General features: G+C 51.6%; 107 protein-coding genes, 1 tRNA gene, 4 pseudogenes and 2 riboswitches (1 of these 114 only partly in view). Of the genes and pseudogenes, 74 read left to right on the forward strand and 38 right to left on the reverse strand.

The genetic code is table 11. The features are described from left to right. A partial coding sequence (locus tag ACFQ88_RS09270) for an S-layer homology domain-containing protein (protein WP_379453905.1) occupies positions 1-1,927 on the forward strand: 1,927 nt, incomplete at its 5' end. 276 nt (positions 1,928-2,203) lie between these two features. Continuing rightward, entirely contained in the window at positions 2,204-3,997 is a 1,794-nt protein-coding gene (locus ACFQ88_RS09275; RefSeq protein ID WP_379453906.1) for a GGDEF domain-containing protein, read from the forward strand. On the opposite strand, the gene ACFQ88_RS09280 is transcribed toward ACFQ88_RS09275, so the two are convergent. After that, the gene (locus ACFQ88_RS09280) at positions 3,994-4,740 is read right to left on the reverse strand and encodes an HAD family hydrolase (RefSeq protein ID WP_379453907.1); all 747 of its coding nucleotides are present in this window, start codon (positions 4,738-4,740) and stop codon (positions 3,994-3,996) included. The genes ACFQ88_RS09275 and ACFQ88_RS09280 overlap by 4 nt on opposite strands. A 163-nt stretch (positions 4,741-4,903) precedes the next feature. Here ACFQ88_RS09280 and polA point away from each other — a divergent pair, with 163 nt between their 5' ends. From polA to ACFQ88_RS09305, 5 genes are all read left to right on the forward strand, one after another. Continuing rightward, positions 4,904-7,561, forward strand: a complete 2,658-nt coding sequence (gene polA / locus ACFQ88_RS09285; RefSeq protein WP_379453908.1) for a DNA polymerase I — start codon at positions 4,904-4,906, stop codon at positions 7,559-7,561. Between the two features lie 96 nt (positions 7,562-7,657). Beyond that, positions 7,658-8,515, forward strand: coding sequence for a DNA-formamidopyrimidine glycosylase (mutM, locus tag ACFQ88_RS09290; RefSeq protein WP_379453909.1), 858 nt, complete (start codon positions 7,658-7,660; stop codon positions 8,513-8,515). A gap of 84 nt (positions 8,516-8,599) precedes the next feature. After that, positions 8,600-9,289 (forward strand): sporulation membrane protein YtaF, encoded by a 690-nt coding sequence (gene ytaF / locus ACFQ88_RS09295; protein ID WP_239633174.1) that lies wholly within the window; start codon positions 8,600-8,602, stop codon positions 9,287-9,289. Positions 9,290-9,332: 43 nt separating this feature from the next. Beyond that, positions 9,333-9,929: a dephospho-CoA kinase gene (gene coaE / locus ACFQ88_RS09300; protein WP_239633177.1), complete on the forward strand. Its 597-nt coding sequence runs from the start codon at positions 9,333-9,335 to the stop codon at positions 9,927-9,929. 2 nt (positions 9,930-9,931) lie between these two features. Next, positions 9,932-10,540: a lytic transglycosylase domain-containing protein gene (locus ACFQ88_RS09305; protein ID WP_239635316.1), complete on the forward strand. Its 609-nt coding sequence runs from the start codon at positions 9,932-9,934 to the stop codon at positions 10,538-10,540. Between the two features lie 33 nt (positions 10,541-10,573). On the opposite strand, the gene ACFQ88_RS09310 is transcribed toward ACFQ88_RS09305, so the two are convergent. After that, positions 10,574-10,798, reverse strand: coding sequence for an alpha/beta-type small acid-soluble spore protein (locus ACFQ88_RS09310; RefSeq protein ID WP_239633179.1), 225 nt, complete (start codon positions 10,796-10,798; stop codon positions 10,574-10,576). A gap of 121 nt (positions 10,799-10,919) precedes the next feature. Between ACFQ88_RS09310 and nrdR the strand changes: the two genes are divergently transcribed. Beyond that, a complete protein-coding gene (nrdR, locus tag ACFQ88_RS09315) occupies positions 10,920-11,402 on the forward strand; it encodes a transcriptional regulator NrdR (RefSeq protein ID WP_239633182.1) in 483 nt (160 codons plus the stop codon). A 101-nt stretch (positions 11,403-11,503) separates the two neighbouring features. On the opposite strand, the gene htpG is transcribed toward nrdR, so the two are convergent. Further along, the gene (gene htpG / locus ACFQ88_RS09320) at positions 11,504-13,384 is read right to left on the reverse strand and encodes a molecular chaperone HtpG (RefSeq protein ID WP_239633184.1); all 1,881 of its coding nucleotides are present in this window, start codon (positions 13,382-13,384) and stop codon (positions 11,504-11,506) included. 226 nt (positions 13,385-13,610) lie between these two features. Here htpG and ACFQ88_RS09325 point away from each other — a divergent pair. The 4 genes from ACFQ88_RS09325 (at position 13,611) to ACFQ88_RS09340 (ending at position 18,237) form a co-directional block, all read left to right on the forward strand. Then, a tRNA-Ala gene (locus tag ACFQ88_RS09325) sits at positions 13,611-13,683 on the forward strand. An 889-nt stretch (positions 13,684-14,572) separates the two neighbouring features. Next, a complete protein-coding gene (locus ACFQ88_RS09330) occupies positions 14,573-15,361 on the forward strand; it encodes a hypothetical protein (protein WP_379453910.1) in 789 nt (262 codons plus the stop codon). Between the two features lie 130 nt (positions 15,362-15,491). After that, complete coding sequence (locus tag ACFQ88_RS09335; protein WP_379453911.1) at positions 15,492-17,606, forward strand: GAF domain-containing sensor histidine kinase; 2,115 nt, start codon at positions 15,492-15,494, stop codon at positions 17,604-17,606. A gap of 1 nt (position 17,607) precedes the next feature. Next, entirely contained in the window at positions 17,608-18,237 is a 630-nt protein-coding gene (locus ACFQ88_RS09340; RefSeq protein ID WP_239633193.1) for a response regulator transcription factor, read from the forward strand. Positions 18,238-18,537: 300 nt separating this feature from the next. On the opposite strand, the gene ACFQ88_RS09345 is transcribed toward ACFQ88_RS09340, so the two are convergent. Together ACFQ88_RS09345 and ACFQ88_RS09350 are read right to left on the reverse strand one after the other, a co-directional pair. Then, positions 18,538-19,152, reverse strand: a complete 615-nt coding sequence (locus ACFQ88_RS09345) for a DedA family protein (RefSeq protein ID WP_379453912.1) — start codon at positions 19,150-19,152, stop codon at positions 18,538-18,540. Between the two features lie 338 nt (positions 19,153-19,490). Then, positions 19,491-20,915 carry a catalase gene (locus tag ACFQ88_RS09350; protein WP_379453913.1) on the reverse strand — a complete coding sequence of 475 codons (1,425 nt, stop codon included), beginning with the start codon at positions 20,913-20,915 and terminating at the stop codon, positions 19,491-19,493. A 312-nt stretch (positions 20,916-21,227) separates the two neighbouring features. On the opposite strand from ACFQ88_RS09350, the gene ACFQ88_RS09355 reads away from it, so the two are divergent. Continuing rightward, positions 21,228-22,379, forward strand: coding sequence for a HupE/UreJ family protein (locus ACFQ88_RS09355; protein WP_379453914.1), 1,152 nt, complete (start codon positions 21,228-21,230; stop codon positions 22,377-22,379). 34 nt (positions 22,380-22,413) lie between these two features. Then, positions 22,414-28,182: an S-layer homology domain-containing protein gene (locus ACFQ88_RS09360; protein ID WP_379453915.1), complete on the forward strand. Its 5,769-nt coding sequence runs from the start codon at positions 22,414-22,416 to the stop codon at positions 28,180-28,182. Between the two features lie 129 nt (positions 28,183-28,311). Here ACFQ88_RS09360 and ACFQ88_RS09365 read toward each other — a convergent pair whose 3' ends face one another. After that, on the reverse strand, positions 28,312-28,893 hold the full coding sequence (locus ACFQ88_RS09365) for an NAD(P)H-dependent oxidoreductase (protein WP_379453916.1): 582 nt from the start codon (positions 28,891-28,893) through the stop codon (positions 28,312-28,314). A gap of 163 nt (positions 28,894-29,056) precedes the next feature. Here ACFQ88_RS09365 and ACFQ88_RS09370 point away from each other — a divergent pair, with 163 nt between their 5' ends. Next, a complete protein-coding gene (locus tag ACFQ88_RS09370; protein WP_379453917.1) occupies positions 29,057-30,085 on the forward strand; it encodes an AraC family transcriptional regulator in 1,029 nt (342 codons plus the stop codon). 199 nt (positions 30,086-30,284) lie between these two features. On the opposite strand, the gene ACFQ88_RS09375 is transcribed toward ACFQ88_RS09370, so the two are convergent. Beyond that, complete coding sequence (locus ACFQ88_RS09375; RefSeq protein WP_379453918.1) at positions 30,285-31,154, reverse strand: NAD-dependent epimerase/dehydratase family protein; 870 nt, start codon at positions 31,152-31,154, stop codon at positions 30,285-30,287. Positions 31,155-31,201: 47 nt separating this feature from the next. Beyond that, positions 31,202-32,182, reverse strand: coding sequence for an aldo/keto reductase (locus ACFQ88_RS09380; RefSeq protein ID WP_379453919.1), 981 nt, complete (start codon positions 32,180-32,182; stop codon positions 31,202-31,204). A gap of 224 nt (positions 32,183-32,406) precedes the next feature. Here ACFQ88_RS09380 and ACFQ88_RS09385 point away from each other — a divergent pair, with 224 nt between their 5' ends. The 7 genes and pseudogenes from ACFQ88_RS09385 (at position 32,407) to ACFQ88_RS09415 (ending at position 38,409) form a co-directional block, all read left to right on the forward strand. Continuing rightward, positions 32,407-32,856 (forward strand): DUF441 domain-containing protein, encoded by a 450-nt coding sequence (locus tag ACFQ88_RS09385; protein ID WP_379453920.1) that lies wholly within the window; start codon positions 32,407-32,409, stop codon positions 32,854-32,856. 76 nt (positions 32,857-32,932) lie between these two features. Continuing rightward, positions 32,933-33,085, forward strand: a riboswitch (cyclic di-AMP (ydaO/yuaA leader). A 3-nt stretch (positions 33,086-33,088) separates the two neighbouring features. After that, positions 33,089-33,925 (forward strand): C40 family peptidase, encoded by an 837-nt coding sequence (locus ACFQ88_RS09390; RefSeq protein WP_379453921.1) that lies wholly within the window; start codon positions 33,089-33,091, stop codon positions 33,923-33,925. A gap of 279 nt (positions 33,926-34,204) precedes the next feature. Then, positions 34,205-34,498 (forward strand): annotated as a pseudogene (locus tag ACFQ88_RS09395) (fibronectin type III-like domain-contianing protein); the annotation flags it as partial. A gap of 87 nt (positions 34,499-34,585) precedes the next feature. After that, on the forward strand, positions 34,586-34,822 hold the full coding sequence (locus ACFQ88_RS09400; protein WP_379454377.1) for a hypothetical protein: 237 nt from the start codon (positions 34,586-34,588) through the stop codon (positions 34,820-34,822). A 1,185-nt stretch (positions 34,823-36,007) separates the two neighbouring features. Further along, a complete protein-coding gene (locus ACFQ88_RS09405; protein ID WP_379453922.1) occupies positions 36,008-36,550 on the forward strand; it encodes a PadR family transcriptional regulator in 543 nt (180 codons plus the stop codon). A gap of 2 nt (positions 36,551-36,552) precedes the next feature. After that, positions 36,553-37,719 carry an MFS transporter gene (locus ACFQ88_RS09410; RefSeq protein WP_379453923.1) on the forward strand — a complete coding sequence of 389 codons (1,167 nt, stop codon included), beginning with the start codon at positions 36,553-36,555 and terminating at the stop codon, positions 37,717-37,719. 234 nt (positions 37,720-37,953) lie between these two features. After that, on the forward strand, positions 37,954-38,409 hold the full coding sequence (locus tag ACFQ88_RS09415) for an SRPBCC domain-containing protein (RefSeq protein WP_379453924.1): 456 nt from the start codon (positions 37,954-37,956) through the stop codon (positions 38,407-38,409). Between the two features lie 34 nt (positions 38,410-38,443). Here ACFQ88_RS09415 and ACFQ88_RS09420 read toward each other — a convergent pair whose 3' ends face one another. Continuing rightward, complete coding sequence (locus tag ACFQ88_RS09420) at positions 38,444-39,250, reverse strand: helix-turn-helix domain-containing protein (protein WP_379453925.1); 807 nt, start codon at positions 39,248-39,250, stop codon at positions 38,444-38,446. Positions 39,251-39,505: 255 nt separating this feature from the next. Between ACFQ88_RS09420 and ACFQ88_RS09425 the strand changes: the two genes are divergently transcribed. Further along, a complete protein-coding gene (locus ACFQ88_RS09425) occupies positions 39,506-40,519 on the forward strand; it encodes a zinc-binding alcohol dehydrogenase family protein (protein ID WP_379453926.1) in 1,014 nt (337 codons plus the stop codon). Between the two features lie 108 nt (positions 40,520-40,627). On the opposite strand, the gene ACFQ88_RS09430 is transcribed toward ACFQ88_RS09425, so the two are convergent. Next, positions 40,628-41,506, reverse strand: a complete 879-nt coding sequence (locus ACFQ88_RS09430; RefSeq protein ID WP_379453927.1) for a helix-turn-helix domain-containing protein — start codon at positions 41,504-41,506, stop codon at positions 40,628-40,630. Positions 41,507-41,626: 120 nt separating this feature from the next. On the opposite strand from ACFQ88_RS09430, the gene ACFQ88_RS09435 reads away from it, so the two are divergent. The 10 genes from ACFQ88_RS09435 (at position 41,627) to ACFQ88_RS09480 (ending at position 50,407) form a co-directional block, all read left to right on the forward strand. Next, positions 41,627-42,292, forward strand: a complete 666-nt coding sequence (locus ACFQ88_RS09435; protein ID WP_239633209.1) for an RraA family protein — start codon at positions 41,627-41,629, stop codon at positions 42,290-42,292. A 23-nt stretch (positions 42,293-42,315) separates the two neighbouring features. Continuing rightward, entirely contained in the window at positions 42,316-42,657 is a 342-nt protein-coding gene (locus ACFQ88_RS09440; protein WP_239633210.1) for a UxaA family hydrolase, read from the forward strand. Positions 42,658-42,721: 64 nt separating this feature from the next. Further along, complete coding sequence (locus ACFQ88_RS09445; RefSeq protein WP_379453928.1) at positions 42,722-43,939, forward strand: UxaA family hydrolase; 1,218 nt, start codon at positions 42,722-42,724, stop codon at positions 43,937-43,939. Positions 43,940-43,945: 6 nt separating this feature from the next. After that, a complete protein-coding gene (locus ACFQ88_RS09450) occupies positions 43,946-44,716 on the forward strand; it encodes an SDR family NAD(P)-dependent oxidoreductase (RefSeq protein ID WP_379453929.1) in 771 nt (256 codons plus the stop codon). 206 nt (positions 44,717-44,922) lie between these two features. Further along, positions 44,923-45,903, forward strand: coding sequence for a 2-keto-3-deoxygluconate permease (locus ACFQ88_RS09455; protein ID WP_379453930.1), 981 nt, complete (start codon positions 44,923-44,925; stop codon positions 45,901-45,903). Positions 45,904-46,188: 285 nt separating this feature from the next. Next, positions 46,189-46,746 carry a TetR/AcrR family transcriptional regulator gene (locus ACFQ88_RS09460; RefSeq protein ID WP_239633214.1) on the forward strand — a complete coding sequence of 186 codons (558 nt, stop codon included), beginning with the start codon at positions 46,189-46,191 and terminating at the stop codon, positions 46,744-46,746. Positions 46,747-47,019: 273 nt separating this feature from the next. Further along, positions 47,020-48,399: an MFS transporter gene (locus ACFQ88_RS09465; RefSeq protein WP_379453931.1), complete on the forward strand. Its 1,380-nt coding sequence runs from the start codon at positions 47,020-47,022 to the stop codon at positions 48,397-48,399. 29 nt (positions 48,400-48,428) lie between these two features. Next, positions 48,429-48,755, forward strand: a complete 327-nt coding sequence (locus ACFQ88_RS09470; RefSeq protein WP_239633216.1) for a luciferase domain-containing protein — start codon at positions 48,429-48,431, stop codon at positions 48,753-48,755. Between the two features lie 133 nt (positions 48,756-48,888). Then, the gene (locus tag ACFQ88_RS09475; RefSeq protein ID WP_379453932.1) at positions 48,889-49,812 is read left to right on the forward strand and encodes a DMT family transporter; all 924 of its coding nucleotides are present in this window, start codon (positions 48,889-48,891) and stop codon (positions 49,810-49,812) included. Positions 49,813-50,071: 259 nt separating this feature from the next. After that, entirely contained in the window at positions 50,072-50,407 is a 336-nt protein-coding gene (locus ACFQ88_RS09480) for a hypothetical protein (protein WP_379453933.1), read from the forward strand. 1,322 nt (positions 50,408-51,729) lie between these two features. On the opposite strand, the gene ACFQ88_RS09485 is transcribed toward ACFQ88_RS09480, so the two are convergent. The 4 genes from ACFQ88_RS09485 to ACFQ88_RS09500 form a co-directional block, all read right to left on the reverse strand. Further along, positions 51,730-53,403 (reverse strand): ribonuclease J, encoded by a 1,674-nt coding sequence (locus ACFQ88_RS09485; RefSeq protein ID WP_239633221.1) that lies wholly within the window; start codon positions 53,401-53,403, stop codon positions 51,730-51,732. Positions 53,404-53,690: 287 nt separating this feature from the next. After that, the gene (locus ACFQ88_RS09490; RefSeq protein ID WP_239633223.1) at positions 53,691-54,188 is read right to left on the reverse strand and encodes a YhjD family protein; all 498 of its coding nucleotides are present in this window, start codon (positions 54,186-54,188) and stop codon (positions 53,691-53,693) included. Next, on the reverse strand, positions 54,185-55,450 hold the full coding sequence (locus ACFQ88_RS09495) for a DNA polymerase IV (protein WP_239633225.1): 1,266 nt from the start codon (positions 55,448-55,450) through the stop codon (positions 54,185-54,187). Before ACFQ88_RS09495 ends, ACFQ88_RS09490 begins: the two co-directional genes overlap by 4 nt. Next, on the reverse strand, positions 55,447-55,812 hold the full coding sequence (locus tag ACFQ88_RS09500) for a YhjD family protein (protein WP_239633227.1): 366 nt from the start codon (positions 55,810-55,812) through the stop codon (positions 55,447-55,449). The genes ACFQ88_RS09495 and ACFQ88_RS09500 overlap by 4 nt, the downstream gene beginning before the upstream one ends. Before the next feature lie 388 nt (positions 55,813-56,200). Here ACFQ88_RS09500 and ACFQ88_RS09505 point away from each other — a divergent pair. The 7 genes and pseudogenes from ACFQ88_RS09505 to ACFQ88_RS09535 all read left to right on the forward strand — a co-directional run bounded on the left by ACFQ88_RS09505 (position 56,201) and on the right by ACFQ88_RS09535 (position 62,794). Continuing rightward, positions 56,201-56,748 (forward strand): annotated as a pseudogene (locus ACFQ88_RS09505) (DUF4269 domain-containing protein). A gap of 109 nt (positions 56,749-56,857) precedes the next feature. Continuing rightward, a complete protein-coding gene (locus tag ACFQ88_RS09510) occupies positions 56,858-58,453 on the forward strand; it encodes a DUF5050 domain-containing protein (protein WP_379453934.1) in 1,596 nt (531 codons plus the stop codon). Between the two features lie 149 nt (positions 58,454-58,602). Continuing rightward, positions 58,603-59,646, forward strand: coding sequence for a phosphotransferase family protein (locus ACFQ88_RS09515; protein ID WP_379453935.1), 1,044 nt, complete (start codon positions 58,603-58,605; stop codon positions 59,644-59,646). Between the two features lie 33 nt (positions 59,647-59,679). Further along, entirely contained in the window at positions 59,680-60,471 is a 792-nt protein-coding gene (locus ACFQ88_RS09520) for a TatD family hydrolase (RefSeq protein ID WP_379453936.1), read from the forward strand. 86 nt (positions 60,472-60,557) lie between these two features. After that, positions 60,558-60,848 (forward strand): DUF2277 domain-containing protein, encoded by a 291-nt coding sequence (locus ACFQ88_RS09525; RefSeq protein WP_239633237.1) that lies wholly within the window; start codon positions 60,558-60,560, stop codon positions 60,846-60,848. A gap of 690 nt (positions 60,849-61,538) precedes the next feature. After that, the gene (locus ACFQ88_RS09530) at positions 61,539-61,994 is read left to right on the forward strand and encodes a GNAT family N-acetyltransferase (protein WP_379453937.1); all 456 of its coding nucleotides are present in this window, start codon (positions 61,539-61,541) and stop codon (positions 61,992-61,994) included. A gap of 5 nt (positions 61,995-61,999) precedes the next feature. Beyond that, positions 62,000-62,794: a class I SAM-dependent methyltransferase gene (locus ACFQ88_RS09535; RefSeq protein WP_379453938.1), complete on the forward strand. Its 795-nt coding sequence runs from the start codon at positions 62,000-62,002 to the stop codon at positions 62,792-62,794. 10 nt (positions 62,795-62,804) lie between these two features. Here ACFQ88_RS09535 and ACFQ88_RS09540 read toward each other — a convergent pair whose 3' ends face one another. The 3 genes from ACFQ88_RS09540 to ACFQ88_RS09550 all read right to left on the reverse strand — a co-directional run bounded on the left by ACFQ88_RS09540 (position 62,805) and on the right by ACFQ88_RS09550 (position 64,292). Then, positions 62,805-63,056, reverse strand: coding sequence for a YolD-like family protein (locus tag ACFQ88_RS09540; protein ID WP_239633246.1), 252 nt, complete (start codon positions 63,054-63,056; stop codon positions 62,805-62,807). Between the two features lie 58 nt (positions 63,057-63,114). Continuing rightward, entirely contained in the window at positions 63,115-63,315 is a 201-nt protein-coding gene (locus ACFQ88_RS09545) for a cysteine-rich CWC family protein (protein ID WP_379453939.1), read from the reverse strand. 221 nt (positions 63,316-63,536) lie between these two features. Next, the gene (locus ACFQ88_RS09550) at positions 63,537-64,292 is read right to left on the reverse strand and encodes a YheC/YheD family protein (protein WP_379453940.1); all 756 of its coding nucleotides are present in this window, start codon (positions 64,290-64,292) and stop codon (positions 63,537-63,539) included. A gap of 198 nt (positions 64,293-64,490) precedes the next feature. On the opposite strand from ACFQ88_RS09550, the gene ACFQ88_RS09555 reads away from it, so the two are divergent. From ACFQ88_RS09555 to ACFQ88_RS09605, 11 genes and pseudogenes are all read left to right on the forward strand, one after another. Further along, positions 64,491-65,669 carry an ATP-grasp domain-containing protein gene (locus tag ACFQ88_RS09555; protein ID WP_239633248.1) on the forward strand — a complete coding sequence of 393 codons (1,179 nt, stop codon included), beginning with the start codon at positions 64,491-64,493 and terminating at the stop codon, positions 65,667-65,669. 259 nt (positions 65,670-65,928) lie between these two features. Continuing rightward, positions 65,929-67,110 carry an acyltransferase family protein gene (locus tag ACFQ88_RS09560; protein ID WP_379453941.1) on the forward strand — a complete coding sequence of 394 codons (1,182 nt, stop codon included), beginning with the start codon at positions 65,929-65,931 and terminating at the stop codon, positions 67,108-67,110. A 391-nt stretch (positions 67,111-67,501) separates the two neighbouring features. Further along, positions 67,502-68,212, forward strand: coding sequence for a PadR family transcriptional regulator (locus tag ACFQ88_RS09565; protein WP_379453942.1), 711 nt, complete (start codon positions 67,502-67,504; stop codon positions 68,210-68,212). 37 nt (positions 68,213-68,249) lie between these two features. Further along, the gene (locus ACFQ88_RS09570; RefSeq protein WP_239633252.1) at positions 68,250-68,678 is read left to right on the forward strand and encodes an NUDIX hydrolase; all 429 of its coding nucleotides are present in this window, start codon (positions 68,250-68,252) and stop codon (positions 68,676-68,678) included. A 286-nt stretch (positions 68,679-68,964) separates the two neighbouring features. Then, positions 68,965-69,267: pseudogene (locus ACFQ88_RS09575) on the forward strand (AAA family ATPase); the annotation flags it as partial. Between the two features lie 378 nt (positions 69,268-69,645). Next, positions 69,646-70,986 carry a hypothetical protein gene (locus tag ACFQ88_RS09580; protein ID WP_379454378.1) on the forward strand — a complete coding sequence of 447 codons (1,341 nt, stop codon included), beginning with the start codon at positions 69,646-69,648 and terminating at the stop codon, positions 70,984-70,986. A gap of 139 nt (positions 70,987-71,125) precedes the next feature. Further along, on the forward strand, positions 71,126-72,253 hold the full coding sequence (locus ACFQ88_RS09585; RefSeq protein ID WP_379453943.1) for a stalk domain-containing protein: 1,128 nt from the start codon (positions 71,126-71,128) through the stop codon (positions 72,251-72,253). Positions 72,254-72,491: 238 nt separating this feature from the next. Continuing rightward, on the forward strand, positions 72,492-72,989 hold the full coding sequence (locus ACFQ88_RS09590; RefSeq protein WP_379453944.1) for a VOC family protein: 498 nt from the start codon (positions 72,492-72,494) through the stop codon (positions 72,987-72,989). A gap of 36 nt (positions 72,990-73,025) precedes the next feature. Next, positions 73,026-74,069 carry a phosphoribosylformylglycinamidine cyclo-ligase gene (gene purM / locus ACFQ88_RS09595; protein WP_379453945.1) on the forward strand — a complete coding sequence of 348 codons (1,044 nt, stop codon included), beginning with the start codon at positions 73,026-73,028 and terminating at the stop codon, positions 74,067-74,069. Between the two features lie 62 nt (positions 74,070-74,131). Then, the gene (locus tag ACFQ88_RS09600; protein WP_379453946.1) at positions 74,132-74,308 is read left to right on the forward strand and encodes a hypothetical protein; all 177 of its coding nucleotides are present in this window, start codon (positions 74,132-74,134) and stop codon (positions 74,306-74,308) included. Between the two features lie 222 nt (positions 74,309-74,530). Further along, entirely contained in the window at positions 74,531-75,160 is a 630-nt protein-coding gene (locus tag ACFQ88_RS09605; RefSeq protein WP_379453947.1) for a LysE family translocator, read from the forward strand. Between the two features lie 94 nt (positions 75,161-75,254). Here ACFQ88_RS09605 and ACFQ88_RS09610 read toward each other — a convergent pair whose 3' ends face one another. The 3 genes and pseudogenes from ACFQ88_RS09610 to ACFQ88_RS09620 form a co-directional block, all read right to left on the reverse strand. Beyond that, on the reverse strand, positions 75,255-75,899 hold the full coding sequence (locus ACFQ88_RS09610) for a peptide-methionine (S)-S-oxide reductase (protein WP_379453948.1): 645 nt from the start codon (positions 75,897-75,899) through the stop codon (positions 75,255-75,257). Between the two features lie 172 nt (positions 75,900-76,071). Further along, a pseudogene (locus tag ACFQ88_RS09615) lies at positions 76,072-76,320 on the reverse strand (SDR family oxidoreductase); the annotation flags it as partial. Between the two features lie 83 nt (positions 76,321-76,403). Next, positions 76,404-77,270: an AraC family transcriptional regulator gene (locus tag ACFQ88_RS09620; RefSeq protein ID WP_379453949.1), complete on the reverse strand. Its 867-nt coding sequence runs from the start codon at positions 77,268-77,270 to the stop codon at positions 76,404-76,406. Positions 77,271-77,591: 321 nt separating this feature from the next. On the opposite strand from ACFQ88_RS09620, the gene ACFQ88_RS09625 reads away from it, so the two are divergent. Then, positions 77,592-79,427 carry a UbiD family decarboxylase gene (locus ACFQ88_RS09625; RefSeq protein ID WP_379453950.1) on the forward strand — a complete coding sequence of 612 codons (1,836 nt, stop codon included), beginning with the start codon at positions 77,592-77,594 and terminating at the stop codon, positions 79,425-79,427. Positions 79,428-79,511: 84 nt separating this feature from the next. Here the strand turns inward: ACFQ88_RS09625 and ACFQ88_RS09630 are convergent, their stop codons facing one another. The 6 genes from ACFQ88_RS09630 to ACFQ88_RS09655 form a co-directional block, all read right to left on the reverse strand. Further along, the gene (locus ACFQ88_RS09630; RefSeq protein ID WP_379453951.1) at positions 79,512-80,036 is read right to left on the reverse strand and encodes an SRPBCC family protein; all 525 of its coding nucleotides are present in this window, start codon (positions 80,034-80,036) and stop codon (positions 79,512-79,514) included. Positions 80,037-80,757: 721 nt separating this feature from the next. After that, positions 80,758-81,648, reverse strand: a complete 891-nt coding sequence (locus ACFQ88_RS09635) for a nucleoside hydrolase (RefSeq protein WP_379453952.1) — start codon at positions 81,646-81,648, stop codon at positions 80,758-80,760. A 15-nt stretch (positions 81,649-81,663) separates the two neighbouring features. Further along, positions 81,664-82,449: a hypothetical protein gene (locus ACFQ88_RS09640; protein ID WP_379453953.1), complete on the reverse strand. Its 786-nt coding sequence runs from the start codon at positions 82,447-82,449 to the stop codon at positions 81,664-81,666. A 207-nt stretch (positions 82,450-82,656) separates the two neighbouring features. Then, positions 82,657-83,175, reverse strand: a complete 519-nt coding sequence (gene paiA, locus ACFQ88_RS09645; protein ID WP_239633284.1) for a spermidine/spermine N(1)-acetyltransferase — start codon at positions 83,173-83,175, stop codon at positions 82,657-82,659. 17 nt (positions 83,176-83,192) lie between these two features. Then, a complete protein-coding gene (locus ACFQ88_RS09650; protein ID WP_239633287.1) occupies positions 83,193-83,645 on the reverse strand; it encodes a MarR family winged helix-turn-helix transcriptional regulator in 453 nt (150 codons plus the stop codon). Between the two features lie 162 nt (positions 83,646-83,807). Continuing rightward, entirely contained in the window at positions 83,808-84,047 is a 240-nt protein-coding gene (locus ACFQ88_RS09655; RefSeq protein ID WP_239633289.1) for an alpha/beta-type small acid-soluble spore protein, read from the reverse strand. A gap of 102 nt (positions 84,048-84,149) precedes the next feature. On the opposite strand from ACFQ88_RS09655, the gene ACFQ88_RS09660 reads away from it, so the two are divergent. Together ACFQ88_RS09660 and ACFQ88_RS09665 are read left to right on the forward strand one after the other, a co-directional pair. Next, entirely contained in the window at positions 84,150-85,007 is an 858-nt protein-coding gene (locus ACFQ88_RS09660; RefSeq protein ID WP_379453954.1) for an ATP-dependent DNA ligase, read from the forward strand. A 204-nt stretch (positions 85,008-85,211) separates the two neighbouring features. Further along, complete coding sequence (locus tag ACFQ88_RS09665) at positions 85,212-86,078, forward strand: YitT family protein (protein ID WP_379453955.1); 867 nt, start codon at positions 85,212-85,214, stop codon at positions 86,076-86,078. A gap of 90 nt (positions 86,079-86,168) precedes the next feature. On the opposite strand, the gene ACFQ88_RS09670 is transcribed toward ACFQ88_RS09665, so the two are convergent. From ACFQ88_RS09670 to ACFQ88_RS09680, 3 genes are all read right to left on the reverse strand, one after another. Beyond that, complete coding sequence (locus ACFQ88_RS09670; protein WP_379453956.1) at positions 86,169-86,696, reverse strand: DUF1572 family protein; 528 nt, start codon at positions 86,694-86,696, stop codon at positions 86,169-86,171. 105 nt (positions 86,697-86,801) lie between these two features. Next, positions 86,802-87,122 carry an SPW repeat domain-containing protein gene (locus ACFQ88_RS09675; RefSeq protein WP_379453957.1) on the reverse strand — a complete coding sequence of 107 codons (321 nt, stop codon included), beginning with the start codon at positions 87,120-87,122 and terminating at the stop codon, positions 86,802-86,804. 198 nt (positions 87,123-87,320) lie between these two features. Beyond that, entirely contained in the window at positions 87,321-88,202 is an 882-nt protein-coding gene (locus tag ACFQ88_RS09680) for a CAP domain-containing protein (protein ID WP_379453958.1), read from the reverse strand. A gap of 5 nt (positions 88,203-88,207) precedes the next feature. Beyond that, positions 88,208-88,341: riboswitch (cyclic di-AMP (ydaO/yuaA leader) on the reverse strand. A 329-nt stretch (positions 88,342-88,670) separates the two neighbouring features. Between ACFQ88_RS09680 and ACFQ88_RS09685 the strand changes: the two genes are divergently transcribed. From ACFQ88_RS09685 to fdhD, 3 genes are all read left to right on the forward strand, one after another. Continuing rightward, entirely contained in the window at positions 88,671-89,042 is a 372-nt protein-coding gene (locus ACFQ88_RS09685) for a Na-translocating system protein MpsC family protein (RefSeq protein WP_379453959.1), read from the forward strand. Between the two features lie 194 nt (positions 89,043-89,236). Continuing rightward, positions 89,237-91,588, forward strand: coding sequence for an FdhF/YdeP family oxidoreductase (locus ACFQ88_RS09690; protein ID WP_379453960.1), 2,352 nt, complete (start codon positions 89,237-89,239; stop codon positions 91,586-91,588). 5 nt (positions 91,589-91,593) lie between these two features. After that, positions 91,594-92,385 carry a formate dehydrogenase accessory sulfurtransferase FdhD gene (gene fdhD / locus ACFQ88_RS09695; protein ID WP_379453961.1) on the forward strand — a complete coding sequence of 264 codons (792 nt, stop codon included), beginning with the start codon at positions 91,594-91,596 and terminating at the stop codon, positions 92,383-92,385. Here fdhD and lepB read toward each other — a convergent pair. Together lepB and ACFQ88_RS09705 are read right to left on the reverse strand one after the other, a co-directional pair. After that, positions 92,375-92,848, reverse strand: a complete 474-nt coding sequence (lepB, locus tag ACFQ88_RS09700) for a signal peptidase I (protein WP_239633307.1) — start codon at positions 92,846-92,848, stop codon at positions 92,375-92,377. The genes fdhD and lepB overlap by 11 nt on opposite strands. A 63-nt stretch (positions 92,849-92,911) precedes the next feature. Then, positions 92,912-93,766 (reverse strand): LysR family transcriptional regulator, encoded by an 855-nt coding sequence (locus ACFQ88_RS09705; protein WP_379453962.1) that lies wholly within the window; start codon positions 93,764-93,766, stop codon positions 92,912-92,914. Positions 93,767-93,912: 146 nt separating this feature from the next. Between ACFQ88_RS09705 and ACFQ88_RS09710 the strand changes: the two genes are divergently transcribed. From ACFQ88_RS09710 to ACFQ88_RS09755, 10 genes are all read left to right on the forward strand, one after another. Continuing rightward, positions 93,913-94,260 carry a DMT family transporter gene (locus ACFQ88_RS09710; protein ID WP_379453963.1) on the forward strand — a complete coding sequence of 116 codons (348 nt, stop codon included), beginning with the start codon at positions 93,913-93,915 and terminating at the stop codon, positions 94,258-94,260. Next, positions 94,260-94,574, forward strand: a complete 315-nt coding sequence (locus ACFQ88_RS09715) for a DMT family transporter (RefSeq protein WP_239633313.1) — start codon at positions 94,260-94,262, stop codon at positions 94,572-94,574. Before ACFQ88_RS09710 ends, ACFQ88_RS09715 begins: the two co-directional genes overlap by 1 nt. A 154-nt stretch (positions 94,575-94,728) precedes the next feature. Then, positions 94,729-96,186, forward strand: a complete 1,458-nt coding sequence (gene katA, locus ACFQ88_RS09720) for a catalase KatA (protein ID WP_379453964.1) — start codon at positions 94,729-94,731, stop codon at positions 96,184-96,186. Between the two features lie 159 nt (positions 96,187-96,345). Next, positions 96,346-96,843, forward strand: coding sequence for a hypothetical protein (locus tag ACFQ88_RS09725; protein WP_239633317.1), 498 nt, complete (start codon positions 96,346-96,348; stop codon positions 96,841-96,843). A 204-nt stretch (positions 96,844-97,047) separates the two neighbouring features. After that, complete coding sequence (locus ACFQ88_RS09730) at positions 97,048-97,830, forward strand: sugar phosphate isomerase/epimerase family protein (RefSeq protein ID WP_379453965.1); 783 nt, start codon at positions 97,048-97,050, stop codon at positions 97,828-97,830. A 282-nt stretch (positions 97,831-98,112) separates the two neighbouring features. Beyond that, complete coding sequence (locus ACFQ88_RS09735) at positions 98,113-101,940, forward strand: response regulator (RefSeq protein WP_379453966.1); 3,828 nt, start codon at positions 98,113-98,115, stop codon at positions 101,938-101,940. Positions 101,941-102,013: 73 nt separating this feature from the next. After that, a complete protein-coding gene (locus ACFQ88_RS09740) occupies positions 102,014-102,706 on the forward strand; it encodes a response regulator transcription factor (RefSeq protein ID WP_379453967.1) in 693 nt (230 codons plus the stop codon). Between the two features lie 156 nt (positions 102,707-102,862). Then, entirely contained in the window at positions 102,863-103,171 is a 309-nt protein-coding gene (locus tag ACFQ88_RS09745; RefSeq protein WP_239633325.1) for a helix-turn-helix transcriptional regulator, read from the forward strand. Between the two features lie 38 nt (positions 103,172-103,209). Further along, the gene (locus ACFQ88_RS09750; protein WP_379453968.1) at positions 103,210-105,504 is read left to right on the forward strand and encodes a putative bifunctional diguanylate cyclase/phosphodiesterase; all 2,295 of its coding nucleotides are present in this window, start codon (positions 103,210-103,212) and stop codon (positions 105,502-105,504) included. 364 nt (positions 105,505-105,868) lie between these two features. Continuing rightward, complete coding sequence (locus ACFQ88_RS09755; RefSeq protein ID WP_239633329.1) at positions 105,869-106,657, forward strand: sugar phosphate isomerase/epimerase family protein; 789 nt, start codon at positions 105,869-105,871, stop codon at positions 106,655-106,657. Between the two features lie 119 nt (positions 106,658-106,776). Here the strand turns inward: ACFQ88_RS09755 and ACFQ88_RS09760 are convergent, their stop codons facing one another. Together ACFQ88_RS09760 and ACFQ88_RS09765 are read right to left on the reverse strand one after the other, a co-directional pair. Further along, positions 106,777-106,971 carry a hypothetical protein gene (locus tag ACFQ88_RS09760; protein WP_379453969.1) on the reverse strand — a complete coding sequence of 65 codons (195 nt, stop codon included), beginning with the start codon at positions 106,969-106,971 and terminating at the stop codon, positions 106,777-106,779. Between the two features lie 75 nt (positions 106,972-107,046). After that, on the reverse strand, positions 107,047-107,184 hold the full coding sequence (locus ACFQ88_RS09765; RefSeq protein ID WP_239633334.1) for a DUF6254 family protein: 138 nt from the start codon (positions 107,182-107,184) through the stop codon (positions 107,047-107,049). A gap of 183 nt (positions 107,185-107,367) precedes the next feature. Between ACFQ88_RS09765 and ACFQ88_RS09770 the strand changes: the two genes are divergently transcribed. Both ACFQ88_RS09770 and ACFQ88_RS09775 read left to right on the forward strand, forming a co-directional pair. Beyond that, on the forward strand, positions 107,368-107,841 hold the full coding sequence (locus ACFQ88_RS09770) for a hypothetical protein (protein WP_379453970.1): 474 nt from the start codon (positions 107,368-107,370) through the stop codon (positions 107,839-107,841). A gap of 1 nt (position 107,842) precedes the next feature. Continuing rightward, positions 107,843-108,487, forward strand: a complete 645-nt coding sequence (locus ACFQ88_RS09775; RefSeq protein ID WP_379453971.1) for a hypothetical protein — start codon at positions 107,843-107,845, stop codon at positions 108,485-108,487. A gap of 15 nt (positions 108,488-108,502) precedes the next feature. Here the strand turns inward: ACFQ88_RS09775 and ACFQ88_RS09780 are convergent, their stop codons facing one another. Continuing rightward, the gene (locus tag ACFQ88_RS09780) at positions 108,503-108,721 is read right to left on the reverse strand and encodes a hypothetical protein (protein ID WP_379453972.1); all 219 of its coding nucleotides are present in this window, start codon (positions 108,719-108,721) and stop codon (positions 108,503-108,505) included. Between the two features lie 173 nt (positions 108,722-108,894). On the opposite strand from ACFQ88_RS09780, the gene ACFQ88_RS09785 reads away from it, so the two are divergent. After that, the gene (locus tag ACFQ88_RS09785; RefSeq protein ID WP_379453973.1) at positions 108,895-109,197 is read left to right on the forward strand and encodes a hypothetical protein; all 303 of its coding nucleotides are present in this window, start codon (positions 108,895-108,897) and stop codon (positions 109,195-109,197) included. A gap of 127 nt (positions 109,198-109,324) precedes the next feature. Here ACFQ88_RS09785 and ACFQ88_RS09790 read toward each other — a convergent pair whose 3' ends face one another. After that, complete coding sequence (locus tag ACFQ88_RS09790) at positions 109,325-109,951, reverse strand: FMN-dependent NADH-azoreductase (RefSeq protein ID WP_239633344.1); 627 nt, start codon at positions 109,949-109,951, stop codon at positions 109,325-109,327. 311 nt (positions 109,952-110,262) lie between these two features. Continuing rightward, the gene (locus tag ACFQ88_RS09795) at positions 110,263-110,538 is read right to left on the reverse strand and encodes a hypothetical protein (protein ID WP_239633346.1); all 276 of its coding nucleotides are present in this window, start codon (positions 110,536-110,538) and stop codon (positions 110,263-110,265) included. A gap of 241 nt (positions 110,539-110,779) precedes the next feature. Here ACFQ88_RS09795 and ACFQ88_RS09800 point away from each other — a divergent pair, with 241 nt between their 5' ends. Further along, positions 110,780-111,442 (forward strand): tetratricopeptide repeat protein, encoded by a 663-nt coding sequence (locus ACFQ88_RS09800; RefSeq protein WP_239633347.1) that lies wholly within the window; start codon positions 110,780-110,782, stop codon positions 111,440-111,442. Positions 111,443-111,456: 14 nt separating this feature from the next. Here the strand turns inward: ACFQ88_RS09800 and thiO are convergent, their stop codons facing one another. Together thiO and ACFQ88_RS09810 are read right to left on the reverse strand one after the other, a co-directional pair. Beyond that, a complete protein-coding gene (gene thiO / locus ACFQ88_RS09805; protein WP_379453974.1) occupies positions 111,457-112,575 on the reverse strand; it encodes a glycine oxidase ThiO in 1,119 nt (372 codons plus the stop codon). Continuing rightward, positions 112,572-113,210, reverse strand: a complete 639-nt coding sequence (locus tag ACFQ88_RS09810; protein ID WP_379453975.1) for a thiamine phosphate synthase — start codon at positions 113,208-113,210, stop codon at positions 112,572-112,574. The genes thiO and ACFQ88_RS09810 overlap by 4 nt, the downstream gene beginning before the upstream one ends. 183 nt (positions 113,211-113,393) lie before the next feature. Here ACFQ88_RS09810 and thiD point away from each other — a divergent pair, with 183 nt between their 5' ends. The 3 genes from thiD to ACFQ88_RS09825 form a co-directional block, all read left to right on the forward strand. Further along, a complete protein-coding gene (gene thiD, locus ACFQ88_RS09815) occupies positions 113,394-114,227 on the forward strand; it encodes a bifunctional hydroxymethylpyrimidine kinase/phosphomethylpyrimidine kinase (protein WP_379453976.1) in 834 nt (277 codons plus the stop codon). Positions 114,228-114,344: 117 nt separating this feature from the next. Next, entirely contained in the window at positions 114,345-114,782 is a 438-nt protein-coding gene (locus ACFQ88_RS09820; RefSeq protein WP_239633351.1) for a DUF86 domain-containing protein, read from the forward strand. A gap of 171 nt (positions 114,783-114,953) precedes the next feature. Further along, a protein-coding gene (locus tag ACFQ88_RS09825; RefSeq protein WP_239633352.1) for a helix-turn-helix transcriptional regulator crosses the window boundary here: on the forward strand, positions 114,954-115,343 show its 5' portion. The gene runs 243 nt beyond the window's last position; only the first 390 of its 633 coding nucleotides appear in the window; the start codon lies at positions 114,954-114,956; the stop codon falls past the right edge of the window.

Here is a 115,343-nt window from a genome sequence, read left to right on the forward strand (position 1 = left end):
CGCATCAACTGAAGCTAGCGCTCAGCCAAAAGCGAGTATTGTAATCCAAGTGCCAGCGGCGCCGAGCAACCTGACTGCAACAGCAGGAGATGCCCAGGTCAGCTTGAAATGGAGCAGCGTAACGGGAGCCACTTATTACAATGTGAAGCGCAGTACGACTCCGGGAACGGGGTATGTTACGGTAGCGGCGAATGTGGCGAATACCCAGTACGCGGACATTGGTTTGGAAAACGGAACAACCTATTACTATGTAGTGACAGCAGGGAATACTGCTGGGGAAAGTGACGCATCAACCGAAACTAGCGCTCAGCCAAAAGCGAGTATTGTAATCCAAGTGCCAGCGGCGCCGAGCAACCTGACTGCAACAGCAGGAGATGCCCAGGTCAGCTTGAAATGGAACAGTGTAACAGGAGCCACTTATTACAATGTGAAACGTACTGCAACTCCGGGAACAGGGTATGTTACGGTAGCGGCGAATGTGGCCAATAACAGCTATACAGACAGCGGCTTGCAGTACGGTTCTACCTATTATTATGTAGTGACTGCTGCAAACTCGGCCTACGAGAGTGCGGACTCCAACGAAGCATCCGTCACCCTATCTAGATCCGGTCGTGGAAACGGCGGCGGTGGGGGTTCATCTGCAGGTGGCGGCGGCACGCCTGTCCAGCCTTCTGAAGCTGGCTCACAGGTACTGCGGGTAGAACCGGTAATCGGGAAGGCAGCGGATGGAAGGGAACTCGCAACCATAGAAGTAGATACTTCGGCTCTAAGCAAAGCGCTTGAGGCCATAGCAGCCGGCGGCAGCGGTGCAACGATGCCGAAACTAACAATAGAAGCAGGAAGTGCCGACGCGGCAACGGCAATATTCCGCCTTCCTGCACAGCAGTTGGCAGATATCGCAGCTGCAGGGTCCGGACTGGTTATTTCCTTCCAATACGGTCATATCACCTACGAATTGCCAGTGAAGGCGGTCAATTTTGCAGAGCTCGCGAAATCCTTGGGTGCACCATGGAACGATGTGAAGCTTGTTGTCACATTGGAAAACCTGAGTGATGCTGCATTGTCGGCCATGAAAGACAAAGCAAATCAAGCCGGTCTTACTCTTCATCCCGGAGCCGGAGCCATCGATTTTAAGGTTAGTTTGGAATCGAAAGGCAAGACGGTTGCCGTAGAAGACTTTGGTCTGAACTACGTCTCCAGAAAGATGAACATAGGCAAACCAAAGGATTTGTCCAAAACAACGGCAGTGACTTATGATCCGGCTGCTGGCCAATTCCGCTTCGTGCCGGCTCTGTTCACAGAGGGCAATGAGGGAACGCAAGTAACGATCAAACGTCCGGGCAACAGTATTTACACGGTAGTTGAATCGTCCAAAACGTTCGCTGATTTGACCAAGCATTGGTCACAATCCGATGTGGAGCTTTTGGCATCGAAGCTGGTAGTCAATGGTATGACCGAGTCGAGCTTTGCTCCGGATAACCGGATCACGCGCGCGGAGTTCGCCGCCATCCTAGTGCGAGGATTGGGTCTGTACGAAGCTTCTGCAGCAAATTTTACCGATGTGTTGCCGTCGGATTGGTACGCGGGAGTCGTCGGAGCCGCAGCGAGAGCAGGCTTGGTGGACGGCTTCGAGGACGGCACGTTCAAGCCGAACGCGAATATTACACGCGAGCAAATGGCGGTAATGGCAGCAAGAGCGATGACGATTGTTGGCAAAAAAGCCGCGGCGGACGCACAGGGTCTTGCGTCCTTCAGTGACAGCGCGTCCATCAGCAGCTGGGCGAAGGAAGCCGCAGCGCAAACCGTCACCGCAGGCATTATGAACGGAATGACGGCCAGCACGTTCGTACCGGGTGAGAATGCTACCCGTGCAGAGGCGGCTGTGATGGTAAAACGCCTTCTGCAATATGCACAGCTGATGAACTAATACAAAAATAAGCACCTCTGGCGGCTTTTGCTGCCGGAGGTGCATTTTTTCTACTATTAATTCCAACAAATCCATTTCACTAATGAACTGGATACTCTTGATGATAAACCCATGAAATGTTAAAAAAATGTAAGCGTCAAGGTTATGAAGTACCTACCGAGCTAAATATTTACATAGCTTTAACAAAAAAGAATTAGGACTTTTACACTGGGATGAAATTCCTATGGTACGTTAGTAGCATACAATCCAATAGCTTCTAGAGGTGGAGATGAGATCATGGCCACTAACCCGTCGGACTCGAGCATGAATGATCGGGATCATACCTTGCTGCGAAACGAAATGCTTGAAATATTGCGTAACCAATCGATACATAGTGTGTACCAGCCGATTATTTCATTGAAGAATGGAACCGTTCTAGGCTATGAAGCCTTGACAAGGGGACCTGAAAACAGCCCGCTGCATTCCCCGCTCACGCTGTTTTCTTACGCCGAACAGGAGGGTATGCTGTACCGGCTGGATCGGCTTGCGAGGGAGAAAGCGATCCATGGGGCGTTTTTGGCAAGAAAGAACGAGCTGCTGTTTATTAACATTTCGGCGGCGATCTTATACGATCCGCTGTTCGTACCGGGCAAGACGCTGGAAATGCTGGAGGCGCACGGCATTCAGCCTGGGCAGATCGTGTTTGAGATTACGGAGCGCAGCTCCATCGAGGATTTTTCCATGGCCAAAAAAATACTGGAGCATTACCGTCACCAAGGGTACCGGATCGCCATAGACGACGCGGGGGCGGGCTATTCTTCCCTGCAGGCCATTGCGGAGCTCCAGCCGGATTTTATCAAAGTCGACAAGTCGCTCATTCAGGACGTATACCGCAGCAAAACGAAAGAAGCCATTATGGAATCGTTCGTCTCTTTCGCCCAAAAGCTCAACATCCAAATCATCGCAGAAGGGATCGAGCGGCAGGAGGAACTGCTGTATTTGACCCGAATGGGAGTCCATTTCGGGCAAGGCTACTTGCTCGGGAGGCCGGGGACGGAGAAGGCCGTTGTGGCGCCGGAGCTTGCAGAGTCCATTATACAGCAGCGCAAAATCCGCGATAATATCGGCAGCGCCTGGACGATCGGCGATTTGATCACCGCTACCGCCACGTTCGACAGCAAAGCTTTAATATCCGAGGTGGCCAGCTATTTCAAGAACAATCTTCATGCGCCGGGGGTTGTCATTGTCTCGAATGATGTTCCTGTCGGTCTGATGATGCGGGAAAGCTTGTTTCAGCAGCTGGCCGGGCAGTATGGCTTTTCACTATTCTGGAACCGCTCGATCGATCAGATTATGGACAAGCAGCCACTCATTGTGGACGAGCATACTCCGGTGGAAAACGTATCGCAGCTCGCTACCTCGCGCGATATTAACAACTTGTACGATTTGGTCGTCATTACTAGCAAGGGCAAAATGGCGGGAGCCTGTTCCATTCGCTCCATACTGGAGTGCATAACGAATGCAAGGATGGAAAGTGCGAAGGTGGCCAGCCCGTTAACCGGATTGCCCGGCAACATTCAGATTCACCGCGAGCTGAGCAAGCGTTTGCTGGAGAAGAAAGGCTTCTCGGTCATTTACGCGGACCTCGATTATTTCAAATGGTTTAACGACCGGTACGGATTTCAAAAGGGAGACCAGCTGATTCAATATACGGCGGACGTGATCCAGCAGTCGCTGTTCGCGTGCGGATTGCCGCATGATTTTGTCGGACACATCGGAGGCGACGACTTTATTGCCATCACCTCATCGGATGAGCCCGAGAAGCTGTGCAAGGAGATCATAAGGCGGTTCGATCAAGGGGTTCGTTTGCTGTATGAGGGAGACGATTGGCTGTATGTCGAGGACCGCAACGGCAACAAGGTAGACAATGCCGGAGTTACGATCTCGCTGTCGCTCATTATTTGCGGAACAGCCGGGTCCGTTACACTCGAGCAAATATCGCAAGCTTCGGCCAAGCTGAAGAAAATGTCCAAGGAGCATCCGGGCAGCATTTATCACTGTGCTTGCATCGGTGACGGGGACTACGTTTAAAAGAGTTCAAGCAGCTGATCCAAATGCTGAATACAATACACGTTCCGTTTCCCGAGCTTTTGCTGAGAAATTTTTTTTGCCGCGGTACCGGATTGGATCCATACGGCATCGAGCCCGGCCTTGGTAGCTCCGCACACATCGTGCTTCCACGAGTTCCCGACCATCACCATTTGCCTTGGGGATACATTCAGCGTTTTGATAGCGGTTTTGAACAGCGGAATATGAGGCTTTTTCTCCGAAGCCTGATGTGCCGTGAAGATTCGCTCGTCCGGGAAATAGTCGTTTAGACCGAAGCGATGGAGCAGATGAATCACCTCGCTCCTCGGGCTGTTGCTGATGATTGCCAGCTTGAAGCGCGGGGCCAGCGACTTCAGAGTGTCCTCCACCCCTGGAGCCATCGATTTCGCAGCCAGCCTGGATTTTCGCACCAATTGGAAAAAATCTCTCGTAAACTGCTGATGCACCGGCACTTCCAGCTCCTTGAGCGCATCGTGCAGACACATCTGCTGCAAATCGTCCAGCTGCATGCGGACGGTTTTGTTTTTTTTATGCTGCTGCCAGTGCAGCTGGTATTTGCTCCACAGCTCCTCCGATTGCGGAAAGCTGTCCCGGATGGAACGGGCATAATAGTCGTCCCAAACGGAACGGAACGCTTGCTCGAAATGTAAACCCTGATGGATCAAGGTTTGATTGACGTCGAAGCAAATGGCTTTTTTGCTTTGGGACCGGTTTGAGGTGCTCATGGACGTATACCTCCGTTTACGCGACAAACATCGCCTTATACTTTATGTTTATGCTCAAGCGGCGGGCGTCACCCCAACAATAGGAAAGTGGACGTAAGCTTTTTTTCTTTCATTGTCCTATGCTATCATGGAAGAAGATGCTTAAGGAAAATGAGGTGTATCCATGTCGAAATTAATATTGATTGACGGCAACAGTATTGCCTTCAGGGCTTTTTATGCTTTGCCTTTACTTAGCAATTCCAGCGGATTGCATACGAATGCGGTGTACGGCTTCACGACGATGCTCTTAAAGCTGCTGGAGGAGCAAAAGCCGACCCATTTCCTCGTGGCGTTCGACGCGGGGAAAGTAACGTTTCGACATAAGGACTACGCAGAATATAAAGGTGGAAGAGCGAAGACGCCGCCGGAGCTGTCCGAGCAGTTTCCGCTCGTAAGGGATTTGATTCGATCGTTCGGTATGGCTCAATTCGAGCTCGAGGGCTATGAAGCGGACGACATTATCGGGACGCTGACCCGTATGGCCGATGAGAAGGGCGATATTGACGTCCTTGTCGTTACAGGCGATAAGGACATGCTCCAGCTTGCCTCCGACCGGGTAACGATAGCGTTGACACGCAAAGGAATCAGCGAGGTCGATCTGTACGATAAAGCGCAGATCAAGGAAAAGTACGGTTTGACGCCGCAGCAGATCATTGACTTGAAAGGCTTGATGGGCGACGCATCCGACAACATTCCGGGCATTCCCGGCGTTGGAGAGAAAACCGCGCTCAAGCTGCTGCACGAGTTCGAGACTGTGGAAGGCGTATTGGCCAATTCCGCACAGCTGAAGGGCAAGATGAAGGAGAAGGTCGAGGAGCACGCCGCCGACGCGCGGATGAGCAAGGAGCTGGCGACGATTTACCGCGAGGTTCCGCTTGATACGAAGTGGGAGGATATCGCCTACACAGGGTACGACGGACAAGCCCTCGGAGACATGTTCCGCAAGATGGAGTTCAAATCGCTGCTTGAGAAAATGGATTTCTCCACAAGCGATGCCGGACAGGAAGAACAGGCGGCTATTGAAGCGGTAACGGTGCAGGATCGCGAGGGGCTTGAGAAGCTGGTTCAGGCGCTCCCTCAAGTGACGGCGATCCATGTCGAGGCAGCCGGCGATAACCCGCATACGGCTGAAATGATCGGCATTGCGCTGTATACGGAGGCAGCCTGTTATTACTTACCGTTCGAGCTGCTAGCTTCAGGCTCTGCGGAGGCGGAAGCGGTGAAAGCGTGGCTCGAAGCCGAAGATAAGCAGCTGTCGGTCTATGACCAGCACCGCGCGGAAATCGTGCTGTCGTGGCGCGGCATTCAGCTTCGCGGAACGTCGTTCGACGCGCTGCTCGCGGCTTATTTGCTGGACCCGACGGAATCGGCGCTTACACTGAACGGTCTGACAGGTAAATATGGCCTGCCTTATTTGAAGGCGGATGAGGACGTGTTCGGCAAAGGAGCGAAATTCCAAATCCCTTCCATCGACATCCTGTCCGATTTTATGTGCCGTAAAGCGGCGGCGGTTCAAGGCTTGACCGAGCCTATGAAGCGGGACTTGGACGCGAACGATATGCACCGGTTGTTTTACGAGCTCGAGCAGCCATTGGCTCACGTCCTGGCATCCATGGAGGAGAAAGGCATACAGGTGGATACCGACGGGCTGAAGCAATATGGCGCGGAGCTTGGCGCACAGCTGGAAAAAATCATGCAGTCGATCTACGATGCGGCCGGCACCGAGTTCAACATTAACTCACCGAAGCAGCTTGGCGAAATTTTATTCGAGAAGCTGGAGCTGCCAACGATCAAGAAGACCAAGACCGGCTACTCCACCGATGCGGAGGTGCTGGAGAAGCTGGAGCCGTACCACCCTGCGGTCGGGCATATTTTGCATTACCGCTCTCTGGCCAAGCTGCAATCGACCTATGTCGAAGGGCTTCTGAAGGAGGTGCGCGGTGAAACGGGCAAGGTGCATACGTATTACAAGCAGACGATTGCGGCAACAGGCCGGCTGAGCAGCCAATACCCGAACCTGCAGAACATCCCGATCCGTCTGGAGGAGGGACGTAAAATCCGCAAGGTGTTCGTGCCTTCCGAGCCGGGCTGGTCGATACTGACGGCCGACTACTCTCAGATCGAGCTGCGCGTGCTGGCGCACATTTCCCAGGATGAGAAGCTGATGGAAGCGTTCCTGCACGATATGGACATTCATACGAAAACCGCGATGGACGTATTCGGCGTATCGGAGTCGGAGGTGGACTCGAATATGCGACGCCAGGCGAAAGCGGTCAACTTCGGCATCGTATACGGCATAAGCGATTACGGTTTATCCCAAAACTTGAACATTACCCGTAAGGAAGCGGCTCAATTCATCGAGCAGTATTTTGCCGTGTTCCAAGGGGTTCGCCAATATATGGACGATATTGTCAAACAGGCGCGCCAAAACGGCTACGTGACGACGTTATTGCAGCGGCGCCGCTATTTGCCGGAAATTACGGCATCGAACTTCAACCTGCGGTCGTTCGCCGAACGGACGGCCATGAATACGCCGATCCAGGGAACGGCTGCGGATATCATCAAGCTGGCCATGGTGCAGATGGACGAGCGTCTGAAGCGGGACGGACTGCAAAGCCGTATGCTCCTGCAGGTGCATGACGAATTGGTATTCGAGGTACCGGAGCACGAGATCGAGACGATGAAGATTACGGTAGCGGAAGTGATGGAAAGCGCGTTGAAGCTGGATGTGCCGTTGAAGGTCGAAGTCGATGCCGGGTCGAACTGGTACGAAGCGAAGTAATATACAATAAATACTCTGTTTGCAAAGTGTGGGGAACGTGTCTGCCTCTTATAAACATTCGAGACGCACTTTGCAAACAGCACCGAGGTGAACATCATGCCGGAATTGCCGGAGGTCGAAACAGTCAGAAGAACTTTAAACCAGCTGGTTCAGGGGAAAACCATCGAGAGCGTATCCGTTCATTTGCGGCGGATTATTCAGCTCCCGGAGGAAGCGGACGAATTCCGTCTGCTTCTGGAAGGCCAGACGATCCAATCGATCGAACGGCGCGGCAAATTCCTCCTTTTTAAGATGGATGACTTTACGCTTGTGTCCCATCTGAGGATGGAAGGGCGGTACGGTCTATACGACAAGAACGATCCGCTGGAGCTTCATACGCATGTCGTATTTCATTTTAGCGATGGAAGTGAATTGAGATATAAGGATGTAAGGCAGTTCGGTACGATGCATGTGTTTCCGAAAGGCAGGGAGCTTGAAGAGAAGCCGCTGGTCAAGCTGGGGCTGGAGCCGCTGGATGAATCGTTCACGCTGGAGGCGTTTCTCGCGAAGCTGTCCGGCCGCACGACCAAGATCAAGCCGCTTCTGCTCAATCAGGAATATATCGTCGGCTTGGGGAATATTTATGTGGATGAGTCGTTGTTTCTGGCCGGAATCCATCCGGAACGGGAGACAAGCTCTTTGTCCTCAGCGGAGCTTGCTGCATTGTACGAAGCGATAGTTAAGACTTTGAATGAGGCGGTAGCTGTAGGCGGCTCCTCCGTCAAGTCTTACGTCAACGGGCAGGGTGAAATCGGCATGTTCCAGCATCAGCTGAAAATGTACGGACGCAAGGGCGAAGCTTGTCCTGACTGCGGCCACGAGATTGAAAAAACGGTCGTAGGCGGGCGGGGCACGCATTTTTGCCCGAACTGCCAGCCATTAGAACGCAAGCGGGTCAGGCGAACCAAGCCGTAGCATCCGGTCCGCTGTTCCCTTACTGTGCACGCTCCGCCCATATCCGCCATATAGTAGGAGTAAAATGGCCGGGAGGGGAACACCATGCTGCCTTTTATCTCGTTATTGATTTTGGCTCTGGCCGTCAGTCTCGACGGTTTCAGCGTAGGAGTTATGTACGGACTGCGTAAAATTCGCATCCCGTTGGTATCTGTTGCAATCATCTCCTTATGCTCAGGATGTATCATTTATTTGTCAATGCAGATCGGAGTGCTTGTAAGCCGATTTGTCGATCCGCTTTATGCGAAGGCGGCAGGAGGCTTGATCCTGATCGGCATCGGAGTATGGGCCGTATACCAGGTCTTGTCGAAGAAAAAAGACGAGGATGACGCTCCTGCAGGCCAAAGCCCGGAAGCGGAAGTGAAGGTGGAGGAGACTCCGGTTGCAAGTGCGAAGGAAGTTATGTATATCGAATTGAAGCGTCTTGGCCTTGTGATCCAGATTTTGCGTAAGCCTTCCATTGCGGACATTGACCGTTCGGGGAACATTTCCGCATCTGAAGCCGTACTCTTGGGAGTCGCTTTGTCTTTGGACGCATTCGGCGCCGGGATCGGAGCTGCGTTAATAGGCTTTGCGCCGCTCATTACTTCCGCTGTCATTGCTTTGGCCAGCGGGACCTTTTTGGCGACCGGCTTACGAATAGGTTTTAAGTACTCGGATTTGTCTTGGATTCAACGATTGTCCGTGTTTCCGGGATTTGTTTTGATTATTATGGGTATCATGAAATTGATGTAACGGCGCTTATGCACTTGCCTTAAAACTCGAAGGAGAAATGATTATGAATATCGGTTTGACCGGAGGCATCGCCTGCGGCAAAAGCACCGTTTCCCAGATGCTGGTGCAGCGCGGCGCGATGCTGGTTGATGCCGACCGGATTGCCCGCGAGGTGGTAGAGCCCGGCAGCCCTGTATTAGCCCAAATCCGGGAACGGTTTGGCTCCAAGGTGCTGCTGCCGGATGGCTCCCTTCACCGTAAAAAGCTGGGCGAAACGGTATTCGGCGACCCGCAGGCACGCAAAGATCTTGAAAGCATTATGCACCCTTCCATCCGTGCCCTCATGCGCGAGCGTATGAGCGAGTACGAGCGGCTTTATCCGGACAAGCTTGTCGTAGTGGACGTACCGCTGCTTTATGAGTCCGGACTGCAGCATATGTACGAAGCCGTTATGGTGGTATACATACCAAGAACGTTACAACGACAAAGACTGATGCAGCGAGATGGGATATCGGAAGAGCAGGCGGAAGCGCGTCTTGCGGCGCAAATGGATATCGAGCAGAAAAGAGCTCTGGCGGACGTTGTTATTGACAATCAGGGAACGCTTGCACAGACTGAGGAGCAGGTGGAGGCTTTCTTAAGGGGAAGGAGGCTGCTATGAGCATCAGCTTTTGGCGGAAAAAACGAGTATTTGCTCTACTTTTCATAACTTTCGTCCTCCTCTTGTTTATGAGCAGCGACACGGTAGGAAAGCTGCTATACCCAATCAAGTATGAAGAGGAAATCAGGCAGCATGCTGCCAAATACGAAGTGGACCCGCTATTGGTTGCAGCTATTATCCGAGTCGAATCGAATTATAAAACGAACATTTCATCCAAAAAAGGCGCTTACGGCTTAATGCAGCTTATGCCCGACACTTCGGAATGGATTGTTGAGGCAGGACGTTTCCCGTCTTCGTATAAGGATGAGCTGGAAAAGCCTTCCGTCAGCATTCAGCTCGGAACGTGGTACCTCAGCTGGCTGCACAAGGAGTTTAACGGTAATACGGCCGCAGCCGTTGCAGGCTACAATGCGGGACAGGGTAAGGTGAACCGGTGGCTTCAAAATCAGGAGTGGGATGGAACGGTTCAGCGTTCCGATTTGATCCCTTATGGAGAAACGAGACATTACATTCAGCGCGTTTTGTATTATTATAATAAGTATCATACACTTTATGCAGAGGAATGGGGCATCCCCCCTGAAAAGAAAAGAAGTATTGGACAGGCTCCCTAAGGAACACTCTGTCCAATACTTCTCTATCTGTCATTATCGGCTGCCGCCAGCAAGTGTTTGCTCGGCGATTTGCACCAGGCGACGAGTAATGTGTCCCCCGATAGCACCAGTGTCACGAGTAGCCATGTTACCGTAGTAACCGTCTTGAGGAATGGCGATACCCAATTCCTGAGCTACTTCGTATTTCAGTTGGTCCAAAGCTGCGTTAGCTTGTGGAACAACCAATTGGTTGCTGCTGCGAGATTGTCCTGCACCCATGTCTGTTCACCTCCTTGTCGTTTGTAATCCTATTATGTGCTTTTCACTGAAGATCATTACAGGGATTCGCTGGCAATAATTTATTCGATTACACCCGTGGAAGGGAGAGAAAGAGAAGGCCATGAAGTGCCCATACTGTGACTATGCCGGAACGAAGGTATTGGATTCCCGTTCGGCCAATGAGAACAAATCGATCCGACGCCGCAGGGAGTGCGAGAAGTGCACCAAACGATTTACAACCTTCGAAATGGTGGAGGAAACGCCGCTAATCGTTATCAAAAAAGACGGGAGCAGGGAGGAGTTCAGCCGGGAAAAAATGCTGCGCGGCTTGATCCGGGCTTGTGAGAAGCGTCCCGTATCCGTGGAGCAGCTCGACAAGATTGTTTCCGAGGTCGAGAAGCAGATCCGCAACACGGCGAGCGCTGAAGTAGACAGCCGGGAAATCGGGGAAATTGTCATGGAGCAGCTGTATCCCGTCGATGAGGTGGCGTACATCCGGTTTGCTTCGGTGTACCGTCAATTCAAGGATATCAACATGTTCATGAGAGAGCTGACGGACATTTTGTCCAAGCATCAGGTTCAGGTAGGGGAAGATAAAAAATAAATCACAGGTGCAGAGAGTCAACATGTAGGATGACGAGCTCAATGCACCTGTGATTTTATTTTTTAGGAGACGGGCGGAGTGAATGCCGCCGCGTCATAGAATTAGACCATGATTTTGCAAATATCGTTAGTGAATTCAACCGGATCCTGAAGCGGTAAGCCTTCAATCAACAGCGCCTGGTTGTACAGCAGGGCGGTATACAGATTGAGCTTTTCCTTGTCTTTGGCGTAGGAATCCTTCAGTGATTCGAATACCGCATGATGGACGTTGATTTCGAGCACCTTATCCGCTTTGACATCCGGATTGTTCGGCATCGCCCGCAAAATTTTCTCCATCTCGATCGTCACTTCGCCTTCCGTGGAAAGGCAAACCGGATGAGACTTCAATCTTTTGGAAGCCTTGACCGTCTTGACTTTGCCGGACAGCTGGGAAGTCATATACTCGAACAGCTCTTTATTCTCGTTCTTCTCGGATTCGTTGAGCTCTTTTTCCTCATCCGCTTCGATGCCGAGATCGCTGCTCGAAACCGATCTGAATTCTTTTTCCTTATAATTGATCAGCATTTTGATCGCGAATTCGTCGATGTCGTCAGTGAAATACAAGATCTCGTAGCCTTTCTCCGCTACAAGCTCCGTCTGAGGAAGCTTCTCGATCCGTTCGTTCGATTCGCCGGAAGCGTAGTAAATGTATTTTTGATCCTCAGGCATTCTCGCAACGTACTCATCCAGCGTAACGAGCTTTTTCTCCTTGGAGGAGTAGAACATCAGCAAGTCCTGCAGCACGTCTTTGTGCTGGCCGTAGTCGCTGTATACGCCGAATTTGAGCTGGCGGCCGAACGATTTGTAGAATTGCTCGTACTTCTCCCGCTCGTCCTTCAGTATGCTTTGCAGCTGGCTCTTGATTTTGCTTGCGATGTTTTTCGCGATAAGCTTCAACTGTCTGTCATGCTGCAGCATTTCCCGCGAAATGTTCAGCGACAAGCTTTCCGAGTCGACCATCCCTTTGACGAAGCTGAAATGATCAGGGAGCAGATCGGCACATTTGTTCATGATCAGCACGCCGTTGGCGTACAGCTCCAGACCTTTTTCAAACTCTCTGGAGTAGTAATCGAACGGAATGTTTTCCGGAATATACAGGATAGCTTGATAGACGACCGCTCCGTCCGCGCTGATGTGAAGGTGCTTGAGCGGCTTATCGAAGCCGTAATGCTTCTCGTGGTAAAAATTCTCGTAATCTTCCTGTGTAAGCTCGCTTTTATTTTTTCTCCAGATCGGCACCATACTATTGACGTGCTGTTCTTCTTCGTAATCCTCGAACTCGTTGTCGGAGCCTTCCTTCGGTCTACTGCCCTTAATATCCATCTTGATCGGGTAGCGGATGAAGTCGGAATACTTCTTGATAATGGCTCTCAGACGATACTGCTCCAAATACTCGTCGTAGCTCTCGTCTTCCGTATTATCTTTAATTTGCAGCGTAATTTCCGTACCTACGGAATCTTTGTCCCAAGGCTCAATGGTGTAGCCTTCTGCGCCGGTCGATTCCCATTTGTAGGCGCTGTCCGCACCCAACGCTTTGCTGACGACCGTAACCTTGTCCGCTACCATAAAAGCGGAGTAAAATCCGACGCCGAATTGCCCGATAATGTTGTGGCCGTCTTTGGCTTCGTTTTCTTTCTTGAAGGCAAGGGAGCCGCTCTTGGCGATAACGCCGAGATTGTTTTCCAGCTCTTCCTTGGTCATGCCGATACCGGTATCGCGGAGCGTCAACGTGCGGTTCTCTTTGTCCGCAGTGACCTTGATGTAGTAGCTGTCTTGGTCGAAAACGAGCTTGTCATCCGTTAATGCTTTGTAGTAAATCTTATCGATCGCATCGCTTGCGTTGGATATCAATTCTCTTAGAAAAATCTCTTTTTGCGTATAAATCGAGTTGATCATCATTTCCAGCAGTCGTTTGGATTCCGCCTGGAACTGTTTCTTTTCCATTATGATCTCTCCTTATTGATATGGTCCGATGCTATGGGGGTTACGGCAAAATTAGCACTCTCACTCTTCGAGTGCTACTCACTAATTTTATATCATTCCTCGTTTTTAATGTCAATACAAGGGAAAAAAGGGCATTCTATGATCTATCATTTCCTTTAAAAATTTTTTAATAAAGGGACTTGCATTTTCTTGAACTGTTTTATATAATAAATCATGTTCTCGTTACGGGGCCTTAGCTCAGCTGGGAGAGCGCATCGCTGGCAGCGATGAGGTCAGGGGTTCGATCCCCCTAGGCTCCATAAGAAAATCCTCGGAACCATTAGGGTTCCGGGGATTTTTTTTGAGCCAGCGGGGCCGAACCCCGAGGGTTCAGTCCGCGCGGACGGAATGGATGAATAATCATCGGAGTAAAGCTTCGAGTGGAGGAGCACGGCGTTGAATTCTACGGCTAAGGTTGTCATCGGTGAGTTGTCATCGTAAGCAATATAATGAAGAGAATTCATACATCCCCCTAGGCTCCATAAAAAAAGCGTCACTACGATTAACGTAGTGGCGTTTTTTTATTGTCGTAATGGGGGAGCGAACCCCTGAAAGGGGGGCGTCCCGCGCGCAGGGAGCGAAGGGGACGAGCACGGCGTTTGAATCTACCGCTAGGATCTGCATCGTCGGGTAGGCTTCGTCAGCAAGATAAATGAAGATTCATACATCCCCCTAGGCTCCATAAAAAAGCGTCACTACGATTAACGTAGTGGCGTTTTTTTATTGCCGTAATGGGAGAGCGCATCGCTGGCAGCAATGAGGTCAGGGGGCGTCCCGTTCGCAGGAGCGAAGTGGAGGAGCACGGCGTCTGAATCTACCGCTAGGATCTTCAACGTCGAGTAGGCTTCGTCAGCAAGCTAAATGAGGATTCATACATCCCCCTAGGCTCCATAAAATAAGGCTGTCTCCTCAAGGCTTACTATAACTCATTCAGGAGTAGCCTGAATTATATGTCGGCAAGATTTCGTCTCTCCTTTCTTCTGCGGCTTCCTTTAAGAGAAGCAGCGCATCCTCCCAATGCATCACTTCTGATCATTTTTCCTTTCACTTTTCCCATAGGTCCGGGACGCACTCTCTGCAAGCCGGGAAATCGCTTCTGTTACGATGAATGCAAATAAAAGCTACAAAAAAAATCGATGGAGGCGTAGAATGGAAACAAATGCAGGAAGTAAAGGAGAAGTGCTTGGAATCGTATTTCGATTTTTTGCCGTTGTATTCACGGCTGCCGGGCTAATCATGCTGCAGGGATTATCCGAAGCGCTGGAGCCTTGGGTTCGCTCCCCCCTGGCCTCAACACCGCTCCCGGAACAATTACGGTTCCATGCCGCATCCCATGGAGCATTGATCGGCATTCTGTTCAGCATAAGCTTGTTGGCTATGCTAAAGTCTCCGCTTGACAAGCCGCTGTTGCTTCATTTTTATTTTGTCGGGCATCTTATTTTCCTCGGTACTCTTCTGCTGACGGATCCGGCGCTCGCTATGCAAACATTTTTCGTTTTTATTCTATTTGCCGTGGTGCTTGGGGTTTTGTTCGCAGTTTATCCTAAACGTCGTGAGATGCTCCGCCCAAGAGAACCGAAAACGATCAACCGGACGCTGCTCATCATGACCGGGATTGCCCTGCTGGGGCTGCTGCCTTTTATGGTCCATGGAGCCATTGGACAAATCAGCGACAGTGAAATGCAGTTTCGTTGGGGCGAAGGCACCGCACTTGGCCTGACGCTTCTCTATTCCGGCTACTTGACGGCAACTTCGCGGACTGGATCCCGCACGCTGGGGATTCTTCAAGGGCTTTCCTATATTTACATGGGGGCCGCTTCGATTACCCTGCCGGATTATCCGGGCAGTTGGGGATTCATAGGCGGGGCGGCGGCAATCATATACGGCTTAGTCTATGGAGCAACCGTATTGCGACAGCTGGGACCCGGCTCCACCTAACGACACCCTCATTCGATTCAATCATGAGCGGACTATTGCATAAGGGTGAGAATATATGATGATATCGAGAAACAATTCGAGGCTGCATGAAGCGCAAGGCGGCTGCCACCTTCTCAGGTGGCGGTCTGCTTTGCACTTTGGAACATTTATGCTTTGCGCGGTTTATGCTGGACTATTTCTTTGGAAAATTCCTTCTTACTATGTCTATTTAAGAGACGATTGTCTGAGGACTGCATGCGAATATAGCGTCTTGACCCCGCTTTCGGCAGATATCGTCAACCGACTGGGCCTTTCGCGCAGCGGTTTTGCAGGACTCTATACCGGGATTAGCCTTACCGACTTTCTCATCTACTTTGCAACCGCAGTCATCATCCTTTGCAAGCGGCCGAAGGAACCGATGTCCTGGGTCGCCGCAATTGCACTGATTTCCTTCCATACATCCAGCTTCATAGTTATTCAATGGGCACAGCTGGGATGGCTGACGAGCTTCCTGAACGATCTGTCGATGTTAGCGTTTGTCCTTTTTCTGACGCTGTTCCCGAACGGAAAAATCGTCAACAAGCCGATGTTTTGGATGGTCGTCGCGCTTGCCGTCTTAAGAAACATCTCCTGGTATTTTCCGGAGCAGCCCTGGGGAGCCGCGCAATGGCCGATCTGGCTGACGCTGCTGTGGATGCTGCTGCTTTACGGTACGATCATCTGGAATCAATTCATCCGATACCGCGTTTATGCACAAGTTGCCGAGAAGCAGCAGACCAAGTGGGTACTGTATGGCTTGTTTCTATCGATTATGTTCCTGCTCGCAGTATCGATCGCTCCGTTGCTCTATGACAGTCAGTTTTACCAAACGGCTCAACCTGCGGCCATGTTTGCACTGGATGTCGCTGTTTTGCTCGGGATGCTGCCGATTCCGGTTACGCTTGGCATCTCGATGCTGCGGAGGCGGCTGTGGGATATCGACCCGATCGTCAATCGTACACTTGTATATGGCGGCCTGAGCGCTGTCATCATTACACTATATTCACTGACGGTGTGGTATCTCTCCGTTCTCTTTCAGTCGGATCCGAATATGATCTTCTCGATTATCGGTGCGGGCATTGTGGCCGTCGTGTTCGCCCCTTTGAAGGAAAAGCTTCAACGTGGTATCAACCGGCTTGTTTATGGAGTTCAGACCGATCCCTTCTCCATCTTGGAGGAACTAGGCAATCGGTTGAAGGAACCGTCGTCGCCGGAGGCGGTGCTTGACATCGTCGTCCGAACTGTGAAGGATTCGCTTCACCTTCCCTATGCTGCTATTCAGGTGACGCATCAAGGCGAAGCGCTGCGTGTCGCCTCGATTGGGCATGAGGATGAAGGGAAAGTTTCGCAACTTCCGCTGGTCGCCGGCGGTCAAGAGCTCGGCTCTTTGTTTGTTTGCACTCGCGGGCCGGAAGAGAGCTTTAGCGACGCTGACTGGAAGCTGCTGCATGTCCTTGCGCGGCAAGCAGGTGCGGTTGTCCAAGGCGTTAAGCAGACGATGGACATTCGAATGCTATTGGGTGATTTGCAGGAGACGCGGGAGCAGCTTATTTTCGCACGGGAAGAAGAGCGCCGGTCGATGCGCAAAAACTTGCATGACGATATTGCGCCAAGGCTGGCGGCCATGCGCTTGACCGCTGCCCTGGTCGTCGATTGGATACGGAAAGATCCGAATAAAGCGATCGACATTATGAACAAGTTTAAGAAGGACATTGGGGAAACCGTAGACGAAATTAGAGGAATCGTATATGATTTAAGACCGCAAGCGCTCGATGAGCTTGGACTAAGCGGCGCGATCAGGCAGCGCGTTGATCAGCTGCAGCAGCTGCATCAGGTAAGAGACATCGTGGGCGCGGTACCGCTTCTCATCGAGTTGGATTTGCCGGAGCAGTTGCCCTTGCTGCCAGCTGCAGTTGAGGTCGGCGCCTACCGGATCGTGACAGAGGCTTTGTTGAATGTTGTAAAACATGCGCAGGCGAGCCATTGTTTAGTCCGAATCGCCCTTCAAGAAGATGATTGCACGTTGAAGCTCGACATTATCGACAACGGAATCGGGCTTGGCTGCAGCACAAGACCAACGGAAGGCGGACTTGGGCTGTTCTCGCTTCGGGAACGGGCAGAAGAATTGGGAGGCGGCTGTACGATTGCGAATGCCGATGCAGGCGGCACGCATGTATCCGCCGCACTGCCGCTGCGAACAGGAATCATCAGAGGAGGTAGTATTTAAAATGCTGCGTATTTTACTTGCCGACGACCATCCGATGTTTCGAGAGGGGGTTAGGAGCATCCTGGAAAACGCCGAAGACTTAACGGTCGTCGGCGAGGCGTCTTCGGGGGAGGATGTTGTACGGCTGGCCCTTGAGCTGAAGCCCCATGTCGTGCTAATGGACATTCGCATGCCCGGACTGAATGGGATTGAAGCAACCGCGCAAATTCGAGCCGCTGACCCGCAGATCGGCATTCTAATCTGCTCGATGTTCAAGGATGATGCTTCCGTTATTACGGCTATGAAAGCGGGGGCAAGAGGCTACATCCTGAAAGATTCGGACAGGGATGATATTATTCGGGCTATCTGGGCAGTTGCTTCCGGTGAGGCCATATTCAGCGGTGATGTAGCCGCCCGGATGATCGATTTCGTCACGAAGCCGATGCATCGCCTGGATTCGTTTACCGAGCTGACCTACCGGGAAAGGGAGGTGCTCAGCATGGTTGTCGACGGGATTTCTAATGCCGAAATTTCCAAACGTTTGGAACTAAGCCCCAAAACCGTTTCGAACTACATGACGAATATATTCAATAAGCTTCAGGTTTCCGGTCGGGCTGAGGCTATCGCCAAAGTGAAGGGTGCCGGGTTATGATGCGATGGAAGTAGGACGATTAGGGTAAATGGCGAGTATGGCAGCGGCAGCGATTGCCTTCCGAGAAGCTGCCGGTGACGAAGATTGTAAGTCCAAGCGGTTATAAAGATATTGGGAGCGTGGTCGTGGACGCGCGCGAAAGCAGCGGAGCGGACAAGCACGGCGTCTGAATCTACGCTAGGATCTGCATCCCCCCATAGGGCACCATAAAAAAGCGTCACTACGATTAGTATTAGCCGTAGTGACGCTTTGACAGAGCTACTGATAGCGAGCGAGGCGTCCCACTCCAATACTAGACTCTCACCCCCTCTTAAGCACACGATATCGAACAAAGAGAAATCCCATAACAAGCAGACCTAAAGCAATTATCGCATATACGATATTCGAGTATAGATCCATATAAGCGAGGAAGGTATCCCATGAGCTTCCTACAATGGCTCCTACATATACGAGGACAACGTTCCAAACCAGAGATCCGATCGTTGTAAGAAGCAGAAACGAAAAGAAGTTCATCCTGGCACTGCCAGCCGGGATAGAGATGAGGCTTCGTACGAGCGGGACAACCCTTCCGAGAAGCACGGCCCATGCCCCGTAGCGTTTAAACCAAGCTTCCGCTTTGTGAATATCAGCGGGCTTCAAGCGAAGCACCTTGCCGTAACGGGTTACGATTCCCTCCATACGTTCAGCGGAGAGCAGTCTGCCGATGCCATACAGGCAGATCGCTCCGATAACCGACCCGACTGTCGCAGCAACCACCACACCTAAGATCGTTAGCGTTGTGGTTGTCGTCATAAATCCTCCGAAGGTAAGGATAACTTCCGAAGGAATAGGCGGAAACAAATTCTCAAGTGCAATCAGCAGACTTATCCCTAAATAACCATATGTTTCCATAATCTTATGAATCCACTGTTCCAACTGTTATTCACTCCTTTTTTACTGCCATTACCGTATGTACCATTTTAATAGAAACTAATTTACAGCTTATTGCAGATCCATCTGTCCAATATCCTGTATAGGACACCCAAACTGAATGCTTTACGTGTCAAATTCGACATGGTTCCACTTCCTTTGAAAAATCGGTTCATAATTTCACGCATTTTCTTCCAATCCGGCTCACACTATAATCAACGAACCCCTAACACAAGGCATCTGAGTGTGGAGGGTTCTTTTTGCTTAGAATCCTGCTGAACACAAAAAAGCGTCACTACAATTAATGTAGTGGCGCTTCGTAATAACAAAAGGGGGGATCCACCCTATCCCTTCGTCTGCATTTGAATTTGCCGGGCGACTCGATCCGCCAGCTCCGCCGAGGCTTGATGCAGATAACCCATGACAATGCTCAGCGTTTCTTGGGAAACGCCGGCGAGATCGGCTGCTAGGTTCTCCACCAGATGGGTTTGCTGAACGGGAGGCAGACTGTGATAATACTGCCCGGCTTGTGTGAAATCGTCAGGCTTCGGAATGTCGCTCCGGACAAGATGGCCTTCTACGAATCGGCCGCTGCCGCTGGTCTGAAGGGAAGCGGGGGTCCAATCCTTTTGATGGTTAATAGGAATGCTACGGAAATCCGGCCCTAATCGATGGCGCTGCGAGTCCCAGTAAATATTTGCGCGTCCTTGCAGCATCTTATCGTCCGATATTTCTGCGCCTTCCAGAAGGTTGGTAGGAGAGAACGCTATTTTCTCAACCTGTTCCATATAGTTATCCGGATTGCGGTTCAGGACCAGCCGCCCGACAGGCATGTAGGGATACTGCCGTTCGTCCCAGACCTTCGTATCGTCCAGCGGATCATAAGGAAGAGAGGCTTCATCAGCGGGGTTCATCAGCTGCACGTATAGCCCATACTCAACGGTCTTGCCCGAGGCTAACGTGTCGAATAAATCTTGACCGGCAAAATCCGGATTCTCGCCGGCCAATTTGGCCGCTTCTTGGCGGTCAATATACTGGATTCCGGCAAGAGGGAACCAGTGATATTTCACATAAGTGCGGACGCCCTGCGCATTCCTCCAAACATAGGTGTTTACGCTGTGGCCGGGGATGTGGCGAAGGCTTTTCGCCGTGCCTGCATCGGAGTACAGCCGGACAAGGAAGTGGGTTGCTTCCGGCGCACGGGCTATAAAGCTCCAGAATCGCTCGGGATCGATCAGGTTATTTACCGGCGACGGTAAGAAGGCTTTGATCGACTCCGGAAAGCGGATGGCATCGCGGACTAAAAACACAGGGATGTGATTGCAGAGCAGATCGAATACACCTTGCTCCGTATAAAATTTGGTGGAGAATCCGCGCACATTACGAGAGGTGTCAGGGGTACCTTTATTGCTTACAGCAAGAGAAAATCTCACCGTTACGGGAACCTGCTGGCCGGGGGTCTGCAGAAAGCCCATCTTCGTATAGGCTGCCATGGAATGCACGGTTTGAAAGTACCCGAAAGCGCCGTAGCCCTTCACGTGCACCGGCCTCTCGAGAATTTTGGTATGGACAAAGGTCTCCAACGTCTCGTGCAAAATACTGTCCTGCTCAAGCACGGGGCCCCGTTCACCGACCGTCTGCGAATGATAAACAGCCGGTATATCCCCTGCCCACTGTGCCGGGGGAGGACCATTAGGATGCTCGTCTTTTACCCTCTTCTGCAGCGGCTGCTCTGAAGCGCTGCGCTTTACTCCATTCGTTTCTTCCATATTCAACCTCCTGTGTCAACAAGTCACTTCTCCTTCTCCCTATGGTTTATGCTGAGCTTCAGGACAATTATGACAATACCCGGTTTAGTATGAATCGGTAAGTAATTCTTCATCATTTCTTTACATTCAGTTAACGTACGTTTGACAATATGCTCCTAAAATAAGAGAGACGCCACAAGCAACTTCATATGGAACAGGGTAGAGACGATGAGAAAACCCGAAATACTTAAACGCCATTAACCATGGTTTGTTTATGTGTCTTCGGTTTTTTTTGTCTTTTTTGTAGGCGAGAGGGAGGCATAAGGTGACAACATGAGATCGGGCAGGAGAAGAGGAGGCGCGTTGACGCGCACGCTGTTCCTTTGGATGGCAGTAATCGGTTTTGTTCTGGGTGCAGGTCCTATGCAAACAGCTGAAGCGCATTTTACCTCAACGGGCTATACCGATATCTCCATGACAGAGACGGAGCTGCACTACGGGTTGTTTTTAACTGAACACGATCTGCTGCAGACATTGCCGGTGGATCAAAATAAAGACGAACAGCTGTCCAATGAGGAGCTGGAAGCGGCTCGAGCGGAGCTGGAGAAGTTTATCAGCAGCAGCTTGATCGTGACCGGCGACGGAAAAGTAGGACGGGGCGTTCTGAAGCAAGCTCAAAAAACGACGAGAGCGAAAAGCCAGATGATCGGAATGGACATCGTATACTCGTTTGCTAAACCGGTACAGCGTTACCAGATCCAGTATCAGCTGTTTTATGACGGGATGAATTCGGAGCATCGCAGCTATGCCACGATTCGATTGGGTGACCGGACCATAGAACAGGTGCTGAACCGGAATAATAATATTTTGCAAATTCAGGGCATCGCCGATTCAACTGCAGGTAATGGAGCCGAACAGGGGGAAGCAGCGGCTTCCCAAAGCTGGCTGCAAACACTCCGAAGCTATATTTGGATGGGGATGACGCACATCTGGTCGGGGATTGACCACATGCTGTTTCTCCTGCTGATCGTTCTGGCCACTCGGGAAAAATGGGCCTTGCTTCACAATGTGACAGCCTTCACGATCGGGCACAGCATTACGTTGGTGCTATCCGCGCTGGACCTGGCATCCGTATCGCCGCGTGTGGTCGAACCGCTGATTGCCCTAAGCATCGTGTATATGGCGGCGGAAACGATATTCCGGAAAAGTGAGCGGAATTATGCAGCTGTGACTATGGGCTTCGGATTTATCCACGGATTCGGTTTTGCAGAAATCATCAAGGGCACGCTGTCGGGCCATGTGGCGCTGCCATTGTTCTCCTTCAATCTAGGCGTAGAGCTGGGCCAAATTGCTGTTCTGCTGGTGCTGCTGCCGATTTTATGGGGAATGCGGAGACAGCTGAAGCCGATCTGGTGGCATTCCGCTTCCGGCGTCGTAGGCGTGTTCGGAGTGTACTGGTTTATCGAACGTATCATCGGATCATAAAAATTAATAGCTACCAAGACAGGGAGTGGAATCATTGGCATCGTTTAGATGGAAGAAACTAGCGTCGATTGTTACGGCAAGCAGTTTGCTGGTAGGTGCTTTGTCACCGGCCGTCGTTCCGGGAACGCACGCGTTGGCTGCGGGAGCGGCAGCGGGGCCGGAATTGCTTATCACGGAGATCGTACCGGACAATGTGAGCACGGACGATTATGAGTTTTTTGAAGTGTACAACAACTCGAGCCAAACGATGAATTTACAGGATTTTTCCATTCTTTATCGCTATCCTCCAACCAGTACTTCGGCGGATATCCCTCTGGATATGCCGAACGTATCCATAGCGCCACAGAAAACCGTCGTTTTTTGGAACAATGTAAGCGACAAAACGGCGGCAGAGTTTAATGCGAAATTCAGCTCCAATGTTCCTGAAGGCCAGCTGGTGGAAATCAGCGACCAGGCAAACCGGTTCTCTTCCTTCAGCAATTCGGACAGCCGTTATCTGGTGATCAAAAACAAGCAGGGAACCGAAATCGCCATCGCAGGCTATGACGTAGGTGATTTCTCTACGGATAAAGGCATCGATTACCGGGTTCCGGCTGACGGTAATGTGCTGGACAAGCTTAGCACGAAGGCCGCTCCGACTCCCGGAGCTGTGAAGCCGCAGCAATTAATACCTCCGGCTCCGGTAACCGACCAGCCTCCCGTTATTTCGCACACACCGGTTGCCTTAGGGGACGTGTCCCAAGATCTGGCCATTCAAGCCGATATCCGGGACCCTGAATCCGTCAGCGCCTCCACTTACGGCAATGTCACTGCAGCGGTTTATTATAAATCGCTGTCTCAGCCAGGCTTCACTTCGGTAGCTATGACGCGGACGGCGGACACGACGGCTTATACGGGCTTGGTGCCGAAGAAGGATTTGACGGAAAACCAAATGCTTTATTACATACAGGCGAAGGACGGCAAAAATACGGTAACAACCGCTACGTACACCGTTCAAATCGCTTTGCCTGATACGAATTATGATAAGATGCCTCCTTTTCTTGTGACCGAAGTCGTACCGGACTCGACCAATGTAGGTACGGCGGACGGTTATGAATTCATTGAGATTTATAACAATACGGACAAGGACTTGAATTTCAAGGATTACAAAATTCAATACCGTTATCCGGACTCCGGACCGGATGCAGACCTCATCTGGGCGGCGGATCGTGATGATATCGTGATTCCTTCCCGCAAAACGCTGGTGTTCTGGATCATCAACAGCCAAAACACGGACAAAACCGTAGCGGATTTTAATGCCCAGTATAAGGTGAATTTGCAGGAAAACGTAGATATCGTGCGCATTTACAGCGACGGGATGGCCAACACTAGCGCGCGCGGAATCATCGTTGCGACGAATACACGGAATGATTTGGCCGTGGCTATGTATACGAAAGACGATGTAGCAGCCAATAAAGGGATCCTGTACAAGTATCCGGTGAACGGCTTGACGGATATGATCAAGTACAGCTCCAAGACGGAAGCGGCAACCCCAGGCAAGGTGGCGGACGGACAAGTTCCGGCTGTACCGGTCAAGCTGCCTGCGGATACGGTGCCTCCGACGTTCGATAATTTGACGGGATTGACCGAAACGAAGTTCAGTGACGACGTGCATATCAAAGTGGACGCGAAAGACGCCAATCGGGTAAAAACCGTCACTTTGTATTACAAAAACAATACGCAAGCCTCTTATACGAAGCGTTACCTGGCGGAAAGCTTCGCGGATAGTTTGTATCACTATACGATCTATTCTCCGGAGATGATCGGAAAGACGCATATCGATTATTATTTTACCGTTTCCGACGGAACGCACGAAATTCGCAGCGAAGATTACCGCATCCAAGTGACGGGCGGCCAATCGCTGGCGGATTTGCGGCTCAATGTTGCGGAAGGGCAAATGGTTCGCGGCTCCCAAATTGTTAAAGGGACCTCTCAGAAATCCGCTCCGGAGCAAGTCAAGATGTTTATCGACGGAACGGAGCTGAACAGCGGCACCTATAACGCCTTGGAGAGCGATGCATATTTTGCTTTCGATGTGAAGGCGACGAACTTGTATTTTAAAAATGCGGTGGCGATCGGCGAGGAAGTCCTCAAAATTTTCGACGACACGATTAACGAGTATGTAACGTTGACGGTTCCGATTCAGGCGGATCGCCTGAAGCTGGGAGACAATGAAATTTCGATCCGGGCGGGATCCAAAGCATCCCCGTTTGACAACAGACCGGAAGAAAACAAGGACGATTTTGAGATCAAAAATATTCGCTTGGTGCTGGCAGACGGTACCGAACTATATGACAGCCGCTATGCAAATAAAGAAACGGTGCTGAAAATGGGCGACAGCGCCGGCAAAAATCCGTTTATCGATTTTAAATTCAATCTGCCGGCCGCCAAAATCAATTCCAAGGCCTTTGTTTGGGATACAACGGCATCTGCGGACGGAAATCATCAATTGAAAGTGATGGAGCCTTCATCAGGAGAAGTTACTATTCAAGTGCTGGTCGATAATACGCCGCCGACCGTAACAACTACATTAACCGAAGGTCAGCAGCTTAAAGGCAGCAGCGTTCTCGATGCAGCAGTAAGCGATGCGATTGCAGGCGTGGATACGGTTGTAGCTCAGCTGGACGATCAGGCGATTACCCTGCCATACACCGTGAAATCTGCGGAGATGAAGTCCGGCAACCACATGTTTAAAGTAACGGCAACGGACAAGATAGGCAACAAAACGGAAAAAAACGTTGCGTTTACCGTAGCGGAAGAACAGCCGGCGAAGCCGGAGCTGATCGGTCCGGCGCAAGGCGCTGAAGGGGTATTGAGAGATGCCGGCCTGAGCGTCAAAGTAACCGATCCGAGCAGCGACGAGCTGAAGGTCACCTTTTACAAAGGGTTCAAGTATAACGCCCGTACACCGGATACATTCACCGGTTACTCCAATGCCGTTGATGTAGAGCCTCCTAAACAAATTGCTTCTGCAGGCGAGAAGGCAATGTCCGCTGACGATTACAAGAAAATCGCTGCGGCAGACCGAGATTATTTGGTCAATGACGCTATGACGCAATTCCCGTATCACCGCTTCCAGGTTCAGCTCGACGCGTCGGTACAGGCCGCGGATAAGCTGGAGCTGCTGTGGAAGGGGAATTCGTTGGAGGGCCGCAAAGTAACCCTCTATGCTTGGAAGCCAGCAGCCGCCGAGTGGGCCTCTCTCGCTTCGCATGTGGCAGGAACTGAAGATTTCGAGCTCAAAGCCGAGGTATCGGCTGGCGACTATCAAAACGACAAGCATGTCGTTCAAGTAATGATCCAAGACGAAATTCCTCCGACACCGGCGGATTACGACTACTCCTTCGTGTGGATGTCCGATACGCAGTACTATTCCGAGAGCTATCCGGATATTTACAAGGAGATTGTGAACTGGATTGCGGACAAGAAGGACGAGCTGAAAATCAAATACGTATTCCATACCGGAGACTTGGTGGATGAAGCCGATAAGCCGGAGCAATGGGATGTTTCGTCGAAGAATATGGAAGTGCTGGAAAAGGCCGATATTCCTTATGGCGTTCTGGCCGGTAACCACGACGTCGATCACAAGCTGGGCTCATATAACAACTATTGGGAGCATTACGGCGAGGAGCGCTTCAAGAAGCAGCCGACGTATGGCGGCTCCTACGATAACAACCGGGGCCACTACGACCTGATTTCCTCCAACGGCAACGACTATTTGATGCTGTATATGGGATGGGGACTAGGCGATAAAGAGATTGCATGGATGGATCAGATTCTAAAACAATATCCGGACCGGATGGCGATCCTGAATTTCCATGAGTATTTGCTCGTATCGGGGAATCGCAGTCCGATTGCCGATAAGATCTATGAGAATGTCGTCATTCCGAATAAAAATGTCGTGGCGGTTCTCTCCGGGCATTATCACGACTCCGAGCTCCTTACCGACGAGCTGGATGACGACGGCGACGGCATCAAGGACCGCAAAGTATTCCAGATGCTGGCCGACTACCAGGGCGCGCCGGAAGGCGGTCAAGGCTACATTCGTCTGATGCAGTTTGATGTCGATAACAACAAGCTGCACATCAAAACCTATTCGCCGCATTTGGATGATTACAACTTTTACGATCCGGCGGAATTTCCTAATAAAGACGAGTTCACTCTGGATTTCAACCTGCAGCCGAAGCTGAAGCGCGTAGCGACGGATTATGTGGATGTAAAAGTATATACGGATCAGAAGATCGGTCAACAGGATCGCGTTGCAAGCGGATCTCAAGCAACGGTAACCTGGAGCAATCTGTTAAGCAATACTCTGTATCAATGGTATGCGTCTGCGGAGGACGCGTTCGGCGGCCGCAGCGTATCCGATGTGTGGAAGTTTACAACCGGCACAACGCCAGGTGACGGCAACGGTGGCGGCACAACACCGGGCGATGGCAACGGCGGTGGCACAACGCCAGGTGACGGCAACGGTGGTGGCACAACACCGGGCGACGGCAACGGTGGCGTTACGACACCGGGTGACGATAGCGGAAGCAGCGACGATGATGATACGCAGCAGTCAGGAAGCCATTCCGGAAGCTCCGGTAACGGGGGCGGCGGCAGTGGAAATCAGCAAGGCAACGCCCCGATTACCGCAACTCCAAAAGCGGATGGAACGTTTACCGTCAGCAAGGAGAGCTTGACTGGGAACGCGGGAGCCAACGGGAATACGATCGAAATTCGAGTTGCCCCGATGGATGGCAGCAAGAAAGAACTTCGTCTTGAGCTCGATGCCGAAGGGTTGAAGCAAGCGTTCAGCAATGGATCAGCCTTGAAGATCGTAACGCCTGAGGCGACGATAAATATTCCTCCGCGAGCGGTAAGCGGCTTGGATGGCCAATCGCAGGTTCGCTTTGTAATCAATACGGATGCAGCCGGGGAAGCTGGGAAGCTGCTAACCGGTTCCGCGTCCAACAATAATGAGTTGAAATCGACAGGGATCATCGTTTCCTTGGAGCTGATTGCATCGAACGGCGCATCGTCGACAGGGCTGAGCCAGTTCCAGGAGCCGATCACCGTAGAGCTAACCTTATCGGCGGAGCAGGCTAAAGCCTTGCATCCAGACTATGCCGGAGTATACTATATCAATGGCAGCCAAGCCGAATATATCGGCGGCGAATTCTCCGGCAGCAAGGTAACATTCCGCACCGAGCATTTCTCCACGTTCGCTGTGCTGGAATACGAGAAAGCTTTTGCCGATATGAAAGGACATTGGGCGGCGAGCTTCGTGAAAAAAATGGCCGCCAAGCATATTACGGATGGCGTGGATGATGCGCATTACGCTCCGGACCGCTCCGTGTCCAGAGCCGAGTTCGCAACGCTCGCGGTTCGGGCATTGGATTTCCGGAAGCCGGCAATTACCGGCAACGGCGGGTTTGGCGACGTAGGTGCCGGACAATACTACGCAAGCTTCGTTGCGAAAGCGGCGGAACTGGGGCTGGTGAACGGAGATAACGGCCGCTTCCGTCCGGAAGATTCGCTTACCCGCGAGGAAGCGGTGGCGATCCTGGTCCGCATGACAGAGCAGAGGAAGCCGATGTCTGCAGCCGCTAGCGCCAAACCGTTCAGCGATAGCTTGGACATCTCCGAATGGGCTATGCCGTATGTGAACAAAGCACAAGTGCTCGGGCTTGTTGAAGGGAAAGAAGGAGGCGTCTTCGATCCTAAGGCCAAGGTAACCCGCGCTGAAATTGCAAAAATGCTGAGCTTCTTTATAAAATAACGGATCACAGCTATACAGCGACAGCCGGCCTGCAGAATAAACTGCAGGCTGTTTGCTTTTTGCAGCGACGCTGCTGCCAGAAGAAGCATCGGCTGCGCTCATGTGAAAGGCATCATATGTCTGTGAAACCTAGGCCAGCTTTGCCCCGAGCTTTGTCACTTTACTAAGCCACTGGGTGCGCCGCTCCGCCGTTGACGGCTTAACCTGGCTAATTTCGGTAATGCGCACAGGATTGATTCCGCAAAACTGCAATATATTGCGCTTCATCACGTTATGTCCCGCATGCCGGTATATCCAACGGTTATACCACGACGGAGTGTCCATCGTAACGATCATGTGCGCGGTTTTGCCGGTCAACAGCTTATCCCATAGCGGGGAATGCTCCCGGTATTTGTAGGCGAAGCCCGGTAAAAAAACACGATCGAAAAACCCCTTCAGAACGGCGGGCATCGTACCCCACCATGTCGGATAGACAATGACAATATGCTCCGCCCAGCGGATGAGCTCCTGAGCCTCCAGCAAATCGTCCTCCAGCTCCGTTCTTTGCCGGTAACCGTGCTTTAAGTTCGGATCGAAGCTGATTTTGCTCAAATCAATGGTTCGAACCTGGGCATTGCGGCTCAAGGCCCCCTCCTTGTAAGCATCGGCCAAAGCCGAGCAGAAGCTCTGCGGATCGGGATGCCCGTTAATCACAACAATTTTCGATTTCATTGGTAGACCTCCTCAGAAACGGTATGAAAGGATCTCTATCCTTCATTTTTTCCGGTATGATATATTGGTGTAAGACTATAATCAGTTTAGGACGATTTCCGAAATAATTGAATGATCAAAAGCGCAGCTATCTTGCTCATTCGCGCAAAAGGAGGAGCAAAGCTTGGAAAGTCACGTAGTAGCCATTTCGATGGTATATCCCATTATGAAAACCATCGTTCACAAAGGATACGATACGGAGCCATTTTGCAGCTATGCGTCGTTCGATGCCGCTCTATTGCAGGATGTGGAGGAACGTATTGCCGCAGAAGAGCTGGAACGGCTGATGATCGCTGCGGCAACCTTCACACAGGACGATCATTTCGGTCTGCACCAGGGACAGATCACGGAGTTCGCGGATATGGGAATTCTCGGCTATGTGATGATGCATTCTCAGACCATTGCCGACGCGCTGGCTGCTTACCAGCGGTATAACGTCATTTTGTGCAGCGGATTCAATCTGGATTGGAAAGTACGGGGAGATACGGCTCTTATCCGGATGTATGTTGAGCAGCCGGGACGAATGTCCCGTCATTGCGTGGAGGATATGGCAAGCTCGCTATATCAGCTGATGGGCAAGCTGAGCAATCGGCGTATTCCGCTGCAGGACATTCAGTTTGCACATGATGCGCCTGCAGATACGAATCCTTATATGGCCGTGTTCGGCACGGTTCCCCGATTTAGCGAGGAGGAGAATGTGCTGTATATGAGCAAGGACGTTCTGAACTATCCGGTGATGTATTCCGATTCGAAGCTTCTGAGAGTGTTCGAGACCATCGCGCAGGAAACGAGAGATGAACTGATGCAAGCCCATCTGTTCTCCGGGCAAGTAATTCAGTGGATGAAAACTTGTATTCCCTCCTTCTTCCCGACGCTGCAGCAGACGGCCGTATCGTTTCGCACAAGCGCCAGAACGCTGCAAAGCAAATTAAAGCTGGAAAACACCTCTTACAATGATCTGTCCGTCCGTGTACGCAAGGAGCTGGCCATAAGCTATTTGAAGAAGCTGGACTATTCGATAGGCGACATCGCTTATGCGCTGCATTTTTCAGAGCCGAGCGCATTTCAGAGCGCTTTTAAGAAATGGACGGGACAAACGCCGGGGCAGTACCGGGCTCAAATCAGAAGTAAGCCCTTTGAGGCGAAGCAATAAAACGGATCTGTAAAAGATATCCAAATTGATCGGCGTTGAAGCCTGAGGGTTTTGATTTTTTGGCCCGTATTGCCGGAACCGCTGTGGAACAATACATCATTTACGTCGACTTTCCGGCGTGAAAAACAAAGACTTCAGTCCGCTTGTTTCGGCAAGCGTTCTGAAGTCTTTTTATCACTATAGTTTATAAAATTCCGATCTACTGCTCCATAATCTTATACTGCTGCTCCCATCCAAGCAGCTCTTTGACCTTGACGTTGGACAGCAGGGATCGTCTGCCTTCCAACGGGAGGCGGATGTCCTTCACGCCGGGGAGGTAAGTATTCACCAGCTCCTGCGTAGGGAGGCTCGATGAGCTGTCGTCGGCAGCGAGAATAAGCGGCTGCGCACCGAGGCCGTCCTTCTCGATAGCAAGACGGCAGGCGGAGGCGACATCCCTTGCGTCGATGTAAGACCATAGGATGCGCTTACGGCTTTCGGGCTGATCGAAGCTTGCCTTGACGCCGGCGTACGTTTCCGGCACCAAGATGTTGCCGAGACGGAAGCTGACGACCTGCATCCCGGTGCGGCGATGGAACGCCTCCGCGGTCACCTCGTTGACGACCTTGGATAGGCCGTAACTATCCTCCGGCAGCTGCGGATGCGTTTCGTCCACAGGCAAATAGCTTGGCTCGAAAAACTCGCTGGCAAAGCAGATGCCGTAAGACGATTCGCTGGAGGCGAGTACGACTTTGCCGATCTGCAAATTGGCGGCTGCCTCCAATATGTTGTAGGTGCTCATCACATTGTTGCGGAAGCACACCTCGTTCGGATGCGTATAGGCCTGAGGGATGGCGGCGAAATGCACAATCCCTGCCGCCTCCTTGTGGTTTCTTGAAGAGAAGGGGGCCAATGCGTTGTGTACCTGTCCCAAATCGTTTAAATCGGTGATGATCGTCTGGCAGAGCGGCTCTTCAGGAGCTTTCACATCCAGATTAATCACTTCATAGCCGTGATCTATGAAATGCTTAACAATCCACCGTCCGGCTTTGCCGCTGCCGCCCGTAATGATGATGCGTTGCTTGCTCATGCTGTTCCTCCTTAGAATTGTCCGGTGTAGGGATCCGTATTAAGCCATTACCAGGCGTACGCTCTTGGCGCATCGCCTCCGGGACCCGGGAAAATCTCGTACAGACGCTTCAGCACATCTTCGCTCAGCTGAATGTCCACGACGCGGAGCGTGTCCTGGAATTGCTCCAGCGTACGCGGTCCGATGATCGGCGCGGTCATCGCAGGATGAACCAGCGTCCAAGCCAGGGCTACGTTGGCCTCGCTTTCGCCAAGCTCCCTGCACAGCTTGCTAAACGATTCCAGCTGCCCGCGGCGGGCTTCTGCGCGAGACTGATTGCGGGCGCTGCGTGAGCCGGCCGCCGGATTCAGCGCGTTGCCTCCGAGCAATCCGCCGTCCAGCGGGCTCCATGCAATGACGCCGATGCCGAATTCCTCGGCTGCCGGCAGCACCTCAAGCTCGGGCAGTCTGCACAGCAGGCTGTACTTGTGCTGCTCCGACACAAGTCCCAGGAAGTGGCGGTTTTTGGCCTCGTATTGGGCCTTGACCAAGTCCCGTCCCGCGAAGTTGCTTGCGCCGACATAGCCGATTTTGCCTTGATGAATATGTACCAGGAACGCTTCCCACAGCTCTTCCCAGGCGACATTCCGGTCGACGTGGTGCATTTGGTACAGCTCGATATGATCGGTTTGCAGCCGCTTAAGCGATGCTTCGAGATGGCGGCGAATTTTATAGGCAGAGAGACCTCGGCCTGCGTTAGGTCCATCGTTCGGATCTTCCATGTCTCCATATACTTTGGTAGCCAATACAACCTTCTCCCGGCGTCCGCCGCCTTGGGCGAACCAGCGTCCGATGATTTCCTCGGTTCTGCCTCTTGAACCTACGCCGCCGTATACATTGGCCGTATCAAAAAATTGCACTCCTGCATCCACCGCAGCGTCCATGATCCGGAACGCTTCCGCTTCTTCCGTATCGACACCGAAATTCATAGTTCCGAGACAAAGCCTGCTCACCTTTAATCCGGAACGTCCCAAATAAGTGTACTCCATTACAAATACCTCCTTATTTTAGAAAAATGCGGTTACTGACAACCCCATCATAACGCTCCTTGTCTGTTTTTAACAGTACGCAATAATAGGTGAGATAGGCAACAGAGAGGAATTAAGTTACCTCCAAGTAAGTGGGTGACTTAGTCCTATGTGCCTCTGTATTTTCGCGTCCGAATCGTGTATGATGAGAAAGATTGTCGATTCCCGTACCCTAAGGAGATGTTATGTCTCAGATTGATATGCCTTCCGTCGTGCTTTTAATTTTTGCGGCCCTCGGGATTTTAAGCAGCAATAATTCCATTACGGTTGCGGTCGTGTTCTTACTGCTGCTGCGTGTCATGAATTTGCATCAGGCGTTCCCATGGATCGAAAAATACGGGTTGACTATTGGCATCGCCGTGCTGACGATAGGGATCATGGCCCCGCTGGCCAGCGGCAAAATTTCGGTGCAAACGCTGTATGAAACGTTTTTTCACTGGAAATCCCTCATTGCGGTTGCAGTAGGCGTGCTGGTGGCATATTTGGGCGGCCGCGGCGCCATACTGATGACGAATCAGCCGACGGTTGTCACCGGGATTTTGCTCGGGACGATTCTCGGTGTGGCTTTCTTGAAGGGGGTTCCTGTCGGCCCCTTGATCGCAGCGGGGATTTTATCGTTGCTTTTCGGAAAATAAATGCAATAAAGCGCTCTCTTACCCTCACAACAGAGAATGGGGCAACGAACCATGTAGAAGTGTAACAGAGCAGCGTTCAAAAAAAATGCCGAATCGACGCAGCACAAGTGCTCGTACGGGGGACTTCTTTATTTGGGGTGAATAGTTGCTTGGCCCAGTGCCTAAGCAAGTAGGGGAAACCTCTTCCCTAACCCGTCAACTAACCTCGGAGGCTCATAGGAGGACATTGGTTTTGAAATGGATTGGTAAAGCGTTTGTTTTCTCATGCGCATTTCTTTCGTGCGCGCTATTTTCTGCCGTACATGCCGATGCGGCTCCGCAGGACAGCGTGAAGATTCAGGTCAACGACAAGCTGGTCGATTTTCCCGAAGCAAAGCCTGTCGTCGATGCCAGCTCGCAGCTGCAAGTCCCGTTTCGCCCTTTGATGGAGAACCTTGGCTATCAGGTGGATTGGGCCATGGACGGAAAAGAAGTTAAAGTGTCGATGAAAAAAGGCGATAAGACGCTATCGCTAAAGACGGGAGATTCCTTCGTCGTTCTCGACGGGAAGAAAGTGAATACAAGTTCCATGATCGGCATGGCGCAGGGCAGCGTCTATATTCCGCTTCGGTTCGTCTCGGAAACGCTGGGCAACCTTGTCCAATGGGACCAGGACAATCAACTCGCCATCGTGGGCGATGACGGCAAATATCATGCGCCGGCTTGGTACAAGCCCAAAACGAACGCCATGCTGGATTTCGCCAAAGGCTATCTGGGCACCCGATATGTCTGGGGAGGCGAAACACCGGGAGGGTTCGACTGCTCGGGATTCGTAAGATTCGTGTTCGCGCAAACGCGGGGAATCGATCTTCCGCGAACTTCTACGGAAATCTTCTACACCGCGGGCACAGCTGTTGCGGTTCCGCAGCCGGGGGATCTCGTTTACTTTGATAAATCAGGTCCTGCGCACATCGGAATTTATCTGGGCAACGGACAGTTTATCTCCGCTACTTCGTCCCATGGCGTCCGCATCGATTCCATCTACAGCTCTTACTGGAGCTCCAGGTACATTGGTGCTAAAAGCATATAATGCATACAAGCAGGCTGCTGCGGCGGCCTGTTTTTTTTATATTCGGGCTCCACGCAAAGTATATGATGACTTCGAAGCCAAAGCTCCGCTTTGTGAGGTTATTACCACATAGCCGTGCGATCGAAACACCTCTTGCACCCAAGGGGTGTTTTTTGCTGTATAGCTTTCTTCATGCAGGCAACTCTAGAGCTATGGGTGGACTCCATTCAAGAAGCGATTATGGTCGCGCTGCCGATGATTTTTATCGGCTCACTCATTACGCTTAATTTTATTCCGGGAATGCCCGATTTGACGCCTAAGGCGGTACAGCAGCCTGACGGACAGGTGAAGGTTACATGCAGCATCGAAAATACGGGAAGCATGTACGGGCAAGAAGTGGTGCAGCTGTATGTGCACGATGAAGAGTGCAAGTGGGTGCGTCCGGAGAAGGAGCTGAAGGCGTTCGCCAAGCTCGGGCTTCAACCGGGAGAGAAGCGGTAAGTAGGCTTCCTGCTGGAGGAGAGGGATTTCTCCTATTACAACACCAAATATAACAAATGGGTTGCGGAAAGCGGCTATTTCCAAATCGCCGTCGGCAGCTCGTCGAGAGACATTCGCATTCGTGAGCGGCTGCATTGCGATTTCGGAAGGGAAGAGGTATCCTTCCATAAGTTCAGTTTATTGGGCGACTGGCTGAGCCACCCGAAAGCAAAGATCGTTCTTGAAGGCTGCTTCGAGGACATGAACCGCCACATCAGTAACAAAATCCGCCTGGACGACGAGTTCGTCGGCTTCTGGGGTGATTTCCCGGCCATTAAGGTCATTCAAATGTTCGGGCAAGCCTGGTTCAAGGACCGGTCCCCGGATCTGGTCATAGAGCAGCTCATTGAGCAGTTTAACCGCGGGCAGCAGGCTTAACGAAATACCATTTTAAGGTCGCGTACAAACCGGTTCCGGTTTTGCGCGGCTTTTTTACCCCGCGCGTGATGTGCGGGTTTAAACGAAGACCCGGCCGTTGGCCGGGTTTTTGCTATTGATAAACCCATTTTGCTCGAAAATGTATAGCGGGGAGGTCGATATCTTCGTGAGGAGCAGCGATAACGATCTATGGTTTTTTGAAAGTACGGTTGGAAAGCGACAAATGAACCATGCTCCGGAGGAAGTATCTCATCGCGATACCACTGTCACTACATTCCAGCTTCATGGGTTTTCGTTTTGCTAACCCCATTTCGTTAGTAAGCTCAGCTGTTGAGGATTGTCCTCTGTTGAGTTGTTGCGGACCTAGAGTCCGTTATTTTATCAAAAATGGCTCTATTATCAGGGTGATCGGACAACAGATCCTTTATTTTGCCAAAATACACCTTGTTTGGTGGGGAAATATCCAAATAACGGATTCACTGTCCGATCGTACTCCAAAAGCAGCAGCTTTTCAGGAAATAACGGATTTCCTGTCCGATAGCCTGCCCACAGCGCATCGATAGGCGGGGACGTGCCTGCCTCCATGACAGTTTCCTCGGATTTCTTCCCGGACACTAGTCCAATAGAGCTTGCCAAGAACCCATACTATCGAAAATTGCGCAGCGCAGGGGCAACCCGGTAGGGTGCCCTCCAGCTGTCATTGTTTTCGGAAAATACTTTATTTACCGCTATTTTAGCGGAAGTGTTCTGAAAACAAAGCGGTCGCTAACACTCGTACAGGAGGTACCCTACCTTCCCGCTTCAGCATTTTCAGAAAACCAGGTTTCTCAACGGCATTTCCCGGCCATTGGCCGGGTTTTTCTTTAACTCGATACCGATGAACGCGGTCGCTATCATGGAAGGCGTCGATAAATGGTTTTCTCACCGCGCCAGAATTTATCAACTTCCGAAGTAATCGGATGCAAATTGTATTGGCGATAAATCCTACCATGCATATGACGCGAGTTTAGCTAAAGCAAAACTTTAGGCCGCTCCTCTTTGAAAGACCGCGCATAGGTTTTCTCATCCATAGGAAAATTTCTTTTCCCCGATAGCAGCTTTGCCGTTGACACTTATGTCGGATCGACATATAATTTTTTATATCGATTAGATATATCGATACGACATAATTGTTGGAGGCTCATGATGTACGAATTGTTTGTGCTGGGCGAATTGATGACTGGCGAGAAGCACGGCTACATGCTGCAGGAGATATTGAAGAACGCCGCCGGACCCGGCCGGCACATCAGCTCGGGAACCTTGTACCCGCTGCTGTCGAGGCTGGTGGAGAGCGGTCTGATCCATCTTCGCCATGAGGAGGAATCGGAAGGAGGGAGACTTCGTAAGGTTTATGCGCTGACGGAAACCGGGCGCGAGCGGTTTCAACGGCTGATGGAGCAGCCGCTTGATTACAACGCAGATACGGAGAGGCTGGTTCATTTTAAAATGGTGTATTTCCAGTATGTGGCCAAGGAAGTGCGGCTTGACTGCCTGGAGCAGTATTTGCACTACTTGCAGACGACTAGGAGATACGTCCTTAACTTCGAATCGCAGCTCCTTGCGCAAAAGCCGAGTCCGGAGAAGCAGCGCATTCAGCTGCTTAGAGTGTTCGATCACAGAAAGCATGTCGGCGCGGCCGATATCGAGTGGGTGACGAAGGAAATCGCCCGAATCCAAGAGGAGGAATGACCGTGGAGCGTCTTTGGACCAAGCCTTACATTCAGATGATGGTTGCCATGTTATTCTTGTTTACCGCCTTGTATTTACTGCTTCCGACTTTGCCTTTGTTCATTAAACAGCTGGGAGGAAGCGAATCGCAGGTTGGGCTGGCGGCGGGGGCGTTCACATTGGCCGCTGTCGTCTTTCGCCCTCTGGTTGGAGGGCTGGTCGATCGATATGGCAGAAGGCCGTTTATTTTGTGGGGGCTGCTTTTCTTCGTCTTATCGATGTATCTGTACGATTGGATTGCCGGTATCGCGATTCTGATGCTGCTGCGGGTGCTGCACGGCGTGAGCTGGGCTTTTTCCACAACGGCCGTCAGTACATCGATTGCGGACATCATTCCGTCCAGCCGGCGGGGAGAGGGCATGGGTTGGTTTGGCATGGCTATGACGGTAGCGATGGCAATCGGCCCCATGCTTGGAATATGGGTGATGGAGCACCTTTCCTTTCAAAGCCTGTTTCTTCTGGCTACCGCATTGGCCGCGGCGTCCTTGCTGCTGGCCTACCCGATTCGAATCCCCTTTCAGCCCAAAGACGGTCCACGGCGCATTCAATGGTTTGAAACATCGGTTGCGCCCGTGACAGCCGCCTGTTTTTTCCTGGCTGTTGTGTATGGCGGAATTACGACTTTCGTGCCTCTATTCTCAGAGACGATCAAGGTAAACCCGGGTACCTTTTTCCTTGTGTACGCCATTATGCTGACGTTGATCCGACCTGTCGCAGGCAAGCTCTCGGACCGCTATGGCGCAGTGTGGGTCATTGTGCCTTCGCTTGCCGTCACGGCTTGCGCTTTGCTCCTGTTAAGCGTCACTGACAGCTTGCTTGGAGTCGTTGCTGCAGCGGTGCTGTACGGGATCGGCTTCGGCTCGGCACAGCCTGCCCTTCAAGCGACGAACCTGCTGCTGTCCCATCCGGACCGCAAAGGGGTGGCGACAGCCTCCTTCATGACCGCGTTCGATCTCGGCATTGGGTTAGGGTCCATCGTTCTCGGCTGGGTTTCCCAATACACCGGTTACCCGATGTTATTTATGGCAAGCGCCGTCTCCGTCGGCATTTCGCTGCTTGTGTTTATCGTCTTCGTAAGACGGGCGCTGTTGCAGCATCGGACGCCTGGGCAGGAGCAGGTCGCCCGGTGATTTTGGCCAGCGGAATGTAACGGGAGTCAAATCGACGGATGAATAGGAATGAGGCCGTCGTTCGGTAGCACCGCCCTAACCGGCGCGAAGCATTTGCTTGATATTCTCCTGATTGGCGTGTTTTTACAAGAATCATAGCGATAGCCATGCTATAGTTTCTGTGTAATTAACGTTAAGAGCTTGCGTTTTCGAAACGGAAAGCTGGGCTCTGTCATTTTAGGAGGGATATCAGAGATGACTGCAAAGCTGGAGTATGTATTCTACATCGGGACGAAGCCGGAGGAAGTGTGGGAGGTTCTATTTCATCCGGAAAAATCGTTCCAGGCGTTTCTGGGCGGAGTGATCCGTTCAAGCTGCCGGGTGGGCGACGATATCGAATTTGTCGGTCCCGGCGCCGATGGTGAGCAAACCGTTCATATTTACGGTAAAGTGCTGGAGTACGAGCCTTATCGGATTCTCAGCTATACGGACCATCCCGGACCGTCCCATTATCTGCAGCATGCCGAGATGGAAAGCCGTGTCAGGCTTACTCTCGAGCCCGTTGGTTCATGCACCAAGCTGCATCTTGTTAACGATCAATGGACGGATGACAACCCGCTTTTTGCCAAAACCGAGCAGTATTGGTGGATGATTCTAAGCAACATCAAATCGATAGCAGAAACGGGAAGACCCCTCGATTTCGGTTTTTAACCAACGGGAGGGCGTGGCCGGCTCCTAAAAGGACTTATTCCGGCGGGAGCTCGGTCATACGGGCATACTGCTTGGGCGGTTTGCCGACCGCTGCTTTGAAATCCTTGCTGAAATGTGCTTGGTCTGTATAGCCGAGCTCCGCCGCCAACTGGGCGATATCTGTCCCGGCCTCGATCAGCTCGCCCGCTTCGTGCATCCGGTAGCGCTGGATCACCCACTTGGGGCTTACGCCGACGTATTGATGGAACAATCGCTGCAGCGTCCTTGTAGTCACGCCGAATCGCTCGACGACCTGCTCGACCTTGATGAGACTCCGGTCATGAATAATCGCCTCGATCACATCGTTCAGCCAATCGACCTTATTGTCGCGCTCCGGCATTCTCGTGCGCAGCAGCCGCTCTACGAGCCCGATTCTTTGCTCCTTGTCTTCTTGCGCAAAGAGCTCCCGCTCGAATTGACGGGGCTCTATCGGAAAATAATCGGAGACGTCAGCGATGCGGTTGGTCAGTGCCGCCACCGGCGCTTGGAAGTAGCAGTGAAACGCACCCGGTCTGAACAGTACGCCTACAATTTCGCCTTGCTCCTGAAGAATGTAGGCGGATTTTTTATTTTCGATGCCGTTAATTCGGGAATGTCCCCGCTGGAACACTACGTTGACCCCCGGGTGCTGCAAAACCTCCTGGCAGTGTGGGGCTTGTCCGCGCAAATCCCAATCGACGAGCCAGTAATGCTGGATAAAAAAGGCGAGATCCGCGGAGGGCTTATGCCGGGAGATGGAAAATTTCGTTTTGCCGGTCTCATATTGCAGAATGCCTCTATTCGGATTGCGTTTCGCGTTCATGTGCAGCACCGTCCCTTGCGTCAGGGTTTGTTATCCTACCATTGTAGCAAAAATATGCGGCGTCAGCCCGCTTATAGATGGAGTCATCGGGTATTACGGTTCCCGCATCCGTTAATGAATCCTCAGCTAAAAAAACGTTCCATGAAGCACTGCAATATTTATATATTTTCGGTTGATTATTAACGATGAAAGCGCGCCTGTTCTTCGCTATAATGGCAATACATTCGTTTTTGGACAACATGAGGAGGAATGAACATGAAAGCTATCGTTTGCAATCAACCGAATGAGTTCACGATGATACAAAAACAGGACGCTGTGCGCGGGCAAGGCGAAGCTCTCGTACGCATTCACCGAATCGGGATATGCGGCACCGATTACCATGCGTTTCGCGGGGAGCAGGCTTATTTCGAATATCCTCGCATCCTCGGTCATGAGCTTGCGGGAGTTATCGAATACGTAGAGCAAAATGAATACGATTTCAAGGCGGGAGACCAGGTGTCCATCATTCCTTATATGTACTGTGGAACCTGTATCGCATGCAGAGCGGGGAAAACGAACTGCTGCACGGATATGAAAGTGATGGGCGTTCATATTGACGGAGGCATGCAGGAAACGGTGTCCGTTCCTTTGTCGGCGCTTTTGAAAACGAACGAGCTCAGCCTGGATCAAACGGTTATTCTGGAGCCGATCGCAATCGGTGCGCACGCCGTCCGGAGAGCGGAAATCCGCGAAGGAGAGACGGTGGCCGTCATCGGCGCGGGACCGATCGGATTCGGGGTGATGGCTATCGCCAAAAGCCGGGGAGCCAAAGTCATCGCGATGGACGTCAACGACAGCCGTCTGGCCTTTTGCCAAGCATGGGCCGGCGCAGACGGCATCGTCAACGTGCTGAATCAGCCCGACGAGAAGCTGCTGGAATTAAACGGCGGCGAGCTGCCGACGGTGGTGCTCGATGCGACGGGCAATTTGCGGTCGATGCAGGATGCTTTCCGCTACGTGGCGCACGGAGGAAGACTCGTGTACGTCGGGCTCGTAAAGTCCGATATTACGTTCTCCGATCCGGAGTTTCACAAGAAGGAGCTTACTTTGTTAAGCAGCCGCAATGCGACCAAAGAGGACTTTGACGTTGTGATAGACGCAATCCGGACGGGAGCGGTCGATGCTTCCCGCTTCATTACGCACCGCGCTGCCTTCGAGCAAATGATCGATGTCTTCGACACATGGCTCGATCCGCAAAGCAAGGTTATCAAGGCCGTAGTGGAGCTGTAAATAAATTGGCAATATAAGAGATTCGTGATCGATGCTGAACAATGAGACGGCTCCCGCTGCAAGGCGGAGAGCCGTTTTTTGCATGTATCTATTTGCATGTGTCTAAATCTAATAAACGTCGGTGTTCTGCTGCCGGTATTTCAGCGGCGTCATGTTCGTCAATAGCTTGAACTTGCGAATGAAATTGTTCACGTTGTTGAATCCGACCTTCTCCGATATTTCATGAATCGAATCGTCCGATTGCTCGAGCATCATCCTAGCCTTTGTAATCCGCAGCTTCAGCAAATATTCATACGGTGTCAGGCCGGTCTGGCGTTTGAACGTACGGATGAAGGCATAGGTGGTCAAATGGTTCTGCTTGGCCAGCTCGTTAATCGACAGCTCCTCGCTGTAATGCAGGTTCATGTAGCTGATCGTGTCCGCGACCGCTTTGGTAGCGGCACTCGATATTTTTAACGTGTCATGCACGTGCTTTTCCTCACACAACGCGGTCAGCGCGCCGCACAGCGCCTCGACCATCTTCAGATCGGCCGTAGGCGAGTTGCGGTTCACCTGCTCCAGTACGATGTCGATTTGCGCTTCCACCAAGGATGGCTGCTGCAGTACGATCGTTTCGAACTTGCCTTCGTTAATGATGTTCTCGTAATGAATGCCGGCAGATTCCTCAAATCGGACCCATTTGATCTCCCACGAATCTCCCACACATTCGTAAATGTGCGGCTCATTGCAGTCGAGCAAAAACGCGTGTCCCGCCGCTAAGGAAACCTTTTGACCGCGGTACACGATCTGTCCTTTTCCGTTCAGGGTGACGATAAGAATGCGGTAATTCAATCCTTGCCGCTGTACCCGGTACCCGCTCAAGCAATGATAATGGCCGCAGGCAACGATGCGGAACGGCAGCTTGTAGCTTTGCGGGTTCGGCAGGTGGAGGAGATGAACGGAGTTCGGGCTTATGATGTCGTTGATGATATTGTTTGTCGAGCTCATGGCAATCGTCCTCAATTTTTATATATTTTCAGTTGATTATTGGCGATGTAATCCCATGGTAACACCAATATAATAAAAATGAAAGCGCCACTATTATTACAACAGCGGAGGTTCCTGACTATGAGCATACCACAGAATGATCTGGAATTATTTGAGCTTATGAAGCGTGAGCTTTACACGCCTGTCATTGGAGATATTTTGGACGATCTCGGACGATATCATCAGATTTTGGCTCCGGCCATTCAGCCTATGAAGGAGCATATGGTGTTGGCGGGACGCGCCATGCCGGCCGTGATGATCGACGTATACGGCAAGCAGGACAAGCCGTTCGGGCTGTTGACCGAAGCGCTCGATCAATTGCAGCCGGGTGATGTGTACATTGCGAGCGGCGGTGACATGCGCTGTGCTTATTGGGGCGAAATCTTGACCGCTACGGCCAAAGCGCGCCAGGCGGCGGGCGCTGTCGTGAACGGCTACCATCGGGATACGCCGAAGGTGCTTGAGCAAAATTGGCCTGTATTTTCGCGGGGGCGCTTCGCGCAGGATTCCTCGGTCCGCACGAAGGTGATCGACTATCGCTGTCCGATCGAAGTGAACGGCGTATGGATCAACCCGGGCGATTTGATTTTTGCCGATTTGGACGGCGTGCTTGTTATTCCTCGAGAGCTGGAAGCCGAGGTTATCGAACGAGCTTTGGAGAAGGCAAGGGGAGAGAAATTGGTCCGCAAGGAAATTGAGGCGGGGCTGACCAGTACGGCTGCATTTGAAAAATACGGCATTTTGTAATGCGTAACAAGGGAGGAGTTCAGGTGAGCGACAAGTTTCGGCAAGCTAGTTTTCAAATTCATCACGACGATAACGTCTGCGTGGCTTTGTCCGATCTGGAGCCCGGAAGCGTAACGGTTCACGGCTCACCGGCGACGAGCAGCATCGACATAACGGATCCGGTGAAGCAGGGGCACAAAATGGCAAGCCGCCCTATCCGCGAAGGCGAGCCGGTGATCAAATACGGCGTGGCCATCGGCATTGCCATCCGCCCTATTGCCGCCGGAGAATGGGTGCATCTGCAAAATTGCAAGAGCAGCTACGATAAGAGATCGTCCACCTTGGACGTCGAGTCCGGAGCGCCTACCGACATGCAGTATCTGTAGTCATAGGCAGGGCTTAAGCGTCACGCAAGGGTCGGATACTTTAACAGCTGGAGAGGTGAGACATATGACAGGACAATCGATTCCATCCTGGAAGGGCTACCTGCGCAAGAACGGTTCCAAGGGGATTCGAAACAAAATATTGGTGATGTACACGGTAGAGTGCTCTTCCTTCGTCGCCAAAGAAATCGGCAGCCATTACAAGCATTCCGATATCGACGTAGATGTCGTCGGCTTTGCCGGCTGTACGGATAACGAATATGCGCTCAGAATGATGATCGCTATGATCCGTCATCCGAATATCGGAGCGGTGCTGACCGTAGGGCTCGGCTGCGAATATTTGCAGGCGAAAAGCTTGGCCGAGATTGCGAAGCAGGAAGGAAAGCCGGCTTCATGGATGCTGATTCAAGAACGCGGAGGCACCTTGAAAACGATCGAGGAAGGGAAGGCCGCCATCGAGCGGCTGCATGAAGAGCTGCAGCGGGAGACCGTGCTGACCGACATGAGCTTGGCCGACCTCGTCATCGGCGCCGAATGCGGAGGCTCCGACTACACATCGGGTTTGGCGGGCAATGTGGTCGTCGGCCGTCTGTACGATCTGCTGGTCGAAGCGGGAGGAACGGCGATTTTCGAAGAGATAGTGGAAGCTATCGGACTTCGGGACATCCTGCTGGAACGTGCTGCGAACGATACCGTAAGAGCGGATTTGGGCGCTACCTACGATAAAATGCTCGATTATTGCAAAAGCGTGCGGCAATATTCCGTGTCGCCGGGCAATTTCGCGGGCGGGTTGACCACGATCGAGGAAAAGAGCATGGGAGCGTTCGTCAAAAGCGGCTCCAAGCCGATCGAAGGCGTGCTCCGCGTGTCGCAAAATGCGCCGCATCCCGGCCTCTGGCTGCTCGACAGCACGCCGGACCCGCATTTTATGGGCTTCGGATACACGAACCCGAACGATAACGAGGGCTTGATGGATTTGATCTGCAGCGGTTCCCATCTCGTGTTTCTTGTGACGGGACGAGGAACCGTTGTCGGCAGCGCCGTCTCCCCGGTTATTAAAATTACGGGCAACGAAACGACGTACCGCCGCATGTCCGACGATCTCGATTTCTGCTCCGGCGCCGCCTTGACGGGGGAGAAATCCATGGATGCGCTGGCGGAGGAGCTGCTGCAGCTCGTTGTCGCAACATGCGGCGGACAGCAGACCAAGGCGGAGAAGCTGAAGCATAAGGAATATTACATTCCGTACAAATACCAGAGCACAGGGACGAATTGTGAGGGATAAGACGACATGATAAACTATCAGGATATGTTCAGTCTCGCGGGCGAACGGGCGATTATTACCGGGGGAGCTACAGGACTCGGGCTCGCCATGAGCCAATGCTTCCGGGCCGCAGGAGCGGAAGTCATTATGGTAGGCTCCGGCAGCAGTGAAGAGAGAGAGCGGCTCGCCGAGGAAATGGGCGAAGGGGTACATTACCGCTCCTTCAATGTAGCGGATACGAAAAACACCGAGAGGTTCGTGCAGGAAGTGGAGGAGACGATCGGGCCTGTCTCCATTCTTGTCAATAATGCCGGCAACCACTGTAAAAAGCCGATCGAGGAAACGACAGACGAGGATTTCCAGGCGGTTATGGACGTTCATCTGCTGGGCGCGTTCTCGCTGTGCCGGGCTCTGATTCCGCGTATGAAGCAGAGAAATAAAGGAAATATTATTTTTCAGGCTTCGATGACCTCCTTCATAGGACAGCCTAATGTCATCGCTTACTCTAGCGCGAAATCCGCTTATCTCGGCATGGTGCGCACGCTCGCTTCCGAGACGTCGGCCCACGGCATCCGCGTGAACGGTATTGCCCCCGGCTGGATTGAATCGGCCATGCTTCGCAAAGCATTGGACGGGGACGAGCCGAGAACGCAAAAAATATTGGGCCGCACCCCGATGAAAAAGTTCGGCGAGCCTCACGATATCGGCTGGGCCGCCGTATATCTTGCTTCACCTGCCGCGGCCTTTGTCAACGGCGCCGTGCTGCCGGTGGATGGCGGAGCCTTGATCGGCTTCTAATCAGAAATGACGGTAAGGTTAGAAAGTGAGCGGCCGCTGTGCGGTTCCTCTTTTCTAACCACATTAACGTAATAAGATTTCCGGGCTCACCGGATAGTTTGCACATAGGATGGCCCGGGATTGCCGGATCGTTCACCGATTGTATTGAAAACGCTTCATGTTTAACGGTCAAGTATCCGCTTCATCATACCGAAAGGGTGAACTTCATGAAAATTAAACAATCCGTAGAAAAAATACCCGGAGGGATGATGCTCGTACCGCTTCTGCTGGGGGCCATCCTTCATACGTTATTTCCGAATATGCCTACGTTCTTCGGTTCTTTCACCGAAGGTCTGTTCAAGGGAGCGCTGCCGTTTATCGCTCTGAACATCTTTTGTCTCGGGACCCAGATGGATTTCCGAGTCACCCCGAGAATCGTCAAAAAGGGCGGAGCGCTTATCATCTCCAAAGTCGGTATTGCCGCGATCGTCGGCGTAATTGCCGGGCAATTCATCGGTGACGGGATGATCATGGGAGGCCTATCGGTGCTCGCCATCATTGTCGCCATGAACGATACGAACGGCGGCTTGTATATGTCCTTAATGAACCAGTTCGGCAAAAAGGAAGAAGTCGGGGCGACCACGATCATGGCTTTGGAAACGGGGCCGTTTATTACAATGGTTACGCTCGGTATCGCCGGGATTTCGGTATTCCCTTGGCCATACCTCGTCGGCGCTATTCTTCCGCTTCTGCTCGGCATGATTGTCGGGAATCTCGACCCGGATATTCGCAGCTTGTTCAGCAAAGGTAACGCGATGCTCATTCCGTTTATCGGATTTGCCTTGGGCAGCGGCATCGATCTGAGCAAAGTATACCAAGCGGGCATTACGGGCATTGTATTGGGCATCTTCGTTGTCGTAGTAACGGGAGCCGCATGCATGCTCGCGGACAAATTGACCGGCGGCAGCGGGATTGCCGGCATCGCCGCCGCTTCGACTGCAGGCAACGCGGCCGCCGTGCCAGCCGTTATCGCCGCTGCGAATCCGAAATACGAAGCGGTCGCGCCTTCGGCAACCGTCGTAATCGCATCGTGTGTCATTGTAACGGCGATTCTCGTTCCCATTTTGACGGCATGGTGGGCCAAACGGGTCAACCGGCCGGGGTCGGGACAGAGCGACGAGGAGCAGGTGCAAGCAGTGAGTATGTAACGGACAAGCTCCGTGTTGAAATACTACAGTTCAGGCTGTCGGAGATGATAATATCTCCGGCAGCTTTTTTTCAATTCCATTACGGTTGTAAAGGGGCTGCTGTAATGTGTTTGAGCGAAGCTGTGCCGGCCTATTGACTCCGAATGAAAAATGGAATAATATTGAACTCGATGAAAGTAAGTACTTGCATTCAAATTGCACGCTTCATGCTTCCCATTGTAACTTCAACAGATTCGGAGGAAGGAGGAATACAACATCAGCACCAATCCAAGCAGCAGCGACAAATTGCTAACAGCCGTCATCGATTTGGTTGCACAAAAAGGCTACAACGGCGTATCGACGAAAGAAATTGCAGCAGCCGCCGGTGTGAACGAAGTGACGCTGTTTAGGCTGTTCGGAAGCAAACAGAATCTTCTGGAGACGGCGTTTCACCATTTTCATTACACGGAAGAGATGACCCGCTTGTTCCAAGAGAAGCTTGTATGGGATTTGCACACGGACCTGCTGCTAATCAGCCGCACGTATCACGAGCTTATGAACCGCAACCGCAAAATCATTCAGATCGCTCTTAAGGAAGGCAGCGTGTTTGCCGGATTCAGGGAAAAGGCGAATAAGCATCCCCGGAAATTAAAGGAGCTGCTGAGCGGCTATTTTCAAACGATGCACGAAAAGGGACTCCTGATCGAGACCGATCCGGAGCTGCAGGCGCAGTCTTTCATGTGGATGAACTACGGCGCTTTTATTAGCAATATGAACTCGGAGGATGCATCGTTTCCTTCCGTTTCGATGACCAACTTTATTGAGGGAAGCGTCAGGACTTGGACCCGAGCGTTGACCCCTTAGATGCTCGCCATGGAGAAGCTTGCGACTCTTTTGCGACTCGTAACACCGATTGAGCGTAATGGTCCATTTGCTGCAGAGGAGAATGACTTCTATGAGAGGTCATTCATCTCCTTAGTTAGCATTCGCGGTTGCTCCTCAATGAAAGCTTCACTACACCTACCTCTATATACGAATGCTTTATTTTTGAATGGCTTCGATAGAGGTTTTTTCTAAAACTATATGCAAGCAAGTACTTGCGTTCATTTTTTTGATTGACGAGAGGAGTTTTCCAGTATGGAGACTACAGTCCAGAGGCAAGAGCTGGCAGGAGAAAAATTGATCCGCATCTTGATGTTCACGCTAACGCTATCTTCGATGAGCGCATTGAGCTTCAACATCGTTTTACCCGATATCAGCAAGGAGTTCCACTTGTCCATCGCTCAAGTAAGCTGGCTCTCGTCGGCATACACGCTGATCTATGCCGTAGGTACCGTCACCTACGGGAAGCTGGCCGACCGGTTCAAGCTTAAAAACGTACTGACGATCGGCTTGCTGCTATTCGCTGTCGGATCGCTGATCGGGCTGGCCTCTTCAACGTTCTGGACGGCACTGCTCGGACGATGCGTGCAATCGGCAGGCGCAGCGGCCATTCCGGCCATCGCTACCCTCATTCCCGTGCGATATTTTGCTCCGGAGCGCAGAGGAGCCGCTTTAGGCATGTCGGCCGTAGGTCTCGCTCTCGGCGGCGCTCTGGGTCCGGTCGTATCCGCCCTTATCGTGAGCATCGCGCACTGGCGCTGGTTATTTTGCGTGCCTTTGCTTATTTTGCTGACGATCCCTTATTACCGCAAATATTTGCAGGATGAGCCGGTGGCGAAAGGAGCCTTCGACTGGCTCGGCGGAATGCTGCTGGCTGTCGCGGTAGCCTTAGTCCTCGTTGGTGTCACGAATGGAAGCGGATGGTTCATTATAGGCGGACTGCTGGCCGCGGTTTTGTTCACGGTACGGATACGTGCCGCAGCGGAACCCTTCGTGCGGCCGGGTATGTTCAACAATAAACGCTACACGCTCGGCGTCATGATTTCCATAATGATCAACGGAATCGGCGTTTCGCTCTATTTTCTAAGTCCGCTGCTGCTCTCCCGCGTCCACCAGCTTCCGCCTTATTGGATCGGCTTCGTCATGGTGCCCGCGGCCATTGCCTCTGCCTTGTTGGGACGAAAAGGCGGGAAGCTCGCCGACAAGAAAGGGAATGCGGCCTTATTCTTCATTGCATCCGGTTTGCTGACGACGTGCTTTGTCCTGCTGTCGACTTTTACCGGCATGTCCCCGATATTCATCGCTGCGTTTCTTCTATTCGGCAATGTAGGGCAATCGTTTATGCTTATCGCCATGTCCAATGCCATTTCAAGATCGCTGCCGAAGGAGCAGGTCGGAGTAGGGATGGGCATGTTCTCGATGCTGAATTTCATTATTCAAGGGATGGCAACCGGTATTTACGGGCGCTTGGCGGATGTCCATGCAGAAGGTTCATGGAATCTTTTGAACACGGCTCCGGCCGGCTCCGTTTTTAGCAACATATATCTCGTTCTTGCCGGACTGCATGTGTGCATTCTGTTATTCTACTATGTCCAGTTCGGGACAAAGCCAACTGTTATTCCAGCCAAAGGCTGATTACATTAAATTAAGGAGGACTGGTTTCTATGGTACACAAGCAGACGATTCGAGAACTGCTGGAGAGGGAGCTTCTTTCCTGGGAAGGAGTGAGCGTTCATCCTCACCGGTTCGGAGGCATTGAGTTCCAATATCTTGGCAAGGAGCTGGGGCATCTGCACGGGGATTCCATGGCCGACATGCCGTTTCCGAAGCAGCGCAGGGATGAGCTTGTTGCCGACGGGCGCGTGCAGCCGCATCACATGTATCCCGAATCGGGATGGGTTACGTTCTATATTCGCGGTGCGGAAGAGGTGCCGCGTGTGCTGGAGCTGTTCCAAATGCAATACGAGCGTATACGGAACAAGACAAAATGACGGAGAAATAGTTCCATGGGGAGCTATCAGGGCAATAAAAAAAAGGAATTAGCTAACGAGAGTAAAGCGGCGTATAATAGGGTTTCAGCGGCTCGCATTCCGAGCCATCGTTACTACAAGGAGACGCTATTTTATGTCAAAACTATCCAGAACTCATACCGTGCTGCTTATATTATTTCTTGTGCTCGTGTGGGGAATTAATTGGCCGATGTCCAAGTTTGCCTTGACTTATATGCCGCCTGTGCTGTTCTCTGGTACGAGAACGCTGCTTGGAGGACTTCTTTTGCTGATTGTTGCCATCCCGAGGCTGGGGCGCTTGCGGTTTCGTGAGACATGGCCAATTTATATCGTTTCCGCTGTCGTGAACGTCATCTTGTATTATGGCCTGCAAACGATCGGGCTGAATTATTTGCCGTCCGGCTTGTTCTCCGCTATCGTGTTTCTTCAACCGGTGCTTGTCGGTCTATTCTCATGGTTGTGGCTTGGTGAGCAAATGAATGTCGTGAAGCTCATCGGACTCATTCTCGGCTTTGCCGGAGTCGGCGTCATCAGCAGCGGCGGGATGTCAGGACCGATATCCGTTCCGGGCGTGCTTCTCGCTCTAGGTTCGGCTCTAAGCTGGGCGCTCGGGACGATTTTTGTTAAGAAGACCGGTCCGCGGGTCGATCCCATTTGGCTCGTGACGCTGCAGCTGATTTTCGGCGGATTGCTCATGACAGCCGTAGGCTCGGGAGTCGAGAAATGGTCCGACGTTTCCTGGCAGCCGGCTTTTGTCGCTAGTCTGCTGTTCATCTCCATCTTTGTTATCGCCATCGGCTGGCTTGTATTTTATAAGCTGATCGATTCGGGTGAGGCAAGCAAAGTCGCATCGTATACGTTTCTCATTCCGATGGTTGCCATACTGACCGGCACGCTGTTTCTCAACGAGCCGTTCACGCTGTCCCTGCTGGCCGGGCTTGTGCTGATTGTAATAAGCATCTATTGCGTGAACCGGAACCCCGCCGCGGCGAACAAGATTCGAATGTCTGTCGGCTTAAGCAAAAAAAGCTCACCATGATTTGCCGGCAGTGGTCGGATGCAGATGCAAGGATCGAGGGTCGCAACGGGTTGCCGGGGCGGCCTTTTTGGTATTCATTTCGCAAGGGTTCCGAGGTCATTCTCCGACGATAAAATGGATATTTGGAGATGAAAATTCCACTCGATGCCTTCGCTCATTCTCGTAGTTTTTTATCATTTATTTCCATGCGGATTTTGCTCGAATAGCTACATGTTTTTCTACAAATCCTTTTAATGCAAGCTATTCAGGAGGTGCTCCCATGTCGGATTCCAACCAACAGCAAGATGGACAACAAATGGGCCAACAGCAAGACAAACAACAACAAAACGGTCAACAACAAAACGGCCAACAACAAAACGATACACAGCAGCTCGAGCAGGCTATACAGCAGGCTGCCCAGCAAGCTCAAAGCATCGCTCAGCAAACCGAGCAGGTAACCAAAGAGATTCAATTGCAGCAAATCGAGCAGCAGGTTCAGCAGTCCTCGCAGCAGCTTCAAGAAGCTCAACAAACGCTTCAGCAAATGCAAGGGAACTCGGGCCAGCAGCAGCAGCAGGACCAGCAGCAAAATCAACAGCAAGAGCAGCAGCAGTAGCAGCAGCAGTAGAGTAGTCCTGATACCGAACTAAGCACCCGATAAAAAATGAGCTTCCGGTGAATAAACCCTATGGTTTCCGGACATCATACTATCAACGGTGAAAAGAGAGGTGTGGTTCCGTTGGGCGATCTAACGAGCAATACCAGGAAGGTGTTAGAATCTAAATAGAAGCGAGGGGATGTGCCGCAGAGACGTTATTGTAGTACCCATACTGCATAGTGGCTTGGTGGTAAAACCTGAGGTTCAAAAGAGGTTCAAAACCGTTATCCAAAATTCAATTCACCGTTGAAAAGAGCCCGCAAGGGCTCTTTTTCTTATGGGTAGAGGAGTCGTGGGCTGCAGCGATACAAATTGGTTCAGGCGGCGGCTGTCCTCTACGTGCAATGCGCGCCGGAGCGAGTAGCGCCACGTGTTACTCAAGTCTCTCTCGCTATGCTCTCTGTGCCTGTGCAGTTTTGCATGACGGCAGGCAACCTAGAATCAACGTAACCTCTACTCCACTCAGGTTCCTTAAGCCTGAGCTTCTTCTCAATTGCCTCCATGTTGAGCAGCGGATACAGCTGATGGATTAAAGTTAACAATGGAGTTTGGTGTACGCAGCATCGGATGGTGAAGTGGATAATGGAGCTCGGTGAACGCAGCATCGGATGGTTAATGTGGATAATGGAGCTCGGTGAACGCAGCATCGGATGGGTAAAGTGAATAATGGAGCTCGGTGAACGCAGCATCGGATGGGTGAAGTGGATAATGGAGTTCGGTGAACGCAGTTTCTGTGGGGTAAAGTAATTTTGTGTACCCGCTGGGCATCGAGTACATTGAGCATTGAGCACAACTCACGCAACTGATCGGACACAGCTTCCGCTATTATGCAAAAAAACGCCGTTTTTGGCGTCGATCGGACACACAAGCCGTTATTGCCCTGAAAACCAGGTGTAATCAGGCCATTTTGAGTTAATAGCGGATCCTGTGTCCGCAAGGCATCCGTTTTGACGCTTTTTTCGTGAAATAGCGGAACTACGGTCCGCATGGTCTTCCGGGTAAGTGCGGCAGCAATTACTCAACAACGAATCTGTTCGGGGGATCCCACAGTGCGGTTGAACAAACAGCCTCGAAAACTGCTGCAACTGCCGAACAAACAGCCTCGACAACTGCTGCAACTGCCGAACCAGTAGCTACAACAAAAAAAGCACTCCCTAGGTCAGAGAGTGCTTTTTCTGCAGGCCGGTGATCCTGCTCAAATCGGTAAGGAGCACCTGTTTTAATTTTGATTTTGAGCCAATGTCTTCGTCCCTTATGTACTGAGGCAGGTGTCCTAATCCTCAGATCTCCATAATAATCGGGAGGATCACCGGACGTCTTCCGGTCTGCTCGTACAAGAATCGGCCCAGAACATCTTTGACGCTAATTTTGAGCGAGCTCCATTGGTGGATGTTCTCCGCCTTCATCTGGTTAATTCTCTCGGAGACCAGGCGGCTGGCTGAGCTCATGAGCTCTTCCGATTCGCGAACGTACACAAAGCCGCGGGAAATAATGTCCGGCCCGAGCAGGATCGCGCCTTCCGTCTTGCTAAGCGTCACGACCACGACAAGGATGCCGTCTTCGGCCATATGCTTCCGGTCGCGCAATACAATATTGCCGACATCGCCGATGCCCCAGCCGTCTACGAGCGTGTTGCCGGCGGCTATTTTGCGGTCCTGCCGCGCCGTCTGATCCTCGATGTCGACGACATCCCCGTTGCCAAGAATGAAAATATGGTCGGGATCTACTCCGACAGATTCGGCCAGCACACGGTGCTGATGGAGCATGCGGTATTCCCCGTGGATAGGGATAAAATACTTCGGCTTCATGAACGTGAGCATCAGCTTGAGCTCCTCTTGGCTCGCGTGCCCGGATACATGCATGCCGGTGGTGGACCCGGAGCCGTAAACGACCTTGGCTCCCAGTCGAAACAAGTTATCGATGATCTGCGATACATTCCGCTCATTGCCCGGTATGGGGCTGGCCGCGAGGATGACCGTATCTCCCGGCGAAATTTGAATTTGGCGATGACTCGAGGACGCCAATCGGGCGAGAGCGGCCAACGGCTCTCCCTGGCTCCCCGTACAAAGGATGGCGACTTTGTCGGGACTAAGGCTCATGACCTCGCCCGGCTCGATCAGCATACCCTCGGGTATGCTTAAGTAGCCGAGCTCGGCGGCGATCTTGACCACGTTCACCATGCTGCGGCCAAGCAGGACCAGCTTGCGGTTCGTGAGAGCCGCCGCGTCGACGACTTGCTGCAGGCGGTGCACGTTGGAGGCAAAGGTGGACAGGATAATCCTTTGCCGCGCCTTGATAAAGGCTTCCTTAATATGCTCGCCTACGTTGCTCTCGGAAGGTGTGAAGCCGGGACGCTCCGCATTCGTGCTCTCGGACAATAGAGCGAGCACGCCGTTATTGCCGATTTCCGCCATCCGGTGAACGTCGGGATATTGATGATTGACCGGAGTAAGGTCGAACTTGAAGTCGCCTGTATGCACGACGACCCCTTCCGGCGTGTGGAACACAATGCCCAGGCAATCCGGGATGCTGTGGTTGGTTCTAAAGAAGCTCGCGGTAATAGACCCGAAACGAAGGGTCGAATCCGCCGTAATTTCCGTCAGTTCGCTATCGGCAAGCAGCCCGGCTTCCGTCAATTTAATTTCGATGAGGCCTTTGGTTAACCGCGTCGAATAAATGGGCATATTCAGCTGCTTCAATATATACGGGATTCCGCCGATATGATCTTCGTGCCCGTGGGTAATGATCATACCGCGAACTTTGGAGCTGTTTTCCTTCAAATATGTAATTTCCGGAACGATGAGATCGATGCCGAGCAAGCTCTCATCCGGAAATTTAGAGCCGCAATCGATGACGACGATGTCGTCGGCGTATTGAACGACATACATGTTTTTACCGATTTCATTTACGCCTCCCAAGGCAAAAATCGATAGGGTACCCTTCTCACGGTTCAAGCGCTGATCCCTCCGTCTATAAGGACATGGTAAACATTCGGCAGGTCGGTTTCTCATCGGCATTAGAGAAAGCCCTCTGAATCCCTTCCAGGTCAGAGCGCTTAGCGTTTAAATCCCGCCGGTCATCCGGGCTGCGATCCCTATGTGCCGGAATGACGGCGGTGCAATGCACCAAAGCTGGAAACCGCCTGCGTTATATTATTCCCTGGACGCTGTTTACCTATCCGCGGCTTGATTATCCGTGTCCGTGAGCAAGAGGGAAGAGCGCATGCACCTCTGGCGAAGCGTTACTTCTTGTTTCGTACCGCTTCCTGCAAGGTGGCGACGAGGCTTTTGGCGTATCGTCCGATTCTGGCGCTAATTTCGGCCCGCATAAAGTCTTTGGTCATAGTAAACCGGTCCTCCCGTCCTCGACATACATAACGGTAATAAAGGGCCGTATCGTCCTTGGACTCCTCGAATAGACGAATGTTTTTTTCGAGCAGGGCGGCGCGCGATTTTTGCACGTCTTCGCGGATTTTGCGTGCCAATATTTTGGCCGCTGCGGAATACAGCAGCTTCAGCGTCATGGAGGACATTTCGACCTCGATGCTTCGTTTCTCGACAATCTGGAGCGCGACGGGAAGGAGAATATACTCTCTCATCAGCTCCAGCTCCTTGCGGGTAGGGGGCTCGGCGGCCGAAGAAGAGGTCTCGTTCGGAACCGACATCGACTGCTCCTTGTGCTGCGGCAGCATCATCCGGCTGGATTCCCACAATCCGTTGCCTTCGAGTTTTTTGCTCATTTATAATGCCCCCCGATTTTCCGCGACCTGTCGAACGCTTGCCCGGACGCCGTTACCGACGACGCCCTCATGATCGCAGCGCTGCCGTAACGCTCCTTGATCGTATCCGTAACGCGATCCAGAGCCCGCAGCTTGATTTGATCGTCGAACAGCGTCAATTGATACGTATCATCGTCGACAAGATTGCTGAGCGTAATGCCCATACGGCGGACCGGCATTTTGTCCCAGTAACGGTAAAACAGCGTCTTGGCCGACTCATAGACGGCGTTCGTATTGTTGGTCGGGTCCGGCATCTTTAATTGCCGCGAGAAGCCGGTGGGCGATTCGTAAGGGCTGCACATGCAGCTGACTGAAACGACCCAGCCCATATACCCTTTGCGCCGGCAGTCACGGCATACCTCCTCCGTCAGCTCCAGCAAAATGGTCTCGACCTCCGAGTTTTCCGTATAATCTCGCGGCAGCGTCATCATGTGCCCTACCGATTTGGGCGCCGTCTTGAAGGTGCCCGGCGTAACCGGAGAATCGTCCAGGCCGTTGGCCGTTCTCCACATGACCTCGGCATGAATATCGCTTTGCTTGCCGAAGCGCGCCCGGAACTTCTGCTTCAGCTGCGGCAGCGGCGTTTTGGCGATATCGCCGATCGTGAACATCCCGAGGCGGGCGAAATGAGCCGTCATGCGCGAGCCGACGCCGAACATTTTTTGCACGGGCTCCTTCCATAGCTCTTCAAGCTGCGAGGGGTCCAGCGTGAATATGCCGGTGTCGTTCTTTTTCGCCCATATGTCCGTCGCAATTTTGGCGAGAATTTTGTTCGAGCTGATGCCGACTCTCACCCAAACGCCGGTTTGCTGGAGCACCTTTTGCTGGATGGAGCGGGCGATGGTCACCGCATCTCCGAATATGCGAAGGCTGCCGGAGACGTCGAGAAACTGCTCGTCGATCGAGAAGATTTCTACAAGATCCGTATATTCTTTATAAATTTGCGTAATCATGAGGGAAACATCGATATAGTGCTGCATGCGGGGACGCATGACAACGAGATCCGGACACTTGGCCAACGCTTCGCCCAGCCGTTCCGCCGTCGTGACTCCATATTTCTTGGCGATTGGACAAGCGGCCAAAATAATGCCCGACCGGCGCGCCGGATCGCCCGCCACCGCCACCGGTCTATTCTTGTATTGCGGATGATCCGCCTTCTCGACGCTTGCATAAAAGCTCTGGCAGTCCGCCAGAAAAATCGTTCTGGTGCTTGTTCCGCTCATTTTAACCGCCCCCGTAACTTCGTCAGCATGGTCATCAGCTCTGCCTTGATCAAGCTTCTTAACATTTTAAAATGATGGATGTAGCCGCGAACCTTATATTCCACGTCAATGCCGAGCGTGCTCGTTTCCGTAGTCAAAATTTTAATGTTGTTCTTCCTCATCTTGTTCTTCAGGGTGTGCAGTTCCGCATAAACGGATTGCTCGATTTCCTTAAGATAAGCGACAGCATGATAGTACACTATCTTATCCCGGTACAGCTCCAGCTCGCGAATATCCCTTGCCAGCATATCCAGCAATATGGGCAGCAAAGTGAACTCCTTGATGATTTGAATATCCTCTTCTGTTTCGATTGTTCTGTTCATGTTAATACTCACAACTCATCACCACCGCTATGCGAACGTTCATTCGTATTTATTATATACCGAACACTTGTTCGTTATGCAAGTGAATTTTTTGGAAAATGAATTTTTGATGAAAAAGCCTAGTGTAGGTGCTCGGCAGGCGCGGGGAGGGGAATGGGTGATGCTGGAATTTCCATTGGAAGAAGGGCTTCCGGAACCGCGGGATCCTATGGTAAAATATTCTTTTTTGTATCCTGAAGCAGGGACGGAGTAAAACAATTTCGGGGAAGAGCGGTGGAAACGGTGCGGATGCGGCACGGGCAAACAGTGGCGAATATTAAGAATGGGCATAAAGCGGCGGATGGGTGCTTGCTAAAGAGCGTCTCTCATAGGGACGGGGCGCGGTAACATGGACACAAACCATTCGTTTGTATCGATAGCTTACTTGCAGTCCGGTAATGAGATTCAGCGCCGGGCTTATCGGGCGATCAGCGAGCTCGGTATTTTGGCTGATCTGGCTCCATATCACCCTGTATTATGCGGTACTGTGCCTATAGGCATCGATGTCGAAGGCTCCGATTTGGATATCGTCATGGAAGCATATGATTTCGAGGGCATGAAGGCGGAATGGACCGCCCTGTATGGGACTTATGACAGCTATGCCATGAAAGAAAAAACGATACGAGATGTGGCGGCGGTAAAAGCAAATTTTCAATACGCCGGCTTCGAGTTTGAATTATTCGCCCAGCCTTTGCCGGTACATCAGCAGCATGCCTACCGTCATATGATCATAGAGCATCATCTTCTTGCAGCCAATCCGCGCACATCAAAGCGGAAGTCATTCGATTGAAAAAGCAGGGAGTGAAAACCGAGCCCGCTTTTGCTCAAATCCTTGGACTGGAGGGAGACCCGTACGAAGCGCTTCTGCTCTTAGGAGAGCAGCTCGGGATCATCTGACCGCCTGGTCTGTTGTGGATGGGGACAAAAGGAGCGTAACCTTTCGGGGCCGTCGTTCGTCTATATTTCAGGATTGCAAAGACTTGCGGTAAAGGGAGAAGATGACCGTATGGGGAAAAACAAATGGTTATTTGCGGCCGCCTGTGTGATGGGGCTTAGCGTGATGGCCGCACCTGGTCAGAGCAGCGCTGCAGAGCAGAGCGTAGCGGTTTCGCTGCCGAAGTTCGAAGTGAAGCTGAACGGAAATCAGGTCGAAAATGATTATCGTCAGTACCCGCTGCTGGTGTACAAGGATATAACGTACGTTCCTATGACATGGTACGATTCGAGGCTGCTCGGATTGGAAACGGGATGGTCGGCGCAGGACGGACTCAGCATCGCCAAGGGCAGCGTGACGTCGTCTTATGCAGCTTACGCAGCAGACCATAAAAACGCGGGCAGCGCCAGGGCAACGATCTCTTCCTTTGGGATTACGATCAACGGGAAAACCGTGGACAACGCCAAGGAGCCTTACCCGCTGCTAACCTTCCGCGATGTGACCTACTTCCCGCTGACATGGAAATTCGCGCATGAGGAGTTCGGCTGGGATTACGTCTGGGACCCGTCGGCAGGACTTGCGATTACCGCAGATAATCCCAAAGTCGAGAAGGTCAGCCTTTCGGCTGCCGCAGGCGGCAATAACGTGGCTTTGTTTAAAGGCTATTATTATTTTACCGAAACGGAAGGAACTACGGTTCAGGTTTACAGGGCGCCGGAACAGGATACCTCGAGCAAGCAACGGGTGTATTCGTATAACGGAGAGTCGGTCTACGACTTCAATAACTACTTGCAATTTTGGACGGCAAATGACGAGCTGTGGTTCTCCTACCATGTAGGAGGGGCTACCATGGGCTCCGACGTTTACTGCAAAGTAGGGGACGACGGCAAGGCGACGTTGGAGCACCGGGGCTACCTCGATTTTAAACCAACGACGAACGGCACCTTGATCATCCGTCAATCGGTACCGCCAGGGGGCAACAATCTGTCGCTGGCGCCAGCAGGGCAGGAAGACCGGAACGGCGGCAGCGTAGGGAAGCCCGACCTTATCTATGGATGGCACATTACGGATAACGGCGGCGGCAGAGGCTTCGCAGGGGACAGATCGACGACGGTCATCGGAGACGAAGTCTATGTGATGGGCTCGTCGTATCCTGTAGAGAACGGGGCGAGCTTAAACCGGATTTACAAAATTAACTTGAACACCAACGAGACGACGGAAGTGACGTCCTTCGGGGTGAAGCATTTTAAAATCATCAATGAGAAGCTGTACTACGTAAAAGAGGAGGACGGACTCTTGTATGCCTCCAAGCCGGACGGCTCCGGCGGGCGGCCGGTATCCGATCGTCAAGCGGCCAATTGGTATGACGAGGTCGGCGGCAGCGTCTATTATACGGAAGCGGATGCGGCCGGAGGCTACCGTCTGTATAAAGCGGACCCTGCGGGAGCCGATACGCTTGTCATCAAGGATACGCTGGAAAGCGTGCAAATCGTAAAAGACCGGATCGTCTGCAATCTGGCGGCGGGAGGCGATTACGGGATCAAGGTACTGGACCCGTCGGGCGCGCTCGAGGTGGCCGTTGCGGATCAGGCGGCTCATCTGTTCGCCTATGAAGATGCCATCGTATTTGTTTCCGCCGAAGATCAATCGGTGAAAAGGCTGAAATAAGTGATTCGATCCACTCGCGGCTGCTTCGGCAGCCGTTTTTTTTGTTCAGTCGCAAGATCCCTTTTTTTACCGCTTCTTATCCGTTACAATGTGGAAAAGACCCGCGGAGGCATGAAAGAAGCACTTTTTTTAATGAGAGGAGCGGTCGTATGCATTCCATTCCAAGGCCCCGTTTCGAAGATGTAGAGCATTATGCCAAGCTGTTCACGAATGCGGATTATTGGACTCCTTACGTTCACATGGTATGTGAGCATCATCAGCTCGTTCCTTGCTCGGACATCAAGGCAGGCTTTCCCGGGACGAATCCTGTGTTCATCGTGGACGGCCGGTACGCGGTCAAGCTGTATACCGATTGGTTCAACGGTTATGCAAGCTATCCGACCGAGCTGGATTCGTACCGGCTCATAGCCATGAATCCGCAGCTGCCGGCTCCGGCGCTGATCGCTCACGGCAGCCTTTATCCGGAGGGGACGGAGTGGCACTGGCCATACATCGTGACCACAGTCATTCCGGGAGCAAGTCTCGGCGAAGCAGGAGAGCTTGTGTCCTATGATGACCGGCGGGAGCTGGCCGGGTTTCTGGCGCAAGTGCTGCGTCAGGTGCACGCGCTGCCTGTGGAGTCATCCGCCGTTATGCGGCGGTCTTGGGACTCTTTCGCCGCGTTTTTGCAAGAGAGACGGCTGCATTGTCTGGACAACCATCGGAGATGGAAGGCGCTTCCGGACCATCTGATAGATCAGATCGAGGAATATCTGATTCCCTTGTCCGAGCTGATGGATGATGAGGGAGGCCCCTATATTTTGCATTGCGATTTAAACCGGGACCATGTGCTCGGAGCTTGGGAAGGAGTCCGGTGGACTCCTGCGGGAATTATCGATTTCGGGGACGCGAGAGCAGGCGACAGGCTGTATGAATTCGTGGCGCTTCATCTCGGTTTGTTCCGCTATGACAAGCGTCTGCTTGGGCGGTTTTTGACGCAATACGGGGTGGAGGAGCATTGGAAGGACAACAGTCGTCTGGTACGGCGGCTGATGAATTATACGCTGCTGCATGAGTTCAATGTGCTCGATCAGCTGTGCGAAGCGCATCCTTCTGTACGAGAGGCAGCCTCTTTACCGGAGCTGGCTGCGTGGATTTGGGACCTCGGTACGCCTTCGCCATCGCCTTCGTCGGACGATGGAGTCGTTGCTTGATTTGAGCTTGGAGAGGAAGCGGGGGACGGTTCGATGATACCTATAATCGATGCGCATATCCATCTGGATCAATACGAGCAAAAGGAGAGGGAGCGTCTGCTAGCGTTTCTCGGCCCTGAAGTGAAGGGCTTGGTTGCAGTCTCCATGCATGAGGAATCGTGCCGGGCTCTCCTGGAGATAAAAAGGCGGACGGCGTATCCGCTGTTTCTGGCGTTCGGATTTCATCCGGAGCAAGCATTGTTCGGGAAGACGGAGGAGGAGCGGCTGTTTCAATGGATTCGCGACAACCGGCAGGAGATGGCCGCCATTGGCGAGGTCGGGCTCCCGTATTATGCCAGAGCTGCAGCGGAAGCGGCGGGGGAGCGGTTCGATCAGGGGCCGTACATCGCGCTGCTGGAGCGGTTCATTCAGCTTGCGGCGGAGCTAGACAAGCCGATTGTGCTTCATGCGGTATACGAGGATGCGGACATCGCTTGCGATTTGTTGGATGCATACGGGGTGCAGCGGGCGCATTTTCATTGGTTCAAAGGCAGCGAGGACACGCTGCGGCGGATGGAAGCCAAAGGGCGTTTCATCTCGGTTACGCCGGATGTTGTCTACAGAGAACGGTCCAGGCGGCTGGTGGAGCAGTACCCGATCCGCCTGCTTATGGCCGAAACCGACGGTCCATGGCCATTCGAGGGGCCGTTCCAAGGACAGCGGACTCACCCGGAAATGATCCGGTATTCGATACGAGAAATAGCCGCTATCAAGCAGATGACCGAAGAAGAGGCCGGGAACATCCTCTATGAGAATACTCTGAGATTCTATGGAAGGACGGATTGAAGGCGCGGTTGCGGCTGGCTGGATAGGACCCGTCCGATTGTAGTAAAATGGATATACAATGACGGTAACCAAAAAGGAGATACGCCATGTGTCGTAATATTAAGACACTGTTCAACTTCGACCCTCCGGCCACGGAAGAGGAAATCCAAGCCGCTTCGCTCCAGTTCGTACGCAAGCTCTCCGGCTTTAACACGCCCTCGAAGGCGAATGAGGAGGCATTCGAGAGAGCCATCGGCGAGGTGGCGGAAGCTGCCCGCAAGCTGCTGGAATCGCTTGTAACCAATGCCGAGCCGCGCAACCGCGAGGTCGAAATCGAGCGGGCACGCGAACGGAATATAAAAAGGTTCGGACCCCGACCCGAATCCAATAATGGATGATAGTAGCTGATAGAGCTGACTGCCGTAGAGCAGTCGGCTCTTTTTTTACCTGCGATAAAACCTGCGTTGGCTGCATAGCCGAGTTTTGCTAACGCAAAACGTTCAGTTCTCATCCTCGAAGCACTCCGATAGGAGTTGAGTTGAGCTTGTTGAGATCCCTGTGAAACGGTAAGCAGCAGAAGGGCTTCACGGTGGTTTCCTTCTTCCGGCCTGGCAAAATCAATCGATGACGATCTGCCAACTGCATGTTGGTTTAGAAATCTTTGCTGCAAGGGTATCGTTTTAAGCTGCCTAGCGGACTATGGGTGGACTATCGGACAGGAAATCCGCTATTTGCTGGAATGGCGCTGCTTTTGGAGGGGGATCGGACAGGGAGACCGTTATTTGGCTATTTCTCCGGCAAAAACGGTGTATTTTGGCGAAATAAAGGATCTGTGGTCCGATCACTTTGCAAATTGAGCTATATTTGGCAAAATAAAGGATCTGTAGTCCGATCGACTCAACCAATCTCTCCAACAGGCACACCTTAGGAATTGGCCTGTCTCTTCAGATTTCCATAATGCGGTTTAGCATCGTCTTATTATTAAATTTTTCATAACGTATGGTAAATGGAGGAAAAGTGATGTAAAATGAAATTGTTCCATTAAATGATACTTTGTTTCATTAAATGAAACAAAATGGAGTGATCATATGGATAATTACGTCATTCGTAAAGCGAAGGAAGACGATATCCCGGTTCTTTGTTCGCTGATGGAGCAGTTAAGCGGCAAACCGGTCTCGCCGGAAGATATGCTGAACCGGCTCCGTATGACCGAGAGCAGTTCCTTGGACACTCTTTTCGTATACGAAGAGGATGGGGAAGTACAGGCAGCGCTTGCTTTTCGAATTCGCGAGAACATCCGCGAGGTAAGCCGGTACGGCGAGATTTGTATCGTTGTCGTCGATTCAGCGTTCAAGCGGCGAGGCGTTGGAAAGCGTCTCATGTCCTTTGCCGAGCAGCTCGCTTTGGATCTGGGCTGTACTGGCACGTATCTGATCAGCGGATTCGGCCGAAAGGACGAGGCGCACCGGTTTTATTTGGATCTGGGCTATGAAATTACAGGCTATCGTTTCGTTAAATCCTTACTCCATGCGAAAAGGGGATGACCGAGTTGCCGATAAATTTTCAAGATGAGAAGAACCGTGGTACTTATGCTGCCCGCAAAGCCGATGACACATGGATTAAGCGATTGCAGGAGCTCGTGGATGTAAGCAACCGGCATGTCGCAGATATCGGATGCGGCGGCGGAATTTATTCGAAGGCGATGGCGGATGAGGGAGCGAAGCGGGTCACAGGCGTCGATTTCTCGGAAAGCATCCTTGCGTCGGCCAAGGACAATTGCCGTAGCATGCCGAACGTTATGTTTGCTTATGGCAATGCATACGACACGGGGCTGGCGGGCGGAGAGTACGATGTCGTTCTGGAGCGGGCGCTCATTCACCATTTGGACGATCTTCCCGGATGCTTTATGGAAGCTTGCCGGCTGCTGCGGCCCGAGGGGACCATCATCGTTCAGGACAGAACCCCTGAAGATTGCCTTTTGCCAGGGAGCGCGACACACATAAGAGGATACTTCTTCTCGAAATATCCGGAGCTGGCACAGACGGAAATAGCGCGCAGACATACGGGGACGAAGGTCGGAGAAGCTTTGAGACAAGCCGGATTTGCCGGCATCGAGGAGCATTCGTTCTGGGAGACGAGAAAGGTTTATCCCGACATCGACAAATTAGCCGACGATTTGCTCCAACGGACCGGCCGATCGATCCTCCATGAGCTGAGCGACGTGCAGCTGGAAGAATTGGTGGAGCATATCAAGGAGCAGCTACGAGATACACCCGCTCCCATGGTGGAAAAGGACCGCTGGACGATTTGGAAAGCCGTGAAGCCGGTTCATGACGAAGCCTAGCCTTGATTGATCAATCTCTTGGATAATCTACGCTCATAATATCCATGAAAGGAACCTTGACGACGCCGCTCGGTTGGTCGATATGTACTTTACCTGTTCTGGAGTCCATTTTATCGATATGTCCGCGGACGGGTTCTTCCCAGCCCCAGACGGTCAATACGATTTCGGACTTTTCATAAAAAGCTTCCATGAGCTGGTTTCCTATCTCTTCCAGCACGAATTCATCTCGTGTCGGTCGTTTTGCTACTTTAGATTTAGCCAACAGTTATCCCTCTGATCTATAGTTAGTTGTTTTTCTATGCAGTTCAATCCCGCAAGCCTTATTGCCGGGAGTTAAACTCTTCAACACATTTGCGGCAAATGCAAGCTTTCCCTCTCTGGTCGGCCGGTATCCGATTGCGAAGCTCCAGCGGAACCTTGGTATGAAAGCACCAGCAGTCGCCGCTTTCTACCCTGCACAGATTGGCGCTGCCGCACATGGGGCATATACGCTCGTTCACATGTTGGATTTCGTTATCCAAGCGGTATTTCACCTCAGCATCGACAGGATGGATTTGAATATAAGGCGGGCTGCCTCGTCTACTAATGCTACAAGATAAAAGAACCGATGTAAACCACAGTTTACACGGTGTCTGCCAACGGCTTGTATCAGAGAGTGAGCCGGCCCCCGATGATGAACAAAGACGCCTCCAAAGCCACGGTACCCGTGGGCCGGACGCGTCTTTTTTCCATGCAGCCGTCTTTATTTATGCTTTCTGTTGTAGGCCTGATACTTGCGAATTCGTTTATACATCTTCTTGTTCTTTAAGTAGCGGAAGCCGCCTACCAGAGGTGTGCAATTGGCTTCAATCATCCAGACTCTGCCCTTTGCATCGACCCCGAGATCATATCCCCAAATATTCTGTGATTTGAATTCGCGAGTAAAGCCTTTGGAAGCTGTCAGAGAAAGATATTCCAAGTCCGACATCGTTTTCTTGACATCCTTGATATTGGATTGCTGGAGCGCTTCCTTCACGGTGGAGACATTCGCTCCTTGCTGCAAATTGGTGACAATGGACCCCTGTTTTCCGATCTTCCCATGCTTTCCGGTAATGACCCAATTACGGTCTCCATTCTTGCGCTGGACAATGTAACGGAAGTCTACCAGGCTGTCATTTACTTTGGCAAGAGGGATGCAATTTTGGATGAGAAACGGCCTCTTTCCCTTCAGTTTTCTTAACACTGGAATCAGCTGTTTTCCGGTAACGGTTTTCGTTGCATTTAGTGTGTGAACATTGTATTTTTTGTCACGAAGCTTGGATACTTTGATGATTCCTATACCCCCGGAGCCTACCACGGGTTTCAAGATGACCTCGTTATAGCGGCCCAGCATGCTCCGCAGGCTTTTCACGGACAGTTTGTGAGATTTAGGCAAAAACCTTCTCAATGACGGGTATTTCATCAACAGCTGATGTTTGTACCATTTATTCCTTTGCAATGGAGCTCCCACGGCAATCACACCTTATCTGTGTATTCCATTTACTATACGAATATCCTGGAGCAAACGATTTGGTCTATCACCCAAAAATAGGGAAAATAGGTACAAGACCACAGTACTTTTGAGGAGGAAGGAATACACTAGATTGACCAAAAGCAAAGGGGTCGCATCGAGGGATGCAAGGCCTCTTTCTTGTAGCTTACACGAAGGGGGTGAAAAATGTTGGAGCCACTCCTCACTCTTCATGAAATTTTCGGCTCAAAATATATCGTCAATGGCAGAGCCTCGTATCATAACAGCCAGTGGCTTCCCGGTCAGATTAGCCAGGATTCCACTTCAGGAAGTTTATTGGCGGTGGCGGGGAAGGTCCCCATTATTTGCCACGAGGATGTAAGCCGGGCCTCCTGTTTAATGCTGCTGGAAGCGGCAGGACTTCAAGTTGGGAGCAATCTGCTGACTTACGAGGATGAAGAGAGCTACTATGAATTATTGCAATATCAGCAAAGCAAAGGGAGTAACCTGGTATTCAATTACGCCCATCTTCCCGGCGAGTTTGATGAGAAACAATATTGGATTGATAAAGAGTTATTGCTATTTCTGAATAACAAGAGCAATTTGGAGGAGCTCGTTTCCCAACCGTACGTCCCGAAGCGGAGGATTTTGCCGATAGACCATCTGGTGGAGAGCGATACTATGCCGTTCGATTTTCCTTATGTCGTCAAGGCGGCTACCGATGAGCCTAACGGTGGGGGACTGGAGGTCGTCATTTGTAAAACCCTGGAAGATCTTCAGCGGGCAAGGGAGCTGTTCCGCTTCTGCTCCTTTGTTGTTGTAGAAGAGTTTCTTAAGGTGAAACGAAATTTCTGTGTCCAGTTCGCACACACTTACACCGGAGATACGGTGTACCTTGGTTCTGCGGAGCAAGTGATCACGGAGGAAGGGAAATATCTCGGCAATTGGATCGATATGCACGACCAGCCTCCGGAAGAAGCGATCGAGCTGTGCCGACAAGTTATGGAGAAGGCGGCTTCCCTTGGATACGTGGGATTTGCCGGAATCGATATCGTATTTACGGAAGATAACCGTATGTTCATTATCGATTTAAATTTTAGACAAAACGGTTCTACTATGGCGCTTCTTTTTAAGGATAGTATTGCGGAGCTGTTGGACGCCACCGTGCTGAAATTAGGGAAATGGAAAATCAACTCCACGTTTCATGCGTTTCGATTGTTGACCGAGACTCTGATCAGAGAAAACATGATGATCCCGTTTTGCATCTACAACCCGACAAATCAAACGGACGACAATCCTATCTTCGTATACGGTGTCCTGCTGGGACGATCCAAAGAAGAGATCATGGAAGTCGAACGGCAGATACATGAAATGGGCTTTAGGTAATGCTGCTTTAGTTGCTAGAGGCTGGACGGAGACGTTCAGTCTTTTTTTATTTTGGATAGGGAAGGAGGTATTTGCTGCTGCAAGTTGTGCGTTTTATCGAACTGTGGTGTGGAAATAATAAATTGCTGTCAAAGAGAGCTTGCAGTATCTACAATAAAATGACAGTATCCGAGCTTTTAATGCAATAAACATATTGCAATTATGTTATTTGTTGGATATTCTTTATAAAGAACGTTTTTGGGAAGTGGAGTTGTTTAGTATGAGATATGATGAATTGGATTCGATAAGAGGTCTTGCGGCTACATCAGTATTGTTAGCGCATATATCCATAATACTGCCTGACGTATATTTTTTTGAGAAATTTAAGAATACACCACTCCACATATTCTGGTTTGGGCATGAGTCGGTAATCCTGTTTTTTATTTTAAGTGGATTTGTTTTATCTTTGCCTTATATAAATAATAAACAGCTGAGGTACGGGGATTATCTTATTCGCAGATTTTGCAGGATTTATATCCCTAGCATGGTTTCGGTTCTAATTGCGTTGTGTATTTTGTCTCTGTATTCGGGAAGACTGGAAGGGCTTAGTGATTGGTTTAACGGGTTGTGGGTTCATACACCGACCTTTTATACAATGCTGAATAATATATTCCTCTTAGGCGGTATGGATAATAAGTCGGTTAATCCCGTATTATGGTCGCTCGTGCATGAAGTGAGAATATCGATATTGTTTCCGTTTATCATGTTTATCCTTGTAAGGACAGCAATGAAAACTAATTTCATAATGATGCTTTGCATTCCGTTGGCATATCTTGGAATGGCTATAATTGGACTTAAAGGGTTTGGGTTCGATTACACAATGTATATAAGTGGCTATTCTTCGTATATCATGACACCGTATTACATTGGCTTTTTTATCCTAGGCGCTTGGCTGGCAATGAATAGGGAAGCCATACGTATGAGGATCATAAATCTTTCCAGCGCATTAAAAATGCTGTTATTGGCAGCTGGTCTTATAGCCTATTCGTATGATTGGATTGTCTTGCCTGGTGTTGATGTAATCCATAATTTCGTATTAAACGACTGGGCAGCTGCACTGGGTGGTTCTATTTTCATAGTTCTCGCTCTGAACTCAAAAACATTAGGAAATGTGCTTACATTTAGGCCGGTCCATTTCGTCGGGAAAATTTCATACAGTCTGTACCTCTATCACATGGTTATACTTCTCACGCTAATATATATATTCCATAATAAATGGAGCATGTCCCTTGTGCTAAGCATAGGATTCGTGCTGTCATTTGTTGTGGCCGGTGTTATGTATTATGCAGTTGAAGTTCCCGCAGTTAAGGTAGGAAGGCTGCTTACTAAGAAATCTTCAGGTTCAGGTAATAGAGATGAAAAGATGGCAAGAGAAAAAGGGAGCTATATACAAACCAATTGAGGACACGATCATATACCGCAAACCGCGTTTTATTGGTCGATAGAGTGTTGTATTCTTAGAATATTTTACTTATAGTGAAAATGGAAAGTCCGATATAATGATCCTCGAAACTGCAGACCCGGCCCCCAAGGAAATTATTCGTTTTGAATTTAAAGACGAAGCCGTTATTAATAACATCAGGATAAAACGTAACGGTGTCTTTATGTATTACAATATTGAGGACCTTCAAAAAAGCCGGAGTTATAAAATAATAGAACATAAGCTTGGAAAGAATCGTATAGAGCCAGTCTATGCGGTTCTTTCGTTTTTCCCGTATTTTTCAAAAAACATGTTGACCAATACGATATATCGTAATATTATAACGATATATCGTATTGAGGAGTGATCATACATGAGATTTTATCAAGATCGTCATAAAGAACGTAGACGTTTTGGTCGTGAGTATGCATTTCAGGAGATGTTTTTGAGGCACCGTCATGGCGGTTCGCGGGGGGGCTTTGGCGAACGGGGCGAAGGGAGAAGGCGGTTTTTTGAGCGCGGGGAGTTCAAATTCGCTCTGCTTGAGCTGCTCGCTTCCGAGCCTATGCACGGCTATCAGCTGATCAAGGCGATGGAGGACAAAACCGGCGGCTTGTATTCGCCGAGCGCAGGCTCCATCTACCCGAATTTGCAGCTGCTCGACGACATGAAGCTAATAAGCTACAGCGAGACCGACGGTAAGAAGCTGTACCATATTACGGATGAGGGACGAGAGGCTCTTCGCGAAAGGGAAGAGGCGGCGAAGCAACGGACAGAAGGCCGTTGGGAGCGTCACGGACGGTACCGGCAGCTTGACGGCAGATCCGGGAAGATGGCTTTGCGCAGCTTTATAAAGGAGAAGTCCGATCTCATTTATTTGATGGCGAGAGCAGCGGAGGCGGCACAGGCCAACCCTGCATCCGAACAGGCAGCCAAATATCATGAGCTGTTGGCCCAATTTCAAAACGGCTTGAATGATATTTTGTCTGCCGCCCCCGATTCCCATTCCGCCTCAGATGAAACCGTGACGCCGTTACCGGAAGAAAACGACTTGACGACGGACGACAAGAAAGATGGCGAATAAGGCGCTGAATAAGGAAATATAAGGAGATCATCGGCTCATGCAAGGATATAACGTGATAATGATCTACAATAAAGAGTTGGACCGGCTACTTATGTGCCGACGATTAAAGGATCCTTATAAAGGATTAAGCAATTTGGTCGGCGGCAAAATCGAGAGCGGCGAAACGGGGATGGAAGCCGCCTACCGGGAACTGTTCGAGGAAACGGGCATTTCCCGGAAGGATGTTCATTTGCATCATATCATGGATTTTAAATACTATTTGCAGCATTGCTATGTGGAAGTGTATGCCGGCAAACTGCAGCATGACGTCCCGGTATCCGGAGATGAAAATGAACTGTACTGGTCGGATTTGAATCAAGATTTTTTTGACATGACTAGGTATGCCGGTGAAGGAAATATAGGACATATGCTTGAACAAGTGAAGCTGAGCGGCATTCTAACGGATCCGACACTTACGGTCAACTAGAGACACTGCACGAGGCTGCCGGGATCCGGCAGCCTCGATGTGCTGCATAGGTACTTTCCTTGATTTTGTGCGTAATCTCAGGGACAAAATGTAATGTCGGTATTGGACCACTCCCTATCATAATACTCTCATTATTCTCTCAAAAAAACGAAATTGTATCATATCGTATGGCGTATAATGTTTTCAACTGATACTCTGAAGGAGTCGGTAGCCGATGGTGTCAAACAAGGAGATGCTACGATCGGATAGAGCTTATTTTGTCGGGCGGGCACAAGAATTGGATATCATGCATAAACACGCAGAAGGCGGTTTTGTGTGGCGGTGGCTTCATATTTTCGGTCAAAGCGGCATGGGGAAATCGACCCTTCTGCGCCGGTTCCTGTCAGAAACGGAGGAGGGCCGCTGTTATTATATTGATGGAAGCAAAGTCATTCAGCAGAAAGAAACCATTCTGGATCAATTAGCGGTACAGCTTGTGAAAGCCGGAGTAATAAATAAAATACAGCATTGCGATTCAGACTTAATTGCTCAATGCATAAACCGGCTTTCACGTTCATTACGCGGCCATATAGTCCTCTTAATCGATTCATTCGATGATCGGCATGCAATAGAGCATTGGTTCCTGCAATGGATCAACACATTGGATGTATCGATCCGTATCGTCACGATCGGTCGAAACACTCTCACGGGAGGCTGGCTTCGTTCCGGCTGGGTGGATTCCACTCATACGATTCAATTGCAGGCGCTAACTGCTATTGAGGTGGAACGATATGCCAAGCTGAGGGGAATATCCAAACCGGCCGATCAAACCAAGCTTTTCCGATTTTCCAGAGGGATACCGCTTGCCATGGTCTTAGCTGCAGAAACGATACTCAAAGGCGGTACATCCATGCAGTTCGATCGAGAGGAAACCTATCGTCTCGTTTCGGTATTGATGCAGGAATTGCTTCAAGGGTTACCGGCATACATGCAGCGAATTCTTGAAGCCGCTTCCGTTTATTGGCGTTTTAATGAAGAGAGGCTCTCGGCAATAATGGAGACGGATCTGGAGCCGGATTCATTCCGGCAGTTTGTCAGCATGCCGTTCGTCATGATGAAGGAAGACGGCTGGATGCTTCATGACGCTGTAAGAGCATGGATGCTGGAGGATTTCGCCCTTCGGAAACCAATCGCTTACGAAACGATGCGGCGCAATGCGCTGCAGCAAATTCGCAGTGAAGAACGACTGCATCCGCAACGGCGGTTCGAGCTGCAAATTGATAAAATGAGCCTCCACGAGAACCCGATCGTTCGGGCAATCTGTTACTCAGGACATCCGGACGGCGAGATCGAGTTACGCCCATGCCGGGAATGTGACTTGCCTGTTCTGCGCAGTCTCTATATCCAATTTTATCGATACTCGTCACCTGCAACTGAAGAAGAGCTGCCAATGCTAAATCTGCTGCAGGATATTTGGGCAGCTGATCCTGCTTCCTTCGTTACAATATGGAAAGAGGATGAACTTATTGCCTTTTTCGGGGAAGTTCCATTACATGACAGGATGCTCAAAGTGCTGTGCAAGGAACCTTTGCTCAAACCTTTCTTAAATGGTTGGGAGCCCATTCCTAATGCATATTTATTCGCTCTCATTGGAATTAAACCGGAGCTCGAAGGAAATACCCGCGCTTATATTACCAACACACTGATGAAGCACTTTACGCGCGCCGAGTGGATCTTGGATTTTACTTGCTTGATGGAATGGTTTCCTGTATTTGAGCTTTGCGGATTCGAAAGAGTCCCTTGGGCAGATGCAACTTCCGCTATGGGAACGGAGTATCGTGCGTTTGTCCTTGATCTTAGACAAGAAGATTTTGTTGCAAAGCTTGACCGTTCCGTAAACCGGGTTACTAATGCGCAAACTTCGGCACCACCGATAACCAAGCAGGACATTCAGGAACTTAAAAACGTCTTAAAGCATTGGTCCCTTCTCCCGAGAAATCCGGCACTATCTCAATCGTACGCTCGTTTATTTCCTCATCGTGTTATGAAAGGCTTATCCGCTGAGGGGGCCGGCTATGCTGCACAAAGGGATTTGGAGGAGGCAATCCGTGGACTGGCGGAAGGCGATGAAAATGAGGAGATGCTCGGCAAACTGTTATCCAGTCTCTATTTAGAGAGAATTAGGCCGCACGAACGTGTGGCCAAACAATTGAATGTGTCGACAGCCACTTATTATAGACACTTAAACAAGGCTTTGGATTTGCTATACCAATTATTAGAAAGCGGGGGAAAGGATAATGAAAAGGAGCATCCCCGGAGGATGTCATAATGAAATGATGCACTACGGCAAGTAAAGCAGACCCGGTGGATCTGAAGCATTAAGCGAAACGCCCCCGTTAAAGGTGCAAAAAGCATCAGCTTGGTGTGCAGTTCATTCCCGTATCTTTTGGAACAAGGAGGGACCCATCATGACAACCAAGAGGTTTTCTCGATCCCTGAAAATTATCGTGTGCGCATTTCTCTTGTTAACGCTGATTCCGCAAGCTCTCTTTTCTGCTGAAAAGACTATAAACATCTACTTTAACGGAGAGCTGCTCTATTTTGACAATGCTCAGCCGGTATTGAAGGACGGAAGGACGCTCGTGCCCTTTCGCAAGCTTTTCGAAACATTGGGATTTGCGGTAAAATGGGTCGACACCGGCAGCCTGCGGCAGGCGATTGGAACAAAAGACGGCCTCGAAATCGAGCTAACCATTAACGACAACAACGCGAAAGTAAATGGCAAGAGCATTCTCTTGGATGTACCGGCGCAAATGATTCAAGACAGCACGATGGTACCGCTTCGCTTCGTATCGGAGAACAGCGGTTATCAGGTCACTTTTACCGACAGCAGCAGCGCTTCGGAGATTCAAATCCGATCCGCAGGTGCAGCGGATGAGGCTCCGGCCCCAGCTCCTAACACCGATGATGTCGAGCCTTACGTAGTCAAAGGTCGTGTTGTTGATACACAAGGCCGCCCGATCCAGGGTGCAGAAGTATTTGCGGATAACCAGCTGCTTTATAATAGCAACTTAAACGCGGTTACCGATGCAAACGGTTATTATCGAATAGATCTGCCGCTCTTAGCCACCACTTGGAGGATGGGAGGTTCTCACAGCGTAAATTCGTACAAAATCGATTTGACGCCTGAGGTCGATGCGGCTTTTGCAGGAAATACAGGGGCTATTCGTAATTTTACCTTGCAGGCGGAAACCGTTTATGGAGAGCTCTATCTTTACATTGCCTTAGACGATTTCGTTAAAGGTTATATGGAAAATAATGTAGAGCTAACTCTTACTCCTATCGATTCATCCATGGGTGGCAGCGGCCAGGTCATTACCAAATACGGCTACAATTTTCCGGGCGGGTTCGGTATGAATGATGTGCCGCTCGGCAAGTACAAGGTGACTGCCCGATATGCTCCTCCCGGCGAGAAGCCGCTACAAATGCTTGTAAGTGTTCGAAACAAAGGAAAGTACGCCGATAGCGTAGAATTCGAATTCAGTCCTCTCGTGCCAGGGATTTATCAAGCCGAGATTGAAGTAAAAATGCCGTAAGAACGGTTATGAGTGACGAAACCGAATGTACAAAAATAACATAGACAGGAAGTTATGTTTCACAAAAAGAGGGGCTAATTTAAGGGTATGCGCCGAATGGGTCTTTTTCACCGAATTCGCTCGAGTTCCTGTTGCAACGATTTTCTGGAAATAAAAAGGAATTATTTAACATCGGGCGTATTGTATATAGGTAATCCTTTTTATGGAAAAAAGATATTATCCTAAGGAGACGGGCATCATGAAAATTAGCGCCCAAGGCGTGTCAGAGGTTGTATTGGAAGTGAAGGATATGGATCGGGCGATCGATTTCTGGTCCGGCCAGCTGGGGTTTCCCATCGTTCAACAATGGGGGTATAGCGAGGGGCAATTTACGGAGGATGCGGGAACCATTTGGGCGACATGGCTGTATGTAGGCGGGCCTACAAGATTAGGCTTATGGCTGCCGAGGGATTTTGATCAGCAGCAGCTAGCGGAGAAGGCTTCCTCCATCTCTTCATGGAACGGGCTTTTTGACGAGGGAGGTATTCATGTTCATTTGGCGTTATACGTTGGCATCGATGAAATGGAGAAGTCGATTCAAGTGCTTAAGAGTAATGAAATTAATATGAAAATAATAGAAAGGGGAAGTCACCGAAGGGTTTATTTTAAAGACACGGAAGAGAATGTGATCGAGTTGTACACTTTATCTATGAAAGAGGATTATGAATACAGGCTGGAGCAAGGGTTATTGAAGTGAGCAACCGTTCGTTAAACATAGGAGGCGATCGTTAAAATGAACAAGGATAAGCTGACATACGCTGGAAGCGGGATTAATATCGACGATACCGATGCCGTCAAGCAAACGATGGCCAAAAGCTTGGAGACCAACGACAGCAGAGTATTGAATTCGCTGGGGGCTTTCGCTTCCCTGTACGATTTTAAATTTCCCGAGTACGAGCACCCGGTGCTGGTTATGAAAACGGAGGAGCCGGGGTCGAAGCAAAAGCTGGCTTTTCAGCATGGCTGGATCCGCTCGATTTGCTACGATATGGTCAATCATTTGATCAACGATATTATCGTCATGGGGGCCAAGCCTTTGGCGGTGCAGGATGCGATTATTTGCGGGGCTGTGGACAAAGAGATCATCGGCGAAATCGTCGATGCCGTGTCGGCGGCTTGCAAGGAGCAGGATTGTGTACTTACAGGCGGTGAGACATCCATTCAGCCAGGTGTTCTGGAAAAAGGCTCCTACATCCTCACGTCGAGCATCGTAGGCGTTGTCGATAAAGCCAGGATCATTGACGGCTCAGCCATACGTAAGGGAGATGCGGTGGTGGCTGTTGCCTCCAATGGAATTCATACGAACGGATATACTCTCGTCCGGGCCATTATGGACAAATATCCTGAAATAATGGATAAGCAGGTAGGAGAAGAGAGCTTCCTGGATGCCATTATGAAGCCGCATTTATGCTACTACAAGTCTATCCGGGATTTGTTCGGATCGGACGTTTTACACGGGATGGCCCATATTACCGGAGGGGGGATCGAGGGCAACTTAAACCGCATTATACCCGAGCAGCTGGACGCTTTTATCGATTTGTCCCGATTGGACATTTTGCCGATATTCAAGCTGCTTCATCAAGTGGGTGATGTCGATGAACGAGAGATGCTGCGCACCTTTAATATGGGAGCGGGATTACTCCTCGTTGTCGATCCGTCAGCTGTCGAAACGACTGTGGAGCATTTGGCAAAGCACGGACTGTCAAGCTATGTCATCGGGGAAATAGCAGAAGGGAATAGGCAGGTCGTGTTCCAAGGTCAGCTGCAGTGGGGGTAGGCAGGGCGAATAATTAACTATAGGCGTTCTCTCCAAACCAATCGCGGCGGAAGCATGATAAATTGGAATCATCAAGCTTAAGCGAGGAAACGATCTTGAAAGAAACAGCGGCCTCGTTACATGAATACATGAACGCTCTTGTGCATCTCGGCTATTTCAACGGGGCAGTGCTGGTTGCCCAAAATGACCGAGTCTCCATAATAGCCGCCGCCTATAGGGAGGGGATGCAAGATGACTAATCTGTCAGCAGAAGAAGCTTTGAAAAATGACGATTGTAATATCCGATAAGACTGCGGAAGTCGTCTATCTCATCGACCAAAACGGCATATCATTAGAAAAGTAAGGAGGGCACCTCACAAAGCACACCGATACAAGCGGTAAACAGATTGACGCGGAGCGGGCCTCATGATGTATAATGATTCAAACCTTTGCTGCAGGTTAGCATGGAGAGGAGTCATGGGATGGTCAGTGGGGGTACTTTGATTGCATTTGCGCTTGTCTCGCTCGGAATGGTGTGTTCTCCGGGTCCGAATATGATTTACCTGATTTCCCGGTCCATTACGCAAGGACGTACCGCCGGATTCATTTCGCTGCTTGGCGTTATTCTTGGATTCATCGTTTATATTTGTGCGACCATGCTGGGTCTTTCCGCGATTTTTCTCACGGTTCCGTACGTTTATGAAGCGATCAAATGGGCGGGCGCAGCCTATTTGCTTTGGCTCGCATGGAACGCGATCAAGCCGGGTGCAGCCTCCCTGTGGACACCCCGCGAGCTGACCGCCGAGCCGGCGAAGAAGCTGTTTCTCATGGGCTTCATGACGAATTTGCTCAATCCGAAAATCGCGGTGCTTTATGTGTCGCTTCTGCCCCAGTTCGTCGATCCGGATCGGGGCTCGGTGTTAGGACAAAGCGCAATACTCGGTTTGACGCAAATTGCCGTCAGCTTTACCGTTAACTTGATTATTGTTTTAGTGGCAAGCAGAGTCGCCGCATGGTTCACCACGCGTCCGACCTGGCTTAAGGTTCAGCGCTGGCTGATGGCAGGAGTGCTGACCGGCCTTGCGGCTCGTCTTGCATTTGACCGCAGATAGAGGCGCGTCTGCAGAAGTGGGTACATAGCGGTGGAACGACGGGTTTGGATAACCGCCGGGAGCTTGCTGCCGCTATACGTATTCCTGCGTACTCCTACCATTTGATTTGCCGGATTAGGCGAATGAGTTGTCCCCGTTCCTCCTCCTCGATAGGCCACGCCTCAATCTCCTCGACGATTCGCGTCAGGTTAACATATCCTTTTGCAACACCGTTTAAGCGAGCTGCCAACGTTGAATTCACCAGATCCTCATGGGACGGATAGAGGGTGGATAGCTTCCCGTAGGCGTCCGGGAAACGTTTCAAATAATATTTCTGATGCCTGTCCTCAGCTCTATAAAACCGCACAAAAGGAGCGACCTCCGTGTCAGGCCGGTCATTCCCCAGCTGCTCCCGATGCTGCAGGACATTCCGGATCACTCCCAACTGCATCTCATCGCGGTACAGCAGGATAGAACGGTACTGCCTGCCTTTGTAATCGTTAATATTTTGCGGATTATGGTTGTCCCAAAATACATTTACTATAGAATCCAATGACACAATCTCCGGGTCAAAATCCATTTCGACCGTCTCCGAATGGTCTCCCAGCTGATGGTAGGTCGGGTCGGCAGTCGTCCCTCCGGCGTATCCAACGCGCGTTCTCACTATGCCAGCCATATGCCCGAACAACGCGTCCGGACTCCAAAAGCACCCCATTCCCAGCGTAACCGTTTGAATGTTCTCTTGATTCAATGAGGTCACCTCCGACATCCATCATACCATTTCAAGCCTGGTTTATGAAAAAAGTGGCGATATCGATGCGCAGGCAGGTAAAGACGAGCCTCCCGCCGACTGAAGTCCTTGATGGATCAGGTACAACGGGAGGTTTTCTTCATGGAATTTAAAGACGAGTCCCGCCGCTCGTATCAATCCATTAACCGGTCACCCAACGGCTGTCCGAAGAGGCAAGAAAGCCGGCGATATCCGCCACATCTTCCGGTTCTCCCCATCGGTTGAAGGCTGAAAGACCGGCAACATAGTTTTGCTCGTCAGGATCCTGCAGCGTTGGTGCATTCATCTCTGTATTAATGAAGCCGGAGAAAATAGCGTTCACCGTAATATTACGGGGACCAAGATGTTGAACCAAGACACTTGTAAGTGTGTTCACTGCCCCTTTGTGAATGAACGTAAATAAAGCCTGCTGATCTCAATCAACAGGCTGAACGATAGAGTTTTCAGGCGAACCTCAGCATCCGGCTTGTCCTGTTATTTCTTAATGACAGGAATCCAAACCTCGCATTGGTAATCTTCCGATGTCGTATCTCCGGAAGGGTATACCTCCATCTCAGGCAGTCCGGCATGCTCATAGCCCGTAGCGGGGAACCATTCCTGGAAAATTCGCTGAAACACGCTCTGGATGGATCCCGGAATCGGTCCGACGCATGGAAAGACCGCCCAGGTCGAAGCCGGGATGGTTCTTGTCTCAAAGCCATCTGCATGGACACCTGGCTTCATTTCGCCTGCGATCATATAAGTGATATCCTCCGTATCAGGCTTCATATCCAGACAGAGTCCGAGCAATGCCTCATTTGCCCCCATAGAGCTGATCTGGGCAAGCGTGCCGTTGATCGTACTGTCCGCCCAGAACTTCGGAATGAGACGGGAATGTTCATTATCCCGGCAAGTCATTGTAAGCGATCGGCCGGCGACGGTAAAGGCCTCTTTTTCTACAATACGATAATCCATGTCTTTATCTCCCTTCAAGGATAGATGAAAGGAAATGCGGGGAAACGCCTTCAGGCTGACACCCGGGCTTCGGGCCTCCGACGGTGAAATGCCATGGATTTTCCGAAACGCCTTGGAGAAGGACTCGGGAGAATCGTAGCCGTATTTCAGCGCGATATCCAGCACTTTGGAGGATGACATCGCCAATTCCTGGGCGGCCAATGTCAGCTTGCGTTTTCGCGTGTATTCCGCAACTGTCATCCCGGTCAGCATATGAAACATCCGTTGAAAATGAAACGGAGACGAGTGGGCCGCTTTGGCGATTTGCTCGATATCCAGCCGTTCCTCCATTTTGTTCTCCATAAGGTCAATAGCTTCTTTCATCCGGATAAGCCATTCCAACCGCATAACCTCCTTTCTTGTATTCATCGTAACATGGATGCAGCGGGTGAGCCTGTCATTGCGTGCTTTCTTGTAACAGGTTAACTATGTGCATCATTATACCCAATAGCTTGTACGGAGAGATAGTCTAGGTTAGATAGTAGAAGATAGGCCCGAGCAATCCGATGATTAGGCCGGCTGCAAGAGGAACCTTTCTTTTCATGACGTTCTCCCGTATTTGTGACTCTATTTCGGCTGCGTTTTTTCGAATGTCCGCCTGCGTTTGACAACGGCTTGGAATTCGGTTTAACTTAGAAACAGCAAACTCTGGAGATTGGAGTTATTCTTATGTATCGTAATTTGGAAGAATGCATCGTCGATCTGGAAGCGAACGGTCATTTGGTCCGTATTCGTGAAGAAGTCGACCCTTATCTGGAAATGGCCGCGATTCATTTGCGGGTTTACGAGGCCGGCGGACCGGCGCTGCTGTTTGAAAATGTGAAAGGCTCGAAATTTCGGACCGTCTCCAATTTGTTCGGCACGATAGAGCGCAGCAAATTTATATTCCGCGAAACGTGGGAAGCCGCGCAGAACGTCATCGCACTGCGCAACGATCCTATGAAAGCGTTGAAAAATCCGTTCAAGCATATAGGAGCCGGGTTGACGGCATGGAACGCGCTGCCTATGAAAACCTCGGACAGCACACCGGTAGCTCTGCAAGAAATCAGCATCTCCGATTTGCCGCTCATCCAGCATTGGCCGATGGACGGAGGAGCCTTCGTCACGCTCCCCCAGGTTTATTCGGAAGATCCGGACAAGCCCGGAATTATGAACTCCAACCTGGGCATGTACCGCGTCCAGCTGAACGGCAATGATTACGAGCTGAATAAAGAGGTCGGGATTCATTATCAAATCCACCGCGGGATCGGCATTCACCAGGACAAAGCGAACAAAAAGGGCATGCCGTTAAAAGTAAGCATCTTCATAGGCGGGCCCCCGTCCCATACGTTGTCGGCCGTCATGCCGCTGCCGGAAGGCTTAAGCGAGATGACCTTTGCCGGAATGCTGGCGGGACGCCGTTTCCGCTACAGCTATATCGACGGCTTCTGCATCAGCAACGATGCCGATTTCGTAATCACCGGCGAGATTCATACGAACGATACGAAGCCGGAAGGGCCTTTTGGCGATCATCTGGGCTATTACAGTTTGACTCATCCTTTTCCGGTGATGAAAATTCATAAAGTGTACGCGAAGCCGAACGCCATCTGGCCGTTTACCGTCGTTGGCCGTCCGCCGCAGGAGGACACGTCCTTCGGCGAGCTTATCCACGAGCTGACGGGTGATGCGATCAAGCAGGAAATCCCAGGCGTCAAGGAAGTTCATGCCGTCGATGCCGCAGGCGTTCATCCGCTGCTGTTCGCCATTGGCAGCGAACGGTACACGCCGTACCAGCAAGTGAAGCAGCCGACCGAAATGCTGACGATTGCCAACCGGATATTGGGTACAGGCCAGCTGAGTCTGGCTAAATATTTGTTCATTACGGCGGAAGAGCATCGCCCGTTAACGACGCATGACGAAGTCGATTTTCTGACCTATATTTTGGAGCGGATTGATTTGCGCCGCGACATTCATTTTTATACGAATACGACCATCGATACGCTGGATTATTCGGGGACCGGGTTAAATAGCGGGAGCAAGGTCGTATTCGCGGCGTATGGCGACACGAAGAGAGAGCTGTGCAAGCAGGTCCCTGATGAGCTGAAGGAAATCCGCGGCTATGAGAATGCCAGATTGGTCATGCCGGGCGTCGTGGCTATTCAAGGTCCTGATTTTGCAAGCTACGCGGAAGCGGAGCGGGAAATGCAGAGCTTCTGCGAGGCTATCCGGGCGAAGGGACCGATCTCGTCCTGCCCGATGATCGTCCTGTGCGACAATAGCTCTTTTGTAAGTGCCAGCCTCAGCAATTTTCTATGGGTCACATTCACACGAAGCAACCCGTCCCATGACATTTACGGGGTGAACAGCGGCTATGAATTCAAGCATTGGGCTTGCGATAATGTAATTATTGACGCTCGGACCAAACCGCATCAAGCACCGCCGTTAATACCGGATCCTGAGGTAGAGAAGAAGATTGAGCGTCTATTTGCCAAAGGGGCTAATCTTGGAGAAGTGAAGCTGGGGTAAACAAGCCGAAGAGCATAACAGCTAACAAAGTGAGAAAAGCCATCGCTCGAGTGTGAACTCAGGCGATGGCTTTGTTGTACAGCCTTATAGGACGCGGGCCAAGTAATCGGCCAACTGGTCGAACGTCCCACTGAAGCCTTGCTTCATGGAGTCGAAGCCGGCTGCGTAAGTGCGGCGCTCTTCCTCTGTCGCATGAATAGGTTCTCCGCGCAGCGTGACCGTTGTTATGCCGTCGCTTTCGGAAAGCGTCAACGTGTACAATGTTTCGAGCGGCCAGGTTTCATGGCCTTCGAATGGGGCGCGAATCGTGTTGCCTTCCGGGTCCGAGAACGAGTTCACGTATACAATACGTTCCGGCGCTTCGATCTCGCGATAGACGAATTTGGCCCACATTTCAAAGCCGTCGGGCGATTTCATGCTGTAATGGAATATTCCGCCCGGACGAAGGTCCAATTGGGAGACTCCGAGATCAAAGCCAGTCGGTCCCCACCATTGCTTCAAATGCTCAGGCTCGGTCCATAATTGGAACACAAGCTCGCGGGGAGCGCGAAACTCACGCGTGATGACCAGCTCAGGCTTCTCAGCATCCGTAATAAAGTTCGTTATCATCAATCATCCCTCCATATGATGGTCGTTTAAAATTCACAGAGTTAATGCCGATGGGCAGCGGGTAGAATCGGGTTGAGTCGCAACCATTCCGGCTTCCTAAGGTACGAAGGCTTGGACTCTTATTGCCAATAACAGGTTAAGCTTAAGGGAAGAATGATGGGTACGTAAAAAGCTGCACCGGTTCCAAGCACCGTTAGAATGCCTGATGTGTGGATCGGACCGTAGATCCGTTATTTCGGAAAAAATGCAGCAAACATAACAGTCAGCGGACCACAGTTCCGCTATTTGACGAAAATCAGCCACACAAGGCGCAAAAATGACCGAATAACGGATGTGGTGTCCGATGCGTGCCAAACAGTGTTATTGCCCAATCGGCTGTGGTGTCCGATTCTTCCGAAAACATACATCATATTCTCTAAACAGAAGTGGTGTCCGATAGCATGCCCCCAATAGCCTTTTTCACCCAAGTAACCGACAGCAAGGGGGCGGGAGGCTGCCAGGCGCCGGGACCCCGATCAATAAACCATTTCATGAAGTACTGAGCAAGGAGCCTCGCTTTGCACATCCAACTATAGGGGGTCAGTTGCTCTCCCACCAAGACACGGCAAAACGCAGCCTATGCCCTGAATATACCTTAATCGGAATATTCCTGTCAAGGAATATTATCTGGATTGGGAAGGCCAACCGAAACGAAGCGGTTGGCCTGGCAGCCGACGCATGCTCAGCAAACGACGGAGAAGTAATGCGCAAAAAATGCATCGCGATCTACCGATGAAGCAATGGTGTAGAGCCCATTCCCGTCTTCGCGGAAGCTCATCATTCCCCACCGGTCCACGTGAACCGTGTCTACTTCCACCAGTCCACGCCGGTATTTGCATAGCCCAGGCTCGAATAAACAAGCTGCGGCAAGCGGATCGTGAAACGTCATGTGATGACGCTCCAGCCAAGGCGTCCCGAAATCCTCCACGCATCTCATAAGCCGGGAACGGAATAGATCGGGGCGCTCGTCCTTTTGCAGCACGAGCTGAGTCGTCACATTAAGTCCGTAAGTGATGTGGATAGGGGCTTGGGTGTTATATACGATGGCACTGGCATGAGGATCGGCCCATGAATTCCAGTTGCCCATAGGCATATCGGCACTCGCTTCCAGCTCTTGAGAGAAAACGCCGCTCATCACATGCAATTCCTTCAACAGCATGGGGATTTCCGGATCGGTCAAAAACAATACGGCTACATTGGTAAGCTGACCTACAGCCAGAAGGGAGATCTCGTGCGGATGGTCACGAATCACTTTTCGCATGAAATCGACGGCTTGGTAACTGGGAAAAAAAGTCCCATGCTCCCAATTCGATAGTCTGCTAGCGCCGTCCGGAGTAGGATATACCGGGCTCGGAAGCAGCGGCTTGTCCGCCCCGGCCATAATAGGAATATGTCTGCCTGCCGCCCGGCAGATCGCATCGGCAACCATCGCTCTTCGTTCCGCTTCGCCGCTGACGGTAGTGATCCCCATCAATTCGCAGGAAGGGTGGCGAAGCAAATAAGCCAAGCATAGCGCATCGTCAATATCTCCGCCGATATCCGTGTCCAGCAGCACTTTTTTCGTTGTCCTCACGGCTCCTCCGATAGATCAGGCGTCTTGCTTCTGGAGCTTTGCCGGGTTGTTGATCTTATAAGGGACCGGATGCTTGGTTAGCTTTTTCGCTACAACCTTGGCTTCAAACGTCAAGATATCGCCGACCTCGAGCTCCAGCTTCTTGAGCGTGGCGCTGTAGCTGGACCAGGCTTCGCCCAGTGCGGTTTCCGGCTCTGTTATGGAAACCTCCTCATAAATGACGACCTCATCGTCCGTGTCGGAGAAATGGTTAGGCACTGTCGTAAACTCCTTGACGGTAGCGGTCATTTTGACCTTTTCCTCAGGGAGCTGAATTTTGGCCGCCTTTTCCTTCTTGGCTTTTGCCTTTGGGGGTTCGGCTGCCTGCGTTTCACCGTTGGTTCCTTCTTCAGATTTAGCGACATCCTCGGCTGGTGCTTCCGCTTCAGCCGCTTGACTCGCCGGCAGCTCGGCAGCCGCTGTGTCCTGCTGCTCCTCTGCAACCGCGGAGGCTTCCGGTTCGGCAGGCTCCTCAGCCGCGGATATAAATCGCTGTCCGAAGCTTGACGCCTGCATCTCCTTCAAATAGGAGGGATGAATGCAGTGCTGCCGCTTGTCCTCGAACTCAATGACGGCGGTCATTTTGTCGACGTAGCCTACGATGCTGCAGACAACGTTCAGGCCGCTTCCTTTGTAGTAAAACGTCTTGGTTTTGGCCGCTTTCTCGGAAAGCAAGCCCCATTCTTTGCATTTGTCGATGAGCTCCGACTCGGATTCGAAAGCTGTATACGTTCCAGGTGCAATGACGAAAGCTTGTACCATATTTTCTCCGCCTTTCTGTTTATACAATATCATTTTATCATTTTTTTGCTTGCAAGGCTGGTTGTTTACGGAAGGTCATTCCAGAAATAGAAAAACCGGCCCCGCCATAAGGAGCCGGCTTACTCACACCTACACCGACCAATCCAACCATGGAAGAAATCTCTTTTACATAATGGTGTCGACTGGGAATAAACTGTCAGAGATACGCTATGCGAGAGTTTTGGTCATGATAATATCTATTTGTTCTTCATCACCCATATAGAAAGAGTGGGATCCTGTTGGAATAAACCCCATTTTGTTATAAAAGGCAATGGCATTCGCATTTTCTTCCCAGACCCCTAGCCAGATGCTCTCCTTATTCCGTTCTATCGCTAGCTCTATAGCTTTATTGATTAGATACTTACCGAGCCCTTGTTTGTGAAATGTGCTCCTTATATAGATCCTCTCTACTTCGAGCGAAGCATCGCCCATTTTTTCGGATTGAGCATCACCGGTGTTTACTTTTAAATATCCGGCCATTTCCTCATTAGAATAAATAAAATAGAATTCCGAAGACATATTCGATAGTTCTTTTTCTAGTTGAGGTAAGTTAAATGCTCTTTCCAAGTAGGCTTTCATATGTTCAGGTGAATTTTGATGCTTAAATGTCTCATTAAATGTTGCAACACTAATTTCTTGGAGTATGCCCAGATCCTCAACCGTACACTTTTTAATATTTATAGTCATGTTATTTGTCTCCTTAATCAGTAGTTCCTCTTGTTTCCCTTTTTTACAAATTCCCAGTCTTTTTCTACATTTTTTCTGACTCTTTGCAGCAGGTTAAACAGGGTGTCCGCTTCATCTTCGGACAATCCGGATAGTGCGACCTTATTGGAATGATCGTTTTCCTTTTTTATAAAAGGGTAAACGGCCTTTCCTTTTTCCGTAGGAAGCAGTTTTCTAATTTTTTGGTTATGGGGATCATCATTTTTCTCAATAAATCCGTTCAGCTCAAGCTTCTTTATAGCACGAGCAGCTGTTGTCCGGTCTACCTTAATCATTTCGGCTAACTTTTCTTGAATAATGCCCGGATTTTCACATATTCGCACGAGGTACAGGTATTGACCTTTCGTAAGGTCATATTGTTTAAATTCTATATTGCTTATGGAATCCAGTGACCTGGCGATCATTCCAACCTCACGTAAAACTTCCTTCATATTGTCAACTCCGCGAATATGGTATTTTTCAAGTGCGTAAGAAAAGAGTATCGTATTTTTGTTGTATTTGCAACAAAATTTCTGCCGAAGAGGAAGGTATATACAGGAAAAAACAACCCGCCGAAGGTCGACGGGTTGTTCATTGGCATAGGTTATGCGGTTTTAGAAGCGGTTGCCGGAAAACTGATTGCCGGAAAGCTGCTGCTCTGCGATTTGCACCAAGCGGCGGACCATATGACCACCAATGGCGCCGGTATCCCGGGTAGCCATATAGCCATAATATCCATCCTGCGGAATTTGAATGCCAAGCTCCTGTGCAACCTCATATTTCAACTGCTCCAATGCGCTCGACGCCTGTTGAACAACGATCTGATTGCTGCTTCTGGATTGACCACTAGCCATATTTTAACTTCCTTTCCTAATAGAGTAATTCTATGTTCCCCCAACTATTCCCTAATTATTCATAGCTATTATTCATGTTAAAATGGACATTAGGTGATGGTTATGTTTATCTCTCCCATGCGTATGGATGCCAGGGAAAAGCCCTTTTCCGATCAGGCCTATGTATTCGAGCCCAAAATCGACGGGCATAGATTGCTATTATCGAGAAACGGTGCAGAGACCCGGCTTTTCACAAGGGAACGGCGCGAATGCACGCGGCAATATCCCGAGCTGTTGAACGTTCCTGCGGACGGCGACATCGTATTGGACGGCGAAGTGAGCTGTATTGATGCGGAAACGGGAGCGGAGGCTGCCGGATTGGCCGAAGAGCGGCTGATGCTTGCCGACTCTCGGAAGATTCATTCCTTTTCGTTGCAAAAACCGGCACAATATCATGTTTGGGACATTTTATTTTATAAAGGGAGAGATTTGCGGGGATTGCCTCTCGTAAGGCGCCGCGCGATTCTCGAGTCGGTGCTGCCCGAAAATGAGGCGTTTCGTCTCGTTCCGCAAACGGACGGCCATGGTGAAGCTTTATACCGTACCATTGTGGAACGTCATATGGAAGGTATGGTAGCGAAGCGCAAAAGCAGTCCGTACGTTTCCAGATGGTCGCACGACTGGATTAAAATTATGAATTACCGTCATGAGGAAGTTGCTATAACGGGTTACCGCAAGGATGGCTTCGGCTGGCTTCTATCGAAGGAAGAGGAAGGCGTTTGCCGGCCGGCCGGCATGCTGGAGCAGGGCGTTCATTTAAAGCACAGAAAAGCATTCAAAAAGCTCAGCAAAGCGCTTGTATCCGGGGAAGACGAGCAGTTCGTCTACTTGATGCCGCAAATTCAAGCCAAAGTGAAAAGCATAGGCTGGACGCGTCACGGACTATTGCGCAGCCCGGAATTAATTGAGCTGAAGCTGTAACACATGCTGCAATCAAGCGGACAAGCATTACGTAGAGTGGCTGCTTTTGCAGACAAATTTGACAAAGCTTCACGTTAAACTGACACCGACTCTTGCCTCGAGGCAAGGGTTTTCTTTTTGGGGCTAACCGTAGCCTGCCTAGTGAACATGATTTTGAATCGATGGGGGAATGGTAAAAAGAAAAACGACAGGAGCAGGAAGAGCATGGCGCGAATGCATAAAAAGATGAAAGCCGCCGATTTCGTGAAGAAGTTTATTTTTATTTCCATCGGCGCTGTGATGATGGCGGTTGCCCTCGAAATTTTTCTCGTTCCGAACGAAATTATCGACGGCGGCATTACCGGGATATCCATCGTGTTATCGGCGCTGACCTCGCTGCCGCTGGGTCTGTATATTTTCTTCATCAACGTCCCGTTTCTGGTGATCGGCTACAAGCAAATCGGCAAAACCTTCGCTTTTTCCACCCTATACGCGATCGGGCTCATGTCGGTGGTCACCGCATTTTTGCATCATGTCGAGCCGTTTACGACGGAAAAGATTTTGGCGGTGCTGTTCGGCGGACTCATTCTCGGCGCGGGTATCGGACTGGTGCTCCGTTTCGGCGGCTCGCTGGACGGCTCCGAAATTGTCGCGATCTTACTATCCCAGCGGTTCCGCATGTCCGTCGGACAGATCATTATGTTTATCAATGTGTTTATTTTTATTATAGCCGGCTTCGTATTCGGATGGGATTCGGCGATGTATTCGATTTTTACATACTATATTGCATCGCGGGTTATGGATATCGTAGTGCAAGGGTTGGACGAATCCAAATCGGTCACCATCATTTCGAACGAATATCAAGAGATATCGGACGCCATCATTAGCCGTTTAGGGCGCAGCACGACCTATATTTATGCCAAGGGCGGATACTCGCAGGAAGACACGCAAATGATCTATTGTGTGGTTACAAGGCTGGAGGTTTCGAAGCTCAAGTCGATCGTGCAGGAAATTGACGAACGGGCGTTTATTTCGATCCAGCAGGTTTCCGATGTACTGGGAGGCAACTTCGAGAAAAACAGCATTCATTGAGAAAGCCTTTAACTCATCTCTATCGATGCGCAGCAAAAAGCAAAAAGCAAAAAGCCGCACTCCATAGTAAGGATTGCGGCCCTGATTGAGTTAAGGCTTGAAGCCTCGGGATTGGCCCTTGGCTATACTCAGCGTCTGCCAATGAGCGCTTCGGAGATGCTTCGCCAAGTATACCATTTGGCCGACATGGTAGCCGTAATGGGACACCTGACGCTGGATCGCTTGCAGCACCGTATGGGCTTCTCCGCGAATCGTCACGGTACGGAGCACATCGTCCGGCCCGAGGTCTTCCAAAGCGGCGAACAGCGCGCTCCAGCCTTCCTCCCATAACTGCAGCAGCTGTTCCCGATCCAACGCTCCCGATTCAAATTCGCCATCCCTGTCCCGGGTCGGCTTCTCTCCGTCGGAAGTAAGGAAATCGGCCCAACGCGACAGCATATTGCCGTGCATATGCTTAATGATGATCTCCATGGAATTCGATTCAGGATCGGGCGCGGCTCGGAACTGAGAAGCTTCCAGCTGCTCCATGGCACGGTCGGCGAGCTTTTTCATGCTGCGAAAGGTTTGAATGGTATCCTGCAGAAAGTAAGCGGCTACTGATGATGCTGATGTTTCCATAACGATCATCCTCCATTTCCTGGATCACTACCTTTCCAGAATAAAGGAAAAAAAGCCGCCTGTATATAAACCGGGACTATCAAAATAGATTGCAGCGCTTACAATTCACAATTCGTCGTTCATGGTATAGTAATTGAGCATTACTGTGGTTATGCCTAGGACGATATAAACCACATAATCCGCAAAACCGGTCAAGAACGCGAAAGGGAAAATAATGAACCAGACCCCGGCCATTAGGGAAATCCAGTTCAGCCACGAACCCCAGCCTGATTTCTTCAGCATAAAGCCGAGGAAAGAAGCTACCGCTTGAATCGTTCCTCCAACGATGCTCGTAACAACCGCACCTTCATGATTGAAATCAATCCAGAACGGAGCGAAAATAAACAAGAGACCAATCAACGCAGCCAGCAAATGACGAACCGCCATGATTACACCTCCCGAAAGAAATAGCTAAATGCAGATTATGCTATATGTATATGCAAACGGTTACAAAATGTTCGAATATTCTAAAAATTCAACTTTTATCTGTCCCGATATACCGTCCTTTCATGAGTGAACAGCACCCGGAAAACAGAAAAAAGCCCCGATGCATAAAGCATACGAGGCTGTCTGATACTATCCGTATTAGTTAGCGATGAATTCTTGTACCCACTCGCCGTTGTAGTAAGCAACGCCGATTTTGGTGTAGTTAGGGCTCATGATGTTTTGACGGTGCCCAGGGCTGTTCATCCAGGAGTTCATAACCTCTTGCGGACTGCGTTGACCTTTAGCAATGTTCTCGCCGGCATAAGAGTAGCTGATACCGTAAGTCTTCATCATGTCGAACGGAGAACCGTAGGTCGGCGAATTATGATCAAAGTAGTTGTTATTGTACATGTCTTTTGCCTTATCAAGTGCCATATTGGACAAAGCTTTGTCTTCTGTCAGGGCACCCAGACCTGCTTTGGCGCGCTCTTGGTTTACCAGGTTGATGACCTCGGTAGCGAATGCGGATTGCTCGCTAGTGCCTTCGTTGACCGTGCCGCTGCCTGTATTTCCCGTGCTGCCGCTGCCGGTATTGCCGCCGTTAGCGGATCCGTTGTCGACATTGCCGGTATCGCCGCCATTGTCAACGTTTCCGTTGTCGACGGTACCGCCGTTATCCTCGCTGCCGTTGTCAGCTGTGCCGCCATCGTCGACATTGCCTTGACCGGCGCCGTTACCAGGATTCACGGAAGGAATGCCGAAGTTGCAGTTCCAATCATTGTTGCTGCCGTTGCCATTGCCGACAGGAATTTGAGTCCAATATCCACCGGCATAAACGTTATTGCTGCCAGTAGGGATAGAATGCCACTGGCCTTGTTGTCCTTGCAGCAAAGAATTCAGGTCAATGCCGTATTGCTTGGTCAAGCTGGACAGCGTGCTATCGGAAATTGTATTTAACGGAGCCGCAGATGCAGCGCTCACGCCGATAATCGGGCTCAAAGCCAGTACACCTGTCAAAACAACTTTTTTGAAACGATTCAAAAAAATCCTCTCCTTTTCGCGGCCTACGAGGTTAGCTGACGGATTCGGGTCAAAGAGCAATCACCCTGCCGCAATAGGCGGCTTCACCCCATGGAATGGATCCCCCGTGCTTTCTATTAAGCTTCGGCCTTAATTTTGATAGTTTTGCTTCCGGTGTCCATGACCAATAATCCGGTACGGATCGTTCGGAGCCATTTCATTGTAGCATGGGCCAAGGCGCATTTCATGGCACAAAGTCTTCCAGCGGCTCTATGAAACTTCAATAAATGCCCGTCATCTCTAGCCATTTTACATAGATAAGAGCATTCTGCAATTCTCGAAAAATAGCAGCCGCACACGCCGGATCCTGCTTAATCGAGCTGAGCTGGGATATGTGTAAGGGAACCCTCTTTTTGCCGCATCCATTGAACAAACCTGAACTCCGTGATAAAATTTGGATGTAAATCCGGTAAATGAGGACGTCCCGATATGAACAAAACGGAAGCGGAATTCAGCAATTTAGTGAAAGCGTTTCGAAAGCGTCATATGGGCAAAGGTCCGCGGGAAATCCGCACGACATTTTGCAAGTGCTGGGCTATTTGCGAGATGGAGGGGAACCTTTCGCCCGTTGAGAAGTTTATCGCCTCGGCAGCGGACGGAAAGCAGGTATTGCGTTCCGCGAGGACCGAGATGGTAAAGGAAATGTACAAGAACAACCCGCCGATAGAGATGGAGCAGCTGCTCGGCGCCCGTTTCCTGGAATTATATGTAGACATCGATTTGGAAAAAGATTTCGGCATGTCCATCTTCGTCTTCGATCAGGACATCGAAAGCAAATTCGCCGCTCCGAGACATTTATGAGTCTGACAGGCTCATGAGCAATGACGATTATTCAAATAACCTGAGCATCATGTAGCATCCATCATAATGTGCCGTTGGCACTTGGCAGCGACCCTGCTTAAGACTAACCGCCGCAACAGACCTACCCTTTATTTTTTGCGATAAGAGGGCTTGTCTGCTGCGGCTTTTTATTTGAGTTCATAGGAGGATACAAGATGGGAACAACGAAGCACACCGGTCCGATCAAGCTTCCCAAACAGCCTGATCCGAAGCTGTGGGTGAGCAAAGCGCCTTTCGGCCTCGGGCGGGTGAAGCCGCACCATATCAAGGAAACGGCGAAGATCGCCTGGGAGAACCGCGATCAGCTGCCTTATGCTTACCGCATTCTGACGCAGGGCGTATGCGACGGCTGCGCTCTCGGCGTGTCCGGCCTGTACGACCGGACATTGGAAGGCCCGCATCTATGCACGACGCGTCTGAACGTGCTCCGGCTTAGCACGATGCCCGCAATCAAGCCGGAGGAGCTGCACCGGGACATCGACGAGCTGGCCCGGCTCGACAGCACGGCACTGCGCAAGCTCGGGCGCATCCCGTATCCGCTGATCCGGCGCCAAGGGGAGAGGCGCTTCTCCCGGCTGACTTGGGACGAAGCGCTGGAGATGATCGCGGCGAAGATCCGCTCGATCGACCCGAAGCAGCTGGCCTTCTATTTGACGGCGCGCGGGATTACGAACGAGAGCTACTATGCGGCGGCCAAAGTCGCCCGGCTCCTCGGCACGAACAACATCGACAACGCGTCGCGCATTTGCCATTCTCCTTCAAAGACGGCGCTGAAGCGGTCCGTGGGCATAGGCGCCTCCAGCTGTAACTACAAGGACTGGATCGGCACCGACGTGCTCGTGTTTTGGGGCAGCGTAGCCGCCAACAACCAGCCGGTTTCGACCAAATATATGTACGCGGCCAAGCGGAAAGGAACGAAAATTATCGTCATCAATCCGTACTATGAGCCGTCGATGGAACAGTATTGGATTCCTTCCATTCCGGAATCCGCTTTATTCGGAACGAGGCTCGCCGACGACTTTTACCAGGTGAACATAGGCGGCGACATTGCGTTCATGAACGGCGTCATGAAGCATTGGTTCGAGATGGAGATGGAAGCCCCCGGCAGCGCCATCGACCGCGCGTTCGTGAATGAGCACACGAACGGCTATACCGCCTTGAGAGAGCATGTCATGAAGCAGCGATGGGAGCAGCTCGAGCGCTCCTCGGGGCTCAGCCGGGAACGGATGCTGGAGTTTGCCCGCCTGCTTGCGAAGGCGAAATCCGCCGTCTTCGTCTGGAGCATGGGGCTGACCCAGCACCGGTTCGGCACGGACAACATCTCGCAGGTAGCCAATCTGGCGCTGCTGCGGGGATTTCTCGGCCGCGAGCATTGCGGCCTCATGCCGATTCGCGGTCATAGCGGCGTCCAGGGCTCCGGCGAGATGGGGGCCGACCCGTTCAGCCTGCCGGGCGGCGATTACAAGGCGGCGGACCGGAGCCGCATCGAGAAGCTGTGGGGCTTCGAGCTGCCGGCATGGCAGGGCGACATCGTCGGCGTCTCGCTGGAGAATGCGCTGCTGCCGCAGGATCACGAGCGGAAGTTGAAGCTGTTCTACACGTCCGGCGGCAACTTTCTCGAGACGATGCCGGACCCGGCCTTCGTACAGCGCTGCCTGGAGAGCGTCGATATCCGGGTGCATCAGGATATCGTGCTGAATACGTCGACGTTGGCCGACGCGCGCGAAGCGGTCCTGGTGCTGCCGGCGATGACCCGGTACGAGCAGCCGGGCGGGGGCACGTCGACGTCGACGGAGCGGATGGTCTACTTCTCGCCCGAAATCAAAGGGCCGAGAATCGGGGAAGCGCGGGCGGAGTGGGCGATCTATGCGGAGCTGGCGGTCCGCGTCGATCCGCAGAACAAGCGGCGCATCGGATTCGGCGATGCGCAGGGCATCCGCCGCGAAATTGCTCAGGCCGTCCCGTATTACGACGGCGTTCAGCATTTGGCGGAACGCGGCGATGTGTTCCAATGGGGCGGAGCGTGGCTGTGCGAGGGCGGCGTCTGTCCGACGCCCGACGGACGCGGACAGCTCATCCCGATCGAGCTGCCCGAGCTGCGCAAGCCGGAAGGGCACTTCATGGTAACGACGCGCCGCGGCAAGCAGTTCAACTCGATGATCTACAGCGATATCGATCCGTTCAACAATGCGGACCGGTACGATGTGCTGATCAACGGCGAGGACGCGGCCAGTCTCGGGCTGCGGGAAGGGGACGCCGTTGTCGTCTATAACCGGTACGGCTTGCTGCACGGGCGCGCCAAGCCGGCGGCAATTCGCCGCGGCAATATCGGCGTTCACTGGCCGGAGGGCAACAGCCTGATTCCGAAAGGCGTATATGAGCCGCATGCGGGCATACCCGAATATAACATTGCTGCCGTGGTGGAAAAGGCGGAAACCTATCACGCCTTCAAGGATACGAAGTATGTCGAGAAGCGGATCGCCGAGCTTGAGACGGAAATGGAGTGATGGGCATGGAACGTCCGGTAACGTCACGTTGGCCAATATTGAAGTATGAGTCGGGGCGGCTGCAGGAGAAGGAGGATGAGGTCGCGGACGAGTTTCCGCTTACGATCCGGGTCGACGGGGAAGAATTCGCGACGATCGTCTGCTCTCCGTCGGATTTGGAGGACATGGTCATCGGATTTCTGGCTTCCGAAGGAATGATCCGTACCATGGAGGATATCGCCAAGCTGTCGCTGGACGAGGCTCGCGGCTTTGCCGATGTGCAGCTGGCCGCCGCGCAAAATACCGGCAAAGACTGGTACAATAAACGGTTTATCGGCTCCTGCTGCGGCAAGAGCCGCCAGTTTTATTTTCATAATGATGCCCGTACGGCCAAAACGGTTATGTCCCGGACAACGATTACGCCGGAGCAATGCCTTGCGCTCATGCGCGGGCTACAGCACGCTTCATCGGACTTCCGCAACACGGGCGGCGTTCATAACGCCGCCTTGTGCACGACGGAGGAGCTGCTGACAGCCCGAACGGATATCGGCAGGCACAATGCCCTCGATAAGCTGTACGGCCACTGCTTGCGGCACCGTATTCCGCTGAAGGGAAAAGTGCTTGTATTCAGCGGCAGAGTGTCGTCCGAGGTGCTGCTGAAGACGGCCAAGATCGGCGTGGGGATCCTGCTCTCCAAGTCGGCGCCGACGCAGCTGGCGCTGCAGCTTGCCTCGGATCTGGGCATTACGGTCATCGGCTTTATCCGCGGCGATTCCTTCAATGTGTATACGCATCCTGAACGACTGTCTACGGTTTGACCTTGCCTACGATCTTCTCGAAAGGGATTGGACCCAGGTCGCGGCTGTCAAGACTGTTGGAGCGGTTATCGCCGAGGACGAAAACCGTCTTCTCGGGTACGGTTCGTTCGTTCATATTGCGGTGGTTGTAAGCTTCGCCCCGGCTGGCGGCTTCCTCCACCGCTTTTTGTATGTATGGCTCTTTTAACGGCCGCCCGTTGACGTATACTTGATCGCCTTCTACTTTGACGGTTTCTCCAGGCAGTGCGATCACTCTTTTCAAGTAGTACTGGTTCTCGTTTACTTGTACGATGACGATATCTCCGCGCTGGAACGAATGATCCTGATAATAGGTCGTATCGACGGCGAGCCGGTCTTTTGCATGATAGGTAGGCTCCATGGACGGCCCCTCTACAATAAACGGCTTGTTATACTGCGCGTAGACCGACGATAACGATACTAGCAGCGCTAAAAATAATTTCAATAAAAGCCCTCCTTTGTCCTTTGTATAAGATTTACTTCATAAAAGACGCGCAGAGAATGAGGGCTACATCCCGGATGCTTTGACCATCTCTGCAAACACGGTAAAAGCCTTGCTCGTAAACCGGTCGTTGCGGCGGACGAGGCTCGTCTTCGTATAACGGAACGGCTCGGGTACAGGGTACACCCCGATCGTTCCGTCATCTCCGTTTAGCACGGAAGCAGGTAGCAGCGTGGAGGCCAGCCCGGCGCGAACACAGCTGAGAAGCGTCTCCAAAGAGCTGATCTCGATAATATTGTCGAGGGCGAGCCCGATGCTCTGCAGCCATTGCTCCAGGATGGCGCGAAACGGGCAGCCTTTGGGGGAAACGGCCCATTTCAAAGCCGCTAGGTCCGGGTACTCATCGCCGGTGAGCGGCGTCAACAATCTCAGCTCGTCGCGGGTCGCATGCTCGCACAGCAGCTTGGCGGGCGGATAATCTCCCGTCACGAACGCGCCGTCCAGTTTATGGCTCAGTACCATATCCAGCAGATCGCCGGAGGGTCCTGTCAGCAGCGTCAGCGATACTTCCGGATGCCGGGATTGAAAGGAGGACAACGCTCTCATTAGGCTGCCGCAATTCAAGGTGTCAACGACGCCGATGCAGAGAGGACCGCTCGGGTAGGGCGTATCCTGAACCGCTCTTACGGCCTCGTCCGACATTTGCACAATGGAGGCTGCGTATTCGCGAAATACGACCCCTTTGTCCGTCAGTGACACGCCTTTGGGATGTCTGTGAAACAACGGAACGCCAAGCTCCGATTCCAGCTTCCGGATTCGTGCCGTCACATTCGATTGCACGTAATCCATCCGCTGCGCCGCACCGCTAATATTGCCTTCCTCAGCCACGGTCACAAACACTTTGAGGTCCGTCAATTCCATGCTTCCGCCCTCCCTTTGGTATCAAAAAAAATGATGGATCTATGAATATGTATCATTATACTACACGCCGATAATCCGTTACACTGGATTTCAAGCAAATTTTTACAGGGCTGAAACGAAGCTTGGAGAGGAGCGGAATCGCGGATATGAACAAATATTGGTGGTTTTTATTGTTGGCCGGGGCTTTCGAGGTAGTCTGGGTGGCGGGCTTGAAGCATTCTTCGGCATGGTGGCATTGGTTTATCACCTTCGCTTGCATACTGTTCAGCTTCAAGGTGCTGCTGGACGCAGCGGCTCGCCTGCCCTTAGGTACGGTGTACTCGGTATTCACCGGAGTCGGTACGGCGGGCACGGTCATTACGGAAATTGTGATGTTCGGGGAACCGGTTGACCCGCTCAAGCTGCTTTTTATCGCTACATTGGCAGCCGGCATCATCGGGTTGAAGCTAGTCACAGAAACGGCGGCTCCAGACTCCAAGGAGGGGAATGTCTAATGGCTTGGATTATCCTTATTTCGGCCGGACTGTGCGAAGTAGCTGGAGTTATCGCCATGAAGCGGGTTACGGTTCGCCGTGACGGGTCCTCCTATTTGCTTATGGCGTTAGCTTACATAGCCAGCTTTTCGCTGCTGACGCTTGCTATGACCGATATTTCCATGGGAACCTCCTATGCGATTTGGACCGGAATCGGCTCGGTAGGAAGTGCGGCGGCAGGGATGATTGCCTTCGGGGAGGCGAAGGATTACCGGCGTATTGCATGTATGGCTCTTATTCTTGTATCCGTCATTGGATTGAAATGGATTTCGTGATCAAGCGCTGACGGACATCCCGATAAGAATGAACGGCTTGATCATTGAATACATATACACTAGTGCGATACATATTTTTGCAGCTTGGGTAAGACATTGTGGAACCGCTTCAAGTGCAGCTCCACCAAATCATTGTAACGAGGTGAATGAGATTATGAGCGAGAACAAGAACAAGCTTACCACCAGCTGGGGCGCTCCTGTAGGCGACAACCAGAATTCCATTACGGCGGGATCGCGAGGCCCTACGCTTATTCAGGATGTGCATTTGCTCGAAAAGCTGGCTCACTTTAACCGGGAGCGCGTTCCCGAGCGCGTCGTGCACGCCAAAGGCGCAGGGGCGCACGGCTACTTCGAGGTGACCAACGATCTGACGAAGTATACGAAGGCCGACTTTTTATCCGAGGTGGGCAAACGGACCCCCGTCTTCATTCGCTTCTCGACGGTAGCGGGAGAGAGCGGCTCCGCCGATACGGTGCGTGACCCGCGCGGGTTTGCCGTTAAATTTTACACGGAGGAAGGAAATTACGATTTGGTCGGCAACAACACGCCGGTGTTCTTCATCCGGGATGCCATCAAGTTTCCGGACTTCATTCATACGCAAAAGCGTCATCCGCAGACGCATCTGAAAAATCCGAACGCCATATGGGATTTCTGGTCGCTGTCGCCGGAATCGCTGCATCAAGTGACGATTCTCATGTCCGATCGCGGCATACCGGCAACGTTCCGGCATATGCACGGCTTCGGCAGCCATACGTTCAAATGGGTCAATTCCGCAGGGGAAGGCGTTTGGGTGAAATACCATTTCAAAACCGAGCAGGGCATTCAAAACCTGGCGCCGGAGCTGGCAGCCCAATTGGCCGGAGAAAACCCGGATTATCATACGGAGGATCTCTTCAATGCGATTGCGGCGGGCGACTTCCCGGCCTGGAAGCTCTGTGTTCAGATCATGCCGCTGGAGGACGCGGATACGTACCGATTCGACCCGTTCGACGTCACCAAGGTATGGTCGCAAAAAGACTATCCGCTGATCGAGGTCGGACGCATGGTGCTCGACCGGAATCCGGAAAATTACTTCGCCGAGGTCGAGCAGGCGACCTTCTCTCCGGGGACGCTGGTGCCGGGCATCGACGTATCTCCGGACAAAATGCTGCAGGGCCGGCTGTTCGCGTATCATGACGCACACCGCTATCGGGTGGGCGCCAATCACCAGTCGCTGCCGATCAATCGCGCCCGCAGCGAAGTGAACAACTATCAGCGCGATGGACAAATGCGCTTCGATAATAACGGCGGCGGCTCCGTCTATTACGAGCCTAACAGCTTCGGCGGACCGGCGGAAACGCCGGAGAACAAGCAGGCGGCCTTTGAGGTGTCCGGCAGCGCCGACAGCGTGGCTTATGATCATCATGATCATTACACCCAGCCGGGAGATTTGTACCGTTTATTGAGCGAGGAGGAGCGTGCGCGTCTCGTCCAGACGATCGTCGGCGCCATGGCTCCGGTGGAGCGCGAGGACATCAAGCTAAGGCAAATCGGGCACTTTTTCAAGGCCGATCCGGAATATGGGCGGCGCATTGCGGAAGGACTCGGATTGCAGGTTCCGGAAGAGGAATAAGAGTAGTGAGGCAGCCGCCCTTTCGCGAAGGGGCGGCTGCCTTTCTTTTCGTTCCCTGGGCGGACGTCGTATATTTTTATTCGGCAATTAATAAAATGGAATTATGAAAGCGTTAGCATGGAGGAGGTTTGGCCCAATATCGGAAACGAGGTGATCCATGTGAGAACCCGTCTATTTGCGGAGCAATTGATCAAACAACGATTTCCGCAGCTGCGATACGTAAGAATTCATACGGATGGAAACCATAGAGCCACTATTTATGCCTGGAACGAGGAGCTGCATTTGCCGGATAAGGACATACGGAGCTTGAGGCAGTTCGCAGCCGACTATTTGCACTCGCACACCTGCTTCAAGGTGAAGCCTTACCATTTGGTCCAGGAGGACATGGTACCGCAGGTGAGCCATCTGCCGGAGGAGCTGATGCAAGCGGCCTTGAACCGAGTGCTGGATTTGGAGGGCATTCTCGAAGCTATCAATTCGATATTCTCCTACGGCGAGCTGACCTTTAACCAATATGACATGATAACCGGCGTCATTCACTTTGATTATCATTCCGAGAGCGACGTGCCTCCCAACGAACAGGAGCTGATGTCGCAATATTTGTACGAAATGGTCCCGATCGGCTCTAAGGGCGAAGTGACCTTCATAGAAGGATGATCCGCTAGAATGTGGTGCAGGCGGGATAGCATAATCGGTACAGTAAAAGAGTATCCGAGCGCAAGCTCGAATACTCTTTTTGTTTCTTGCAACGGGCTCTCGACGCACTTTTTCGCCGGTTGAAGGAGGAAACCATTGCCTCAACCAAGAATACTTGGATAACGGCGCTAGGTAACCATCCTATATCGGGAGATGATCCGAATTATGACTCGAGATGCAGGGAGCATTTATTTTGGCACGATCTTGTTGGAAAGAAACCGCTGGGCTGCGGGGAAAGAGCCTACGTACCTCGTCAGCGACTGGATTTCCAGGCTGAAGCGGGACGGCTTCGACGGGATCGAGCTGTGGGAGAACCACGCCGTCCGCGCGGGCTCAGAGGAGCTGGACAAGCTGACCGCCTCCGCTCTGCCCATATCCGTATACAATTCTTACATATCGTTCGACGATGAAGAAGAAGAGGGCAGGGAGCTGGCGGCTCAGCTCATCCGCAAGCTGGGGGCGAAGGCCGTCAAATTCAACTTCGGCAAGGAGCCGGAGAACCTGCCTATGTATATCCGCAATTGGAAACAATGGGCGGAGCGGCTTCCGGGCGATTGCCGCCTCCTGTGCGAATGCCATCCTAACACGGTGATGGAGGAGCCGCAGGCTGCCGCAGCCGCGCTGAAGGCGATGGACCGCTGCGAGGCGATCATTCATCCGTTCCATAGTCTGGGCTCGCCGAGGGACTGGTTTCGCCATCTGGGCTCGGCCATTACGCACGCCCACGTCCAATTCCGGCCTGACGGCAAGACGTTCCAAAGGCTATCCGCCCAGCCGTCCGAAGCGGCGGAGCGATTGGATATGCTGAAGGAGACGGGCTACAACGGCTCCTACACGCTGGAGTTCGTCGAGGGAACGGGGCAAGGGGAAGAGCAGGAGAAGCTGTATGAGGCTGCGCTTGACGATATGAGGTTTTTGCGGGAATGGCTCGCTGTCATTTCCAAATGATCGGTGCTCGCTTCGTCTATATCCGTTGCATCGGAACGGGTATAGACGAAGCTTTTTTTTCATACGAATGGGATTGCCATGGCAGCGCTATCGCACCATCTCATTTATCCCTTGCCATAAATTGTCTTCAAGACCGGAAGGTGTGAAAAAAGTTCCCGAGTTTGATGTCGAAAATCGTTTGGGAAGGTAGGATTCGCAACAGGGTGGGGTTATAATGAAAGCAATGACACAGATAGGATGATCTGATAGATGAACTAAAGCCAAAGATCAGGGGAGGCGCCAATGAAGGCATCGCTGCGCGTTCGAATCAGCGTTTTGTTTCTCCTAATTACGAGTATTTCATTAACTTTAGTTGGAGTGAGCAATTATCGGGCGGCCAAGCAGTCCATTTTGCAGTCGCTCAAGGATAATGCCAGGGCTAAGGTGCAGACGCAGGCGCAAGACCTTTCGACCTGGATTTCGACCCGGCTTGCTGAAGTGAAGGTCATCAGCCACACCGATTTGCTCCGTTTCGGTACGGATACCGACCGGCTGGAATATTTGAAGAGAGAACGGGACCGGTCCGCCGGAAATTTCACCACGTTCGGTATCAGTGATGCCCAGGGCAGCCTGAAGCAGATTGACGGAACGGCCATGCATATTGCGGATGAGGCGGCGTTTATCGACGTGATGAGGGGAAACGATGTGGTTTCCAATCCATTTGTGAACATGCAAACCAAGAAGCTGATCATTACGATGCAAGTGCCGATATACGACAAGGATTATCGAATTAAGGAAGTGCTGAGGGCGGATTTGCTGACCGATAAGGTGTTCGGCGGGTTTTCGGATTTTATGGTCGGCCCTTCCGATCTCACTATTATGTTCGAGCGTGACGGAACGATTATTTATCACCCGGATCATACGAAAATATTGCATTCCAATGTGCTGGATCCGGATTCGGATTTTCAGCCCATAGTTCCCGAGCTGGTCAAGAAACGGTACGGCTTCGTTGAAACGAATGTCGGCGGCTTGCCTCATTTGATTTTTTATTCCGAAATTCCGGGCACGAAATGGTATATGGCCGTCTGCGTGTCGCTGAAATCGTTCGAGAAGCCGCTTCAGTCGCTGTTCTGGAAAACGATGGTTACCGTCGCAATAACGGAAATCGTGCTGGGCATCATTATGTTCTTCATCCTGAACAAAGTCGTCTCGCAGATCAGGCAAATTTTGAACGTGACGGAGAACGTCGCCGGCGGTAACCTGAAGGTCAGTCCCGTCCTGTTCAAATCGCAGGATGAGATCGGCGCGCTTGCCCAATCAGTGAACGGAATGGTTGACCATCTTCGCAATGTATTCGAGCGTCTGAATGCCATTATCAATCAAAATGATTACGCTATTATTGTCATTAACACGGATTGCAAAGTGACGTATTTTAACCGTACGGCGGAAAAAATTTTGGGCTATCAGGCCGAAGACATGATCTATAAGGAAGATATGTTTCTTTGGCATGACGAACAGGAAATTGTCTCACGCTCGGAACGCCTGACCGAGGAGCTGGGCATTTACGTGAAGCCCGACATTTCGGTGTTTTTGACCAAGTCGCTCCGCCATGCTCCAGAGGATTACGAATGGACGTACATCCATAAAGACGGCAACCGGTTTCCGGTCAGCCTTAACGTAAGCCCAATGCGCGATCAGCATGGCTATGTGACCGGATATGTCGCCATCGCCCACGATATCCGGCTGTATAAGCAGACAGAGGAGATGCGCAACCGTCTGTTAAGCATTTTGAAGGCGGCCAAGGATTTGATCGCATCCATCGATTCGAACGGGAACATCTTTTATTTAAACCCGGCGGGGATGGAGCTGATCGGCATTACGCGTCTGGACGCGCATACGAAGCCGGTGAGGCAGTACATAGACGACATCTCGTTCGACTTTTTCATCAAAGGGTTGGATACCGTGCGCGAGAAGGGCTATTGGGAGACGGAATCCATGATTCGGACGACCGCGGGCCAGCATATCCCGATGTCGCTCATTATCGTAACGCATAGGGACAAGATGGGAAAAGTCAGCCATTATTCCGTCGTCGCACGGGACATTTCGGAACAAAAGCGGATTCAGTCGGAGCTGCTCCAGGCCAAGCAGGAGGCGGATGAAGCCAATGACGCCAAAAGCTTGTTTCTGGCCCGGATGAGCCACGAAATCCGCACGCCGCTAAACGGCATTATCGGATTCGCGCAATTAATGCTGAGAACGGAAATGAGCGGCACCCAGAAGGAGTACAGCAACAAAATACTCGCTTCGTCGAACACGCTGCTGCGTATCCTGAACGACATACTGGACTTCTCCAAAATCGAGGCAGGCAAGGTGGAGCTGGAGAAGGTGAGCTTCAATATCGACGAAATCATTCGCAACGTGTCGGATATGATGAGCGTGCTGCTGGGGAAGGAATCCATCGATATCATTATCGATACGCCCGAGGATCTCCCTGATGCCCTGATCGGCGATCCGCTTCGATTGGAGCAGATTCTTCTCAATCTGTGCAGCAATGCGATCAAATTTACCTCGCAAGGGTTCATCATCATACAGCTGACGGTTGTGCACCTCGATAAGAAGGACATCCGGATCGAATTTACCGTCGAGGATTCCGGGGTGGGCATCCATGAGATACACTTGTGCAAGCTGTTCCAGCCGTTTACCCAGGCGGACGGATCGACGAGCAGGAAATACGGGGGGACCGGACTCGGTCTCGTCATTTCCAAAAATCTGATCGAAATGATGGGGGGAACGCTGCTCGTCCGAAGCGAGGAGAGAAAAGGAACGCGATTCTCCTTCACCCTGCCGTTCGAGCTCGCCGTCCATACGACAGGCGCCAAGCTGTCTTTACCGGAGAGCGCCGCCCCGTATCGGATTCTCGTCGTAGAGGATCATAAAGTCATCCGCGCACTGCTCTGCGAGCTGCTCCGTTCCTTCTCGCTGGAGGTTACGGCCGTCGAATCATGGAGCGAAGGCTATGATGAAATGACGAAGGCGCAAGCGGCAAGTCCGTATCATGCCGTCCTGCTCGATATGGAAGCGGAGGATATGTACGGGCATGATACGTGGTTCCAGTTCAAAGATTACGCCGCCTCGGCGGGCGTATTCACCATCGCGATGACGACGGTATACGGCCGGGAGGAAATTGTCGGCATGCAGGCTGACGAACGGCCGGATACGATCATTGTCAAGCCAGTTAACCGGCTGGGGCTGTTCCAGACGATTCGATCGGTTTTGGAACGGGTAAGCCCGGAGGGGGACAAGCCTTCTTCCTCTTCCGCTGCTGCCCCGCCGGTGGAGCAAGCCAGTGCGCTGCGCAAGGGCCGGATTTTGCTCGCGGAGGATAATGAAATCAATCAGCAGGTCGTGGTAGAGCTGCTCCAAGCCGAAGGCTACTCCGTAACGGTTGCCCGCAACGGCAAGGAAGTATTGGAATATGCGAATCTGCTGCATTGGGATCTGGTATTGATGGATATTCAAATGCCGGAAATGGACGGATACGAAGCGACCCGCCGGCTGAGAGCGGACAAACGGCACGATCGGCTGCCGATTGTAGCGTTGACCGCCAATGCGTTGCCGAAGGAGAGAGAGCTATGTTTTTCGCTTGGAATGAATGATATATTGACTAAACCGGTAAATTTCGATGAGATGATCCGGGTGCTGAAGCAATGGGTAGGCAAGCGGGAGCCGTTGCTCTCGGAGCACGACGAGACGATGAGGGGATTTACGCTGCCCGATCTAACCGGCATTCACCTTGAGCGAGTGCTGCAGCGCTTGAACGGGAAGCTTCCGATACTGCTTCATATATTGAATCATTTCGAGCGGGAATACCGCGACTTCACGGGCCGGCTTCAGTCGCAGTTGGCGAGCGGTGATGTGGCGGAAGCCAAACGCGCCGTTCATACATTGAAAGGGGTTGCCGGTAATTTGGCGGCGGACGGATTGTTCGAGGCTGCAGCGGGCATCGAATCGGCGCTTGAAGAAGACGGAGGGCCTGTCGGGCTGCAGGAAGGGCTGCAAGTGCTGGAAGAGGAGCTGTCCTCAATCCTGGCGTCGCTTGATGACTGGAAATGGAATGTCAATAAAATGTAAGAAAAGTTTGAGCAAACCATTTCTTATTTGTTAGATATATTATTATTTATTCCTTGCTTGAAGGTGGTCGCTGATGTACAAAGTATTTATTATTGAGGATGACACCATAATCGGAGATATGCTTTGCATGTACTTGTCTGAGGAAGGCTATGTCGTCAACCGTACGGAGAGCGGGAAAGAAGCCTTGGCCATTCTGGAGGAGTTTGTCCCCGATATCATTCTGCTTGACATTATTCTGCCCGATATTAGCGGTATTCAATTGTGCGGGGAGCTGCGCAAAAAATCGACCGTGCCCATTCTTGTCATCTCCATGAAAACGGAGGTGATGGATCGCGTGAATGCTTTGCATGCCGGAGCGGATGACTACTTGTGCAAGCCGTTCAGCATGCGCGAGCTGTCCGCCAAGGTAGCGGCCATGATCAGGCGGACCTACTACAACCGGCAGATGAGGGTGGAGACGACGGAGGCGGCTTCGCCCAACCGGATTTTTTTAAATTACGAGAAACGGTCTCTCTATGTTAACGGTGCTCAAGTGGAGACGACCTTTTCCGAATTTGAAATTATGAAGCTGTTTATCGGCAATCCTGGCAAAGTATACAGCCGGGAAGAGCTGATTAATGCGGTTCGCGGGTTCGATTCGTTCGTGAACGACCGGGCCATCGATGTGCATATAGGCAACCTGCGCAAAAAGATCGAGGAAGACTCCAAGCAACCTAAATACATTAAAACGGTATGGGGAGTCGGATATAAATTTATGAATATGTAAACGGCCGTGAGCTAACATTCATCCATAAACTTTTTTGACAATTTTCTCGCATAATAGGATGAGTTGTGGATGATATTGCCATAAAATGTGACTCTTTGTCATTTGTCGAGTACAGCCAGAACGAGTCATTATATAAGTGGAGGTATTAGCGGAGCCATGCTAGAAGTAGTATCACAAGAGAATGAGACGATATATGCTGAGTATGTGAGAAATTCCATCTGCTCTTTTGCCGAGCAGAACCAACTGACTCGCCGCGAGAGCGAAATCGCTATTTTGTTAATGCTGTACGGGTATTCGAATCAGGAATTGGCCGATCATTGCACCATCTCGGTCAAAACGGTCAAAAATCACTTGGATAATATTATGAAGAAGCTTGGTATCCATTCAACAAGAAAGCTGTATTCCATGCTATTGCAAACGTTTTGCCAGGAATGCAGCCTGCCTCTTACGGATGTCAAAAAGTAAGATGAGCGGTGCCTAGACGATATTCGGGAGGGGATGCCATGATCCAAATCGGGCTCAGCACAATAAGGGATGTATCGATTAACGCATCCGTGCTATTGTCATTCATCTTTTTGTTTCATTGGTTGTATCCCTTCATTTCCAACCTTCCTGCACTGCGGGCCCGATGTATTTGGGGCGGGTTGTTTGGAATCACGGGGTTAACCGTCATGATCATTCCCATCTATGTGACGGACGGGATCTTTATCGATTTCCGCACACTGCTTGTAGCTTTTGCCGGCGCATTCGGGGGAGCCGTTTCCGGAATTATCGCTGCGCTGATTGTCGGAATCTACAGGATCTATGTGGGCGGTGTCGGAGCCTTCAGCGCTTTGGCGGCAATCGGCACGGCGATGCTGCTTGGCATGATGATGAGCCGATACGACCGGAAATTTCACAAGCCCGCAATAGCCTATGCAGGACTGGGTCTGCTCGTGGCGATCGGGAACATCTTGTGGCTTTTTGTTTTGCCTGCAGATACGGCATGGCTTTTGATCCGAGAATATGCGGTGCCGGTCTTGGTTGCTTTTCCGGTGGCCGCGGTCCTTATCCGATATTTTATCGTGAACGAGATACGCAAGCGGGAAACGGAGGACAAGCTGCTGGAGAGCGAGGAGAAATACCGCACGCTGGCAGAGCATTCCAATGATCTGATCTTTAGCTGTAATGAAAAAGGGATCGTATTGTCGTCCAATAAGAAGTTTCAGCAAGATTTGGGCGTTTTGCCGGAGGAGCTTGGCAAGAAGTCCATTGTGGACCTGTTCGGATTTCATGAGGAGCTTTCCTGGTGGAACGGGATGCTGGAAACGGTAAAAAGCGGGCAGCCGGTGACGTTCGAAAAGGATCTCGAGCACACGGACGGCAGCGTTAGAATCTATGTCACTACGTTATCCCCGGTAGCCGGAGCCGACGGTCAAGTGAAGTCCATTACCGGAACCTGCTACGATATTACGAAAATCCGTAATACGGAGCGGCATATTATGCAGCTGTCCTTATACGATGATTTGACCGAGCTTCCTAACCGCAAGCTGTTCATGGAGAAGCTGAACCAGGCGATCGGAACTGCCAGGGAGCAGGACAGCATGGTAGCTGTAGTTGTAGTCGATCTGGACAACTTCAAGCTGATCAACGATACGAGGGGCTATGTGTTCGGAGATGAGCTGCTGAACCGGGTAGGACTCAAGCTGCAGCGTTTTCTTACGCCCAAGGATACGCTGGCCCGGATAGGAGAGGACGAATTCGTCTTTCTGTTCGAAGGGATCGATCAGCTGCAGCCTCTGCAGATGCGCATTCAGTCGATGTATGACGGGTTTCAATACCCGCAATTGATTCATAATGAGCAGATCCATACGAAGATCAGCATGGGTGTCGCCCTGTATCCGAGCGACGGAGAAACGGCGGAGGAGCTGGTCAAGAACGCCGACACCGCCATGTACAAGGTGAAGGAGCAAGGAAAAAACCATTACCGCTTCTATAACAACGGCATGCGGGAAGCGTTAATCAGAAAAAGCAAGCTCGAAGAGGCGCTTCGCAAAGCGCTCATCCATAATGAGCTGATCCTGCAATATCAGCCTCAGGTGGACGTCCGGACGGAGCAAATTCGCGGGTTCGAAAGCTTGATTCGCTGGGTCCATCCCGAGATGGGCACGATATCGCCCATGGAATTTATTCCGGTAGCGGAGCAGAGCGGCGCTATCATCCCGATAGGCGAATGGGTTATACGGACCGCATGCGAGCGCAATAAGGCGATTCAAAACTACGGCTTTCCCGAATCCGTCATTTCCGTCAACATTTCTACGATCCAGCTGCAGCGGGCGGATTTCGCCCGGATGGTTATCGGCATTTTGCTCGAAACGCAGATGGCTCCCGAATACCTGGAGCTGGAAATTACCGAGAGCGTCATGATGGAGTCGTTCCAGACGGCGATCAGCAATTTGGAGACGCTCCGCGATTACGGAGTGAAGATCGCTTTGGACGATTTCGGTACGGGCTATTCGTCATTGAACTATTTAAGCCGACTGCCGATAGGAACTTTGAAGATCGATAAATCTTTCGTACAGGATATCACCAATGAGTCCGTAGGAGAGTCTCTGGTAGAATCGATTATTGAGCTTGTACATAGAATGGGCATCAAGGTTGTGGCCGAAGGGGTAGAAACCGAGGAGCAGTACGAATGCCTGCGGTCCTGGGGCTGCGAATACATACAAGGCTATTACATATCCAAGCCTCTGTTCGAGCTGGAGATCCGGCAGCTAGGGGCTAAAGCGGGCGCAGTGCATAGCCACAGCGCCGTATAGGTTCGGTGGAAATTCGTTCACGGCACAATTCGGGAGCGGGTATCCACCGAACTTTTTTCACCACATAGGAAAGTTTAAGTTCGGTAAAGCGAAAAAGCGTATCGAAGATCTTTCCTATTGGCGATAAAACCCTACCATTGAACGCGGTCGCTCATCTTTGAAGGGCCTCGATAGAGGTTTTCTCACCGGCTGACAGGGCGCTTCGGCTCCATCCATTGATTTTATAGCAAGAAAGGTTGAAAACATGAGGCATTAAGCAAGAAACGTCCGGAAGCCTGGGGAGGATTCCAGTACAATGAGAAGAGAGACAGACCCGCTTCGAAAGCACATCAATCATGACGAAACCGCTTAGGAGGTATGAAGGATGACAGCATTCGGCTGGTGTATGGGAATTGAACAGGCGAGCGAAATCAAGGAGCACGGATTCGACTATATAGAATGTCCGCTCGCTCCGCTCCTGCAGCTGGAACCGGACGCGTTCAAGAAAGCGTTGCCATTGTATTGGAATAGCCCAATTCCGGTAAGAGCATGGAATATATTGTTTCCGGGAGGTCTTCCGCTGGTAGGGCCTGCTGCAGATGAGCAAAGAATCCGCGATTATTTGGCAAGAGCAGTCGATACGATGGCAAGCGTCGGATCTACTATCGTCGTGTTCGGCAGCGGGAAGGCTCGTACGGTACCGGAAGGATGGGAGAAGAGCCGTGCCGAGGAGCAGCTGCTGAACCTGCTAGGATGGGCCGCAGACGAGTGCAAGGGAACTGGATTGACATTGGTGATTGAGCCGCTGAACCGCAAGGAATCGAATATCATTAACAGCGTCGCCGAAGGCGTTGCGCTTGCACGCTTGGTCAATCGGGACCCGATAAGGGTACTGGCCGACTTTTATCATATGGATGAGGAGCAGGAGCCGTTGGACACGATTGGAGAGCATAAGGATTGGCTCGCTCATATCCACGTGGCTGATACGGGCAGACGGTCTCCCGGAACGGGAAGCTATCCTTATGAAGCTTTCGTTAAGCAGTTGAAGCAGGCCGGGTATTCGGGAGGCGTTTCCGTCGAATGCTCTGTGGCGGAACGAACGCTGGAGCTTCCCGCGTCACTTAGCTTTTTGAGACGGCAGTGGGGTCTCGAGAAAGAGGCAGAGGCAGGGTAAAAAAGAAACCGCACTTGCCCGGATGGCGTGGAACCATTCCGGCAAGGAGCGGTTTCTTTGCAGTTCCGCGAAGATTAAATAAGGCCGTAAAGCTTGAGAAACAAGGACGATGCAGGGGATCATGATTTGCGGTCTTTAGGATCAAGCTCCAGATCTTTCAAGCGGAAGCGGTTGTCCCAAAGAAATTCCATGTCGTACTCGGTTGAGTCTTTGCTGACAAACCGGTACAAACAGGCACAGAAGCTTCCGACGATACCGGCCAACACGACGGTCCAAAGAAAAAGCTCAGCCCAGATAGCAGATGCAGATGCCATCTTCTCATCCCCTCCTCCTCGTTCTTGCTTCATTTTATGAGAGAGGGGAAAGGAAGATGCTTGCTCTAAGACGAGCTATTGCTTCTTGTTGGCGGATTGTCCGCTTTCGTATTCTTCCGCATATTCTTCCAGCGATTTCACATAACCGTGCGGACGATGGGTTTGCTTGCGGATTTTGTCCGCATTCTCGCGGCGGTTTTTCTGTTTCGACATGAGCGGCGCCTCCTTTCCGGTCCATTGAGCGAGCGGCGATTGCCGCTTAGGGAGTGACTGCGGTACTCCCCGAGAGGATGCTCCATTCCTATAGTGGCAACCGCGAAGCATTATTATGCTGCAACCTTTTGCCTGTTAACGGCGTCTGGATGAGAAAACAGTACCACGTAAAGGATGAGGACTATGAGGAAAGCATGGGTTGCCGCAGAATGGCTGCTGCTTATATTTGTCCTGGGCGGCTTACTGCTTGCCATACTGCCTTTCTCCGATATGTTTCATTTTGGCCGCGACATGAAAGACGCACGAAATCAGGGCATCTATTATCCGGGTCCGGGAAGCGCAGAACGGCAAGCCTATTACAGGTCGTCTTTGCAGGTGGACGGCGTTGTTTATGATGGCGGAGAGCTGAGGCTATATATGACAGCGACGCGCCTCGGACCGTCCAACCGCTTGCCTCTTCAGGTAAAGCTGCGAACCGACGGCGGTGCCCTGCTGGAGTCTAGCGGTTCGGGAAGCACCAATACCGCGATACGGTCCCAAGGGTATTATGCATTTAAGGACGTGCCGGAGGGGATTCGTTCGGCAACATTTTTTTATGATTCTTTCGGCGAGAGCTTCCGCTTCGATATTCCGCTGCAGTCGGGAGGGAAGCCTTGAGATGAGAAGGAACAGGCTGAAAAAGAGACCGGCAGTCCGCGGACACTTGATCCGCTGGCTGATAATTGTGCTTGGTCTAGTGCTGTGGGTTCGAATCTATTACCCCGCCAATCCGTGGAGTGCGGAAGGGGCAGCGGAAGAAGCGCTGAGGGGCATCCAGCTGCCGCCCGCTCAAATTGTGGAGACGGTGGATAGCGGAAACGGAAGCTACCTGCTGCTGCTGTTTGACGAGGATAACCGGATGTTCCATCAAATGTATGCTTCACGCGATTTCGGGCTGCTGTGGAGAAACAGGGGCGGGGGCTTCGGAAGTGAGCTCAAGCCTGACGTGCTGCTAAGCTTTAAGTCCGGGATGACGACACTGGATAACCGGCGGCATTATTATTTTGTAGGGCAGCTTCACGATCCCGATGTGTTGGAGCTGAAGATCGTTTGGCATGACGGACTCGAGCAGACCGTTAAGCCTTCAGGGGAGCTGTATGCTGCCTCCCGCTCGTTCCCGGCAAAAGAAGCTAACGGGGACAAAGCTTGGGATAGCAAGCTGTTCGCCTACGACCGTAACGGGAACTTGAAATATGAGCTGAATGCCGAACGGACCGAAATCATTGCGAGTCAGGGTCAGGACTCTGTCGGCGCTGTCCGATAACGGAATCCAAACGGATTATAGGGCAAAAAATAAAATGGAACCGTCACTGCCACCCGGCATGCGGTTCCATTTGTGCTTATGTTTTTGTTGAAGTCTTTCTTTCTTCTCCTTCAAGGTCGGTGTGGTTCGCTCTACGGGAACGACACCATTCCAGTTCAGCCGGTTCATCTCGGGGTTAAGCAATCCTTCGCGGATGCGCCGTTCCCGTTCCTTCTTTGCTTTGCTTCGTGCCATATCAGGCACCTCCTTATTCTAGTGGTCAGCCTTTTCATATTATACTGCAAAACGGCCAGCCGCGATACTATGACAGTTTTGAAACAAAATGCAGAACCGGTTGTTTTCGACTCTTCGTTTTGTTAACCTAAGTAGAGAAAATCGATGATTATCGTGTCCGGGAGTGAACGAGTTTGTCTTACGATACGTATTACTGGTTAATTATGAGCATCGCGTTTATTCTAACCCATGTCGTGGGCGTTCTGCTCATGCTAAAAACCCAGAAGCTGCTGCTGTCCTTTCTCGCTTCGCTTGCGGCCAATTTGGCCGTTTTGATCCCCGCCTCCCTGTGGTGGGCCTCTATGTTCGAAGGCTTCGCGCTCGTGTTCGGGCTGTCCGGATACGGCATCGCTTTTGTCAATACGGAGGTTCTGGTGTTTTTTGCGATATTTATTATGAAAAAGAAAAAGCAGATGAGTACGGAACAATCCAGTTAACATCTAGTTGTGGACAAGGAGCCTCAATCCTCGCGATTGCGGGCTTCTTTTCGTTTGATTAGAGGAATAAGGAGAAAGACCCCGCTCCCGGTTCGGGAATGAGGCCTTTCGTATACAAGAACTGCTATTAGAATGCAGCAGCTGCGTTAGCTGCGTTTTTCACGCCTTCGCTCACGATGGCTTCCGCTTTGTCTGGGAATTGGTTGTGGCCTTCTACTACAACGGTAGTAACGTCTTGAATGCCCATGAAGCCCATGATTGTTTTCACGTAGTTCAAGGACATTTCAAGGCCAGCCATAGGACCTTCGGAATAAACGCCGCCGCGTGCGTTCAGCAATGCGACTTTCTTGTTAGGCTGCAAGCCTTGAGGACCGTTGGCCGTATATGTGAACGTTTTGCCTGCTTGAACGACGTAGAACAAGTAAGTCAGCAATTGAGCAGGAATGGTGAAGTTCCACAGCGGGAAAGCAAATACTACTTTATCGGCTGCCAAGAATTGATCCAAATATTTATTAACGTTAGCCGCTTTTTGCTCCTCGACGGAAGTCAGCTCGAAGCCTTTGCCTTGCTTGAACAAGCCTGTCAGCGTGTCGACATCATAGTAAGGAAGCTCTTCAGCGAACAAATCCAGCTCAACTACGGAGTCTTGCGGATGGTTTTCCTTGTAAGAAGCCAGGAATGCATCATACAGTTTAACCGTAGCGGATTGATCGGCTGGACGGCCATTTGCTTTGACGAACAGAACAGTAGACATTAAATAATTCCTCCTCATAATTAACAGATCCATAATGTAAGTAAGTCAGTCGTTACAGAAAAAGAAATGAACTTACTTTATGTAAGTATATTAATAAACTTACTTACTTTTGTCAAGCGACTATGCAAAGAAAATGAAGTAAACATTTTATGAATATTTTTATAATGAGGAGCAATGCTAGCAAGGAACGATGTAAGCCACAAGGGAGCAGATCGTCCGTAAGCATACGGAATCCGGGAAATTGAAGACAAAAAAAGAGCAAGAACGGTTCGTCCTGCTCTTTGATCCTTATTGCAAAACGCGGTTCCTGCCTAGTGCTTAGACTGTTTTTTGGGCGGAGGCGACGCAAGATACAGCTTCTCACGGGCTTCCCAGCGGAAATTGGCGATGAAAAAGCCGACAATGCTGAAAACAACCAGCCGTATATATACCCAAGACGTTGTCACGGTCTGCTGCGAAAACCATTCCGTCGCCGTAAATAAAGCGGTAAGCGACAGTCCCCATGCAACGACGCCAAAATACATAACATATTTGCCTTTTCCCATGCCCCTTGTCTTGCGCCACTTGTTGGCCTGCAATTCGTTCATTAGGTGAATCCCCCCGGATCTTTAACTCGGAACAAGTCCAGGCCGGCGGCGGCCGGTCCTATCCTTCAACCTCAACGCATTCGATACGCCTAGCGCAAATTCCTTCCCGTACGCAAAATGTTCACATTTTATAGATTGCACATTCTAATGCGCTTTCATTCCTTTTCCGGCTTGTCTGAACCTGCTCCCGTCAATTATGATACAATAGTGGAAAAAACAGACAACAAAGGGGTGCATAGAGATGAGCAAAATATTGCTATTTTTTGTATTAACCATGCTCACGGGAAGCCCGATTATCGCCATTATTATTTTATTGATTGTATTTTACGCATTGGAGCGCCGCTTTATCGGCTTAACTCCCAGCTTGTTCAAGCCGTTTCAACGGGCACGAAGATTATCGAAGCTAAGGCAGGAGCTTAGGCTGAATCCCCATCTTACGACAGCGAAGCTGGATACGGCCCGGATCTTGATTGAACGCAAGCAGTTCCGGGAGGCGGCCGGGTTATTGACGGAGATCATGGCGGTCATGGAGGATTCCGCGGAAGTGAGGGCGGAGCTCGGTATATGCAAGCTGAAGCTTGGGGAGGTTCAGGAGGGCGAGCGTCTTCTGCTGGAAGCGCTGGAGATGAATCCGCGAATCAAATACGGCGAGCCGTATTTGCGGCTGGCTGAGGCGTGGGCGGATACGGAGCCGGATAAGGCGATCCGCTACCTGGAAACGTTCGGCACGGTCAATTCTTCGTCGTGCGAAGCGTATTACCGCCTCGGGGAGCTGTACAACCGCTTGGGCAAAAAAGAAGAAGCCCGCAGAGCGTACCGTGAAACGGTCGAGCTGTATCGCGGGCTTCCGAAATATAGGCGGCGGTTCGAACGCCGCTGGGCGCTGCTGGCCAGGCTGAAATAATCAGCCTGACCCGGTTATCCGGCATCGACGCCGGCTAAGACGCGGTCCGGTGCGAATGGTGCCAAATCGCGGTCGGGCGATTGGCCCAGCACCAGCTGCGTCATGAGTTTGCCGGTGCCCGGTGCGAGCAAAATGCCGTTGCGATAGTGGCCTGTGGCGAATAAGAGGCCCGGAGCCTTAGAGGAGTTGCCGATGAACGGCAGCTCGTCCCGCGTCCCAGGTCGGAGTCCCGCCCAGGTGCTCACGAGCTCCGCTTGCTCCAATGCCGGCAGCAGTGCTGCAGCTTTGGCGTGCAGAGCGCCGACGGCTGAGACGAGGCAGCGCTTGTCGAAGCCGGCTTCTTCCTGCGTTGCGCCGACGATCATTGTGCCGTCTTTCTTCGGTACGATGTAGCAGCCTTTCGTAAAGACGGTTTTACGAATAAGAGGGGCTGGCGGGCGGATGGAGATGCATTGTCCTTTTACCGGGAACATGGGCAGCTTCAGCCCCAAAGGCTCGGTAAGTGCGCTGCTCCATGCTCCCGCGCACAGGATCACGTGGTCGGCGTACAGATCGCCTTCGGACGTACGGATCCCGACGACGCGCCCTCCGCGCTCGATCAGGCTGAACACCGGCGTCCACTCGCGAATGTCGCAGCCCAGCTTCCGAAGCGCAGCCTGCAGTGTATGCGCGAGCTGGACCGGTTGGACCTGATGGTCCATCGGAAAATGAAGCCCGCCGCGAATGTGCGACGACAAAGCGGGCTCCAGCTCCCGGAATTCGTTCGCTTCGAGCCATTGCGCATCCTGAATCCACGGCAGCCGGCTGCGCAGCTCGTTCTCGTCCTCCTCGTTCCATGCTATCCGAACGATCCCTTGATCGATATATTGCGGTGATACGCCGCTCAGCTCTTCCAGCTCTTCGGTCCATTTCCGGTACAGCTGCTGGCTGTACCGGCACAGCTCGTAAAAGGCGCCGGGGCGGTGGATTTCCACTTGCGCTCCGAGCATGCCCGCTGCGGCTGCAGACGCTTCCTGCAGGAGAGCGCCTTTCTCCACCAGCGTACACCGGATGCCCGCACGAATGAGATCGGCTGCGATCGCGCTGCCAATAATGCCTCCCCCGACAATAATAGCTGAGGTCTTGCTGTTCATTGCCAACCACTCCTAGGAATATGATGGGAACGATCCAACGCTTGACGAAAGCGGCGGATTTGGGCTGCCGGCTCCGAATGAAGCAGAACCGTTGATAGCACGGCAATGCCCGCGCACCCTGAGGATAAAACGTCTTCCACGTTATCCGGCTCGATGCCTCCAATGGCGATTACCGGTACGGGACTGGCTGCGACCACGTCGGCCAGCGCCTGAACGCCTCGCGGCGCCAAGCCGGGCTTCGACCGGGTCTCGAAAATATGCCCGTACAGAACGTAATCGGCTCCATCGTCCGCAGCCTGCACGGCCTCCTCGACCGAGTGTACCGAGCAGCCGATTCGGGTGCCGGCAGGCAGGATAAGACGGCTCTGCTGCACGCTCAGGCTGTTGTAGGCGAGCTGCACTCCGGGAGCCTGTACGGCCAATGCCGTATCCAGCCGGTCGTTGATATAAATGCCGCTCAATGAAAACAGCGGTTGAAGAGCCGCGTACCATTGTGCGATTTCTCTTGCGCCGCGCGATTTCTCGCGAATATGCAGCACGTCGATGAGCTCGGTTGGGCATAGCCCGGCGATATCGGCAACCTGCCGCAGCTCCTGCCGCCCGGTCGTCATGACATGCAGTGCGTGCTTTCTCATAGCAGCGCTCCCTCGACGGTTATTTCTCCCATCATAACGCAGCCCTCCCATACCGTCAAAGCGTTTTGGCAAGTTGTCAAAAAAATATCAATAACACGCCGGCCCCCGCGGCTTGACGCTGGGAAAGCGGATAGATACACTTATTGAAGAAAGTCAGGTTTCGGTTCAAAGGGAGGTTTCAACATGAATAGAGTGTACAAGGCGCTGACGATTGCGGGCTCGGACAGCGGCGGCGGAGCGGGAATCCAGGCGGATTTGAAAACGTTCCAAATGCTTGAGGTATACGGTATATCCGCGATTACGGCGGTGACCGCGCAAAATACGCTGGGCGTGCACGGCATATACGACATCCCGCTTGCGGGGATTGAGCAGCAGCTGGAGGCGGTCATCGGCGATATCGGCGTCGACGCCGCCAAGACGGGCATGCTGTCGCAGCCGGAGGTGATCGAGCTGGTCGCGCATCAGGCGGTCAAGCACGGGCTTCGGCAGCTCGTGGTCGATCCGGTCATGATCGCCAAAGGCGGGGCAAGCCTGCTCGCCCAGAGCGCGCAGGAAGCGCTGCGCACGCGTCTGCTGCCGCTAGCGGCCGTCGTGACGCCGAACATTCCCGAGGCGGAGGTCATTACGGGAATGAGCATCTCGACGCTTGGCGAGATGAAAGAAGCCGCTGTCCGGATTGTCGAGCAATTCGGAGCGGGAGCGGCTGTCGTCAAAGGCGGCCACAGCAGCGGGGAGCCGACGGATGTGCTGTACGACGGCAAGGAGTTCCATCTGCTTACGGCGGAGCGTTACGAAACCCGCCATACGCATGGAACCGGCTGCACGTTCTCGGCCGTTATTACGGCGGAGCTGGCGAAAGGCCGCACCCTGCTGGATGCGGTCCATACGGCCAAGCAGTTTATTACGCTCGCGATCCGTCACGAGCTCGGCATCGGCGCTGGCCACGGTCCGACCAATCATTGGGCTTACTGGCGGGAGCAGCAATCGAGCCCGGACAAGCTAAAGGAGCAACGTTAACCTATGAGCTACGAATATTTAATGCAGGCAGTCCTGCTCATTATTCTAATTATCTTTTCCGTACCGGCGATCAGTCTGTGGTCGAAGTGGAGAAGAAAGAAACGGAGATAACCGACGATGTATTATGTCAACCACGAACAAATCGATCTTCGCCTTCGCTTTTTGCCTACACTCTCGGAGGCATGCGGCAAGCTGTCCTCTGGATGGGAGCAGGCGGGTGACGCGGAGCGTCTACTGCTTCATCTAGCCCAGGAGCGGACGCTGCACCTTGCCATCGAAACGGTGACCGACGTCGGCAGCCTGCTAATCGACGCCTTTATGATGCGCGACGCCAGCAGCTACGAGGATATTATCGATATCCTCGCCGGAGAGCGGGTATTCGATGAGCAAGTGGCCTCGGTGCTGCGGCAGCTTGTCGTGCTGCGCAAGCCGCTGGTGCAGGATTTCGCCGCTTATCCTAGAGAAGGATTGCATCCTTTAATAACAATGTTGCCGGGAACCTTACAGGCGTTTGCCGAAGCCGTACCTGCTTTTATCAGCCGGGAAATGGTGTAGGGCGAATCCCTGAAATTGGCTTTGCTAGGCTTTTTGATACATTTTAGTATACTAATTTACTTATTATCGAATTTCGTATACAATGGCAATATCGGAAAGCTTTATCACTCGTGCAAACGGAGCCGCTTTCGATGCTTAAACTCATACTTTCAGGAAGGGCGGTGAGACCGGATGAACCAGGAACAGGATGTATCGACGCGCAAAGTCATACTGACGATGCTGAAGACGAACGGTGCTTTAACCGTGAGTGAAATGGCTAAACAGCTGGGCATTACCGAGATGGCGGTGCGGAGACATTTGAACACGATGGAGCGGGACGGTCTGATCGAGGCGAAGCTGGTGCGTCAGGCTATGGGCCGGCCGACCAATCTTTATTCTCTGACAGAGAATGCCGACGACCTTTTTCCGAAGAAGTATCATCATTTAACGCTGGATTTATTAAGCGAGCTGGTGGCCGATGCAGGAGCGGAGAAAGTGGATTTGCTGTTCGAGAAACGCAAGGAGCGGCTGATCAGCCGTTACGAGGATCAGATTACGGGCAAACCGCTTCCGGAGCGCGTC

Source organism: Paenibacillus sp. NPDC056579, from assembly GCF_042793215.1.
Lineage (GTDB): Bacteria > Bacillota > Bacilli > Paenibacillales > NBRC-103111 > Paenibacillus_S.

What these genes read in the sequence shown, in the direction of transcription:
- ACFQ88_RS09275 (WP_379453906.1), top strand. Translation starts at nt 2,204, where the DNA reads ATGGCCACTAACCCGTCGGACTCGAGCATGAATGATCGGGATCATACC.
- ACFQ88_RS09280 (WP_379453907.1), bottom strand. Translation starts at nt 4,740, where the DNA reads ATGAGCACCTCAAACCGGTCCCAAAGCAAAAAAGCCATTTGCTTCGAC.
- polA (WP_379453908.1), top strand. Translation starts at nt 4,904, where the DNA reads ATGTCGAAATTAATATTGATTGACGGCAACAGTATTGCCTTCAGGGCT.
- mutM (WP_379453909.1), top strand. Translation starts at nt 7,658, where the DNA reads ATGCCGGAATTGCCGGAGGTCGAAACAGTCAGAAGAACTTTAAACCAG.
- ytaF (WP_239633174.1), top strand. Translation starts at nt 8,600, where the DNA reads ATGCTGCCTTTTATCTCGTTATTGATTTTGGCTCTGGCCGTCAGTCTC.
- coaE (WP_239633177.1), top strand. Translation starts at nt 9,333, where the DNA reads ATGAATATCGGTTTGACCGGAGGCATCGCCTGCGGCAAAAGCACCGTT.
- ACFQ88_RS09310 (WP_239633179.1), bottom strand. Translation starts at nt 10,798, where the DNA reads ATGGGTGCAGGACAATCTCGCAGCAGCAACCAATTGGTTGTTCCACAA.
- nrdR (WP_239633182.1), top strand. Translation starts at nt 10,920, where the DNA reads ATGAAGTGCCCATACTGTGACTATGCCGGAACGAAGGTATTGGATTCC.
- htpG (WP_239633184.1), bottom strand. Translation starts at nt 13,384, where the DNA reads ATGGAAAAGAAACAGTTCCAGGCGGAATCCAAACGACTGCTGGAAATG.
- ACFQ88_RS09330 (WP_379453910.1), top strand. Translation starts at nt 14,573, where the DNA reads ATGGAAACAAATGCAGGAAGTAAAGGAGAAGTGCTTGGAATCGTATTT.
- ACFQ88_RS09340 (WP_239633193.1), top strand. Translation starts at nt 17,608, where the DNA reads ATGCTGCGTATTTTACTTGCCGACGACCATCCGATGTTTCGAGAGGGG.
- ACFQ88_RS09350 (WP_379453913.1), bottom strand. Translation starts at nt 20,915, where the DNA reads ATGGAAGAAACGAATGGAGTAAAGCGCAGCGCTTCAGAGCAGCCGCTG.
- ACFQ88_RS09355 (WP_379453914.1), top strand. Translation starts at nt 21,228, where the DNA reads ATGAGATCGGGCAGGAGAAGAGGAGGCGCGTTGACGCGCACGCTGTTC.
- ACFQ88_RS09365 (WP_379453916.1), bottom strand. Translation starts at nt 28,893, where the DNA reads ATGAAATCGAAAATTGTTGTGATTAACGGGCATCCCGATCCGCAGAGC.
- ACFQ88_RS09375 (WP_379453918.1), bottom strand. Translation starts at nt 31,154, where the DNA reads ATGAGCAAGCAACGCATCATCATTACGGGCGGCAGCGGCAAAGCCGGA.
- ACFQ88_RS09380 (WP_379453919.1), bottom strand. Translation starts at nt 32,182, where the DNA reads ATGGAGTACACTTATTTGGGACGTTCCGGATTAAAGGTGAGCAGGCTT.
- ACFQ88_RS09385 (WP_379453920.1), top strand. Translation starts at nt 32,407, where the DNA reads ATGTCTCAGATTGATATGCCTTCCGTCGTGCTTTTAATTTTTGCGGCC.
- ACFQ88_RS09405 (WP_379453922.1), top strand. Translation starts at nt 36,008, where the DNA reads ATGTACGAATTGTTTGTGCTGGGCGAATTGATGACTGGCGAGAAGCAC.
- ACFQ88_RS09415 (WP_379453924.1), top strand. Translation starts at nt 37,954, where the DNA reads ATGACTGCAAAGCTGGAGTATGTATTCTACATCGGGACGAAGCCGGAG.
- ACFQ88_RS09420 (WP_379453925.1), bottom strand. Translation starts at nt 39,250, where the DNA reads ATGAACGCGAAACGCAATCCGAATAGAGGCATTCTGCAATATGAGACC.
- ACFQ88_RS09425 (WP_379453926.1), top strand. Translation starts at nt 39,506, where the DNA reads ATGAAAGCTATCGTTTGCAATCAACCGAATGAGTTCACGATGATACAA.
- ACFQ88_RS09430 (WP_379453927.1), bottom strand. Translation starts at nt 41,506, where the DNA reads ATGAGCTCGACAAACAATATCATCAACGACATCATAAGCCCGAACTCC.
- ACFQ88_RS09435 (WP_239633209.1), top strand. Translation starts at nt 41,627, where the DNA reads ATGAGCATACCACAGAATGATCTGGAATTATTTGAGCTTATGAAGCGT.
- ACFQ88_RS09445 (WP_379453928.1), top strand. Translation starts at nt 42,722, where the DNA reads ATGACAGGACAATCGATTCCATCCTGGAAGGGCTACCTGCGCAAGAAC.
- ACFQ88_RS09450 (WP_379453929.1), top strand. Translation starts at nt 43,946, where the DNA reads ATGATAAACTATCAGGATATGTTCAGTCTCGCGGGCGAACGGGCGATT.
- ACFQ88_RS09455 (WP_379453930.1), top strand. Translation starts at nt 44,923, where the DNA reads ATGAAAATTAAACAATCCGTAGAAAAAATACCCGGAGGGATGATGCTC.
- ACFQ88_RS09465 (WP_379453931.1), top strand. Translation starts at nt 47,020, where the DNA reads ATGGAGACTACAGTCCAGAGGCAAGAGCTGGCAGGAGAAAAATTGATC.
- ACFQ88_RS09470 (WP_239633216.1), top strand. Translation starts at nt 48,429, where the DNA reads ATGGTACACAAGCAGACGATTCGAGAACTGCTGGAGAGGGAGCTTCTT.
- ACFQ88_RS09475 (WP_379453932.1), top strand. Translation starts at nt 48,889, where the DNA reads ATGTCAAAACTATCCAGAACTCATACCGTGCTGCTTATATTATTTCTT.
- ACFQ88_RS09480 (WP_379453933.1), top strand. Translation starts at nt 50,072, where the DNA reads ATGTCGGATTCCAACCAACAGCAAGATGGACAACAAATGGGCCAACAG.
- ACFQ88_RS09490 (WP_239633223.1), bottom strand. Translation starts at nt 54,188, where the DNA reads ATGAGCAAAAAACTCGAAGGCAACGGATTGTGGGAATCCAGCCGGATG.
- ACFQ88_RS09495 (WP_239633225.1), bottom strand. Translation starts at nt 55,450, where the DNA reads ATGAGCGGAACAAGCACCAGAACGATTTTTCTGGCGGACTGCCAGAGC.
- ACFQ88_RS09500 (WP_239633227.1), bottom strand. Translation starts at nt 55,812, where the DNA reads ATGAACAGAACAATCGAAACAGAAGAGGATATTCAAATCATCAAGGAG.
- ACFQ88_RS09510 (WP_379453934.1), top strand. Translation starts at nt 56,858, where the DNA reads ATGGGGAAAAACAAATGGTTATTTGCGGCCGCCTGTGTGATGGGGCTT.
- ACFQ88_RS09515 (WP_379453935.1), top strand. Translation starts at nt 58,603, where the DNA reads ATGCATTCCATTCCAAGGCCCCGTTTCGAAGATGTAGAGCATTATGCC.
- ACFQ88_RS09520 (WP_379453936.1), top strand. Translation starts at nt 59,680, where the DNA reads ATGATACCTATAATCGATGCGCATATCCATCTGGATCAATACGAGCAA.
- ACFQ88_RS09525 (WP_239633237.1), top strand. Translation starts at nt 60,558, where the DNA reads ATGTGTCGTAATATTAAGACACTGTTCAACTTCGACCCTCCGGCCACG.
- ACFQ88_RS09530 (WP_379453937.1), top strand. Translation starts at nt 61,539, where the DNA reads ATGGATAATTACGTCATTCGTAAAGCGAAGGAAGACGATATCCCGGTT.
- ACFQ88_RS09555 (WP_239633248.1), top strand. Translation starts at nt 64,491, where the DNA reads ATGTTGGAGCCACTCCTCACTCTTCATGAAATTTTCGGCTCAAAATAT.
- ACFQ88_RS09560 (WP_379453941.1), top strand. Translation starts at nt 65,929, where the DNA reads ATGAGATATGATGAATTGGATTCGATAAGAGGTCTTGCGGCTACATCA.
- ACFQ88_RS09565 (WP_379453942.1), top strand. Translation starts at nt 67,502, where the DNA reads ATGAGATTTTATCAAGATCGTCATAAAGAACGTAGACGTTTTGGTCGT.
- ACFQ88_RS09570 (WP_239633252.1), top strand. Translation starts at nt 68,250, where the DNA reads ATGCAAGGATATAACGTGATAATGATCTACAATAAAGAGTTGGACCGG.
- ACFQ88_RS09580 (WP_379454378.1), top strand. Translation starts at nt 69,646, where the DNA reads ATGCAGCGAATTCTTGAAGCCGCTTCCGTTTATTGGCGTTTTAATGAA.
- ACFQ88_RS09585 (WP_379453943.1), top strand. Translation starts at nt 71,126, where the DNA reads ATGACAACCAAGAGGTTTTCTCGATCCCTGAAAATTATCGTGTGCGCA.
- ACFQ88_RS09590 (WP_379453944.1), top strand. Translation starts at nt 72,492, where the DNA reads ATGAAAATTAGCGCCCAAGGCGTGTCAGAGGTTGTATTGGAAGTGAAG.
- purM (WP_379453945.1), top strand. Translation starts at nt 73,026, where the DNA reads ATGAACAAGGATAAGCTGACATACGCTGGAAGCGGGATTAATATCGAC.
- ACFQ88_RS09605 (WP_379453947.1), top strand. Translation starts at nt 74,531, where the DNA reads ATGGTCAGTGGGGGTACTTTGATTGCATTTGCGCTTGTCTCGCTCGGA.
- ACFQ88_RS09620 (WP_379453949.1), bottom strand. Translation starts at nt 77,270, where the DNA reads ATGCGGTTGGAATGGCTTATCCGGATGAAAGAAGCTATTGACCTTATG.
- ACFQ88_RS09625 (WP_379453950.1), top strand. Translation starts at nt 77,592, where the DNA reads ATGTATCGTAATTTGGAAGAATGCATCGTCGATCTGGAAGCGAACGGT.
- ACFQ88_RS09630 (WP_379453951.1), bottom strand. Translation starts at nt 80,036, where the DNA reads ATGATAACGAACTTTATTACGGATGCTGAGAAGCCTGAGCTGGTCATC.
- ACFQ88_RS09640 (WP_379453953.1), bottom strand. Translation starts at nt 82,449, where the DNA reads ATGGTACAAGCTTTCGTCATTGCACCTGGAACGTATACAGCTTTCGAA.
- paiA (WP_239633284.1), bottom strand. Translation starts at nt 83,175, where the DNA reads ATGACTATAAATATTAAAAAGTGTACGGTTGAGGATCTGGGCATACTC.
- ACFQ88_RS09650 (WP_239633287.1), bottom strand. Translation starts at nt 83,645, where the DNA reads ATGAAGGAAGTTTTACGTGAGGTTGGAATGATCGCCAGGTCACTGGAT.
- ACFQ88_RS09655 (WP_239633289.1), bottom strand. Translation starts at nt 84,047, where the DNA reads ATGGCTAGTGGTCAATCCAGAAGCAGCAATCAGATCGTTGTTCAACAG.
- ACFQ88_RS09660 (WP_379453954.1), top strand. Translation starts at nt 84,150, where the DNA reads ATGTTTATCTCTCCCATGCGTATGGATGCCAGGGAAAAGCCCTTTTCC.
- ACFQ88_RS09665 (WP_379453955.1), top strand. Translation starts at nt 85,212, where the DNA reads ATGGCGCGAATGCATAAAAAGATGAAAGCCGCCGATTTCGTGAAGAAG.
- ACFQ88_RS09670 (WP_379453956.1), bottom strand. Translation starts at nt 86,696, where the DNA reads ATGGAAACATCAGCATCATCAGTAGCCGCTTACTTTCTGCAGGATACC.
- ACFQ88_RS09675 (WP_379453957.1), bottom strand. Translation starts at nt 87,122, where the DNA reads ATGGCGGTTCGTCATTTGCTGGCTGCGTTGATTGGTCTCTTGTTTATT.
- ACFQ88_RS09685 (WP_379453959.1), top strand. Translation starts at nt 88,671, where the DNA reads ATGAACAAAACGGAAGCGGAATTCAGCAATTTAGTGAAAGCGTTTCGA.
- ACFQ88_RS09690 (WP_379453960.1), top strand. Translation starts at nt 89,237, where the DNA reads ATGGGAACAACGAAGCACACCGGTCCGATCAAGCTTCCCAAACAGCCT.
- fdhD (WP_379453961.1), top strand. Translation starts at nt 91,594, where the DNA reads ATGGAACGTCCGGTAACGTCACGTTGGCCAATATTGAAGTATGAGTCG.
- ACFQ88_RS09705 (WP_379453962.1), bottom strand. Translation starts at nt 93,766, where the DNA reads ATGGAATTGACGGACCTCAAAGTGTTTGTGACCGTGGCTGAGGAAGGC.
- ACFQ88_RS09710 (WP_379453963.1), top strand. Translation starts at nt 93,913, where the DNA reads ATGAACAAATATTGGTGGTTTTTATTGTTGGCCGGGGCTTTCGAGGTA.
- ACFQ88_RS09715 (WP_239633313.1), top strand. Translation starts at nt 94,260, where the DNA reads ATGGCTTGGATTATCCTTATTTCGGCCGGACTGTGCGAAGTAGCTGGA.
- katA (WP_379453964.1), top strand. Translation starts at nt 94,729, where the DNA reads ATGAGCGAGAACAAGAACAAGCTTACCACCAGCTGGGGCGCTCCTGTA.
- ACFQ88_RS09730 (WP_379453965.1), top strand. Translation starts at nt 97,048, where the DNA reads ATGACTCGAGATGCAGGGAGCATTTATTTTGGCACGATCTTGTTGGAA.
- ACFQ88_RS09735 (WP_379453966.1), top strand. Translation starts at nt 98,113, where the DNA reads ATGAAGGCATCGCTGCGCGTTCGAATCAGCGTTTTGTTTCTCCTAATT.
- ACFQ88_RS09740 (WP_379453967.1), top strand. Translation starts at nt 102,014, where the DNA reads ATGTACAAAGTATTTATTATTGAGGATGACACCATAATCGGAGATATG.
- ACFQ88_RS09745 (WP_239633325.1), top strand. Translation starts at nt 102,863, where the DNA reads ATGCTAGAAGTAGTATCACAAGAGAATGAGACGATATATGCTGAGTAT.
- ACFQ88_RS09750 (WP_379453968.1), top strand. Translation starts at nt 103,210, where the DNA reads ATGATCCAAATCGGGCTCAGCACAATAAGGGATGTATCGATTAACGCA.
- ACFQ88_RS09755 (WP_239633329.1), top strand. Translation starts at nt 105,869, where the DNA reads ATGACAGCATTCGGCTGGTGTATGGGAATTGAACAGGCGAGCGAAATC.
- ACFQ88_RS09760 (WP_379453969.1), bottom strand. Translation starts at nt 106,971, where the DNA reads ATGGCATCTGCATCTGCTATCTGGGCTGAGCTTTTTCTTTGGACCGTC.
- ACFQ88_RS09765 (WP_239633334.1), bottom strand. Translation starts at nt 107,184, where the DNA reads ATGTCGAAACAGAAAAACCGCCGCGAGAATGCGGACAAAATCCGCAAG.
- ACFQ88_RS09770 (WP_379453970.1), top strand. Translation starts at nt 107,368, where the DNA reads ATGAGGAAAGCATGGGTTGCCGCAGAATGGCTGCTGCTTATATTTGTC.
- ACFQ88_RS09775 (WP_379453971.1), top strand. Translation starts at nt 107,843, where the DNA reads ATGAGAAGGAACAGGCTGAAAAAGAGACCGGCAGTCCGCGGACACTTG.
- ACFQ88_RS09780 (WP_379453972.1), bottom strand. Translation starts at nt 108,721, where the DNA reads ATGGCACGAAGCAAAGCAAAGAAGGAACGGGAACGGCGCATCCGCGAA.
- ACFQ88_RS09790 (WP_239633344.1), bottom strand. Translation starts at nt 109,951, where the DNA reads ATGTCTACTGTTCTGTTCGTCAAAGCAAATGGCCGTCCAGCCGATCAA.
- ACFQ88_RS09795 (WP_239633346.1), bottom strand. Translation starts at nt 110,538, where the DNA reads ATGAACGAATTGCAGGCCAACAAGTGGCGCAAGACAAGGGGCATGGGA.
- ACFQ88_RS09800 (WP_239633347.1), top strand. Translation starts at nt 110,780, where the DNA reads ATGAGCAAAATATTGCTATTTTTTGTATTAACCATGCTCACGGGAAGC.
- thiO (WP_379453974.1), bottom strand. Translation starts at nt 112,575, where the DNA reads ATGAACAGCAAGACCTCAGCTATTATTGTCGGGGGAGGCATTATTGGC.
- ACFQ88_RS09810 (WP_379453975.1), bottom strand. Translation starts at nt 113,210, where the DNA reads ATGAGAAAGCACGCACTGCATGTCATGACGACCGGGCGGCAGGAGCTG.
- thiD (WP_379453976.1), top strand. Translation starts at nt 113,394, where the DNA reads ATGAATAGAGTGTACAAGGCGCTGACGATTGCGGGCTCGGACAGCGGC.
- ACFQ88_RS09820 (WP_239633351.1), top strand. Translation starts at nt 114,345, where the DNA reads ATGTATTATGTCAACCACGAACAAATCGATCTTCGCCTTCGCTTTTTG.